General features: G+C 63.6%; 111 protein-coding genes, 1 tRNA gene and 1 pseudogene (1 of these 113 only partly in view). 68 read left to right on the top strand and 45 right to left on the bottom strand.

What is annotated here, in order from left to right:
- Positions 1-135: 135 nt before the first annotated feature.
- The 10 genes and pseudogenes from AC0L3A_RS06495 (at position 136) to AC0L3A_RS06540 (ending at position 10,088) form a co-directional block, all read left to right on the top strand.
- A complete protein-coding gene (locus tag AC0L3A_RS06495; protein WP_473253851.1) occupies positions 136-912 on the top strand; it encodes an ABC transporter ATP-binding protein in 777 nt (258 codons plus the stop codon).
- Positions 909-1,631 (top strand): ABC transporter ATP-binding protein, encoded by a 723-nt coding sequence (locus AC0L3A_RS06500; protein WP_219679838.1) that lies wholly within the window; start codon positions 909-911, stop codon positions 1,629-1,631. Before AC0L3A_RS06495 ends, AC0L3A_RS06500 begins: the two co-directional genes overlap by 4 nt.
- Entirely contained in the window at positions 1,628-2,638 is a 1,011-nt protein-coding gene (locus AC0L3A_RS06505) for a branched-chain amino acid ABC transporter permease (protein WP_473253852.1), read from the top strand. The genes AC0L3A_RS06500 and AC0L3A_RS06505 overlap by 4 nt, the downstream gene beginning before the upstream one ends.
- Positions 2,635-3,720 carry a branched-chain amino acid ABC transporter permease gene (locus AC0L3A_RS06510; RefSeq protein WP_473253853.1) on the top strand — a complete coding sequence of 362 codons (1,086 nt, stop codon included), beginning with the start codon at positions 2,635-2,637 and terminating at the stop codon, positions 3,718-3,720. Before AC0L3A_RS06505 ends, AC0L3A_RS06510 begins: the two co-directional genes overlap by 4 nt.
- Positions 3,721-3,856: 136 nt before the next feature.
- Positions 3,857-6,967 carry a bifunctional diguanylate cyclase/phosphodiesterase gene (locus AC0L3A_RS06515; protein WP_473253854.1) on the top strand — a complete coding sequence of 1,037 codons (3,111 nt, stop codon included), beginning with the start codon at positions 3,857-3,859 and terminating at the stop codon, positions 6,965-6,967.
- A gap of 1 nt (position 6,968) precedes the next feature.
- On the top strand, positions 6,969-8,024 hold the full coding sequence (locus AC0L3A_RS06520; RefSeq protein WP_473253855.1) for a sensor domain-containing diguanylate cyclase: 1,056 nt from the start codon (positions 6,969-6,971) through the stop codon (positions 8,022-8,024).
- 74 nt (positions 8,025-8,098) lie between these two features.
- Positions 8,099-8,175, top strand: a tRNA-Arg gene (locus AC0L3A_RS06525).
- Positions 8,176-8,406: 231 nt separating this feature from the next.
- The gene (locus AC0L3A_RS06530) at positions 8,407-9,102 is read left to right on the top strand and encodes a HipA family kinase (RefSeq protein ID WP_473253856.1); all 696 of its coding nucleotides are present in this window, start codon (positions 8,407-8,409) and stop codon (positions 9,100-9,102) included.
- A pseudogene (locus tag AC0L3A_RS06535) lies at positions 9,099-9,473 on the top strand (DUF3037 domain-containing protein); the annotation flags it as partial. The gene AC0L3A_RS06530 and the pseudogene AC0L3A_RS06535, both read left to right, overlap by 4 nt.
- Before the next feature lie 471 nt (positions 9,474-9,944).
- Positions 9,945-10,088, top strand: coding sequence for a DUF3606 domain-containing protein (locus AC0L3A_RS06540; RefSeq protein WP_473253918.1), 144 nt, complete (start codon positions 9,945-9,947; stop codon positions 10,086-10,088).
- Positions 10,089-10,139: 51 nt separating this feature from the next.
- Here the strand turns inward: AC0L3A_RS06540 and AC0L3A_RS06545 are convergent, their stop codons facing one another.
- Positions 10,140-11,864, bottom strand: coding sequence for a DNA methyltransferase (locus AC0L3A_RS06545; protein ID WP_473253857.1), 1,725 nt, complete (start codon positions 11,862-11,864; stop codon positions 10,140-10,142).
- A 712-nt stretch (positions 11,865-12,576) separates the two neighbouring features.
- Here AC0L3A_RS06545 and AC0L3A_RS06550 point away from each other — a divergent pair.
- Positions 12,577-12,807: a DUF6894 family protein gene (locus AC0L3A_RS06550; RefSeq protein WP_473253858.1), complete on the top strand. Its 231-nt coding sequence runs from the start codon at positions 12,577-12,579 to the stop codon at positions 12,805-12,807.
- A gap of 307 nt (positions 12,808-13,114) precedes the next feature.
- Positions 13,115-13,330: a hypothetical protein gene (locus AC0L3A_RS06555; protein WP_473253859.1), complete on the top strand. Its 216-nt coding sequence runs from the start codon at positions 13,115-13,117 to the stop codon at positions 13,328-13,330.
- A gap of 103 nt (positions 13,331-13,433) precedes the next feature.
- Here AC0L3A_RS06555 and AC0L3A_RS06560 read toward each other — a convergent pair whose 3' ends face one another.
- The 4 genes from AC0L3A_RS06560 to AC0L3A_RS06575 form a co-directional block, all read right to left on the bottom strand.
- Positions 13,434-14,351 (bottom strand): hypothetical protein, encoded by a 918-nt coding sequence (locus AC0L3A_RS06560; RefSeq protein WP_473253860.1) that lies wholly within the window; start codon positions 14,349-14,351, stop codon positions 13,434-13,436.
- 287 nt (positions 14,352-14,638) lie between these two features.
- Positions 14,639-15,361: a hypothetical protein gene (locus tag AC0L3A_RS06565; protein ID WP_473253861.1), complete on the bottom strand. Its 723-nt coding sequence runs from the start codon at positions 15,359-15,361 to the stop codon at positions 14,639-14,641.
- 243 nt (positions 15,362-15,604) lie between these two features.
- Entirely contained in the window at positions 15,605-16,210 is a 606-nt protein-coding gene (locus AC0L3A_RS06570; protein ID WP_473253862.1) for a hypothetical protein, read from the bottom strand.
- Between the two features lie 11 nt (positions 16,211-16,221).
- A complete protein-coding gene (locus tag AC0L3A_RS06575; RefSeq protein ID WP_473253863.1) occupies positions 16,222-16,575 on the bottom strand; it encodes a hypothetical protein in 354 nt (117 codons plus the stop codon).
- 90 nt (positions 16,576-16,665) lie between these two features.
- Between AC0L3A_RS06575 and AC0L3A_RS06580 the strand changes: the two genes are divergently transcribed.
- Together AC0L3A_RS06580 and AC0L3A_RS06585 are read left to right on the top strand one after the other, a co-directional pair.
- On the top strand, positions 16,666-16,911 hold the full coding sequence (locus tag AC0L3A_RS06580) for a helix-turn-helix domain-containing protein (RefSeq protein WP_473253864.1): 246 nt from the start codon (positions 16,666-16,668) through the stop codon (positions 16,909-16,911).
- Positions 16,912-17,091: 180 nt separating this feature from the next.
- Positions 17,092-17,484, top strand: coding sequence for a Rap1a/Tai family immunity protein (locus AC0L3A_RS06585; RefSeq protein WP_473253865.1), 393 nt, complete (start codon positions 17,092-17,094; stop codon positions 17,482-17,484).
- Positions 17,485-17,979: 495 nt separating this feature from the next.
- On the opposite strand, the gene AC0L3A_RS06590 is transcribed toward AC0L3A_RS06585, so the two are convergent.
- A complete protein-coding gene (locus tag AC0L3A_RS06590; RefSeq protein ID WP_473253866.1) occupies positions 17,980-18,228 on the bottom strand; it encodes a hypothetical protein in 249 nt (82 codons plus the stop codon).
- 34 nt (positions 18,229-18,262) lie between these two features.
- Between AC0L3A_RS06590 and AC0L3A_RS06595 the strand changes: the two genes are divergently transcribed.
- Positions 18,263-18,949, top strand: coding sequence for a hypothetical protein (locus AC0L3A_RS06595; protein ID WP_473253867.1), 687 nt, complete (start codon positions 18,263-18,265; stop codon positions 18,947-18,949).
- Between the two features lie 515 nt (positions 18,950-19,464).
- Here AC0L3A_RS06595 and AC0L3A_RS06600 read toward each other — a convergent pair.
- The 18 genes from AC0L3A_RS06600 to AC0L3A_RS06685 all read right to left on the bottom strand — a co-directional run bounded on the left by AC0L3A_RS06600 (position 19,465) and on the right by AC0L3A_RS06685 (position 28,847).
- Positions 19,465-19,659 carry a hypothetical protein gene (locus AC0L3A_RS06600; RefSeq protein WP_473253868.1) on the bottom strand — a complete coding sequence of 65 codons (195 nt, stop codon included), beginning with the start codon at positions 19,657-19,659 and terminating at the stop codon, positions 19,465-19,467.
- A complete protein-coding gene (locus AC0L3A_RS06605) occupies positions 19,656-20,042 on the bottom strand; it encodes a hypothetical protein (RefSeq protein ID WP_473253869.1) in 387 nt (128 codons plus the stop codon). Before AC0L3A_RS06605 ends, AC0L3A_RS06600 begins: the two co-directional genes overlap by 4 nt.
- Positions 20,039-20,485: a DUF5681 domain-containing protein gene (locus AC0L3A_RS06610; protein WP_473253870.1), complete on the bottom strand. Its 447-nt coding sequence runs from the start codon at positions 20,483-20,485 to the stop codon at positions 20,039-20,041. The genes AC0L3A_RS06605 and AC0L3A_RS06610 overlap by 4 nt, the downstream gene beginning before the upstream one ends.
- Before the next feature lie 18 nt (positions 20,486-20,503).
- Complete coding sequence (locus AC0L3A_RS06615; protein ID WP_473253871.1) at positions 20,504-20,932, bottom strand: hypothetical protein; 429 nt, start codon at positions 20,930-20,932, stop codon at positions 20,504-20,506.
- A gap of 3 nt (positions 20,933-20,935) precedes the next feature.
- Entirely contained in the window at positions 20,936-21,274 is a 339-nt protein-coding gene (locus tag AC0L3A_RS06620) for a hypothetical protein (RefSeq protein WP_473253872.1), read from the bottom strand.
- A complete protein-coding gene (locus AC0L3A_RS06625) occupies positions 21,275-21,457 on the bottom strand; it encodes a hypothetical protein (RefSeq protein ID WP_473253873.1) in 183 nt (60 codons plus the stop codon). It lies immediately after the preceding gene.
- Between the two features lie 170 nt (positions 21,458-21,627).
- Positions 21,628-21,954, bottom strand: coding sequence for a hypothetical protein (locus AC0L3A_RS06630; protein WP_473253874.1), 327 nt, complete (start codon positions 21,952-21,954; stop codon positions 21,628-21,630).
- A 60-nt stretch (positions 21,955-22,014) separates the two neighbouring features.
- A complete protein-coding gene (locus AC0L3A_RS06635; RefSeq protein WP_473253875.1) occupies positions 22,015-22,155 on the bottom strand; it encodes a hypothetical protein in 141 nt (46 codons plus the stop codon).
- 11 nt (positions 22,156-22,166) lie between these two features.
- A complete protein-coding gene (locus tag AC0L3A_RS06640; RefSeq protein ID WP_473253876.1) occupies positions 22,167-22,715 on the bottom strand; it encodes a hypothetical protein in 549 nt (182 codons plus the stop codon).
- A 176-nt stretch (positions 22,716-22,891) separates the two neighbouring features.
- The gene (locus AC0L3A_RS06645) at positions 22,892-23,197 is read right to left on the bottom strand and encodes a helix-turn-helix domain-containing protein (protein WP_473253877.1); all 306 of its coding nucleotides are present in this window, start codon (positions 23,195-23,197) and stop codon (positions 22,892-22,894) included.
- Positions 23,184-23,492: a TSCPD domain-containing protein gene (locus AC0L3A_RS06650; RefSeq protein ID WP_473253878.1), complete on the bottom strand. Its 309-nt coding sequence runs from the start codon at positions 23,490-23,492 to the stop codon at positions 23,184-23,186. The genes AC0L3A_RS06645 and AC0L3A_RS06650 overlap by 14 nt, the downstream gene beginning before the upstream one ends.
- Positions 23,489-25,102 (bottom strand): AAA family ATPase, encoded by a 1,614-nt coding sequence (locus AC0L3A_RS06655; protein ID WP_473253879.1) that lies wholly within the window; start codon positions 25,100-25,102, stop codon positions 23,489-23,491. Before AC0L3A_RS06655 ends, AC0L3A_RS06650 begins: the two co-directional genes overlap by 4 nt.
- Entirely contained in the window at positions 25,102-25,353 is a 252-nt protein-coding gene (locus AC0L3A_RS06660) for a winged helix domain-containing protein (RefSeq protein ID WP_473253920.1), read from the bottom strand. The genes AC0L3A_RS06655 and AC0L3A_RS06660 overlap by 1 nt, the downstream gene beginning before the upstream one ends.
- A 17-nt stretch (positions 25,354-25,370) precedes the next feature.
- A complete protein-coding gene (locus tag AC0L3A_RS06665) occupies positions 25,371-25,562 on the bottom strand; it encodes a hypothetical protein (RefSeq protein ID WP_473253880.1) in 192 nt (63 codons plus the stop codon).
- Positions 25,563-25,649: 87 nt separating this feature from the next.
- Positions 25,650-25,901, bottom strand: a complete 252-nt coding sequence (locus tag AC0L3A_RS06670) for a hypothetical protein (RefSeq protein WP_473253882.1) — start codon at positions 25,899-25,901, stop codon at positions 25,650-25,652.
- Positions 25,902-26,040: 139 nt separating this feature from the next.
- Positions 26,041-26,991, bottom strand: coding sequence for a hypothetical protein (locus AC0L3A_RS06675; protein ID WP_473253883.1), 951 nt, complete (start codon positions 26,989-26,991; stop codon positions 26,041-26,043).
- A gap of 90 nt (positions 26,992-27,081) precedes the next feature.
- Positions 27,082-28,350 (bottom strand): tyrosine-type recombinase/integrase, encoded by a 1,269-nt coding sequence (locus tag AC0L3A_RS06680; RefSeq protein ID WP_473253885.1) that lies wholly within the window; start codon positions 28,348-28,350, stop codon positions 27,082-27,084.
- 287 nt (positions 28,351-28,637) lie between these two features.
- On the bottom strand, positions 28,638-28,847 hold the full coding sequence (locus AC0L3A_RS06685) for a hypothetical protein (RefSeq protein WP_007598219.1): 210 nt from the start codon (positions 28,845-28,847) through the stop codon (positions 28,638-28,640).
- 167 nt (positions 28,848-29,014) lie between these two features.
- Between AC0L3A_RS06685 and dinB the strand changes: the two genes are divergently transcribed.
- Entirely contained in the window at positions 29,015-30,118 is a 1,104-nt protein-coding gene (gene dinB, locus AC0L3A_RS06690) for a DNA polymerase IV (RefSeq protein ID WP_473253886.1), read from the top strand.
- A gap of 114 nt (positions 30,119-30,232) precedes the next feature.
- Here the strand turns inward: dinB and AC0L3A_RS06695 are convergent, their stop codons facing one another.
- Both AC0L3A_RS06695 and AC0L3A_RS06700 read right to left on the bottom strand, forming a co-directional pair.
- On the bottom strand, positions 30,233-30,526 hold the full coding sequence (locus tag AC0L3A_RS06695; RefSeq protein WP_007598221.1) for a hypothetical protein: 294 nt from the start codon (positions 30,524-30,526) through the stop codon (positions 30,233-30,235).
- Between the two features lie 227 nt (positions 30,527-30,753).
- Positions 30,754-31,440: a DNA-3-methyladenine glycosylase I gene (locus AC0L3A_RS06700; RefSeq protein WP_473253887.1), complete on the bottom strand. Its 687-nt coding sequence runs from the start codon at positions 31,438-31,440 to the stop codon at positions 30,754-30,756.
- Between the two features lie 219 nt (positions 31,441-31,659).
- On the opposite strand from AC0L3A_RS06700, the gene AC0L3A_RS06705 reads away from it, so the two are divergent.
- Positions 31,660-32,487: a metallophosphoesterase family protein gene (locus AC0L3A_RS06705; protein ID WP_473253888.1), complete on the top strand. Its 828-nt coding sequence runs from the start codon at positions 31,660-31,662 to the stop codon at positions 32,485-32,487.
- Here the strand turns inward: AC0L3A_RS06705 and AC0L3A_RS06710 are convergent.
- The 5 genes from AC0L3A_RS06710 to AC0L3A_RS06730 form a co-directional block, all read right to left on the bottom strand.
- On the bottom strand, positions 32,426-32,911 hold the full coding sequence (locus tag AC0L3A_RS06710; RefSeq protein WP_473253889.1) for a Crp/Fnr family transcriptional regulator: 486 nt from the start codon (positions 32,909-32,911) through the stop codon (positions 32,426-32,428). The genes AC0L3A_RS06705 and AC0L3A_RS06710 overlap by 62 nt on opposite strands.
- A 57-nt stretch (positions 32,912-32,968) precedes the next feature.
- Entirely contained in the window at positions 32,969-33,517 is a 549-nt protein-coding gene (locus AC0L3A_RS06715; protein ID WP_473253890.1) for a GNAT family N-acetyltransferase, read from the bottom strand.
- Positions 33,518-33,638: 121 nt separating this feature from the next.
- The gene (locus tag AC0L3A_RS06720; RefSeq protein ID WP_473253891.1) at positions 33,639-34,379 is read right to left on the bottom strand and encodes a di-trans,poly-cis-decaprenylcistransferase; all 741 of its coding nucleotides are present in this window, start codon (positions 34,377-34,379) and stop codon (positions 33,639-33,641) included.
- A gap of 31 nt (positions 34,380-34,410) precedes the next feature.
- Positions 34,411-34,785 (bottom strand): winged helix-turn-helix domain-containing protein, encoded by a 375-nt coding sequence (locus AC0L3A_RS06725; RefSeq protein WP_007598229.1) that lies wholly within the window; start codon positions 34,783-34,785, stop codon positions 34,411-34,413.
- Entirely contained in the window at positions 34,772-35,389 is a 618-nt protein-coding gene (locus tag AC0L3A_RS06730) for a hypothetical protein (RefSeq protein WP_007598230.1), read from the bottom strand. Before AC0L3A_RS06730 ends, AC0L3A_RS06725 begins: the two co-directional genes overlap by 14 nt.
- Positions 35,390-35,591: 202 nt before the next feature.
- On the opposite strand from AC0L3A_RS06730, the gene AC0L3A_RS06735 reads away from it, so the two are divergent.
- On the top strand, positions 35,592-36,839 hold the full coding sequence (locus tag AC0L3A_RS06735; RefSeq protein WP_007598231.1) for a S1C family serine protease: 1,248 nt from the start codon (positions 35,592-35,594) through the stop codon (positions 36,837-36,839).
- A 76-nt stretch (positions 36,840-36,915) separates the two neighbouring features.
- On the opposite strand, the gene AC0L3A_RS06740 is transcribed toward AC0L3A_RS06735, so the two are convergent.
- Together AC0L3A_RS06740 and AC0L3A_RS06745 are read right to left on the bottom strand one after the other, a co-directional pair.
- Positions 36,916-37,194, bottom strand: coding sequence for a DUF3551 domain-containing protein (locus AC0L3A_RS06740; protein ID WP_007598233.1), 279 nt, complete (start codon positions 37,192-37,194; stop codon positions 36,916-36,918).
- A 167-nt stretch (positions 37,195-37,361) separates the two neighbouring features.
- Complete coding sequence (locus tag AC0L3A_RS06745) at positions 37,362-38,336, bottom strand: Bug family tripartite tricarboxylate transporter substrate binding protein (RefSeq protein WP_354200249.1); 975 nt, start codon at positions 38,334-38,336, stop codon at positions 37,362-37,364.
- Positions 38,337-38,461: 125 nt separating this feature from the next.
- Here AC0L3A_RS06745 and AC0L3A_RS06750 point away from each other — a divergent pair, with 125 nt between their 5' ends.
- Positions 38,462-38,881: a VOC family protein gene (locus AC0L3A_RS06750; protein ID WP_473253892.1), complete on the top strand. Its 420-nt coding sequence runs from the start codon at positions 38,462-38,464 to the stop codon at positions 38,879-38,881.
- A 180-nt stretch (positions 38,882-39,061) separates the two neighbouring features.
- Complete coding sequence (locus AC0L3A_RS06755) at positions 39,062-40,642, top strand: ATP-dependent acyl-CoA ligase (RefSeq protein WP_473253893.1); 1,581 nt, start codon at positions 39,062-39,064, stop codon at positions 40,640-40,642.
- 114 nt (positions 40,643-40,756) lie between these two features.
- On the opposite strand, the gene AC0L3A_RS06760 is transcribed toward AC0L3A_RS06755, so the two are convergent.
- A complete protein-coding gene (locus AC0L3A_RS06760) occupies positions 40,757-41,851 on the bottom strand; it encodes an HD-GYP domain-containing protein (protein ID WP_007598238.1) in 1,095 nt (364 codons plus the stop codon).
- Positions 41,852-42,206: 355 nt separating this feature from the next.
- Here AC0L3A_RS06760 and AC0L3A_RS06765 point away from each other — a divergent pair, with 355 nt between their 5' ends.
- The 4 genes from AC0L3A_RS06765 to AC0L3A_RS06780 all read left to right on the top strand — a co-directional run bounded on the left by AC0L3A_RS06765 (position 42,207) and on the right by AC0L3A_RS06780 (position 44,800).
- Positions 42,207-42,971, top strand: coding sequence for an alpha/beta fold hydrolase (locus tag AC0L3A_RS06765; RefSeq protein WP_007598240.1), 765 nt, complete (start codon positions 42,207-42,209; stop codon positions 42,969-42,971).
- 23 nt (positions 42,972-42,994) lie between these two features.
- Positions 42,995-43,330, top strand: a complete 336-nt coding sequence (locus AC0L3A_RS06770) for a hypothetical protein (RefSeq protein WP_007598242.1) — start codon at positions 42,995-42,997, stop codon at positions 43,328-43,330.
- Positions 43,331-43,512: 182 nt separating this feature from the next.
- Complete coding sequence (locus AC0L3A_RS06775; RefSeq protein ID WP_007598249.1) at positions 43,513-44,184, top strand: dienelactone hydrolase family protein; 672 nt, start codon at positions 43,513-43,515, stop codon at positions 44,182-44,184.
- 136 nt (positions 44,185-44,320) lie between these two features.
- A complete protein-coding gene (locus AC0L3A_RS06780; RefSeq protein ID WP_007598251.1) occupies positions 44,321-44,800 on the top strand; it encodes a hypothetical protein in 480 nt (159 codons plus the stop codon).
- A gap of 100 nt (positions 44,801-44,900) precedes the next feature.
- Here the strand turns inward: AC0L3A_RS06780 and AC0L3A_RS06785 are convergent, their stop codons facing one another.
- From AC0L3A_RS06785 to AC0L3A_RS06795, 3 genes are all read right to left on the bottom strand, one after another.
- Positions 44,901-45,647 (bottom strand): polysaccharide biosynthesis/export family protein, encoded by a 747-nt coding sequence (locus AC0L3A_RS06785; protein WP_035993830.1) that lies wholly within the window; start codon positions 45,645-45,647, stop codon positions 44,901-44,903.
- Between the two features lie 372 nt (positions 45,648-46,019).
- Positions 46,020-46,676, bottom strand: coding sequence for a peptide-methionine (S)-S-oxide reductase MsrA (msrA, locus tag AC0L3A_RS06790; protein ID WP_007598255.1), 657 nt, complete (start codon positions 46,674-46,676; stop codon positions 46,020-46,022).
- A gap of 195 nt (positions 46,677-46,871) precedes the next feature.
- The gene (locus AC0L3A_RS06795) at positions 46,872-47,189 is read right to left on the bottom strand and encodes a hypothetical protein (protein WP_007598257.1); all 318 of its coding nucleotides are present in this window, start codon (positions 47,187-47,189) and stop codon (positions 46,872-46,874) included.
- 404 nt (positions 47,190-47,593) lie between these two features.
- Between AC0L3A_RS06795 and rpsT the strand changes: the two genes are divergently transcribed.
- The 11 genes from rpsT to AC0L3A_RS06850 all read left to right on the top strand — a co-directional run bounded on the left by rpsT (position 47,594) and on the right by AC0L3A_RS06850 (position 63,419).
- Positions 47,594-47,860, top strand: coding sequence for a 30S ribosomal protein S20 (gene rpsT, locus AC0L3A_RS06800; RefSeq protein WP_007598259.1), 267 nt, complete (start codon positions 47,594-47,596; stop codon positions 47,858-47,860).
- A gap of 1,277 nt (positions 47,861-49,137) precedes the next feature.
- The gene (gene dnaA, locus AC0L3A_RS06805) at positions 49,138-50,550 is read left to right on the top strand and encodes a chromosomal replication initiator protein DnaA (protein WP_035995355.1); all 1,413 of its coding nucleotides are present in this window, start codon (positions 49,138-49,140) and stop codon (positions 50,548-50,550) included.
- Between the two features lie 280 nt (positions 50,551-50,830).
- The gene (gene dnaN / locus AC0L3A_RS06810; protein WP_007598262.1) at positions 50,831-51,949 is read left to right on the top strand and encodes a DNA polymerase III subunit beta; all 1,119 of its coding nucleotides are present in this window, start codon (positions 50,831-50,833) and stop codon (positions 51,947-51,949) included.
- Positions 51,950-52,058: 109 nt separating this feature from the next.
- Positions 52,059-53,195 (top strand): DNA replication/repair protein RecF, encoded by a 1,137-nt coding sequence (gene recF / locus AC0L3A_RS06815; protein ID WP_007598270.1) that lies wholly within the window; start codon positions 52,059-52,061, stop codon positions 53,193-53,195.
- 123 nt (positions 53,196-53,318) lie between these two features.
- A complete protein-coding gene (locus tag AC0L3A_RS06820) occupies positions 53,319-54,056 on the top strand; it encodes a hypothetical protein (protein WP_007598273.1) in 738 nt (245 codons plus the stop codon).
- A 126-nt stretch (positions 54,057-54,182) separates the two neighbouring features.
- Positions 54,183-56,351 (top strand): hypothetical protein, encoded by a 2,169-nt coding sequence (locus AC0L3A_RS06825; RefSeq protein WP_354127079.1) that lies wholly within the window; start codon positions 54,183-54,185, stop codon positions 56,349-56,351.
- 283 nt (positions 56,352-56,634) lie between these two features.
- Positions 56,635-59,070 (top strand): DNA topoisomerase (ATP-hydrolyzing) subunit B, encoded by a 2,436-nt coding sequence (gene gyrB, locus AC0L3A_RS06830; RefSeq protein WP_007598276.1) that lies wholly within the window; start codon positions 56,635-56,637, stop codon positions 59,068-59,070.
- A gap of 312 nt (positions 59,071-59,382) precedes the next feature.
- Positions 59,383-60,678 (top strand): UDP-N-acetylglucosamine 1-carboxyvinyltransferase, encoded by a 1,296-nt coding sequence (gene murA, locus AC0L3A_RS06835; RefSeq protein ID WP_007598277.1) that lies wholly within the window; start codon positions 59,383-59,385, stop codon positions 60,676-60,678.
- A 214-nt stretch (positions 60,679-60,892) separates the two neighbouring features.
- Positions 60,893-62,287, top strand: coding sequence for an MATE family efflux transporter (locus AC0L3A_RS06840; protein ID WP_007598278.1), 1,395 nt, complete (start codon positions 60,893-60,895; stop codon positions 62,285-62,287).
- A complete protein-coding gene (locus tag AC0L3A_RS06845; protein ID WP_007598279.1) occupies positions 62,284-62,772 on the top strand; it encodes a DUF2867 domain-containing protein in 489 nt (162 codons plus the stop codon). Before AC0L3A_RS06840 ends, AC0L3A_RS06845 begins: the two co-directional genes overlap by 4 nt.
- Entirely contained in the window at positions 62,769-63,419 is a 651-nt protein-coding gene (locus tag AC0L3A_RS06850; protein ID WP_007598280.1) for a 2-hydroxychromene-2-carboxylate isomerase, read from the top strand. Before AC0L3A_RS06845 ends, AC0L3A_RS06850 begins: the two co-directional genes overlap by 4 nt.
- 1 nt (position 63,420) lies before the next feature.
- On the opposite strand, the gene AC0L3A_RS06855 is transcribed toward AC0L3A_RS06850, so the two are convergent.
- Positions 63,421-64,536: an FUSC family protein gene (locus AC0L3A_RS06855; protein ID WP_007598281.1), complete on the bottom strand. Its 1,116-nt coding sequence runs from the start codon at positions 64,534-64,536 to the stop codon at positions 63,421-63,423.
- Positions 64,537-64,659: 123 nt separating this feature from the next.
- Here AC0L3A_RS06855 and AC0L3A_RS06860 point away from each other — a divergent pair, with 123 nt between their 5' ends.
- Positions 64,660-66,027 carry an MmgE/PrpD family protein gene (locus AC0L3A_RS06860; RefSeq protein ID WP_007598282.1) on the top strand — a complete coding sequence of 456 codons (1,368 nt, stop codon included), beginning with the start codon at positions 64,660-64,662 and terminating at the stop codon, positions 66,025-66,027.
- 6 nt (positions 66,028-66,033) lie between these two features.
- Here AC0L3A_RS06860 and AC0L3A_RS06865 read toward each other — a convergent pair whose 3' ends face one another.
- Together AC0L3A_RS06865 and AC0L3A_RS06870 are read right to left on the bottom strand one after the other, a co-directional pair.
- A complete protein-coding gene (locus AC0L3A_RS06865) occupies positions 66,034-67,458 on the bottom strand; it encodes a serine hydrolase domain-containing protein (RefSeq protein WP_007598283.1) in 1,425 nt (474 codons plus the stop codon).
- Positions 67,459-67,603: 145 nt separating this feature from the next.
- A complete protein-coding gene (locus tag AC0L3A_RS06870; protein ID WP_007598284.1) occupies positions 67,604-68,665 on the bottom strand; it encodes a helix-turn-helix domain-containing protein in 1,062 nt (353 codons plus the stop codon).
- A 272-nt stretch (positions 68,666-68,937) separates the two neighbouring features.
- Here AC0L3A_RS06870 and AC0L3A_RS06875 point away from each other — a divergent pair, with 272 nt between their 5' ends.
- The 3 genes from AC0L3A_RS06875 (at position 68,938) to AC0L3A_RS06885 (ending at position 73,357) form a co-directional block, all read left to right on the top strand.
- Positions 68,938-69,855: a pirin family protein gene (locus AC0L3A_RS06875; RefSeq protein WP_007598296.1), complete on the top strand. Its 918-nt coding sequence runs from the start codon at positions 68,938-68,940 to the stop codon at positions 69,853-69,855.
- A gap of 77 nt (positions 69,856-69,932) precedes the next feature.
- Positions 69,933-70,847, top strand: coding sequence for a phosphoribosylaminoimidazolesuccinocarboxamide synthase (locus AC0L3A_RS06880; RefSeq protein WP_007598297.1), 915 nt, complete (start codon positions 69,933-69,935; stop codon positions 70,845-70,847).
- 293 nt (positions 70,848-71,140) lie between these two features.
- Positions 71,141-73,357 (top strand): SLC26A/SulP transporter family protein, encoded by a 2,217-nt coding sequence (locus AC0L3A_RS06885; protein ID WP_007598298.1) that lies wholly within the window; start codon positions 71,141-71,143, stop codon positions 73,355-73,357.
- A gap of 211 nt (positions 73,358-73,568) precedes the next feature.
- On the opposite strand, the gene AC0L3A_RS06890 is transcribed toward AC0L3A_RS06885, so the two are convergent.
- Together AC0L3A_RS06890 and AC0L3A_RS06895 are read right to left on the bottom strand one after the other, a co-directional pair.
- Complete coding sequence (locus AC0L3A_RS06890) at positions 73,569-75,062, bottom strand: NAD-dependent succinate-semialdehyde dehydrogenase (RefSeq protein ID WP_007598299.1); 1,494 nt, start codon at positions 75,060-75,062, stop codon at positions 73,569-73,571.
- Positions 75,063-75,186: 124 nt separating this feature from the next.
- Positions 75,187-75,507, bottom strand: coding sequence for a hypothetical protein (locus AC0L3A_RS06895; RefSeq protein ID WP_007598300.1), 321 nt, complete (start codon positions 75,505-75,507; stop codon positions 75,187-75,189).
- Positions 75,508-75,855: 348 nt separating this feature from the next.
- On the opposite strand from AC0L3A_RS06895, the gene AC0L3A_RS06900 reads away from it, so the two are divergent.
- Both AC0L3A_RS06900 and AC0L3A_RS06905 read left to right on the top strand, forming a co-directional pair.
- Complete coding sequence (locus tag AC0L3A_RS06900; RefSeq protein WP_007598301.1) at positions 75,856-77,049, top strand: serine hydrolase domain-containing protein; 1,194 nt, start codon at positions 75,856-75,858, stop codon at positions 77,047-77,049.
- Between the two features lie 78 nt (positions 77,050-77,127).
- Positions 77,128-78,822 (top strand): AMP-binding protein, encoded by a 1,695-nt coding sequence (locus tag AC0L3A_RS06905; RefSeq protein WP_473253896.1) that lies wholly within the window; start codon positions 77,128-77,130, stop codon positions 78,820-78,822.
- Positions 78,823-78,942: 120 nt separating this feature from the next.
- Here AC0L3A_RS06905 and AC0L3A_RS06910 read toward each other — a convergent pair whose 3' ends face one another.
- Entirely contained in the window at positions 78,943-79,944 is a 1,002-nt protein-coding gene (locus AC0L3A_RS06910; RefSeq protein WP_007598303.1) for an adenosine kinase, read from the bottom strand.
- A gap of 125 nt (positions 79,945-80,069) precedes the next feature.
- Here AC0L3A_RS06910 and murJ point away from each other — a divergent pair, with 125 nt between their 5' ends.
- The 16 genes from murJ to AC0L3A_RS06990 all read left to right on the top strand — a co-directional run bounded on the left by murJ (position 80,070) and on the right by AC0L3A_RS06990 (position 95,045).
- Positions 80,070-81,626 (top strand): murein biosynthesis integral membrane protein MurJ, encoded by a 1,557-nt coding sequence (gene murJ, locus AC0L3A_RS06915; protein WP_473253897.1) that lies wholly within the window; start codon positions 80,070-80,072, stop codon positions 81,624-81,626.
- Between the two features lie 67 nt (positions 81,627-81,693).
- Positions 81,694-82,746: a tryptophan--tRNA ligase gene (gene trpS, locus AC0L3A_RS06920; RefSeq protein WP_473253898.1), complete on the top strand. Its 1,053-nt coding sequence runs from the start codon at positions 81,694-81,696 to the stop codon at positions 82,744-82,746.
- 107 nt (positions 82,747-82,853) lie between these two features.
- Positions 82,854-83,348 (top strand): universal stress protein, encoded by a 495-nt coding sequence (locus AC0L3A_RS06925; protein WP_007598307.1) that lies wholly within the window; start codon positions 82,854-82,856, stop codon positions 83,346-83,348.
- Between the two features lie 172 nt (positions 83,349-83,520).
- Positions 83,521-84,090, top strand: a complete 570-nt coding sequence (locus tag AC0L3A_RS06930) for a NifU family protein (protein ID WP_473253899.1) — start codon at positions 83,521-83,523, stop codon at positions 84,088-84,090.
- Positions 84,091-84,174: 84 nt separating this feature from the next.
- Positions 84,175-84,870, top strand: a complete 696-nt coding sequence (gene tsaB, locus AC0L3A_RS06935) for a tRNA (adenosine(37)-N6)-threonylcarbamoyltransferase complex dimerization subunit type 1 TsaB (protein ID WP_354200268.1) — start codon at positions 84,175-84,177, stop codon at positions 84,868-84,870.
- Positions 84,867-85,352 (top strand): ribosomal protein S18-alanine N-acetyltransferase, encoded by a 486-nt coding sequence (gene rimI, locus AC0L3A_RS06940; protein WP_473253900.1) that lies wholly within the window; start codon positions 84,867-84,869, stop codon positions 85,350-85,352. Before tsaB ends, rimI begins: the two co-directional genes overlap by 4 nt.
- A 38-nt stretch (positions 85,353-85,390) precedes the next feature.
- Positions 85,391-85,846, top strand: a complete 456-nt coding sequence (locus AC0L3A_RS06945) for a Fur family transcriptional regulator (RefSeq protein WP_007598312.1) — start codon at positions 85,391-85,393, stop codon at positions 85,844-85,846.
- Positions 85,847-86,527 carry an HAD family hydrolase gene (locus tag AC0L3A_RS06950; RefSeq protein WP_473253901.1) on the top strand — a complete coding sequence of 227 codons (681 nt, stop codon included), beginning with the start codon at positions 85,847-85,849 and terminating at the stop codon, positions 86,525-86,527.
- Between the two features lie 191 nt (positions 86,528-86,718).
- Positions 86,719-88,107, top strand: coding sequence for a tRNA (N6-isopentenyl adenosine(37)-C2)-methylthiotransferase MiaB (gene miaB / locus AC0L3A_RS06955; protein WP_473253902.1), 1,389 nt, complete (start codon positions 86,719-86,721; stop codon positions 88,105-88,107).
- 4 nt (positions 88,108-88,111) lie between these two features.
- A complete protein-coding gene (locus tag AC0L3A_RS06960) occupies positions 88,112-89,170 on the top strand; it encodes a PhoH family protein (protein ID WP_473253903.1) in 1,059 nt (352 codons plus the stop codon).
- Positions 89,171-89,231: 61 nt separating this feature from the next.
- Positions 89,232-89,741, top strand: coding sequence for an rRNA maturation RNase YbeY (gene ybeY / locus AC0L3A_RS06965; protein WP_007598322.1), 510 nt, complete (start codon positions 89,232-89,234; stop codon positions 89,739-89,741).
- Position 89,742: 1 nt separating this feature from the next.
- Positions 89,743-90,861, top strand: coding sequence for a hemolysin family protein (locus tag AC0L3A_RS06970; RefSeq protein WP_007598324.1), 1,119 nt, complete (start codon positions 89,743-89,745; stop codon positions 90,859-90,861).
- A complete protein-coding gene (lnt, locus tag AC0L3A_RS06975) occupies positions 90,858-92,471 on the top strand; it encodes an apolipoprotein N-acyltransferase (protein WP_219678875.1) in 1,614 nt (537 codons plus the stop codon). The genes AC0L3A_RS06970 and lnt overlap by 4 nt, the downstream gene beginning before the upstream one ends.
- A 210-nt stretch (positions 92,472-92,681) precedes the next feature.
- Positions 92,682-93,095 carry a helix-turn-helix domain-containing protein gene (locus tag AC0L3A_RS06980; RefSeq protein ID WP_007598327.1) on the top strand — a complete coding sequence of 138 codons (414 nt, stop codon included), beginning with the start codon at positions 92,682-92,684 and terminating at the stop codon, positions 93,093-93,095.
- An 85-nt stretch (positions 93,096-93,180) separates the two neighbouring features.
- Positions 93,181-94,338: a M20 family metallopeptidase gene (locus AC0L3A_RS06985; RefSeq protein WP_007598328.1), complete on the top strand. Its 1,158-nt coding sequence runs from the start codon at positions 93,181-93,183 to the stop codon at positions 94,336-94,338.
- Entirely contained in the window at positions 94,335-95,045 is a 711-nt protein-coding gene (locus AC0L3A_RS06990) for a tRNA (guanine(46)-N(7))-methyltransferase TrmB (RefSeq protein ID WP_007598330.1), read from the top strand. Before AC0L3A_RS06985 ends, AC0L3A_RS06990 begins: the two co-directional genes overlap by 4 nt.
- Here the strand turns inward: AC0L3A_RS06990 and AC0L3A_RS06995 are convergent.
- Entirely contained in the window at positions 95,042-96,124 is a 1,083-nt protein-coding gene (locus AC0L3A_RS06995; protein ID WP_007598332.1) for a DUF2336 domain-containing protein, read from the bottom strand. The genes AC0L3A_RS06990 and AC0L3A_RS06995 overlap by 4 nt on opposite strands.
- A 363-nt stretch (positions 96,125-96,487) precedes the next feature.
- Between AC0L3A_RS06995 and rimP the strand changes: the two genes are divergently transcribed.
- The 8 genes from rimP (at position 96,488) to pnp (ending at position 106,868) form a co-directional block, all read left to right on the top strand.
- Complete coding sequence (rimP, locus tag AC0L3A_RS07000) at positions 96,488-97,267, top strand: ribosome maturation factor RimP (protein WP_035993842.1); 780 nt, start codon at positions 96,488-96,490, stop codon at positions 97,265-97,267.
- 2 nt (positions 97,268-97,269) lie between these two features.
- The gene (gene nusA / locus AC0L3A_RS07005; RefSeq protein ID WP_007598336.1) at positions 97,270-98,880 is read left to right on the top strand and encodes a transcription termination factor NusA; all 1,611 of its coding nucleotides are present in this window, start codon (positions 97,270-97,272) and stop codon (positions 98,878-98,880) included.
- A gap of 22 nt (positions 98,881-98,902) precedes the next feature.
- The gene (locus tag AC0L3A_RS07010; protein ID WP_007598339.1) at positions 98,903-99,586 is read left to right on the top strand and encodes an RNA-binding protein; all 684 of its coding nucleotides are present in this window, start codon (positions 98,903-98,905) and stop codon (positions 99,584-99,586) included.
- Positions 99,587-99,656: 70 nt separating this feature from the next.
- Positions 99,657-102,362 carry a translation initiation factor IF-2 gene (gene infB / locus AC0L3A_RS07015; RefSeq protein ID WP_007598342.1) on the top strand — a complete coding sequence of 902 codons (2,706 nt, stop codon included), beginning with the start codon at positions 99,657-99,659 and terminating at the stop codon, positions 102,360-102,362.
- A gap of 156 nt (positions 102,363-102,518) precedes the next feature.
- Entirely contained in the window at positions 102,519-102,950 is a 432-nt protein-coding gene (gene rbfA, locus AC0L3A_RS07020) for a 30S ribosome-binding factor RbfA (protein ID WP_007598344.1), read from the top strand.
- Positions 102,947-104,065, top strand: coding sequence for a tRNA pseudouridine(55) synthase TruB (gene truB, locus AC0L3A_RS07025; protein WP_007598345.1), 1,119 nt, complete (start codon positions 102,947-102,949; stop codon positions 104,063-104,065). The genes rbfA and truB overlap by 4 nt, the downstream gene beginning before the upstream one ends.
- A gap of 3 nt (positions 104,066-104,068) precedes the next feature.
- Positions 104,069-104,338 carry a 30S ribosomal protein S15 gene (rpsO, locus tag AC0L3A_RS07030; RefSeq protein ID WP_007598346.1) on the top strand — a complete coding sequence of 90 codons (270 nt, stop codon included), beginning with the start codon at positions 104,069-104,071 and terminating at the stop codon, positions 104,336-104,338.
- 376 nt (positions 104,339-104,714) lie between these two features.
- Entirely contained in the window at positions 104,715-106,868 is a 2,154-nt protein-coding gene (gene pnp, locus AC0L3A_RS07035) for a polyribonucleotide nucleotidyltransferase (RefSeq protein ID WP_473253906.1), read from the top strand.
- Between the two features lie 242 nt (positions 106,869-107,110).
- Here the strand turns inward: pnp and katG are convergent, their stop codons facing one another.
- Positions 107,111-109,279 (bottom strand): catalase/peroxidase HPI, encoded by a 2,169-nt coding sequence (katG, locus tag AC0L3A_RS07040; protein ID WP_007598348.1) that lies wholly within the window; start codon positions 109,277-109,279, stop codon positions 107,111-107,113.
- A gap of 114 nt (positions 109,280-109,393) precedes the next feature.
- Here katG and AC0L3A_RS07045 point away from each other — a divergent pair, with 114 nt between their 5' ends.
- From AC0L3A_RS07045 to AC0L3A_RS07055, 3 genes are all read left to right on the top strand, one after another.
- A complete protein-coding gene (locus tag AC0L3A_RS07045) occupies positions 109,394-110,320 on the top strand; it encodes a hydrogen peroxide-inducible genes activator (protein WP_007598349.1) in 927 nt (308 codons plus the stop codon).
- A gap of 7 nt (positions 110,321-110,327) precedes the next feature.
- Entirely contained in the window at positions 110,328-110,792 is a 465-nt protein-coding gene (locus tag AC0L3A_RS07050) for a GNAT family N-acetyltransferase (RefSeq protein WP_007598350.1), read from the top strand.
- Positions 110,793-110,883: 91 nt separating this feature from the next.
- Positions 110,884-111,510, top strand: partial view of a hypothetical protein gene (locus tag AC0L3A_RS07055; RefSeq protein ID WP_473253907.1) — the 5' portion only. The gene runs 201 nt beyond the window's last position; 627 of the gene's 828 nt are visible here — the first part of the coding sequence; it begins with the start codon at positions 110,884-110,886; the stop codon falls past the right edge of the window.

Here is a 111,510-nt window from a genome sequence, read left to right on the forward strand (position 1 = left end):
TGCCATCCCCAGATCCTCTTCAGATGTCTCTTAGAGAATCGCAGATTCGCGATTTACGCAAAGCCCTCGCAAGCGGGGGAGGGGGCGCAGCGTGATCGCGGATACACTTCCAACCAAACCCGATCGAAAGTCTCGATGACGCTCTCCCTCGAAACCCGCGACCTCACCATCCGCTTCGGCGGCCATGTCGCGGTCAACAACGTCACCTGCAGCTTCCGGCCGGGCGAGCTCACCGCGATCGTCGGCCCGAACGGCGCCGGCAAGACCACTTATTTCAACCTGATCTCCGGTCAGCTCCGCGCATCGAGCGGCAGCATCCTGTTCGACGGCACCGACATCACCCAGCATTCCGCGCCGATGCGGACGCGCGCAGGCCTGGGGCGCGCCTTCCAGCTCACCAATCTCTTTCCGAATCTATCGGTGGAGGAAAACGTCCGCCTCGCCGTGCAGGCCGCTGACGGCACTCACTACGACATGCTGCGGCCCTGGATGGTCCGCCGTGATCTGATTGCGCGCGCCGATACGATCCTGGATCAGGTCGCGCTCGGCGGCCGCCGCGGCGTCGCCGCCACCGCACTGTCGCATGGCGACCAACGCAAGCTCGAGGTCGCGCTGATGATGGCGCTCGAACCAAAGGTGTTCATGTTCGACGAGCCGACCGCAGGCATGAGCATCGACGAGGTGCCGGTCGTGCTGAACCTGATCGCGCAGCTCAAGCAGGACAAGAGCAGGATCATCCTCCTCGTCGAGCACAAGATGGACGTGGTGCGATCGCTCGCCGACCGCATCATCGTGCTGCATAACGGGCAGCTTGTTGCGGACGGCCCTCCGGCCGAGGTGATCGCATCACCGATCGTGCAGGAAGCCTATCTCGGCGTCGCGCCCGATAAAGTTGGAGGGAGCGCAGCATGACCGATCTGTTGAAGCTCTCCGGTGTGCACACTCATATCGGCCGCTATCACATCCTCCAGGGCATCGATCTCGCTGTCGCGCAGGGGCAGACAACGATGCTGCTCGGCCGCAACGGCGCCGGCAAGACCACGACGTTGCGCACCATCATGGGCCTCTGGCAGGCCTCCTCCGGCGAGATCAGACTCGCCGGCGAGCGCATCGAGAGCCGCGCGACGCCCGACATCGCGCGGCTCGGCGTCGGCTACGTGCCGGAGAGCATGGCGGTGTTTTCGGATCTCACGGTGAAGGAAAATCTGGTGCTGGCGGCGCGCGACGGGCCGCTCGACGACACCCAGCTCGACTGGATCTTCGGCTTCTTCCCCGCGCTGCGCCGGTTCTGGCTGTCGCGCGCGGGAAGTCTCTCGGGCGGACAGAAGCAGATGTTGTCGATTGCCCGCGCCATCATCGAACCGCGCAAGCTCCTGCTGATCGACGAGCCGACCAAGGGGCTGGCGCCCGCGATCGTGATGGCGCTGATCGAGTGTCTGAAGGAGATCAAGCGCAAGGGCGCTACCATCCTGATGGTCGAGCAGAATTTCTTTGCGGCCCGCGAGCTCGGCGACGACGTGCTGGTGATGGACAACGGCACCATCGTCCATCGCGGCGAGATGGCGGCCTTGGCGGCCGACGTGCCGCTGCAGGAGCGACTGCTCGGCCTGAGCCTGGAGACGCATCAATGACCGAGCTCGCCGCAACCGATCCGCTGCCGAAGCCCAAGCGCGACATCGCGCCGATCCTGCTGCCGATCGCGGTCGCCCTGGTGATGATTCCGCTGATCGGCTCGCCCAGCACCTGGCTGACGCTGACGGCCGCGAGCCTCGCGATGGGCATGATGATCTTCATCATGGCCTCCGGACTCACGCTCGTGTTCGGCCTGATGGACGTGCTCAATTTCGGCCATGGCGCCTTCATCGCGGTCGGGGCCTATGTCGCGACCCTGGTGCTGGCGCCGTTCGCGACCTCGCTCCAGGTGGATTCGCTGTGGATGAACCTCGCAGTGCTGGCGCCGGCGGCATTGCTGTCGATGGCGGTCTCCGGCGCGCTCGGCCTGATCGTCGAGCGGGTGCTGATCCTGCCCGTCTACGGCCAGCATCTGAAGCAGATCCTGATGACGACGGGCGGCCTGATCGTCGCCGAGCAGACGCTCTATGCGGTGTGGGGGCCGCAGATCATCCCGACGCCGCTGCCGACGTCGCTGCGCGGTTCCTTCATCCTCGGCGACGTCGCGATCGCGAAATACCGCGTGCTGGCGACGCTGATCGGCCTTGCCGTCTTCATCGCGATTCAGCTCGTGCTCAACCGAACCAAGCTCGGGCTTCTGATCCGCGCCGGCGTCGAGAACCGCGAGATGGTCGAGGCGCTCGGCTATCGCATTCGCCGCCTGTTCCTCGGCGTGTTCATGACGGGATCAGCGCTGGCCGGCCTCGGCGGCGTGATGTGGGCACTGTATCGCGAGCAGGTCCACGCCTCCATGAGCGACGACCTCACCGTCTTGGTCTTCATCGTCGTCATCATCGGCGGGCTCGGCTCGATCGGCGGCTGCTTCATCGGCGCGATCCTGGTGGCGATGATTGCCAATTACGGCGGCTTCCTGGTGCCGAAGCTCGCCCTCGTCTCCAACATCCTGCTGATGGTCGCCATTCTGATGTGGCGACCGCGCGGCCTCTATGCGGTGACCAGCCGATGATGATCCTGTCAGGCGACCCGCCGCGCAACCGCGTGCTCACGCTCGTTCTCGTCCTCATCATCCTGGCGCTGGTGACGACGCCGTTCCTGTTCCCCGGGGCGAAGGCGCTGAACGTCGCGGCCAAGATCTGCGTCTTCGCCGCGCTGGTCGCCTCCTACGATCTGCTGCTCGGCTATACCGGCTCGGTGTCGTTCGCCCACACCATGTTCTACGGGATCGGCAGCTACGCGATCGCGATCGCGCTGTACGGGATGGGTCCGCATTGGGGCGCGGTTGCAACCGGCATCGTGGTCGGCCTGCCGCTTGCCGCGCTGCTTGCGCTTGCGATCGGGCTGTTCTCGCTGCGGGTGGCTGCGATCTTCTTTGCCATGATCACGCTCGCGGTCGCATCCGCCTTCCAGGTGCTGGCCTCGCAGCTGTCCTGGCTGACAGGCGGCGAGGACGGACGCAGCTTTCAGCTGCCCGAGCTGCTCAGGCCCGGCACGGTGCTGATCTCCAAGAACGTGCTCGGATTCGAGTTCAACGGCCGCATCCTGACGTACTATCTGGTGTTCGCCGTCTCGGCCCTGATGATCTTCGCTTTGCTGCGGGTGGTGAACTCGCCGTTCGGGCGCGTGCTGCAGGCGATCCGCGAAAATCGCTTCCGCGCCGAGGCGCTCGGCTTCCGCACCGTCTTCCACCTGAGCTACGCCAACTGCATCGCCGCACTGGTCGCCGCCGGCGCCGGCATTCTTAATGCACTGTGGCTGCGCTATGCCGGCCCCGATACCTCGCTCAGCTTCTCGATCATGCTGGACATCCTGCTGATGGTCGTGATCGGCGGCATGGGCACGATCTACGGCGCGATCATCGGCGCCACCATCTTCATCCTCGCCCAGAACTATCTGCAGTCGCTGATGGGCGTCGCCTCCAAGGCGGCGTCGGAAGCCGGCCTGCCGCTGCTGCCCGGACTGTTGCATCCCGACCGATGGCTGCTGTGGCTCGGGCTGCTCTTCATCGCCAGCGTCTACTTCTTTCCGACGGGCGTGGTCGGGCGGCTGCGTAATCTCGGCAGCGACAAGAGCGCGGGCAGCTCGCATTAACGCGCGATTCATGATGCAGCGCGGCGGCTCGCTGGACACGACTGCGATCACGCAACGAGATTAACGCTCAGGTAACTGGCTTTCCTAAGCTTTACGCCATTTGTGTGCTGTATTCCTGTCCCTCCAGGGAGGGGGAATGCGCCAGGTCTTTGCAGGAATTGCAGCCGGAATGTTCCTAGCCGCGAAGTACGGCTGGGAGGCAGCCATTCGGCGCGGACCGGTGCTGTGGCTCACTTTGTGCGGCGTGTTGCTGGTCGCGGGGATCTTCGCGGTGACCGCCATGGCCGTCGGCGAATTTCGCGAACGTACCCTGACCAACCGCGAGCGCGAGCTGGAAAATACGGTGCAGCTGATCGCGCGGCACTTCGATCAGCAATTTGAAGATTCCGACATCGTCGCCGCCGATGTGATCGGGCAGATGAATCTGCCGGAGATCAGTTCGGCCGCGATGTTCCGCGAGCGCATGTCCGGACCCGCGACGAACCAGATGCTGCGGAGCAAGATCGGCCCGGTGTCCTACCTCGGCGACATCGCGATCTACGATGCCGACGGCGAACTGATCAACTGGTCGCGGCCCCAGCCGCTGCCCAAGATCAACATCTCCTCACGCGCCTATTTTCAGACCTTCAAATCGAATCCGATGGCCGAACCGGTGGCGCTGGAGTCGGTCCGCAGCTTCATCATCGGAAAATGGACCACGATTGTCGCGCGTCGGCTGAGCGGCGCGGACGGCAGCTTCTTCGGCACGATGGTCCGCCGGATCGATCCGGACAGCTACCAGAACTATTTCGCGTCCGTTGCGCTTGCGGAGGGCACGGCGATCTCGCTGTTCGACCGCAATGGCAAGATGCTGTCGCGCTACCCGCATGTCGAAGAGCTGATCGGCAGGGACTTCAAGGACGCACCGCTGATGCGCAAGATGCTGGCCGAAGGTGGCCGGCACACCCTGCGCGTCAGGGGCCCGATCGACGGCGACGAGCGCCTCGGCTCCGGGGCCTCGCTGTCGCATTTCCCGCTGGTCATCGTCGCGACCAACACCACGAGAGCCGCGCTGGCCGACTGGCGGCAGCAGACCGGTTTCATGGTCACCACCGCTGCGCTTTCGGCCACCGTGATTGCGCTGATCCTGTTCCTGATCGTTCGCCAGATCAACCGGCAGAACCGTGAGGCGCAGCAACGGCTGGAAGCGGAGCGCGGGCGGCTCGACACCGCCTTGAACAACATGTCGCAAGGATTGATCCTGTACGATGCCGCCGGATACATCGTCACCTGCAACCGCCGCTACGCCGATATGTTCGGCCTCTCTCACGATGTCATCAAGCCCGGCTGTCACATCCGCGAGGCGATGTATCATCGCAAGGAGCGCGGCGCGTTCGAAGGCGATGTCGAGGCATTTTGCGCCGACGTCATGAGGATCGTCGCTGAGGGCACGGTCTCCACGAGAAGCCATCACTTGCCGAGTGGCCGAGCTTTCCAGGTCATCAACACTCCGCTCGCGCAGGGCGGATGGGTGGCCACGATCGAAGACATCACCGAGCGGCGCAAGCTGGAGCAGGAACGCGACCGCAACTACATGTTCCTGCGCGAGATCATCGACCACATCCCGTCGCAGATCACCGTGAAGGATGCTCAAACGCGGCAATATCTGCTGGTCAACCGGACCGCCGAAGAGCAATTCGGCCAATCGAGTGAAAACATCGTTGGCAAGACTCCCTTCGACATATACCCGGATGCCTCCGCCCGAGTCGTCACTGACGATGACAGCAAGGCGCTGAAGTCGGGCGAGAGATTGTTCAAGGACGAGCATGCCTGGCAGAGCCAGGCCAAGGGGATGCGCTACATCACCTCGACCCGGATCGGAATCCGCGACGAATCCGGCGAGCCGCGTTACCTCATCAACGTCGTCGAAGATGTCACCGAACGGCGGCGCGCCGACGAGAAGATCGCGCATATGGCGCATTACGATGCGCTGACCGACCTGCCCAACCGGGCGCTGTTCCGCGAGCAGATCGAGCGCGAACTGGAGAAGGTCGGGGGCGGCAGCCAGTTTGCGCTGCTCTATATCGACGTCGACGAGTTCAAGGGCATCAACGATTCGCTCGGTCATCACGTCGGCGACGAGCTGTTGAAGGGAATCGCGGCCCGCATCCGCAGCTGCCTCGGACCGGGCGACCTGATCGCGCGGCTCGGCGGCGACGAATTCGCGGTGATCCAGACCGGGATCAAATCATCCGCCGACGTGGTGTCATTCGTGACGCGGATCTTCGAGGCGATCCGCCGGCCCTATCATTGCTTCGGCCATCAGCTCTCCACCGACGCCAGCATCGGCATCGCCATGGCACCGCAGGACGGCACCGATCTCGACCAGCTCATCAAGAATGCTGATCTCGCGATGTACGGCGCCAAGGCCGAAGGACGCCGCACTCACCGTTTCTTCGAGCCGGAGATGGATGCGAGCGCCAAGGCGCGCCTGAGCCTGGAGCAGGATCTGCGCCAAGCCCTGGTGAACGGCGGCTTCGAGATTCACTATCAGCCGCTGGTCGACCTGCGCACCAACGAAGTCTCGGGATGCGAGGCGCTGCTGCGCTGGCGGCATCCCGAGCGCGGCATGGTGTCGCCGGCGGAGTTCATCCCGATTGCCGAGGACACCGGCTTGATCAACGAGCTCGGCGACTGGGTGCTGCGCATGGCCTGCAACGAGGCCGCGACCTGGCCGGCGCATGTGCGTGTCGCGGTCAACGTCTCGCCGGTGCAGCTCAAATGCGAGACGCTGGCACTGCGGATCGCCGGCGCGCTCGCGGATTCCGGACTTGCCCCGTGCCGGCTCGAGCTCGAGATCACCGAGGCCGTGCTGATCCGCGACGACGAGGCGGCGCTCTCGATCCTGCACCAGCTCCGCGCCATCGGCGTGCGCATCGCGCTCGACGATTTCGGCACCGGCTACTCCTCGCTCAGCTATCTCAAGCGCTTCCCGTTCGACAAGATCAAGATCGACCGCTGCTTCGTCGCTGATATCGCCGAGACGAGCGGCGCGCCTGTGATCGTGCAGGCGGTGGTGAACATCGCCGCCGCCAGCAACATGACCACGGTCGCGGAGGGCGTCGAGACCGAGGCGCAGCGCGAGATGCTGCGCGCGCTCGGCTGCACGGAGATGCAGGGCTATCTCTTCAGCAGACCGAAGCCGGCCAGCGAAGTGCGAAAGCTGTTCGGCCCAAACCACGCCTTGCCGGTGGCGGCGGTGGCCTGACATGGCGAAGCCGGGGAAAACGTCAGCCAAGACGGTCGACGTTGCGGATTCCTACGCCGTGCGGCTGATGCAGCATCTGGTGGTGCCGACCTTCGTGATCGACCCCAAGCGCCGCGTGGTGATCTGGAACAGAGCCTGCGAGCGGCTGACCGGCGTTGCCGCCTCCGAGGTGATCGGCACCAACAAGCACTGGCAGGCCTTCTACGAGACCAGGCGCCCTTGCCTCGCCGACCTCGTCGCGCTCGACCGCCCGGAACAGCTGCCGGAGTTCTATTCGGAATATGCCGCGCGCGGCCATAACGGGCTCGGCTTCAGCGCCGAGAACTGGTGCGTGATGCCGAAGCTCGGCAGCCAGCTCTATCTCGCCATCGACGCCGGCCCCATCCACGACGAGGCCGGCCATCTGATCGCGGTGGTGGAGACTTTGCGCGACCTTACCGACCAGAAGCGCGCCGAGATGGCCCTGAAGGAGCTTGCCAGCAAGGACGGGCTGACCGGCCTGTCGAACCGCCGCGCGTTCGACCAGATGCTGATGAGCGAATGGGCCCGCGCCCAGCGGACGCAGAAGCCGGTGGCGCTGCTGTTCGTCGATGTCGACCATTTCAAGCTGTTCAACGATCGCCACGGCCACCAGAGCGGCGACGAGTGCCTGCGCGCGGTCGCGTCCGTCGTCAGCCGGCATGCCGTGCGCCCGCTCGATCTCGCCAGCCGCTATGGCGGCGAGGAATTCGCGCTGATCCTGCCGGACATGGATTGCGATGCCGCCTGCGTCATCGCGGACGAGATCCGCTGCGCCGTGATGGCCTTGCGGATTGCCCATGACGCCACCGGGGCCGGCGACCACGTCACCCTGAGTGTCGGCGTCGCCAGCCACGTTCCCGGCGAAACCGACGGCAGCCCCGACCGGCTGCTGGGCGCCGCCGACCAGGCGCTCTATGCGGCCAAACGGCTCGGCCGCAACCGCATCATGTATGCCGAACGGCTGCTCGCCGAATTCGCCAAGCTCGGGCGGGACGGCGTACCGGTTCCTGGCCGCGCGGCCCGTAAATCAGCCTAGCCCAAATCAGCCTGGCAGAAGACGGCGGAAGCGGTTGCCCGCCCCCCGCCAATCGGCTAAATGAACCTCGACTAGCACCCGTAGCTCAGCTGGATAGAGCGTTGCCCTCCGAAGGCAAAGGTCACACGTTCGAATCGTGTCGGGTGCGCCAGTAAAATCAGAGACTTAGTTCAGTTTTGTTTTGCTTTGATGTCTGCCGGGTAAGCACCGGGTAAGCGGCAGGGATTGCTTGACAGGTCAATTGGGAAACTCCTCGCGTGAGGGATGATCGGTGATCCGCCGCGCGACTGCCGTTGGCTTCTCTCGCCAAGCCGTGCCGGGCCGTACAAAGCCGCTCCGCGTTACAATCCTGACTGACGACGGCGTCGAGCACGAGGCCGTTATGAAAATCTCGACAGGCATCGAGTTAGGCATTGAGGCGCTCATGAACGAGATGCTCGGATCCCTAATTGCTGCTGATGCAGGACTAACCGTTCAAGAGCCGTTTTTTGTTGATCTGTCGGCTGAGTTTTGCGCCTCAATTCCTTTTCCAGCCACGCAAGCACGTTTGGCTTCGTCATGCTCTCTGGCTTTCGCGTGCGCTGACGCCGGCAAACAATGGAGGGGTTGGAACGCGACCGACCGAATCTCGCCAGCTCAGGAGGCCGTCGCCCTTGCAACAATAGCCTTCGATGCCTTCGTCGGGAACGACGACCGGAGGCCGGGCAACTCAAATCTTCTAGTGAAGGACCAGGCTTGGCGCCTGATCGACCACGAAAGCGGTTTTTCATTTCGGCTGAAGCTTTTCCCGCGATGCGAGCCCTGGATCATGGGTAACCTAGCGGGGATGATTGCACCAGGCGCACCTAGTGAGCACATCTTTGCGAGCCATCTGGCAGGGAGGAAGACATTAAGCTTCGCTCCTATTAAAACTATCTGGCAGAGCTTTTCTGACGCGCGTCTGGCGCAGTACGACGCTATATTGCCGGAAGAGTGGAGCGCCACTCGACCGCATCTTCTGGACGCCCTAGATCACATCAGAAAGGTGCGTGAGACGGCTGATCAATGCCTGGCCGAACTTCAACGGATACTGTCATGAACCGACATCCATATACGTACAGCATCCTCCGGTATCGTCACGACCCTATTGCCGGCGAGCAATTGAACGTGGGCGTGGTCATGCACTCACCTGAGAGGCGCTTCCTTGGTGCACGCTTCCGCAAGAATTACGGTAGGCTCTCCAAAGCTTTCCCGGATGTGGATGGCTCAACCCTGCGCCAAGATCTGGGCCGGATCGAAAAAGCCTTCGAGAAGTTGACGAAAAAAGAGGGTGGCGACTTGCTCTCCACCGGGAGCAACGCTGGAACGTTCGCGACGAAAATCGTCGGGCCGGACGACGGCTCTCTTGTGTGGAGCGAGCTTGGATCTGGGACAACCGAGAATCCCGACGCCGCCCTTGAGAAGCTGTTCTTCCGTTTTGTTACTCAATACGAAGACACGGCCGCGCCTCGCAGGACGGACGCCGATATCTGGCGCCCCGTTCGAGACCGGCTATTAGAGCTGAAAGTAGCCTCCATCTTGGAGAAGAAGACAATCGCGTCGTCGAAAGACGAGGTGGAGTTTGAGCATGCTTGGAAGAATGGCAAGTGGCACTGCTACCAGCCTCTTTCGTTCGATCTTGCAACTATAGACGGCATTCAGGAAAAGGCTGCCCGTTGGGTCGGTCATATGGTCGGCCTTTCGTCTGCGTCAGAGCAATTCCATCCTTACTTCATCATTGGAAAGCCATCTGAGCCGGCACTTGAATCTGCCTATCGTCGTGCAGTGGATTTTATCGCCGATGCACCGCTCCGACCCACGATCATCTCGGAAGAGGAAATTGAGACCTTCGCCAATGATCTCGCAGATCGAGTGCACTCGCACGACCGTCAGCCTCCCTCGATGATGATCAACATGCACGAGCCGCACGAAGTGAAGTACTGGACTCACGCCCTTGGAGTGACCGCGGAAGAACTGCGGAAGGTCGTCGAAAAGGTTGGCACCTCCGCGGCGGCAGTTCGTAGAGAACTAACGCGGGCGTCGTGATCGACCCACCTGGTCGTCGCCTTAGTCGCCTGCCGAACCGGACGAGCCGCTTTAGCCGAACCGCCGAAATCTTGGATCGACGTGAACGCCTTCCTGCGGCTTGATGATCTCGCCACCAAACGGAAAGATCATCTCGATCTGATCGGCGTGCGCTCGCTTCCGACCTGCCGGCCGCTTGCGCTCCGGCTGTGGCAGTGGCGGAAGCGTCGGCATGTGCCCAGCAATAATGTCCGAGACCGATACGACCTGCAGACGGGGCAAGCGGCCGTGCGCTGATTTGCGGACAAATCCCGCACTCGCCGCTTCTGACAACATTGACGAAGTTGGCTTTGCAAGGGTGACCATGACACCCATCTCGGCCTCTTCTCGCTCGATGACACCCCGGAGGTCGCGCACCATCTGCACTCCGATGTGCTCACCGCCCTTCACTGACGCAATGATGCGACCAACGCCGTAGGGGCCGTTATGAAAGTAGATGTTGCCGTCGATTCCACGGTCCGCGCCCTTCTTATCCTCTCGGTAGGTCTGAGATCCGAGTTTCCAGGCCGCCCACCACTGAAACTGATACTTGTCGCGTCGCGCCAGCTCACGCGCGCCGGCCATGTCCGTCGGTCTGCCGTACACTGAATAGTCGACCGTTGGGTATTTTGCCTTGAGCCGGCCTTCGATCAGAGTCATTGCATAGTGAGCGACGTCGATGCCGATCCAGTGGCGGCCGTTTTTCTGAGCACTCTCAAGACTAGTTCCGCAACCACAGAACGGGTCCAACACTACGTCGCCTGGCTTGGACGAGGCCTGTATGATTCGATCGAGCAGCGCGAGGGGCTTTTGAGTTGGGTAGCCCAAACGCTCACTCGCTTGCGAGTTCAAGGCGGCAATATCGAATACGCAGTCTTGGATCGGATTTCCTTCGCCAGGTCGCTGCTTGATCCGCGGGAAGCTTTCGCCACCGGACCTGGATTTCGGCCAGTAAAGCTGTCCCTTCGCCTCGAGCGCGGTTAGCTTTTCCTGGGGCGACATTTCTGAAAAATGTGAGATGCCTACCCCAGCGGCCTCCGGAATGGCCCAGTGACGTCCTTTCTCCGTCGGGCTGTGACCGCGCCAGGGCTCTCCAGAACTCCCTTTTCGCGTGCCTGCACCGGTTGCACTTACATCTTGAAAGGATCCCCGCTTGTCATGCTGACGATACTTCTCAGCGAGATAATTAGGCTCGTACGGTTGGAAAATACGATTCCACTGCAAATTGTCACTGCCGGAATAAAACAGAAGGGTGTCGTGCACCGGCGCCCACCGTTTCGCGCTGCCGTGCGCGCCAGTTCGCTTCCAGATTATTTCGTTCTGAAAGTTGGAATGGCCGAAAACGGCGTCCAGCACCAGTTTAAGATAGTGGCTCGCTGTCGGATCGCAGTGCAGATATAATGAACCGTTGGGCTTAAGCACTCGCCGAAGTTCGGTAAGCCGCGCTGCCATCATTACGATGTAGGCCATCATCGCATTTTCGCCGAGCCATTTCTTGAGGCTTGACACTACCAGGGCGACATCGCCATTCGCATCGATCACGTCGGCATAGGCGTCCCTGGCCGCCTCCGCCCATTCCCACGAGTCACGAAACGCTTCCACCTGCGCGTCGGACTCCTGCCCAGTGGGCGACCGGAAGAGCACGTTATAGTTGGCATCTGAGTTGAAGGGCGGGTCAAGATAGATCAGATCGACCGACTCGTCTTTTACGTGATCCCGCAAGACCGTCAGATTATCGCCGAAAAACAGCTTGTTCATAATCAGCCCCACGAAAGGGCCGATCCTCCCGTAAAGGGCGAGCGTTCGTTAGAGAACAAACAGTGATAGCGTTACGATTTTCGTAAAAGAGGTTAATGCGCCCGTGTGGTGGGTGCTCGATGCCCATCCCGATACGCGCCGCTGTGTGCAATTGACTATCTATTTTTGAGGAACCGGCGCCTAGTGGTACCATCACCGGCCCATCACGGCGTTTATCGGTGACTGAGAGCCCCGTGCTCCCGCCAAATACGCGGAGCCATCTATGGTCAAGCTCACCTCTTCCCTCACGGAACGCCTGACTCAATTAGCGAGCACCGCTCGCACGCGGGCAGAGTCGACACCTCCGGGGCCCAAACGGGAAGCTTTATTGAAGGCCGCGCAGCTGAGTGAGAACGCCCTCCATATTCAGCAATGGCTGAGCTCCACGGGCTTGCGCAAGCCAACGTAGGTATATCTCATCGATGCGCCGCCGTGGTCTTGAGAACAGATGGCATTTCGCGCGCCGTCTTCCGCAAGCAATAGCGGCTTCTCTCTGAGGCGATTCGGCGCGATGATGGGTGGTGTCCCCAATTCAAAATGTCGCCGTGTTAGATCACGGTAACCGCGGGTCGCTCGCCAGCCCCGCCGGCGCACTGACCCTGTCGTTTTTGGCAGGTGCGGGCCGTCCTGACATGTGGGCATGATCGCGGCTAAACCACGAGGGCCCGCGCTTATGCGACGTTACTACTTCCCGATTTTCCACAAAGGCGAGACCCAGGCAGACGATGTGGGGGAGCTATTTCGCTCGGCTGAAGTAGCCGCCCAATACGGCGCCCGTGTCGCCCGGGATATAGCCAGCGATCCCGCATATGACCGTAATGCGGGCACGCTCGTAATCGTGGTTGATGGCACCGGCGCCGAGGTGGCGCGGCATAGGGTTGCTAGTTTTGCAACCGCTGTCTAGCGCGAGGCGTCGAGCGTTGCCGTCAACGAAGGAGATGCGAGGAGGGCGCGCGATGAGCGACTACAGCGAGAGCCACTCTCAAGTCAGCTTCCCTCCCAACATTCTGAAAAGAAGCGAGTGAGCGCGCTGGACTGGCTACTGGCCTGAACTCTTGCCCGGAGAAGGTCAGCGGCGGCACCGCCTCGGCCGGCCTTCGGAAGAATCTGAAAACGTCAATAGCTCTGCCCCGCTCTCCTCTAAGAACATCGTGCTTTGCGAGCTGCCAAAAATCCATCGATGATAAGCTTAGAAAAAGGAGCTGACCATCATGAACAAGTTGCTCACCAAGGATCGTGCGAAGTTCGTCGCGGGCGTGACCGGCTGCATTCTTTCCGCGGGGACAACTCTTTTCGCGGCTCCGCACAGTGCAGCGAGCGCGATTATTATTGCTGCCGGCGCCAGCCTCGCAATCGCGGTCCTGGGTATTCATTCCGCATGGGAGGAGCGACATGACTGGACTCTTTGGCAGGACCCAGCCTGCTAGAGATCAGTCGGGACGGCGCCTCAGAAGACAGTCTGAGCACCATTGATTCCGAATGAAGGGCCGCCAGCGTGGACCGGCGGGCCTCCACCTCGGTCTTGTCAGTTCACGCCCAGAGGCCCTCCGAGACAATCTCGACACGCGACATGGTCCCGTCGAGGTAAGCTGGCGCGTCGAGAGGCAGCGGCGTACGAATGTCGCCGTAGGTCTTGAAGGGGTTTTCGCGATTGTGCGCCGTCACCATGGCCTTGACGCACGCCGGCACGCCAGCGCGATTTACGCGGCGCTCGCTTAGTTCAAGAAACGTGTTGTTCACAATGTCGTCGCGCGCGCTCCGCGAAAGATATCGAGGAGTGAGGCTGTACAGCCATTCGACATCGCCAGCCCGAGGAATGTAGACCTCAATCTCACTGCTCGGCCTCGGCGTGTCGACCTCCGGCAACTTGATGATCACGGGGGTGATGCGCACGACAGCTTGGCTGCTCGTTAGTGTGTTGCGCGCTTGCTGTGTCCTGGCGTACTGATACTGGAGCTGCGCAATTTCTGGGTGCTCGATCTTCAATCGTCGCAGGGTCGGCATCGAGACAATCGACTTACGATTGCCTGCGCGACTGGTTATATCCGTCCCTGACATTCCGGTGATGAACGCGCGCTTGATCTCCTCGATCTTCGCTGGCGTGACCTCGATGCCGCGCCTGATAGTTTCGTGATTGCAGGAGCGGCAATAACGTCTGCCGCGTCTGTCCGTAATCAGGGTTTCCGCAAGTACGTGTCCGCGCCGGCAATGCGTTGATGTCTCCGTGTAGATTTTCTTGCCCTTGCGATTGTTCGCCAGCTTCCGGTTGTGTTCAACTAGGCCCAACGCCTTTGCAGCCCACTCAGGATTCAGCTCGCAATGCTTCTTAAAGGCTTCAGCCGAGCAGATCGGAGTGCCATTGGCGCCTCCAACGATCATGCGAAGGGAATCGCCTCTTTCCAGGCGCGTCATAAAAGCGTTGGCCTCATTAGCGTTCATCGTGAACACGGCTTCGCCGGAAATTAAAAGCTGGAGGCAAGGATTACATACTCGCGGAGCCTTGGTTCCGGCTCGGAAGCTCGACAAGGGCAAGTCTTGCTCGCATCGACGACACTGTTTCATCACGACGTCTCCATTTGGCGCGGAATGCGCCTCCCGGAGCCGAATCCTGAATCGCGGCGGTGCGTGGACCAGTTTAGCCATCAGGAGTTCTCATTCATCGCGGATGGGATTTGAGTCGGCCAGGCGCGAGCCGACCGCAGGCCCGCCGGCATGAGCCGGCGGGCTCGGCAGCACTAGCCGATTTCCGCAACGCCGTTGACGATATCGGTTACCAGCCGATCGTAATCCGTCATCTCGGCGTACTCCGCTTCGCCCGTTTCCTCAAAGAACCACTTGATCGCCATGCGGGCCTTAGCTCGAATGCCGGCCGGCGTGAGCGCGGGAGTTTTGATCACCAATTCCTGAAGGGGAAGGACCTGCTTGAAATAGATTTCATTTAACCGATCCTCGACTTCATGGAAGCCAATCTGATCCTTGATGGCATCGACCCGCGCCGTGTAGGCGTCCAGAGAAGTGACGGCCTCGTTTAGGCGTTGTTGCCGCCTCTCATCGGGCGTGCTTTCGAACAAATGAAGATACTCATCCTTTGGGCGAGCATTTGCGTCGTCCCAGGATCCTGTAGGCGCGCACTGGTCAGGGCCAATGTAGGTCCAGTTCAGCTGCGGAACATCGCGTTTCCGTCTCAGGTCGAACGGGCAATAGAAGTTCTTTTCGCCTCGCCCAACATGGTCGACGTTCAGCCAATCGTTGGGACGCCATCGTAACGCTTCCGGCTTCTCGGGCCGAAGCTGGATGAATTGCCCGTAGACCTCATCCCAACGCGCTTGGGCCGCATCGTAGGCCGGCTTCAATTCTTGCAACCGCGTCACTGCGTCAAGAATAGCGCTATCAGCTTCAACCGCCGCCAAAGCTGGGCTGGCAGCTGCGATTGCCGTTGCACTTACCATCATATTCATGACTGATCTCCTGCTGATCTGTACCCCTGGCTCCTGAATGTTTGAGCCGGAGGATGGTTCTGAGCCGGCTTGTCCCAGCTGACATGCGTCGAGCCCGCTTTCCAGAAGTGAGAAAGATGTCGAAAATTGTCGGGCGCCTAGGGCGCCATCCGTTACCGCATTGCTCATGTGTCTTCTCGAGTTTGTGGATTGATATTGGCTGAGCACCGCCCGGGCTCAGTTGGTCGCGAAGGACGAGGCAAACTATGGTTGCTTCACCTCCTTCCGGGCTTGCCAACCGAACAGTTGGGGCCAAAGGGGGTCGAAGTGTTCGCAGAGTGCTTCAAAGGCAGCACGGGCTGCGCTCTCGACCAACTCGATATGCAGGCGCGGCCAAACAGCCGTTGCCTGCACCTGCGGCGTCCAATGGCTCGAGCTGTAGCCTTCGCGGGCCCCCTCGATCGTTTCGTGGAAGTAGCCCTCGCACTGTCCTACCGTGCCGAACCTCAGAGCAAGCATGCCGATTTCGCGCTGCTGCTCGAGTGACAACCGATCCCACGCCTTGCCGGCATCAAACGCGGCGAGCTCGTGAAATGTGGGCAAGCGATCCGAAGGGGGAATTTCTGCTTCGGACTGCGCGATTTCTTCGAAAGCCGAGCCGCCCCGACGCACACCGATGATGGTCCTCGCGTTCCAGATAGCCGCGCGCTTGCGCTCGCCCTTCTGCAGAAGGACGTCGACCATGCCGCGGGGGGTCTTGGCGCCAGCGCTGACGCTAAGCACGACTTCCCCGGAGCCGGTCAGGTCACCGCGCAGAAGATGGCGCGCGGGGACTTTGACGATGGTGCTTTGGTTGCAGGATGCGAGCACGGTCCGACTCCTCATGCCCAACGCTGAGCGGGAAGATCGAAAGCCGGAGCCATGCCAGTGCGAGCGACGCGAGCCTCAGCGAAGCCGCTGCGCATCTGGAGCGCGAGGTAATACCGATAGGGGCGGTTGACGTGATGGGCCCGCCCTCGGCAGGCGAGTTCGTCGGCATAGTCCGCCTTTGCTCGGGCATGGGCTTCGATCATGATTTTGGATCGAATCGCGAGGTGGAGGGAGCGCGGCTTGGTGTTGACGGAAACCTCACGGCGGACCATCGCCGGGGTGCGGTTGAACTGCTCGGCCTGTTGATTGGGGAGAAATGGTGAGGACATAGCTCCGCCGTTCACCGAGAAGGTGGCTTTGCTCATCGGGGTTGCTCTCGCAGTGGCTATTTGATAGAAATTCTATTAACACGCTCTGACGCAGCAATCAATAGAAATTCTATCAATGGAGCTCGAATGTTTTCAGTCCGTCAGATGAAGGCCGCGCGCGCGCTGCTCGCATGGTCACAGGGCGACCTGGCCGACGCCTCAGGCGTGTCTGAGCCAACCATCGCTAGGCTTGAGTCGGAGGATAGCGAACAGGTGGGCGGTCGGGCGGAGACAAGCGCGAAACTTAAGGCCGCTCTAGAGAAGGCTGGCGTCGAGTTCATCCCAGAGAACGGCGGAGGCGCTGGGGTGAGGATGAAGAAGAGAAAGCGCTGATTTTTTATTCAGAAGTACCCCCCCAATTTGGGGCCCCACCCCGCACACTTGCGAGCGACAAAAGGGGTCTTTCGACAGGGGCGGGCAAGCCGAAAATGCCCCCGAACTTACGCACTCCATAAAAGCAGCGATTACTTATTCCGAAAAAGCAGTTTGGGCCTGATTCCAAAGGGCAAAAAAATGATCGCGAAAATCAAAATAAATCGAATTTTCGGACTCCTACTGGCTGCTTGGATGCTGGCCAGCTTTCCACCGTCGGCTGAAGCTCAGATGGTGAGCGTTGATGGCAACATGCTTCTGAGCATGTGCAATGCAAACATCAATCAAGAGCGGACCGGCGACTGGGCCATGAAAGGGGGGACATGCTTGGGATACCTGACCTCGATCGTAAACATCCAAATGTCAGGCGCCTCGATTGGCGGCCGTAAGTCGTGCATTCCCGCCAACGCCGACATGAACCAGATAGTTGACGTGTTCAGGGCATACATGCGGGGTCATCCCGAGCGGCGGAATCTTTTGGCGGCAAATCTTGCAGCTGAAGCATTCGGGGCCGCCTTCCCCTGCCACCAGTAATCCCCCGGAAATCGGTTTTGCATTGCAAGGCCGAGCGTCCGTGCCTTGATCACACTGCAGGGCTCGCTTGCTATCGACCTGCCGCCGGAGGAACATGTTCGCGCGGAACTCGGAAGGCCCTGGTCTCATCAACCGGATCCCCGACCGAGCCATCCGCGATCCTGTGGCCCGGCCCGATAACGCTGGTCGTCTCAAACACGCTGGCGAGAGGATAACTGGGGATGACGCAGGCCGCTAGAGGCGGTTCTAGAACGCCGATGGCGGGCCGATGCACCTATGAACGACGGTGAAATCGTTCGATGGGAGCTGTAACCGCAACCCTTGGGTCTGCGGCGCGCTGCGGCCCGGAGGTATTGAGATGCGAAAGCAACTCATCGTCCGGTGTCACGTAACTGTGGATGTCGCCGCCTGCATTCGTGCAGTCGCGGTCCTCATCTATCTGCTGGCGTGATGTCGCGGGGGCCAGGCTTGTCCTGGTCCCCCGCTTCGCGCGTACTAGGCCGGCTCGAGCCCGCCATTGAATCGCATAAAGCGGGCCATCACAGCCGCTGCCTCTTCCGAAGCAAATTTCGCCAGAACAGATGCCGGCTTCATAGGGTGCCTGGAGTCTACTTTGACCAAGTAGAGACCAAACCCGTCAAAAGCTGGATTTTCGGCCATCGCGGCTTCCGCCTCGACTGTGGTAATCTCACAGATGCAGAGGCTTTCCTGATTCGATAAGGCGGTCACGGCTTGAATGGTCATGGCTGCGATCCCCTTTTTTTAAGGCCGAATCACTATGCTTAACACACCTTCCATTTCTGTAAATAAGCTCGCTGAATACATTGTCAGCCGAGGTGCTCGGCAGCGCCAGATACTCAAGGACCGGAAGTATCCCGATGAGGATTTCAATTTGGGCATGTATCACCGAGAAGCAGCAGAAGCTGTCTCACAATATCTAGCCGGTGGCGCGGTCGATCCATCTCCCATCACGGCAAGACTCTCATCCCTTGCGCAGGCCGCGCCCGACAAGATTGGGACCGCGCGGCGAGTGAACGCCAACATCGATGCGTTGGAGCGCTTTCTAGAGATGCTAGACGATGTCGATCTACTCGGCGCCGCGCCAACCTTGGGGAGCAATAATTCTCCAAAATTGCCCTTTCACAATGTGCAAATTAGCGTGCGACCGGAGATCATTTTGCGTGGTGTTGGCCCAAAAAACCAGAAGTGCGTCGGTGCAATCAAGTTCCATTTCTCGAAGACAAGACCGATGGATGACGAGGTGGCTGGGTATGTTTCTGCAGTAGTGCAGGAGTACAGCAAGCTTCACCTGGTAGACCACGACGAAATCGTGCATCCGAGCTATTGCCAGGTCATCGATGTCGCGTCGGGGAAAATCTTCGCTGGAGTCAAGGCGACGGCAAAGAGAATGAAGGACGTGGCGGCGGAGTGTCAGAACATCGCCGCTCTGTGGCCTTCGATTTAGCCGCGGATGATGGGGACGCCCTTCAGTGGAACGACCCTTCGGGGTATCTGCAATGCTGGGCCTGCCATTCCTCTACAGTGAGAGGGTGGCGCCTACCTCCATCGTAGAGCACCGCGTGACCTCTGAAGGCAACGTGAGCGAGACCGGCCTCCAACCACTGTTCGACTGTCTCCATGCGCAGCGGGAGATCGGTCTCCGGTATCGGGCAGATAGCGACGACGACGTCAGGGATGCCCTGACTTCCCCGGCTATCCTCGAGCTTTTCGATTCTCTGCCTAAGCCCCCGAGTCATAGATCGGCCCTCAGACCGGCGGCAACGGCCGCAGCACGCTGTTGGGGACTGGCTTGGGTACTCCGCCGCTGATGCAGGTTGAGTTCCTGCAGCGCTTCATGGTCGCCTGCCACGGCCCGATCGGTGAGGCATTTCCGGCGTCCATAGGATAACGCCGGCGGACCGGGGCGATGACGCTGCTCAAGCTTGGCGACGCGATCCTGAAAATTTGCCATACCGCGCGTCAATGGAGGGGTCTCCAGCCGGTGAGCGAAAGAAAACCATCGCGCGGGCCGACTTTCCCCGCCGCGACCAGTTCGGCAATCTGCCGGTCACTGTCGGCACGATCAGCGGCCTTGATGAAATGCACCACTCGATCACCGACAGACTTACGTCGCTCCAGCAGTGCAATGCGCTTTCCGATGGCTCCTCGCGTCATGTTGCCACTCCGAAAACCATCTGCAGCAGATCGCTGTCGGGCAACTCGCGCATCCGGCGCGACGAAACCGCAGGGGTCTGCGCGAATCCAGGATCACGCGGGCAGGCGCCTTCTACTTCGCGGCCGAGGGACCGCAAGAGATATTCGTTTTCGACGGCGCCGAGTTCCGATGACAGCCGATTGTTATACCATCGTGGCTCAGGTAGCGGGTCGTCGCCGAACCATTCGGCGCAGATAACCCGATCGCCGGACGCAAACCTCGCACCGCTGGTAGCTGTCTTCACGTCGGCATCGGGCCGACGCCAAACCAGCAGCAATTCGTCAGGTCGCCGCCGACTGGCTTCCAGCTTAACGATCCGGTTTTCGATGTTGCGCGCGATCATTGCGAGGTCATCCTTTCCAAGCGTTCCAGCCGCTCGGCCAGTTCGGCGGTCTCAAACGCCTTTACATAACTGTCGATCAGTTTGCCGATCTCGGCAGCGTCGGATGGGGTGATTTCGCCCGACGCGACCGCAGCGAGGACAGCGGAGACGACGGCTGCCGCATCTTGGGCGCTCTTGATCTCGGGCAGCGTGAACGTCACGGGCCTGTCCTTGCGAGGGGGCAGGATGCGATCCAGGCAGAGGCGCAGTGCGGCCATGTCCCCCGCCAAGGCTAGATCGATTGCCTTTTGCGTGAGGGCGGTAGCCTGACCGTGCAAGAGGGTTTCCAGCGCCAATGTCGTGGCATTCCGCGACCCCCGCGGGCGACCGCTCGGATTGCCGGATTGACCCTTCTGAAACGGGCGACCGCGCTGTTTTTCGATTGTTTTATCAGTGCCAGACATCTCGGAAATCTTCGTAAGCTAGTTCGCGGCCATGATGATCCAGTTGGCCCCATCACTTTGGAGCCTGGCCCACTTCCCGGCCGTATTCGTCAGAAGGGCCGTGCCCGCCGCACCTCCAGCGAGAGGCAAAACGTTGGACGAGGCGCTGTTAACGGTCTGAGCCGCGACGCTCTTCACATACAGCCAGCGCCCTGGGTAGGACGCAGGATTGGGCAGCGTCGCCGTAAATGTGCCCGAAGCGTTGAAGATGACGGAGCTATCCGTCGCGCCTACATTCCCCGATGTTCCGGTTAACGTCCTGGGCGAACTGGAAATAAAAACAGTTGATATGAGGGAAACCATATCGAGGCTGAAAGTAAATGCGCTCCCGATTTTCGAGAGAAGCAATGGCGCCTGAACTTGAACCAGCGCGGGAAAGTTCGTCCGTGTCTTCAGCTTGAGTGCCATCGATCAAACCCCCTCGAGCACGACAATCGTGCCGTCCATCAAATCCACCACGACACCATCGATCGTCACCTTGATCCCGAAGCGGTGCGTGCCGGCGAACAGGTTTTGCAAGTCGGTGGCTTCGAACCGCCATTGAAAGCCGGGCCCAGGGAGGGTGACTTTCCCATTGTCGATCGTCGCCGTCACGAGGGAAGAACAGTCGTCCATAATCGAGACGCGAATGTCGAGCGGATCCACAGTCGTGAGATCTGTGACGGTTCCGTCGGCCTCGTCGACAATCTCCATTACATCGCTGAGCCAAGTTGCCTTATTCGAGATTACGGCGATTTGACCGGTGTACATTTACGCCGCTCCCGTGAACTGCCGCGGGTCCACGCCGTCCGCCTTAAGCCGCACGATAACCGACTGGCGCAGGTATTCAGATTTCGATTGGCACTTTCGTCGAGCCGCGGCGTCGATCGCCTCTGACAAGCCAACCGGCGCACGAAACTGCACCAGTTGCTCAAACTTGAAGGGTTCGTCCATCTCTCGTCCTCATGCGATCTGCACGAGGTTGTAAGTACGACTGGGGGACCGGCCCCGCCATATCAACGTTGCGGATCTTGCGGCAGTTGATGGGACTGCGAGATCTGCACGCTGAATGCATGAAACCCCGGGCAACTCAGTCGCCCGGGGCATTTCACCGTTCACTTGTGCTACTTAGTCGTCGAGCCGGTAACAACTGGGCCAGACCCAGGAATAACCGTATCGGCGATGACCCCCGCCGCTACCGGGGCAGCTTTGTCTAGTGGTTTGCCGATGCGCTCGTGCACCTTGTCAGCCTCTCTCGCGGCGTGTGAGCCAAAGATCGGCTTGATAAAGGTATCGGCCAGAAATCCGCCGGCATGAGCGGTAGAAACTCCCGAGATAGCAAGCGCTCCCACAAGAGCCGCGGCCTTCAAACGTTGCTTCGTCATCAGCTTTCTCCTTTCGAGATGATCCCCCGGGAATGGGTTGAAATCCGGAGGCGTGATGACGATCATTTCAGCTCGGCTCTTGCCTGTCCTTCGATGGACAAATGTCAACAATTTGCATTGTCGCGGCTAACGGTTGCCCCCATCCGAGTGTCCTGCCATCGCGATGGCGAACTTGATCGTCATTGCGGTCAGATCGATGCGGACCGGCGCAACCGAAAGCGCAATGACAAGACCAAAAACGGCTGATGCTATTTTGAGCTGACGCATCAATTGAGCCCTCACTCGTAGATCTTGATGATGTTGTAGTAGGCCGCCTTGGCATCATCCGGGAAAAATTCGATGCCGGCGGTTTTATCAAACGGGTTCGCTTCCTGAGCCGCCACCACGTCTGGAATGATACGTCGCAGCGCCAACATCTTCCTTACGCGGGCGGCCTGCTCGACGTCGAAGTAGTACTTTAGCTCCTTTCCGACTTGGCGCTCGGAAATCATCTCTAAGTCGGTCGCGCGCTTGATTGCCCTCTGCGCGGTCGGCTTGGAGCACTCGATTGTCAGGCGGACGCGGTCGTTGAGGTCACCGGCATTAGGCGGTCCGTGATCTTTGGCCTCCGAGTGGATCAACATCTCGACTACTGCCATGAGCTTAGTTGGCACCTTGAATCCGTACAGGTGGTGATAGATCGTTTCTCGCAGTGCGATGGGATTGTTGGCCGTGATGGAATCCCGTCGCTGCATCAGGGTCGCGGCCTGACGGTCGGTGTATGGCCCATCGGGCGAAAAACTTCGCTTTTGCCCAGGTTCTCCAAAGGATCTGCCATCGCGAGACATTCCGTTCTCCCATAGAATGTGTTTGGACTGCTATTGGGGTTCGGGAATTGTGGCAATTTGTGGCGAGGACAACTCTTTGTCTCGTGCCATGGACCATTGAAATTCCAACTGCGGACAACCACCGCACCGAGGTCTGCTCGGCGAACGAAGGCGTATAGCCAAATTAGCCGCCGCCCTTATGCGGTGTTAAGCACGGGAACGCCTAATCGTTCAAAGTAGACCCGGACCAACGAGTATGAACGGTCTCCGTTGCGGTAGGCGGCGAGGGCCTTCCGATCATCATCAAGAAACATCGCAAGCGCGACCTTGCTCACCACCCAGACGCCTCCGCCAACTCTCCTGCCAAGCCCGTGCTGCACGCACCAATTGCGTAGGGTGGTCTCCGACTTACCAGCTCGAGCCGCCGCCTCTTTCAGGGATATGCCCTCGCGCGGATCGTAGGGCGTGAGAACCTTCCAACGAGAATCCTCAGGCGCCCTCATGTTCAACCTTTCTCAGCAGCGTCGCCAAAGGACCAGCCGAGGCGCCCGCCCGCGCCAAGGCGTGTTGGATGGTCTCAACCGGACAACCATGCTGGAGGGCCAAGGACGCGACAATTGCCGCGTCCTGAGCGTTGGTTTCGGCAGCCGTGCCGACCTTCGTCCCGTTGATGAAGACTTCTGCGATCCGGCCGTCCTCGAACCGGCCAATGCCGCCGGTATAGGACTGGCCGTCGCATTCGAACCGGAAGAGCCAATGGGCTCTTCGGTCCTTCAGCCGGGTTCGGAGGCCCATCATCGCGCACCTCCGACATCTCCATGGGCGCCCAGATTGTCCATAGGCGCCCCTGTCTGGGAGGGGGCGCCCATGGGGTTTTTGGGCGCCCATGGTGCGTCCGGGAGCTCGAGCACATAGTGGGAGCCGGGGCCGAAGCCGGCTCGGCTGGACCTGACGCCCAGCTCGGTTCGCGCGTCGCGGAAGGCCTTGCTCTTGCTGAGCCGCTTGTCGTCCTCCAGCAGAGCCGCCGCTCGAGCCTGGCGCTCGACCTCCAAAACGTCCACCGGACCAGCCGACAAGATGTCCCGGAGGAACTGCGTGACCTCTTCCTTTCCGCCACCCGACTGGCCCTTCTTGGCCCCCCGGTTCTCGGATGCAGACAGCGCCTCATCGATCGACTCGCTGACATGGTCGCCCTCAAACATGACGTTGCTCGACATGACATCGTCCCCGACCAGGCGCTGCTCGAGCCGGAAGGCCAATCCCTTGCACTTCTTCCCGAGATTGTTCTTGGCCTGGAGCAAGAACCGGCGCTCGTCGTCCTCCGGATCCTCGATCACCGCGAAGGCAGCCCGAGCCGCAGCCACGAACGCGATGGACCCGGCGAAGCGGTTCAAGGCGCTTTGGTTGCCACCGCCGCCGCCCTTGTTCAGATGCGTCACCGCGACCACGGCGATCCGGAGACGGTTGGCCATATCTGCCAGCGGCTCCAGGACTTCGCGCGTCTCCACGTTTCCGTTGCCGTCGCTGCCCCCCATGTACGCCGAGATGGGGTCAACGATGATGAGCCGGACCGTACCGATTTTCCTCGCCATATCTTCCAGCAGATCGACGTCCGTCTTCAGGCTGAATGTCTTCCGTCCCGTCCCATCGGGTTTGGTAGCGGCAGACACGATGTGAACGCGCTCGCGGTCGGCTCCCGCCGCCATGAGGCGCGGGATGATGGTGTCCTGCACGCCATCCTCCGCAGACATGAAGATGACGTCGCCCGGAAGCGTCGATCCCTCGCCACACGGCCAGTGACCACCGTTCGAGACAACGGCCGACATGAACGCGGTCAACTGGCTCTTGCCGAGGCCCGGGGGACCGCCCAGCAGCACCAGCTTGCCCTCCGGGATGCGGCCCGGCCAAACCCAGACCAATTTCTCGGGCTCGAGCTCGCTGGCGCGATGCGCAATCAACCGGCGCTTTGACGGCTTCGAACCGGACGGCGCTTGCTCTGGTTTCTTAGCCTCGCTGGACACCCTTTCCGCACACTTGCCGATCAGATCCTCGATCTCGCGTCGATCACGACCAAAGTACCCATGGGCGAGCGCGATTTCATACAGCCGATCGACCATTACGTTTTTGGGCACCCACTGGCTCGCCACGGCATCGGCCAGCGTTGCTGCCCCCTCCGTGAAAACGGCGAGCTTGGCATCCTGAGACGCCAATGCGACGCTGCGCTTTACCTCGCGCAAGATTTTCGCGGCCGTGGGGCCATATTGCCGCTCATCACTGCGGTCCTTATCGGCTGCCTCGTCTCCGCGAAAGTGAGGGTTGTCAGACGACTGGGCGTTCGCTGACAGCGCCTCGGCGCGGCGCTTCAACTCGTCGGCCGTCAGGGGCGCGCGTGATTGATGAAAGTTCATTACGCGGCCTCCGCAACAACGGTGACGGGGGTTTCGAGTCGATATCGGCCATGCGTCCCGGGGAACGGCCCCCGGTGCGGTTCGTACTCGGTCGTGATGGTCAACCCAGCGCGACGCAGTTTGAAGATGTAGTGCGACCAGCGAGGCGCCGGGTGGTCGATCGTGGTGACACCAGCGGAACCCGCTTCAATCAAGCGCCGCAGAGTCCATGCCTCGCGACCGGTGAACGTCAGACTTGCCCCGCTTGGCATTCGGATGGTGATGCTGCTCACTGCTCCACCCCCGATCCGATGCCGGCCAGGTTCGCGATCAGATCGGCGACTGCCGGATTGACGCGGTATCGGCGTGCGACGAAGCTTCCAGCCCGCGTGGCCGGATGCACCACGACAACACGCCAGCTGAACAAGGGCAGTTCGGAAACTGATTGTGCTTTGAGATGTCGTTTGCTACAGGTTTTCAAGTTCAAGACTCCTAGAGAGCCCGGTGCGCACGATCTGATCCGCCAAGATGTGGATCGTGCAGCCGGGTTTTCGTTTCGGGATGATGGTTAGGCAACGCGACGGACTTCAGAAGTCGATCGCACCAGTGGGCCGATCTTCTTCTGCGCCCATGCGTCAAGGCCCGAGACCGGGTAGAGCGGAAAGCGCCCGGCCAGTCGGAACGGAGGGCCTTCAGAGCTTACGCAGGCCAATTTCGCGAGCGTCTTGGGCGAGCAAGGCACGTTGTATGTCTCGACAACGTACTTCGCAGCCTGCGCCCGGCGCAGCAGCCGTTCCGGTTTTTCGTCAGGTTCAGTCATTTGCGCTCCATTATGAGGGTGACCAATCCACCCGCTGCAACTCGGCGCAAAATGCAAAAATCTTGGGAAATCTGGTACTTCTGAGATTCCCGAATTGGCCAGTTCGGAACGGTCAATTTCCCGGACTGGCCAGTTCAGACTAGCTGACCGGCTTTTTCTTCGCTTTGGGAAAGCGGGCCTTGATCAAAGGCCGCAACTCGTCGCCGAGAGTCTTCTCCGCAATCCCGTTAAGGCCAAGGTCTTTGAGCTTCTGGTTTACTTCCTTGAACATCGCTCCAGCAGCGCCCTTCGCGCTTCGCCTGGAGGAGCCATTCTTCTCGTCGGACGCAAAGGCGTCGTAGAGTTCTTTGACTAGCTTCTTTTTCAGATCGGCACGCTCTTGTTTGACAGCAGGGCCTTGGGCTCGCCCCTTGACACTCTTCCAGCCGACGGCCGCCAGTTCGTGCTCGCCCTTGCCCTCGAAGTGCATCCAATGCCATGCATCTGCGAACTGATACAGTGCACGCATGAGCTGCTGATTGCCATTTGCGAGACGATGCACGAAATCGGATGCGGCCAGAAAATTCGCTGCGATTGCCGCGGGCGATAGAAATCCTTGCTTAATGCCGATCTCGAACCACCACCGTTGGAACGTACTCCGATCGATACGGTTCTTTGCTTTTCTTGTCCGAACGGATTGAGTCGCTTTTTCGGCCTCGCCAGCAATTCCAAAGAAGTCCTTTTCGTTAGCCTGCTGTAGCCATGAGTTCGCCGCTTCGAATAGCGAGGCGTAGGTTTCTGCCTCTACGTGGCCGGTGTGATTGCCAGTTGAGAAGGTCTCATCGAAATCCGAGAACAGGAAAGTCGTGACGGCGTCGCGAACTCCCCGCGTCTCATAATACGTCACGCTTCCACTTTCTTTGTGCTCGCTTTCCGCTCGCTTATGCTCCATCTCGACGGGAGCATAGCCGCGTTTCCGCGCCCCGGTTTTCTTGGCCGCGCCGTGATAGTTGAAAGTCCGGTGCGACTTACTCGCATCTCGAAGAACTTGCCGAAATTTGGTTGATCGCAACCAAGATTCCGGGAGGTTCCCGGTTTCTTTCTTTGCCACTGGCCCCTCCGCATGGAGCATCCGCAATGTGACGACGCGGCGGCTGGTGCGGACCAGCTTTTCGGGAGCTACCCTAGCCGCGCCGATTGGTCAGGCCTTCCGGAGATGGACGACCTTGCTTTGTTTCTTCCCGCTCATGGCATCGTCGATATGCCGGGCGATCCGATCAGCAGCAGCCAAGAGCGCTGAGTCGATCTTGTGAATGTACCCTTCCGTGACGCTCGCCCTGGAGTGCCCGATCAGGGCCTTGATAGTCGGAATCGAATAACCGAGATCCTCCGCCGTCGAGCTGAAGGAATGCCGCAGGCCATGGCTAGTGATTCCGGGCACCTCCTTGGCGGAGACCTTCTTCAGCCAGCGGGTAAGCCCGGTGTGGTGCTTCGATTCGGTCGTGACGGCAGGGAAGACGTACTTCGATTTGGACTTGGCCATTGCGGATTTCAGGACCGCGACAACGGCCGGCCCCACCGGGCGGATGCTTTTGCCGGACTTGCTGTCCCCTAGACGAAGAGCCATCCCGACCGGATCGACCTCGGTCTTCAGAAGGCCCTCTATCTCGTCCAGGCGGCAACCCGTCATTGCGGACGCCCGGCTTGCGAGAACGCGCTGCCAATGTTCGCCGCCTGCCTCGGCCACGGCGAGACACTTTCCGAGACGACGATAGCCGGCATCGTCCAGACGCCATTCCCGGGTCTGATCCTTTGGCCGCCTGATGCCGTTGATCGGATTGTCCGCCCGGTAGCCTTCATCGACCGCGTAGGTGAATATCCCGCCAAGAAGACCCATTGTCCGGGCGGCGGTACCTTTTCCGCCCTTCACAATCGCCCTGCCCCGGGTTTTGGTCTTCACGTCCGCGGCGGACTTACCGGCCATGATATCCCGCTGGAGACCCTTGGCGTCTGTCGAGGTGAAGCCCTTCACGGTCTTCTTGCCCACGAGCTTGATGATGTGCCGCTCAATCCGCCCCTTGTCGCTGTACAGGGTCGTCTGGCTCTTTGTTTCCCCTCGTCGCGTCAGGATCAGACCGCGCTCGGCCTTGTCGAGGTATTCCCGGCAGAGTTCCTCGATGGTCATGGCGCCGCGGGCCAGCTTTTTGCTCTCGACCGGGTCTGAGCCCCTCACGACGTCCGCCAAGGCAAGCTTAGCGTCGCGGCGAGCTTCCTCTGGGGTCAGAACACCATACCGGCCTAGCGTCAGCCGACGACTCCGGGCGTTCGCATTTCGGTACTGGACCACGAACGACTTTGCGCCGCTCTTTTTCACGCGCACGCCGAAACCACGGAGCTCATCGTCCCAAAGGAAGATGTCCTTTCCGTCGGTTTCGGCGGCGTCGACGATGCGTTTGGTCAGTTTCGGCAATTTTCCCTCAGGTAAGCACCGGGTAAGCAGGCGCCGGAAATCGATGGAAATTCGGAGCAACGACCGTAGCCCCCAAATCAGGCTGATTTCAGCCTATATCTGGAAGCCATCAATTCCAAGGGATTTCAGGTAAGCAGGGGTAACTTCCCCACCTTTGCCCTCCGAAGGCAAAGGTCACACGTTCGAATCGTGTCGGGTGCGCCAGTCTCTTCCAGTCCGCGCTGGAGCCCCCACCCGAGTGGCCTTGTTACCGCCCGCGCTCAAGTCATCGCCGGCTCAGCGCAAGCTCAATTCAGCATCGAGATGATCGCCTGGACCTGGTCGGAAGCCGACGTGACCAGTCCGTCGTACGACGTCTGGCCGTGTGCGGCCGCCTTCAGGATGCATTCGGCTACGGCCGCTTTCAGACCGAAGACCGACTGATCGGGCGGCACGCTCGCCATCACGGCCTCCAGCGCCTGACGCATGGTTCGAATGAGTTCGGAGCTGTATTGCATGGACTGTCCTCCGGCGGCTCATATTAGAGCGCATGCCCATGCTTGCCACTCACAAGCCTGAGATTGCTTTTTGATGGACTGGTACATCCCGCAGCGGCGGCCAGCCTGTGTCGACCGCTGAATCACATCACCTCGCGCTTCTCATCGCTCAATTGTATCATCTTGCCATGAGCGAATCCGACACGGTGACCGGCGAGACCTCGCCCGTCCGCAAGATCATCCATATCGACATGGATGCCTTCTACGCGTCCGTGGAACAACGCGATCATCCGGAGCTGCGCGGAAAGCCGGTCGCGGTCGGAGGCTCCGCGGAACGTGGCGTCGTCGCCGCCGCCAGCTATGAGGCCCGCGAGTTCGGCGTTCGCTCCGCCATGCCGTCCGTGACGGCGAAGCGACAATGTCCCGATCTGATCTTCGTCAAGCCGCGCTTCGAGGTCTACAAGGCGATCTCCAGGCAGATCCGCGACATCTTCGCGGAGCATACCGCCATCATCGAGCCGTTGTCGCTCGACGAGGCCTATCTCGACGTGACCGAAAACCTGCAAGGCATTCCGCTGGCACGCGACATTGCACTCAAGATCCGCGAGAGGATCAAGGCCGAGACGGGTCTCAACGCGTCGGCCGGCATCTCCTACAACAAGTTCCTGGCCAAGCTCGCCTCCGATCATCGCAAGCCCAACGGTCAGTTCGTGATCTCACCGGAGATGGGACCCGCCTTCGTCGAGACGCTGCCCGTCGGCAAATTCCATGGGATAGGCCCGGCCACGGGCGCGAAGATGAACGCGCTCGGCATGTTCACCGGTCTCGATATTCGTCGTCAGACGCTGGAGTTCATGAATGCGAATTTCGGCAAGTCGGGCGCCTATTACTACTGGATCTCGCGCGGTGTCGACGAACGGCCGGTCCGGGCCAACCGGGTCCGCAAGTCCATCGGCGCGGAGACCACGTTCTCAAGCGATCTCACCGAATTCGACACGCTGGTCGCCGGGCTCAAGCCGCTCGTCGACAAGGTGTGGCGCCATTGCGAGGCGACGGGCAGCCGCGGCCGCACCGTCACCTTGAAGATCAAGTTTGCCGATTTCGAGATCATCACGCGCAGCAGGTCCGCTCTTTCGCCGGTTGCAGGCCGGGACGATCTTGAGCGGCTGGCTTGCGGTCTGCTCGAAGGCGAGATGCCGCTGCCGAAGAGCGTCAGGCTCCTAGGAGTCTCGCTGTCTTCCCTCCAGGCCGGGGACGATGCGGAGCCGCCGCAACTGACTCTCGGCATCTGAACCAAACTGACGGGCTTTCCGCGGACGCAGACAGCCACGTAGAGCGCGCTCGCCACGCGAATCTACGGTGGCGGGTTTTCAGACTCGCCACCAAAGGTCGATCCCTAGGCCCGATCAATGCCTCACGTGCTCGAACACGACGATCACGCCGGTCGGCTCGGGCTCGTGCGCCATCAGGCGTGTCAGCTCGGAATCGCCCCAATCGGCGAGGCTGACGACTTCGCCGCTCTGGCGCTCGGTGCCGGGGGGCGCCGTGGGCTCGACGACCTTCAGCCCTGTCTCATCGACGAAGAAAGTGTGTTCGCCGAACATGCTGTTGAGCTGCGGCATGGCGGGATGCTCGTCGGGCAGCACCTGAGCGCCGAGCTGGTTGACGGTCTGCTTCACCTGTTCGGATGTGAGCTTCATGAGCTGCTCCGTTTCTGTCACGTCGGTTTCATTGAGCTGAGCCAGACCGGGCGTTCCCTGCGCCGATGTTCGCCTGGCCTATCTCCCGAACAGGTGCTCCGCACAAATGTTCCCGAAAAATGCATTTCGTGATCACGGGTTGCGCCCTGCCGCGCTTGCGGCACGAGATCGCCACAGGACGCACATGATTCGGCATCCCAAGAGCCGAATTCCAAGAGCCGAATTCGCTACTCGCTTCTGTTCTCGCCGACGGACAGCGCGCAGATGCGTGACAGATATGTGTAGGACAGCCCGGTCTCCTCGGCCCAGGCGTTGAACTGCGCCTGTACCTTGGCGAGATCGCCCTTCGACTTGACCTCTTCGGCAATGTCGAGACCCGCATCGCGCAGGCACGCCACGACGTCCCTGGACGTCACAAAGCCGTCCCAGCCGACGAACCGCAGCAGCATCTGGCCGGTGTTGCCGCCCAAGCGGCTGCCGCGCTTGCTCAGGAGATCGAGCAGGCCGATCTGGTCGGATGGCGGCCACTTCGCCAGAAACCTGCCGAAGCTGCCGTGCTCTCTTGCGATCTCCTGGACGAAGGCCGCGTTGTCGCGCACTGACCTGATCTTGGCACCGTTGCGCACGATGCGCGCGTCGCGCAGCAGGCCCTCCCAATAATCCTCCGGCTGGAAGGTGAGCTTGGCCGGCTGGAAACGCAGGAAGGCCTCTTCAAACCCGTCCCATTTCGTCTCGATCACGCTCCAGGCAAAGCCCGCGCAAAACACACGCTTCGTCATCTCGGCGAGGATGCGATCGTCACCGCGTTTGGCGAGGCCCTTCAGGTCGGGCTTTTCGGGCATCAGCTTTTCCAGCGCCTTGGCCCCGCCCTTGCGTTTTTCGGCGCGCGCACGAATGGTCTTGAAGGAGGTCATGGGGAGACGAGCTGTTGGGGACACGAGCTGTTGAGGATACGCCACGACATCAGAATTCGATGATCCGGTCCAGCCCGGCGACGCTTCGATACTTGCAGCCGCGGATGCGCCGCAGCATACTGCCCGCGTTGAATTGGCGAGAGACGCGGCTGGTCTGCTTCTTGCGTTCAGATATTTTGCAATCCCGAGCATTCTTGACGTCTCACCCCTGGATTTCCAATGCGCTGTCTGGTCGTGGCCGACCTGCACTATTCGCTGCCTCAGCTCGACTGGCTCGTCAGCGCCGCTCCGCAATTCGACCTCGTGATCTTCGCCGGCGATGCGCTCGACATCGGCTCGATGGTGGATTTTCGCGCGCAGATCGTGGTGGTGAAGAAGTACCTCGCGCTGCTCGCAGCAAAGACCCGCGTGATCCTCTGCTCCGGCAATCACGATCTCGACGAGCGCAATGCGGAAGGCGAAAAGATCTCGCGCTGGATTTCGGAGGTGCGCGAGTTGGGCATTGCCTGCGACGGCGACGGCCTCACCGTCGGCGACACGCTGTTCACGGTGTGCCCATGGTGGGATGGGCCTCTAGTCAAGCAACGCCTCGTCGCGCAGCTCGGCGCGGCCGCGGCCGGCCGGCCACGGCGCTGGATCTGGATCCATCATGCGCCGCCGGCGGATTCACCGACGAGCTGGGGCGGCAAACGCTTCTTCGGCGACGTCGAGCTGGTGCAATGGATCATGCAGTATCAGCCCTCGATGGTGATCTCGGGGCATGTGCATCAATCGCCGTTCATTACCGATGGTTCGTGGTTCGACCGGCTCGGCCAGACCTGGGTGTTCAACGCGGGCCTGCAGCCGGACCGACCGCCAACGTATATCGTGCTGGACCTCGATGCGGACAGGGCGTTCTGGCTTGCGGCCGGCGAGGCGCAATGGATCGATCTTGGCGCGCCGCTGAATCGGCCCGCCGCTCCGATCGAGACGCCGCCCGACTGGCTCACATTCTTGGATCGGATTGCCGATCCGAGCCTGGCGAGACCTCGAGCGGCGGCAGGTTGATCATGCTCTGGAGCACCTCGCCGACCATGGCCAGATGCGTGCCGTGGCCGGCGTATTGCTGCTTGAGATCGGCGAGATAGGTGTTGGCGACATTGAGCCGCTGCGCCAGCATCTTGGCGATCAGGAGTGCCACGCCCGCCTCCTGCTTGAGGAACGAGGCGGCATCCTCGAATTCGTAGACGACGGAGTCAGAGCAGGCCCGTACGGTCGCAGTGTGCGGCTGCCCCAGCAGCACCGACATTTCGCCCAGCACCGCGCCGGGCTCGGCCACCGTGGCGACCACCATCTCGCCCTTGAGCACTTCGAGCTTGCCCTGCATCAGCACATAGAGATGACCGGTGGTGCCGCCCTCGGCCACGATAGTCGTGCCGGCCGCAACCTGCCGCTCCGTCCCACCGGTGCAATAATCCAGAACTGCACGCATCCGACCAAGCTCCCGTCGCAGGGAGATACTAGGGCACGATCGGCGTCGCGCGCTTGCTCAAATTTGTGGCAAGCCCCGCACCCGCGACAGATGCTTCGCAAGATGGACCGACTGCCAGTCTCCGAGACCAGTGTCCTCGAACCCTGCCTTTTTCGCAAGGCCGCGCATCTCCGCGTTCACACGCGCGGTCTCGGCCGCAATCATCTCGTGACCGAGATCGCTCGCGTGCTTCTCCATGGCTGTCATCATGCGGAGGCCGACGCCCTTGCGCTGAAAGACGTCGGCAACGGAGATGGCGAAATCACCATGCCGTGCAGCCACATCGTAGGCGTATCTGGTTTCGCCGATGATCGTGCCTTGCCCTTCCTGCCTGATCTCGGCGAGCAGGGTGAAATGACCGGGATGGCTAATCCTGGCGACGCATTCGGCCGCGACCATTGCAAAGTCCGCGCGCGCGCCCATGAAGCGCTTGTTGCGCGATGTCGTGGAGAGGCTCGTGAAATAGATCGAGAGGCCCTCGACATCGAACGCGCTGGCCGGCCTGATACAGACCGTGGCGTTCGCTTCGGCGGACTCGACAATGGCATCCAGCAATAAGCGTAACATGCGCGAGGCTCTCGGCAGGTTGCATCGAATGCACACCTAGCCGAGACCACGCGCTGACCGCTTGGACGGTGCTGCCAATCTTGCGGCCGAAAACGAACAGTTCGTTCCTCGGTGCCGAGCGTCACACGCGAGAGAGTGAAGGCACCTCCTCCGGCACGATCGCCTGCAGGCCGCCGAAGCGACGCTCGCGGCCGTGGAAGGAGGCCAGGGCCGCGGCGAGATCGCCCGCGTCGAATTCGGGCCACATCCGCTCGGTGAAGTGCAGCTCGGCATAGGCACCTTCCCAGAGCAGGAAGTCCGACAGCCGTTTCTCACCCGAGGTGCGGATGATGAGGTCGACGTCGCGCAAACCCGCCTCGCCGGTGACGAGCTGCGAAAACGCCTCGCGGGTGAGACTCGTCAGCGCCGCCGCCTTTGCCGCCGCGTTGAGGATGGCATCGCGCGCGGAATAGTCGACGGCGATGCGCAAATGAAGCGAGCTTCCGTGCGCGGTGGCATCTTCCGCATGCGAAATCGCATTGGCAATGCCGTCGGGCAAGCGGTCGCGACGGCCGATCACGGTGAGGCGAACGCCGTTCTTGACCAGGCTCTGCACCTCGTTGGCGAGATAGAAGCGCAGAAGCGTCATCAGCGCGGCGACCTCGGCCTTCGGCCTCCGCCAATTGTCGGTGGAGAAGGCGTAGAGCGTCAGCGTGCCGATGCCCTGCTTGGGCGCGGCTTCGACGATGCGGCGGATCGTCTCGACGCCGGCCTCATGGCCGCGCAGGCGCGACAGGCCGCGCCGCGTCGCCCATCTGCCGTTGCCGTCCATGATGATGCCGACGTGAAGCTTCTCGTTGCGGGGCACAAGGTCACTTTGCATTGCAAAGTCTCCGGTCAAAAAAGGGGGAGGATCAGGTCGAGACGATACCGAGGCGGCCGAGCGGTGCCGCTTCGCGGCCGGCAGCCTTGGCGGCGTCGCGCACCAGGCGTTCGAGCACGGCGAGATAGTCGAGGAAGCGGCGGCGGCCGGCCTTGGTCAGGCGGCAGGTCGTGTGCGGGCGATTGCCCTCATAGCCCTTGGTCACCTCGACGAGGCCGGCTTCCTGGAGCACGGCGAGATGCCGGCTGAGATTGCCGTCGGTGAGGCCGCAGAGCTGCTTGAGATCGGCGAACGCCAGACCCTTCGGATGCGCCATCAGCGAGGTCAGAAGTCCGAGCCTCGCCTTCTCGTGGATCACGCGGTCCAGTCCTTCATAAGAGAAGGGTGCGCTGTCAGTCTTCGACATCATGGTCTCCGGATGCGAAATGCAGAATGCCCGCCATCACCGACTGCCCGATTACGAAGGGCACGCCCATGGTCCAGGGCGACAGCGTATGGGTTTGGCTCGCGAGCACCACCACCGCAAAACCGGACATGAAATACCATGCGCCGGCGAGCGCCACGGTGCGTGGCAGCGAACGGACCGAGGCGAAAATGCCGAGCGACACCAGGATCTGCCACAAGCCTGGCAGCAGCCACAGCGTTTCGCCCGCGAACTTCCACATCACCACCGCAAGCAGCACACCGGCAACGCCTGCGGGCAGGAACTGCTCGACGGCCTGGTGGATCATGGCATCGGCGAGGCCCGAATGATGGCGGCGCGAACGCGCGCGCATCTCGATGCCGATGATCAGGCCGGAGAGTGCGGCGGCAATGAACCAGCCGAAGAAGAAGCCGAGCGGCTCGCCGGTGGGATCGCCGAGCAGCCAGAATTGCAGGATCGCGGTGAGAAGCGCGACCGCGCCGGTCGCAGCCATCGTCGCCGGGCCGTAGCCGCGGAATGCCGTGCCGGCCGCAATCTGGCTGCGGATCGCCACAATGTCGGCCAGTGCCTTGTCGAGATCGCGCATTGGCAACGCCAAAACCTCGTACCGCCCATGCTTGCCGGGACTATCAATGCCGGTGCTTTGTACCGCAAAGTATATCGGATCGCAAAGTAAAGGCAAGCCCGAACGTCGTCTCTTAATACTGGCCCCTCGCCAGACAACTGCCGGTTGCGCGACAGCTCCTCCCGCAGATAAGATGCGCGCGAATGCGTTCTGGGGGAAAAGTATGTGGCTTAAGTCATTCATCGTTGCGTCTTTATTGCAGCTGAGCGTCGTCATCGCAGCGCATGCGGCCGGGCCGTTCGGCAGCGTCAAAATCGGCAACTGGGTCGGCGGTGCGTTCAGCAACGACGAAACGGGAGCCTTCTCGCATTGTGCCGCGACGGCGCCTTATGCCAACGGAGTCATTCTCGTCGTCGGCCAGAATTCTGGGGGCTCGTGGATATTGAGCTTTGCGAGTCCCAGCTACCGCTTCACCAAGGGCGAGAACACCGCGATCGACGTCATCTTTGACGGACAGGAGCAGGCCAGACTGTTCGCCACGGCCAACCAGACGAACATGCTCAGCTCCGTCATGCCTGCGAACGTGGTCCGAACGTTTCAGAAGGCGAGCCTGATGGTCGCGACGAGCGGCCGCACCGTGCTGAATTTCGACCTGACCTCGGCCGGGCCCGTGATTGCGGCATTGGCCAATTGCGTCACCAAGGTCAAAGCCGACGGGCTGAGCAAGGCCGGCGATTTCACAAAGGTTGCCGCCAAGCCGCAGGCCACGCCGGACAAGCAGGCACCGCCAGCCAACGGCAGCAAACCTGCCAGAGCCAAGAGCGGCACCGGCTTTGTCGTGAGCGCCGGCGGACACATCGTCACCAACAACCATGTCATCGATGGCTGCGTCGGCGACATCAAGGGCAATCTCACCGGCGACGCCTCGATGGTGCTGCGCGTCGTGTCGAGCGATGCCAACAACGATCTCGCTCTGTTGCAGGCGCCGTCGACGACCACGTTCAAGGAGTTCGCTCGAATCCGCGACCGCTCGATCCGCTCCGGCGATTCCGTCGTCGCGATCGGCTTTCCGTTCCATGGGCTGCTGACTTCGGATTTCACCGTGACGACTGGCATCGTCAGCTCGCTCAGCGGCATGCGCAACGATTCGCGTTTCCTGCAAATCAGTGCGCCGGTGCAGCCCGGCAATAGCGGCGGCCCGCTGTTCGACACCGCCGGGCAGATCGTCGGCGTCGTTACAGGAAAGCTGGACGGGTTACGGGTCGCCGCTGCGACCGGCAACATCCCCGAGAACATCAACTTCGCGATCAAGACCGGCGCGCTGCGCGACTTCCTCGACAACTCCGTGGTGCCCTACCAGACTGCCGAACCGAAGGGCGAGATCAAGACCACCGACATCGCCGGCAATGCGCGGCCCTATACGATGCTGATCTCGTGCAACGGCACGGAGCAGGCTGAGGCGAAGCGGTAGCGGCAAGGCAGGCGGCGTCTGCGCGGCCGCGGATGGCGCGAACGCGATCCGGGCTACCAGTCAAACCGAGAGTTCCTTAATACGGCGCCACGGGCCGCGTGCGCCGCGACTGCCGCGGTTGCGGCAGGGACGATTGACCGTAGGCGACGAGCGGGTTGGGCCCGCAGGCCATGAGCCGGCCCGACACACTGGCCTGACATTGTCCATAGGTGCTGTAGGTGCAATCGCCGGGATACTCGTACCCGCCGCCCTGGGCACACCAGGGATAGTCGTGCGCCGCTGCCGGCGTGACGGCGGAGAAGCCGGCAAGGAGTGTCGCGCCGAGGCCCAGCAGTGCCAATTGCGTCTTGCGCATGATCCCAACTCCTATCCTCACAGCGCGAGATACGCGCCATATAACATCAGGTTTCGCCACGCCGTTTTATTCCAGATCGACTGGCGCTGACACGCAAGAAACCTTGATACGCAAGAAAAAAGCCCTGCCGAACGGGCAGGGCTCCAATCACGGACATCACAAGATCGCTACTCGACCTTCAGGCCGGCGAACTCGACGACCTTCTTCCATTTCTCGGTCTCGGCCTTGATCTCCTCGCCGAACGCCTCGGGCGTCTGTGCCCGCGGCTCGCCGCCGAGCTCGACCAGGCGTTTGGCCATGTCCGGCTCCTTTATCAGCGTGTTGATCTCGCTGTTGAGCTTGGCAATGATCTCCTTGGGCGTGTTCTTCGGTGCCCCCATGCCGAACAGCGCGCTCGCCTCGTAATCCTTCACGGTCTCGCCGATCGCCGGCACGTCGGGCAGCTGCGGCGAGCGCTCCGCCGTGGTGACGCCGATGGCGCGGAGCGAGCCGGACCGGATGTGCTGGATGATCGAGGGCATGTTGTCGAAGATCACCTGCACCTGGCCGCCGAGCATGTCGGTGATCGCCGGCGCGGCGCCGCGATAGGGCACGTGCTGCATCTTGCAGCCCGTCAGCGCCATGAACATCTCGCCGGACAGATGCACCGAGGTGCCGTTGCCCGAGGAGGCCATGTTGACCTTGCCGGGATTGGCCTTCACGTATTCGATGAACTCGGCGACGGTCTTGGCCGGCACGTCCTTGTTGACGGTCATCACGTTCGGCACGCGCTGGAACGAGGCGACCGGCGCGATGTCGCGCACGAAGTTGAACTTCAGGTTGGTGTAGAGCGAGGCGTTGATGTAATTGGCCGGATTGACCAGTTGCAACGTGTAGCCGTCGGGCTCGGCGTTGACGACCGATTCGGTCGCGATATTGTTGCCGGCACCCGGCTTGTTCTCGATCACGAATTGCTGGCCGAACTTCTCCGACAGCCGCTGACCGATCAGCCGCGCCAGGATGTCGGTCGCCCCGCCCGGCGGATAGCCGACCACCCATTTCACCGGGTGGGTCGGGTAATCGGCGGCAAGGGCCTTCGACAGCGGGCTGGCTGCAAGCGGACTGGCGGCGAGCAGGCTCAGCGCGGTACGGCGAGTGATCATTTCAAGGGTTCTCCCAACGTGTTGTTCTTGAAGCCAGACAGCTTGAAAATGGCGTCGGCGCGGTTGTAACAAAGCTTGCCGCAGGCGGAAAGTGCACGGGGCGCATCACGACGAAAGGATAAGGCATGGCGGTCAAGGTCGAAGCCCTCGATCATCTCGTGATCAACGTCGCGGACGTCGCAGTGACCGCCGAGTGGTACGGCAAGATTCTCGGCATGGAAGTCAAGGTGTTCGACCCCGGCGGCGGCAAAGCGCCGCGGACTTCTCTTCAATTCGGTAACCAGAAGATCAACGTCCGGCCGCGCGATGCCGACAAGGTGGAGTGGTTCACCGCGGACCACCAGACCGCCGGCAGCGAGGATCTGTGCTTCCTCACCTCAGCAAGCCCCGACGAGGTGGTGACGCATTTGAAGGCACATGGCGTCGCGATCGAACAAGACCCGGTTCTCAAGCAGGGCGCCCGCGGCACGCTGCGCTCGGTCTATTGCAGGGATCCGGATGGCAGCCTGATCGAAATTTCGTCATACGAGGACGGCGGCCGGTAAGGCCAAGCCGCCTGCCCCACGCACCGTCATTGCAAGGAGCCCTTGCGACGAAGCATCCAGACTCTCTCCGGGGAGGGATTCTGGATTGCTTCGCTACGCTCGCAAGACGGCCGAAAGAGCAGGAAGACGCAATCATCAAAACGCAGCCGCCGGCAAGATGCAGGCTGCACGGGAGGACATATGCCGAATTCGCAAGCCGCCGCCGGAATCGTCGGCCCATTCGACGGGCTCGACGTGCCCTGGCTGCTGAAGATGCGGGCCGAGGTGCGCAGCTCACATCCGTTCCTGATCTGGGCGCCGTTCGACGCGCCCGCGCGGCGCTGGAGCTATGGCGAGTTTCACGAGCGGGTCGGCGCGCTCGCGGCGGGACTGGCGAAGCGCGGCGTGAAGCCGGGCGAATATGTGCTCATCCATCTCGACAATTGCATCGAGGCGCTGCTGGCCTGGTTCGCCTGTGTCGAGTTGGGCGCGATCGCGGTGACCACCAACACGCGCTCGGCACCGGCCGAGCTCGACTATTTTGCCGATCATTGCGGCGCGGTCGCCGCGATCACGCAGCCGGCCTATGCCGAGATCGTCGCGCAGAACTGCCGCAACATCCGCTGGATGGCGGTGACCTCGCATGATTCCGGCACGGCGCCCGCAAAACCGGTCTCGCGCGGCGATAGTTTCGAATCGCTGTTCGCCGACGGCGCCGACCGTCCCAGGCGTGCGACCGATCCGCTCGCGCCGTGCAGCGTGCAATACACCTCGGGCACGACATCGCGCCCCAAGGCGGTGCTGTGGACCCACGCCAACGCGCTGTGGGGCGCCAAGATCAACGCCGCGCATGAGGACCTGCACGCCGGCGACGTGCACCAGGCCTATCTGCCGCTGTTCCACACCAACGCGCTGGCCTATTCGATGTTGGCGACGCTATGGGTCGGTGCCACCTGCGTGATCCAGCCGCGCTTTTCCGCCAGCCGGTTCTGGGGCGCCGCGCGCGAGCACGGGTCGACCTGGACCTCGACGATTCCGTTCTGCATGAAGGCGCTGCTCGAGCAGGAGATCCCGAGGGATCACAAATTCCGCCTGTGGGGCACCGCGATCAACGAACCGCCGGCCTTCGCCGCCTTCGGCGTCAAGATCATCGGCTGGTGGGGCATGACAGAGACCATCACCCACGGCATCGTCGGCGAGATCGACCAGCCCAACATCGCGATGTCGATCGGCCGCGCCGCGAGCGAATACCAGATCCGCATCACCGACGATGACGGACGGGCGACCGAGGTCGGCGACACCGGCAACCTCTCGATCAAGGGCATTGTCGGCCTGTCGCTGTTCGCCGAATATCTGCACAACGAGAAGGCGACGCGCGAGAGCTTTGACGAGCACGGCTTCTTCCTCACCGGTGATCGCGTGGTGCGGCTGGAGAACGGCTATATCCGCTTCGGGGATCGCAGCAAGGACATGCTCAAGGTCGGCGGCGAGAACGTCGCGGCGTCCGAGATCGAGCAGGTGATCGCAATGGTCCCCGGCGTGCGCGAGGCCGCCGTCGTGGCGAAGACGCATCCGATGCTGGACGAGGTGCCGGTCGTCTTCATCATCCCGCAGGGCGGCGTCACCGCTGCGCGGCCCGATCTGCATGACAACGTGATGGCTGCCTGCCGCAAGAGCCTCGCCGACTTCAAGGTGCCGCGCGAGATCCGCTTTGTCGACGACATGCCGCGCTCGACGCTGGAGAAGGTGGCGAAGGCGGAGCTGAGGAAGATGGTGGGGTGAGGCGTAAAGTAGGGTGGGTTAGCCGAAGGCGTAACCCACCAACTTCGTCCGGCAAATGTGGAAGCATGGTGGGTTACGCTACGCTAACCCACCCTACGGCTACGACACGGGAGCTCAGAACGACCCCAGCGCCACCGGGCGGAACGCCTGCAATAGCTGCTGGTCCAGCTTGCCGCTCATGCCTTCCATCATCGTGAACGCGCGCGAGTGGGTGAAGGGCATGCGATAGGCGCGCTTCTCCACGAGTGCCGCGTAGATGTCGACGATGGTCGTGACCCGCACGATATCGCTGATCTGGTTCGACGAGAGATTGTTGGGATAGCCGGAGCCGTCGAGGAATTCGTGGTGATGCAGCACAACGTCCAGCATCTCCGGCGGGAAGCCGCCTTGAGCTGCGAGCGCGTCATAGCCGCGGCGCGGATGCTGGCGGACTTCGGCCATCTCCTCGTCGGTGAGCTTGCCGGGCTTGTCGAGCAGCGCGGAGGGAACGAAGGCCTTGCCGACGTCGTGCAGCAGCGCGGCACGAGTCAGCCGGCGCTGGTCGTCCTCGCGCATGCCGAGATGCTGGGCAAAGGAGACCGCAAATCCGGTCACGAACAGGCAGTGCCGATAGCTGCCGACATGGTGGCAGCCCACCGTGGTGAGCCACTCGCGCAGCGAGGAGTGCTTGATCGCCTTCAGGATCTTGCTCTCGGCGGCGATGACGTCGTCGAAGGTCAGGGGCACGCCGAGCGGCAGCTTCTCGAACATCTTCTTCAGCACCGCATGCGCGGCCTCGACGCCGCGGTTGAGCGTCTTGCCGCGATCGGTGGCGTCATAGACGGCGGTGTCGGGGAAGGCTGCGCGGATGCGCTGCAGGATGTCCTCGGGCTGAAGCGGCCGCGAGATGGTGTCGGTGGCGCCCAGCGCCCAGGCCTGCATGGTGCCGTGATGCAGGGCGTCCGCAAGCACGAACAGACGAGGCATCGAACGATAGGCATCGCCGCGCAGCTTGTTGCGCACCCGTTGCACGCTCTCGGGCGAGCGCAGATTGATGTCGACCACGAGGCCGGAGAGATCGCGCGAGGGCTGCTCGGGGAGTTCCTGCGTCGTCACTGTCGCAACGTCGCCGACGGCCTTGAGGATGCTGGCGAGTTCGCTGCTCTCGTCGCTCCGGTCGGAGGCGAGCAGGAGCCGGCGTTTGGCGGCGGGTTTGGCTGAGGCGTTCATGGCTTCCCCAAGAGCACGGGCGTGTTTCGGGCAGAAGCCTAAGCCGGATCAGGTTCTCCGGCCCTTAAGAGGCGTGCTCAATGGAGCCTTCCGGAATTGAGTGCAATTTTAGGGATCTCGGGTTCCATGGCAGGAATGGCGCAAAAAGGGCGAAAACAACCCCATGCACAGTAGGCGGGCCATTGATGACAAAGGGGAATTTCTCCGTCATGGCCGCCTGAAAATGCAAACTAATCCGCCGGAGGTTGACCTCCGGCGGATCATCTTGTTCAGCACGCTAGCCTTACGTCTTCATCACGCCCTTCACGGCTTCGGCGTCGTGAGAGAGAATAAGAAAACAAAAAGGGTGGAAACAATGCCGAGGATCGATCGAGACGGCGTCGGAATCTATTACGAGATCCATGGCGAAGGCCCGCCGCTGCTGCTGACTCACGGTTACTCATCGACCTCGGCGATGTGGCATTGGCAGGTCGAGGCGCTTGCCAGGGACCACAAGCTGATCTTGTGGGACATGCGCGGTCACGGCCAGTCCGATTATCCCGACGATCCCGCCGCTTATAGCGAAGCGCTCACGGTCGGCGACATCGCGGCGATCCTGGATGCGGTCGGCACTGAGCGCGCCATCATCGGCGGGCTGTCGCTCGGCGGCTATATGTCGCTTGCCTTCGCTCGCGCGCATCCAATGCGCGTTCGCGCGCTGCTGATCATCGACACCGGACCGGGATTCAAGAAGGACGATGCACGCGAGGCCTGGAACGCGCGGGCGCTCGCCACTGCCGACAAGCTCGATCGCGAAGGGCTCGACGTGCTGAAGGCCGCAACGCGCGAGCGCGCCACCGCGAGCCATCGCAATGCCAAGGGATTGGCGCTCGCCGCACGCGGCATGCTGACCCAGCGCGATGCGAAGGTGATCGAGCTGCTGCCGGAGATCAAGGTGCCCAGTCTGGTCGTGGTCGGCGCCGACGACACACCGTTCCTCGCCGCGTCGGACTACATGGCCGCGAAAATTCCCGGCGCACAAAAGGTCGTGATCCCCGCCGCCGGACACGCCGTCAACATCGACCAGCCCAAGGCTTTTATTGACGCGGTGCTGCCTTTCCTGAAGAACTTGCCGGAATAGGACGATCGGACGGGAACACGGCAATGAAGCGAGCGATGTTGGCTGCGGGCGCGGTGTTGCTGTCGGTATCCGCGCAGGCCGAGCAATTCGGCGGGACACCGCCCCGCCTGCCCTTCGTCGCGACGTTGTCGAACAACACGCCGCTCGCCTTCGGCATGGATGCAGGGCAAACCGCGCGCGCCCTCGGCCAGCCTCTGCAATATGTGCGCGGACGCCCCGGCAACGAGATCTATCTCGCGCTTCGCAACATCGGCGGCAGCGGACTGATCTCCAACCGTCACCGCCTGTTCCTGCAGTTCCGTCATGGCCGGCTGGCGGGATGGAAGGAGGATTACGGCGAGAACTGGATGTGGGAGTGAGGTGGGCGCGCAACCGCCTCCCCTCATCCTGAGGAGCTTGCAAAGCAAGCGTCTCGAAGGATGAAGGCCCCGCTGCTGCATCTCGGCCTCTATCCTTCGAGACGCGCGCGAAGAGCGCGCTCCTCAGGATGAGGAGAGAGAGCGGAGTTCGTGATCGACGATCAACAAGAAGGACAACCCGCGTGGGACAAGACATCAGACTGACCGCCTCCGATAATTTCCAGCTCGGCGCCTATCGCGCTGATCCCGCAGGCCCCCCGAAGGGCGCGGTGGTGGTGATCCAGGAGATTTTTGGGGTCAACCATCACATCCGCTCGGTCTGCGATCGCCTCGCCGGGGAAGGCTATGTCGCGATCGCGCCGTCGATCTTCGACCGGACCTCGCCGGGCTTCCAGTCGGGCTACACGCCTGACGAGATCGCCGAAGCGCGCAAATTCGTCGCCAATCCCGACTGGGACGCGATGCTGCGCGACACGCAAGCCGCGATCGATGCGGTGAAGAGCGTCGGCCCGGTCGGCATCATCGGCTTTTGCCTGGGCGGCAGCGTCGCCTTCGTCGCGGCGACGCGGCTGTCGGGCCTGAAGGCCGCGATCGGCTATTACGGCGGCGCCGTCGTGCGCTTTGCCGACGAAACACCAAAAGTTCCGACACAGCTGCATTTTGGCGAAAAGGATGCCGGCATTCCCCTGACCGACGTCGAGACCATCAAGACGAAGCGGCCGGACGTGGAAATCTTCGTCTATCCGGGCGCGCAGCACGGCTTCCATTGCGACGAGCGGGCGAGCTACGACAAGGCCAGCGCCGACATCGCCTGGCCGCGCAGCATGGAATTTTTCGCGAAGCATTTGCGATAGCGCGGCTGATCTCTCCACCGTCATTCCGGGCTCGCGCTCCGGAATGACGAGGGCGGAGAGCAGGAATCGGGTGGCTGCATCCTGCCGGGCGGCGATAGAGCTGGCTGATCAAGCCAACTCACGCCGGGAGATCGTGATGCAGCAGGCCAATACGAACATCGTCATCCGCAATCCGTTCGGCACCATGGACGTTCCCGGTCCTGACGATCGCGAGGTCATGGACTATGCCGCAACCGCCTTACTTTCGGGCGATGCGGCCGACGTCAACGCGGCGCATTGGGCAGACATTCAGGCGCCGTCCGATCCTCTGGAAGGCCCGTGGGCCAGCCGCTGGAATGGCGGCGCCGATCCGACCATCGCCGGCGATACGCCGGAGACGTGGAAAGACGGGCGCGCGGAGGTGCGGGTCGCAGGCGGACGCATCTATCTGCGCTTCGATTGGGATCACGGCCGACGGCACGGGCTGATCGATGCTGCGCGCGAGGGCGCGCGCCTGGTCGGGAAATACATCAACCTAACCAATCCAGCGATCACGCGGCCATGGATCGGGCGCGTGGTCGATGCCGCGCGCATCGATGGATGTTTTCCGAACGGGCGGCTGGATTTCAGAAGGTGAGCTAGAGCTTCGGTTCTGATTGCATCAGAACCGAGGCTCTAGATTCTTTTTTGACGCGTTTTCTTCACGCGAACCGGTATCCACTTCGCTCGAAAACGCTCTAGAACCAGCGCTCGCCGACAAATACGGTGTCGCCCGGCGCCAGTGGGGTGCCGAGCGGCACCACGGCGCGCATGGCGCCGCCGGCTTCGGTATGCGTGACGGTGACCACATCGCGCTTGGCGCGTGGCGAGAAGCCGCCCGCGATTGCCACGGCGCTTTCGACCGTCATGTTCGGCACGTACGGATACTGGCCGGGCGCGGAGACTTCGCCGAGAATGAAGAACGGGCGATAGGCCTCGATCTCGACGGCGACCGAGGGCTCGCGGATGTAGCCGTTGCGCAGCCGTGCGGCGATCTCGCCGGCCAGACCCGCCGGCGTGCGGCCGCGTGCCGGCACGCCGCCGATCAGCGGCATCGTGATGGAACCGCCGGCGTCGATCGCGTAGCTGTTGGTGAGACCTTCCTGGCCGTAGACCACGACGCGCAGCCTGTCGCCGGCGTCGAGATGGTAGGAGGAATCGTAGCGGACCGGCGCCGCCATCGGCGCGGCATAACCGACCGGCATGGGCGCGGGCGAAGAGGCAAAGGAATTGCGCAACGCCCCGATGGCGCCGCCACCGTCGCCGACGACGACCGGCTGAGGCGCGTAATAGGGCTGGCCATAGGCCATGGAGTCGAGATCGGCGCGCGGCTGCATCACCGCGACGGGGCCGGCGGTCTGCATGCAGCCGCCAAGGCCAAGCGCGGCGGACGCTGCCAGGGACGCTGCCAAGATCGACCATCGAAACGCGCGTGCAACCGGCACCGGACTTATCCCTCGAAACGAGACAGATCCAGTGATGCACCGGTTATGGTTAATAAAGCGTTGAGGGGCGGGCGGCGCGACGATGCGGCTGCGGCGCAGTGCGCTCCCTCTCGCTTGCGGGCGCGGCTAGCGCATATGGCCTTTTGGGCCAAGCTGAACAAGCGCCTCGTCCTTCGAGACGACCGCTCCGCGGTCTCCTCAGGATGAGGCTAATCGGCATCGGTGCCTGCTGGCACTATTGCCGCAGACGCCGTCCTCATCCTGAGGAGCCCGCCTAAAGCGGGCATCTCGAAGGATGGGCCACAGGAAACTGCTCTCAAATGCGCCGACCTCTCCCGCAAGCGGGAGAGGTGCACCACCTTCGCGGCTGGCTTACGCGCTCACACCGACGCCGATCGGGCAGGACACGCCGGTGCCGCCAAGGCCGCAATAACCGGCGGGATTCTTGGCCAGATATTGCTGATGATAGTCCTCGGCAAAGTAGAATTGGCCGGCGGGTGCGATCTCGGTGGTGATGGTGCCGAGACCTTTTGCAGCAAGCGCTTTCTGATAGAGCGCCTTCGATTGATCGGCCGCTTTTTTCTGCGCGTCTGAATAGGTGTAGATCGCGCTTCGGTACTGCGTGCCGACGTCGTTGCCCTGACGCATGCCCTGCGTCGGGTTGTGGCTCTCCCAGAACGTCTTCAACAGCTTCTCGTAGGACACCTTGGTCGGATCGAACACGACCAGCACCACTTCGGTGTGACCGGTGCGGCCCGAGCAGGTCTCTTCATAGGTCGGGTTCGGCGTGTGGCCGCCGGCATAGCCGACGGCGGTGGTGTAAACGCCGTCGCCAAGCTCCCAGAACTTGCGCTCGGCGCCCCAGAAGCAGCCGAGCCCGAACACCGCCTGCTCGAGGCCGGCGGGATAAGGCGGCTGCAACTTCGTGCCGTTGACGAAATGGGTGGTCGCGGTCGGAATGGCTTGCGCACGGCCCGGCAGCGCTTCATTGGCGCTCGGCAATGCGGTGGTCTTGCGCATGAACAGCATGGACGGATCTCCGGGAACGAGCTGTCCGTCGCCGAGGACAAGCTATTGAGCCAAGGCGATGAACCAAGCGCTCAGGCGACGTGCTCGCGATCAGGTGGGAATATAGGTCTTTACGCGCAAAGGGGCAGCCCTGTTACGCCGCGCGCGGCCGCTTCAGTCGCGCGAATTGAAAGCTCAATCCCGGGAATTGAAAGCTCAATCCCGGGAATAGCCGATCAACGGCTTGCGCGGGCGGAACAGGATCATCAGGAGGATACCGAGAATGCCGAGGACGGCGAAAACCGGCTGATCCAGCACCAGGCGGATCACCGAGGTCCAGATCCAGGGCGCCTTGGCCTCGACCCAGGTCCGGAACGCCGTCTGGCTGGCCTGATTGATGTCGTTCCAGAACTGGCCGAAGCGGGTGAACCGCAGGGTCTGGTCGGCCACCCAGCGGGCGCCGTCATAGACCATGAAGATGAACCCGCCGGCGAGCAGCAACAGCCCAATCAGTCGGAAAAAGCCGCGGATCATGCCTCACCCTCTATAGTCGTCCGATCGGACGACCCTCGGAACGCCGCCAGCCAATACAAGGGAGACGGCAGAAATTCAACCTCTTCAGGGCGTTACGGCACTCATCCCTGGCCTGAGGGGCTGCTTGTCCAGCCCGGGAAAGCGTTGACGGTGCCAAAGACCCTCTCTATAAGGGCGCCAACTGGCGGCGGGCGCAATCCTGCCGCCGCTGTTCTTTGAGCAGATGCAGGCTCCTTGGGCTGAGAGGCTCCCTGGGCCTCAGAGACGGCCCGCAAGGCTGTCGCTCACGTTCCGGGAACAGCCTAGCAACCGAACACCCTAATTCCGAGCGTCGATTACGCGGTCAAGCAAGCCGGCGCTACCCGACCAAGACGCGACCGGTACCCGCAAAGGACATTGAGACCATGGCCAATACCACTTCCGCCAAGAAAGCGACGCGCAAGATCGCCCGCCGCACCGCCGTCAACAAGTCGCGCCGCACCCAGATGCGCGGTGCCGTGCGTAACGTCGAAGAAGCCATCAAGACCGGCGACCGCGCCGCTGCCGTGACGGCGCTGGCGAATGCCGAGCCCGCCTTGATGCGCGCCGCGCAGCGAAACATCATTCATAAGAACAATGCCAGCCGCAAAGTCTCGCGGCTTACCGCGCAGATCGCCAAGCTCGCCAAGTAAGCTCGCGAGCGTTCTGGCACGCCGTCCGATCGCGTCGTTCGATCGGACGATCCGGCCGCACATCGCACACGTCAAACAGCCCGGCATCGCGCCGGGCTTTTTTGTTGCCTGTCATATTCACGCAAGTAGTCACGCTGCGAGCGACCTTCGATCGGAGGATTGCGACGTTTGCACCATGATGCGCCCGTAGTTTTACCTGCGAATGGTTTTGCAACAGCGGAAACTTCCACCGCGGTGCAAAAAGTCCTTGCGAGGTGGGCACAAGTTGAATTCGCGCGCCTGCGAGTTCTGCACACCGTAGTTTCCCCGGATCGCGAGACGCAATGGAGTTACCCTGTGAAACGAGACTCAAAAAACGATGTCTCGCTAACAACTTATCGACATAGTGACGCCAAGCATTTGGAAAACTCGCCCGCGCGTCGCGCGCGTGACGCTTTTGTAAAAAATTTTTGGCGGTGACGGAGAATTGTCACATCAAACGCGGCATCTTCGATTCTGTGCACGAATCCAAAAACTTGCTCTGAAGCCTGTGCACAAGTCCGCGTGGCGTTAACGCAGATCAAGATTTTTGATGCCTCAAGTCTGAATCAATTCCGTTGCGAGTCTTTCCGCATAGTGTATTCCTTAAGGCGTCAGCGGCGCCCACGATCTTGAGACCAGCGCGGTATCGGAAACGGGGCGAGCGTGCAAATCGGCGGCGATGTGCACGTAGGCGGCGCTTCAACAAGCGATTGTCGGATCAAAACCCACAGCAATGTGGGAACGGTAGCTCTTTGTCTGAATGTCTCCAAGCGGGATCTTTCTCTCGCGCTTAAGAGACATCTTGAAAGCTGCCCCGACAGGCATGATGGCGAGGCCGAGCGGACGACGAGTACACGGGCGGGCATCCGATGAAGACGCGGGTGTCGTTTGGACACGCAGGACCTTGTCGCGAGCAATCACGGCAGGATGGGGAGGTATCATGTCTTACGAACTCAACGCGGTATTGAAACACATTTCGACTTCCAGCATTTCGACTTCCAGCGACGCCGTTTTAGATTCGTCGGACACCAAGCCTCCCGCGTGTCACGGAGCGCCGAGTACGCGCTGACCTCGCGACCCCTCCATCTCTAGACATTGCTGATCGGATGCGGCGTTTCCGCCGAACGGTCGAGCCATGCCTGCAGGTGAAATCGCTTGAGGTCCCGCCATTGCAAATATCCCGGCAGGTATCCCTGGCAGGAACTCTGCATGGCGCTCACCACGCAACCTTATCTCTCAAGAAAAGTTCTCAAATGATGACAACCCCGGAACAGGATCGCTGGTCACGCGTGAAGAGTCGGCTGCGCTCGAACGTTGGCGAGGACGTCTATACGAGCTGGTTTGCGCGCATGGATCTGGAAGGCGTCCAGGACGAGAGCGTGCGTCTGTCGGTGCCGACCCGCTTCCTGAAGAGCTGGATCCAGGCCCATTATGCCGAGCGCGTGCTGTCGTGCTGGCAGGCCGAGATGCCCGAAGTGCATCGCATCGATCTCACCGTTCGCACGGCCGTGCGCCCCGTGATGCAGCAGAAGGAAGCGCCCGCGCCGGTCGAAACGCGCCGCTCGCCTGCGCCGGAGCTGCGTTCGACCGCGACCGCGCCGGTCTCCGCCAATCATGATGCGCTCGGCGGCTCGCCGCTCGATCCGCGCCTGACGTTTGCAAGCTTCGTCGTCGGCCGCTCCAACACGCTGGCGCATGCGGCTGCGCGTCAGGTCGCCGAGGGTCGTCGCGGCGATCCCGTCATGTTCAATCCGCTCTACATTCATGCAGGCGTCGGCCTCGGCAAGACGCATCTCCTGCAGGCGGTGACCTGGGCCGGCAATTCCGGCAACGAGCGCAAAGTGCTTTATCTCACTGCAGAGAAATTCATGTACGGCTTCGTCGCCGCGCTGAAGACGCAGACGGCGCTCGCCTTCAAGGAAGCGCTGCGCGGCATCGACGTGCTCGTGATCGACGATCTCCAGTTCCTGCAGGGCAAATCGACCCAGGCCGAGTTCTGCCACACGCTGAATGCGTTGATCGATGCCGGCCGCCAGGTCGTGATCGCGGCCGACCGTCCGCCGTCCGATCTCGAAAGCCTCGACGACCGCGTGCGCTCGCGGCTGGCCGGCGGCCTCGTGGTCGAGATGGCCTCGCTTGGCGAGGAGCTGCGGCACGGTATTCTCAAGTCGCGCGTCGCCGCGGCCCGCGCCCATCATGCGACCTTCGAGGTGCCGGAGGAGGTGCTGACCTATCTGGCCCGCGCCATCACCCATAACGGCCGGGATCTCGAAGGCGCGATCAACCGCCTGCTCGCACACTCGAAGCTCAACAACCGGCCGGTGACGCTGGAGATGGCGGAGCACGAGGTGCGCGACCTGATCCGGCCGCAGGAGCCGAAGCGGATCAAGATCGAGGACATCCAGCGCGTGGTGGCACGGCAGTATAATGTCAGCCGCTCCGACCTCTTGTCCTCGCGCCGGACCGCCAACGTGGTTCGTCCGCGTCAGGTGGCGATGTATCTCGCCAAGACGCTGACCCTGCGATCGCTGCCGGAAATCGGCCGCCGCTTCGGCGGGCGCGACCACACCACGGTGCTGCACGCGGTGCGCAAGATCGAGGCCCTGGTTTCCAAGGACACGGCGCTGTCGGACGAGGTCGAATCGCTCAAGCGCCAGCTTCAGGAATAAACGCCTAGGCCTTCTCCTTCCTTCCCGCCGCCCCGGCCCTGCCTGGGCGGCGGCCTTCCTCTGCCTGGGCGGCGGGCCCCGTCTTTGCGGGTAAATCGTGGGGAACCATCGCGCAATCCCTTGAAACGGATGACTTTACGCGCCACCTTGCGCGACCCTGACGGCTTTGGTCATATCGGCTGGATGATCCGGCTTTCCGGGGTCTTCGGTGCCGTGGCGCGCGTCCCGCCGCCCGGCTTTTCCAGATTTGTGTTTCCTTGGGGATCGGGCGAGTAGTGCAATGAAGGTTACGGTCGAACGCGCGCAACTCCTGAAGTCGCTGGGCCACGTCCACCGCGTGGTCGAGCGCCGCAATACGATTCCGATCCTCGGCAACGTGCTTGTTAGGGCCGAGAATGCGAAATTGTCGCTGAAGGCGACCGACCTCGACCTCGAGGTCACCGAAACGCTCGCGGCGGAAACCGCGACCGCGGGCTCCACCACCGTGCCGGCGCACATGTTCTACGACATCGTGCGCAAGCTACCGGACGGTTCGCAGATTGTGCTCGAAGCCGACGGCGACCGCGCCGTGCTGGCGATCCGCGCCGGCCGCTCCCGCTTCACCCTGCAGACCCTGCCGGAGAATGATTTTCCGGATCTCGCCGCCGGCGACATGTCGCATTCGTTCAGCCTCGCCGCCAAGGACGTCAAGCGGCTGATCGACCGCACCCAGTTCGCGATCTCCACGGAGGAGACCCGCTACTATCTCAACGGCATCTATCTGCATGCCGCGGGCTCCGCCAAAGCCGCCACCCTGCGCGGCGTCGCCACCGACGGCCACCGCCTCGCCCAGCTCGACCTGGTCCAGCCCAAGGGCGCCGAGGGCATGCCCGGCGTGATCGTGCCGCGCAAGACGGTGGGCGAGGTGCAGCGCCTGATCGAGGACAACGAGGCCGAGGTCACGATCGAGCTGTCGCAGGCCAAGATCCGCTTCACCATCGGCAATGTGGTGCTGACCTCGAAGCTGATCGACGGCACCTTCCCCGATTACGGCCGCGTCATCCCGCAGGGCAACGATAAGGAGCTCGTCGTCGACAAGAAGGATTTCGAGAACGCGGTCGACCGCGTCTCGACGATTTCCAGCGAGCGCGGGCGCGCCGTGAAACTCTCGCTGTCGCCGGGCAAGCTGGTGCTGTCAGTGACCAATCCGGATTCCGGCAGTGCGACCGAAGAGCTCGAAGTCGAATACGCTTCCGACGCCCTCGATATCGGCTTCAACTCCCGCTATCTGCTCGACATCGCCGCCCAGATCGAAGGCGACGTCGCAACGCTCCGGCTCGCCGACCCGGGCTCACCGACCCTGGTGCAAGACCGCGACGACAAGAGCGCGCTCTACGTGCTGATGCCGATGCGGGTGTGAGGGCTACCGGCTCCCCTTCGCATCGACTACATCCGTCATGGCCGGGCTTGTCCCGGCCATCCACGTCTTTGGAGGACCCAAACGTGGATGCCCGGCAACGACAAAGACAATGACCCCCTCCCGCATTCATCGCCTGACGCTGACGCATTTTCGTAATTACCGGGCGGCGGGGCTCGAGGCTAAGGCTGACATGGTGGCGCTGGTCGGGCCGAACGGAGCAGGCAAGACCAATTGCATCGAGGCGATCTCGTTCCTGTCGCCGGGACGCGGCCTGCGGCGCGCGACGCTGGACGACGTCGCCGACAACCAGGGCGACGGCTCCTGGGCGGTGTCGGCACAGGTCGAGGGCGCGCTGGGCCTTGCCACGCTCGGCACCGGCATCGATCCGCCGCGCGCAGATAGCCCGGTCAGCCGGCGCTGCCGCATCGACCGCGAACCGGTCAATTCGGCGGCGTCGTTCGGCGACCACATCCGCATGGTGTGGCTGACGCCGGCGATGGACGGGCTGTTCATGGGCGCGGCGTCCGAGCGGCGGCGCTTCTTCGACCGCCTGGTGCTTGCCATCGACAGTGACCATTCCAGCCGCATCTCCGCGCTCGAACGTTCCCTGCGCTCGCGCAACCGCCTGCTCGAGACGCGCAATTACGACGACCATTGGTGTGACGCGATCGAGCGCGAGACCGCGGAGCTTGCGGTCGCCGTCGCCGCAACCCGCGGCCAGACCGCGGCGCGGCTGACCGGCATGCTGAATGCACGCGCGCAGGCCTCCGCCTTCCCCTCGGCACAGATCGCGCTCGACGGCTGGATGGAGAACGCGCTGCTGACGGAGACCGCGACGTCGGTCGAGGACCGCTACCGCCAGATCCTGCGCGACAATCGTCCGCGTGACGCCATCGCCGGCCGCACCACGGATGGTCCGCATCTCACCGATCTCCAGGTGATCTACGCGCCGAAAAGCATGCCGGCGCGCGATGCCTCGACCGGCGAGCAGAAGGCGTTGCTGATCGGGCTGGTGCTGGCGCATGCGAGTCTGGTCGCCGAGATGACCGGCATCGTGCCGCTGCTGCTGCTCGACGAGGTCGTCGCGCATCTCGATCCCGGCAGGCGCGCTGCGCTGTTCGACGAGTTGCGCAAGCTCGGCGCGCAGGTGTGGCTGACCGGCGCAGATCCCGCTGCCTTCGCCGAGATCGGCGCCGGGGGCGAGATCTTTGACGTCGAAAGCGGACAGGTATCGGCCCGGCGGTAGTCGCCGCCATTGAACCAGCCCCATTTCCGCCGCGACTAGTTGCCGGAGGCGGCGCCGACGGTGACGCAGCCGGTTTTTACAATCGCGCAATGAAACATCACGCGCGATACCCGGGAGAGTGAGATGCGGACGGCGAGGTCCGGGGCGCAAGCTCCGGCACGATGGCGGGCGTTTGCGTGCGGCCTCGTCTTGCTCGCGACGTGCATGCTCGCTGCAAGCGCCGGCGCCTGGATGCCGAAGCCGCTGTTTTCAGCCGATCTCACGCCGGATCCCGATGTCACGCTGCCCGCACCGACCCGCTACAGCTTTAGAGGAATCCACACCACCCTGATGCGGGGCGTCGAAGCGCCGCTTCGCGTCAAGCTCGAAGCCACCGTGCCCGCCGAGCTCGGCGACGTCCTCGCTTTCTACCGCAGGGAGCTCGGAAAGCTCGGCTGGCAGGAGCAGCACGATGGCGCCGTCGTCTCCGCCGATCACGTCCAGCTCGCGTTCGTCTCTCCGCTCGGACCGGCCATGCTGGAGCTCGGCCGCAAGGACAGCAACACCTCGGTCCATCTCATGCAGAAGAACTCGGATACAGCAATCCGGGCGAACGTCATGCCCGAACCGGGCCAGGCGAAGCTGGTGTTCAGCAACATCGGCGAGACGGAAGCCGTGCTCGGGATCGACGCGCGGATCATCAAGCGCGCCGCCGGCGCTAACGCCGTATCGCTGGATCTGGCGCCCGGCAAATATTCCTACGAACTGAACGTCCCCGGCCGTCCGGCCCACAGCAACATCCTCACCGTCGCGGCCGGCGACGCCTGGGAGCTCACCGTCGGGCGCGACGGCGAGGCATGGTCGCCACTCCAACTGTATTGACTAGTCCGGGAGCTTTGAACCTGCCCGGTTCCTGCCGCGACTTCTGGTCTGAGGCCCCGCCGACGGTGTTGCAGCCGTTGCAATCGCGCGCGCCCAAGCGCCGCGCGGCATCCTGGAGACGTAACGATGGCGATGATCCCGCGCGGGATGCAAGTCCCGGCACGATGGCGGCTGCTTGCATGCGGTCTCTTCCTGATGGCGAGCTGCTCGATCGCGGCCGGCGCCGACGAGGGAATCGTCGACGTCCACGCGCTGCCCCAGATCGAAGGTGCGGTGGAAGACATCTCGCGCCCCGATCCCTATAGCGTCGAATATCGCGTACCGACGCGGCAGGCCGTGACGCTGCCCGCGGTCCAAAAGCTCCTGAGCGACAACGGCTGGGTGCCCTATGTGATGCCGCTGGAGGAGAAAAGCAGCCTGCTGAAGTTCAGGAAGGGACGACAGGGCCTTTCCGTTCATTTCACGCAGGCCCCGGGCCGGCCCGACCAGTCCGTGGTCTACTACACGACCGACCGGATCTACGGGAACGTGCCGTTTCCGGAGGGCGCAAGCGACATCGTGTTCGACGGGACCCGGCCCTATCTCGGCTGCATCGCGCCGACGCCGCTCGATGCAACGTCGGATTTCTACAGCAGCCAGATGGCTGCCATCGGCTGGCAGAAGCTCACGCCGGAAACCGCCGCGCGCTGGACGAGGGGCCTGGATGAAACCGTTCCCAACGGCCTGCGCGCGTTCTACGCGCATGCCGATAGCAAGGAGACCGGCTTCTACCAGCAGAAGCCCGTGATGCTGACGCTGACGCGCCGCGACGATGGCCGCACCCATGTCGATATCCGGGTCGCGCCCTTCGCGCTGCCCGGCGAGCTCAAAGCCGATAGCGATCTGGCCGGCCTGCCGCGGCCGAGCCCGACCAAGACGGCCATGGGCCTCGGCAGCGCGAGCGACAACAAGCGCGAGATGTCGGCCGCCGCGATGGCCGAGCTGCCCGCGGTACTCGCCTTCTATCACCGCGAGCTCGCCGCGCGCGGCTGGCATGAGGACGGCAGCGCACCGCTCGCGCCCGGCGACGAGGTCGCGATCAAGATCTCTTCCGCGGAGGAAACCGGCCTGCTGCGGCTTGGCCGCAAATACGATTTCACCATGGTCAGCCTGACGGCGCAGTTGAAGGACTCCGCGCTTGCCGCCCGCGCCAAGGCGAAGAAAGAGGCCGACGACAAGTTCCTTGGGGATGCGCTAGGCGCGGCCAAGCAGCTCATCACCGCCGACGAAGCCAGACGCAAGGTGCAGGCGGCCGCATTGTCGGACGCGCCGCTCAACGCGCTCGCCGACAGCAAGACCCCGCTGCCGCTGCCTGAAAACGCCGAAGGCGTGAACTTCGAAGGCGGCGAGGGCAGGCTCGAATTCTCCTCGTCATCGAGCGTGAAGGCGCTTACGGCGTTCTATCGCGCATCGCTCAAGCCTGCGGGCTGGAAGGAGCAGCCCTCCGTCATCAACCAGCCCAACATGGCGATGATGGAATTCTCCAAGAGCGGGAAGTCGATCTCGATGACCGTGATGCAGATGGGGCCGAAGGTAAACGTTAGCGCCAACGGCTCCGGTCTTGTTATCGCCGCGGCGAAGCCCGTCGAGGCCAAATCGAGGCAAGCCAAGGTGGTCCAGACCAAATCGAAGGAGCCGCTCACGCCCGATCCCGATTCGGCCCTGCCGGTGCCGACGCAGCACAGCTCGACCGGCATCAGCTCCACGAAATTCCCCGGCAGCGAGCAGTCGTTCCGGACCGAGCTCGAAGCCAGCATCCCCGCCGAGCTTGGCGAGGTCCTCGCCTTCTATCGCACGGAGCTGACCAACCGCGGCTGGCAGGAGAAGGCCGACGGCGCAATCGTAACGGCCGAGCGGGCGGAACTCGCGTTCACCTCGCCGGAGGGACCGGCCGTGCTGAAGCTCGGCCGCGCCAGGGACGAGACGACGGTCAGTCTGGTGCAGCGGAATCCGCAGGCCGCGGCAAAGGCCGACATCATGCCGAAGGCGGGACAGGCCAGGCTGATGCTCGGCAATATGGGGCCGAAGGAAGCATCGCTGACGATCAACAATCAAACGGTGAAGATCGCGGCTGGTGCCGGCGGACCGCAATCGCCGAAAGGCCCGATGCTCGATCTGCCGCCCGGCAAGTACCAGTACGCGCTGCGTCTGCCGGGGCGCCCTGCCCGCACCGAAACCCTCACCGTGGCCGCCGGCGATGCCTGGGGCCTCCTGGTGGGGCCAAACGGAGACGTGCTGCCGCTGCAGATGTATTGAGCCTGCAAGGCCGTTCCGGGGCGTTCCAAGCGCCTCGGAACACCCTTCGTTCCCCGCAATATCCGCGCCTTTCAGCGACCCGGAACGGCCTCTCGAATCGCGCTTTTTTCAGCGCCTCGAATTGGCCTTCGAAAGCCTTGAAAACCGGCCAAAAAATCCCATCTAATCAAAGACTTGCCGGGAGATACTTTGCGCTAGGCGCAATCCGTCTTTCGTGGCACAAATAGCCCGCATATCAGCGCCTTTTGCGCGGCTGATTCGGGCGACATCTCGAAGGCCTCTCATGACAGAACCTGCTCGGCAGACGCCTGCCGAAAACGAACCCTCAAATCCGAGCGATTACGGGGCGGAATCGATCCGCGTGCTCAAGGGTCTCGACGCCGTCCGCAAGCGCCCGGGCATGTATATCGGCGACACCGATGACGGCTCGGGCCTGCATCATATGGTCTACGAAGTCGTGGACAATGCGATCGACGAGGCGCTCGCGGGCCACGCCACGCGCGTGGACGTGATCCTCAACGCCGACAATTCTGTCACCGTGCGCGACGACGGCCGCGGCATTCCCGTCGACATCCACAAGGGCGAAGGCATCTCGGCGGCCGAGGTCATCATGACCCAACTCCATGCCGGCGGTAAATTCGACCAAAATTCCTACAAGGTTTCCGGCGGCCTGCACGGCGTCGGCGTCTCCGTCGTCAACGCGCTGTCGAGCAAGCTCGGCTTGCGCATCTGGCGCGACAACAAGGAACACTACATCGAATTCGCCCATGGCGATGCGGTCGCGCCGCTCAAGGTGGTCGGCGACGCGCCCGGCAGGCGCGGCACCGAGGTGACGTTCCAGGCCTCGACGGAAACCTTCAAGAACATCGAGTATGATTTCGCCACGCTGGAGCACCGGCTGCGCGAGCTCGCCTTCCTCAATTCCGGCGTTAACATCGCCCTCTCCGACATGCGTCACGCGGTCGAGAAGCGCGAGGAGATGCACTATTCCGGCGGCGTCGAGGAATTCGTCAAATATCTCGACCGCAACAAGAAGGCAATCGTGCCGGCGCCGATCATGGTACGCGCGGAATCCAACGGCATCGGCGTCGAGGCCGCATTGTGGTGGAACGACAGCTACCATGAGAACGTGCTGTGCTTCACCAACAACATCCCGCAGCGCGACGGCGGCACCCATCTCGCCGGTTTCCGCGGCGCGCTGACGCGCCAGGTCAACGGCTATGCCGAGGCCAACGCGAAAAAGGAAAAGATCGCGCTCACCGGCGACGATTGCCGCGAAGGCCTCACCGCCGTGTTGTCGGTGAAGGTGCCGGATCCAAAGTTTTCGTCGCAGACCAAGGACAAGCTGGTGTCCTCGGAAGTGCGTCCCGTGGTCGAGAACGTGCTCAACGAGGCGCTGCAGGCCTGGTTCGAGGAGCACCCCTCCGAAGCCAAGATGATCGTCGGCAAGGTGATCCAGGCGGCGGCCGCCCGCGAAGCCGCGCGAAAAGCGCGCGAGCTGACGCGCAAGAGCCCGCTGTCGGTCTCCTCGCTGCCCGGCAAGCTCGCCGACTGCCAGGAGAAGGACCCGGCGAAATCCGAGCTCTTCATCGTCGAGGGTGACTCGGCAGGCGGCAGTGCCAAGCAGGGCCGCAACCGCGAATTCCAGGCCGTGCTGCCGCTGCGCGGCAAGATCCTCAATGTCGAACGTGTGCGTCCCGACAAAATGCTGCACAGCGAGCAGATCGGCACGCTGATCACCGCGCTCGGCACCGGCATCAGCGACGAATTCTCGATCGAGAAGCTGCGCTATCACAAGATCATCGTGATGACCGACGCCGACGTCGACGGCGCCCACATCCGCACGCTGCTGCTCACTTTCTTCTACCGGCAGATGCGCGAGATCATCGACGGCGGCTATCTCTATATCGCCCAGCCGCCGCTCTATAAGGTCAACCGCGGCAAGTCCGAGCAATATCTGAAGGACGAGCGGGCGCTGGAAGATTATCTGATCGATACCGGGCTCGACGACTGCGTCTATATTCCCGGCACCGGCGGCGATCGCACCGGCCGCGACCTGCGCTCGCTGGTCGACGACGCCCGCGCCGTCCGTGGCGTCCTGCGCAGCCTGCACACCCGCTACAATCGCAAGGTGATCGAGCAGGCCGCCATCACCGGCGTGCTCAACAAGGCGATCTACGGCAATCCGGAGAAGGCCGCCGCGGCCGCGCAATACATCGCCGCCCGCCTCGACACGCTCGCCGACGAGGTCGAGCGCGGCTGGATCGGTCAATACGTCGAAGGCCATGGCTTCCAGTTCGAGCGCACGGTGCGCGGCGTCAAGGACGTCGCCCTCATCGATGACGCGTTCCTGGGCTCGGTCGAAGCCCGCAAGCTCGACGAGTACACGGTCAAGCTCCAGGACGTTTATGCCCGCCCCGGCAAGCTGCGGCGCAAGGACACCGAGCACATGGTCTACGGCCCGGTCGATCTGTTCGAAGCGGTCACCGACGCCGGCCGCAAGGGCGTCTCGCTGCAGCGTTACAAAGGGCTGGGCGAGATGAATCCGGAGCAGCTCTGGCAGACGACGCTGGACGTCAATGCGCGATCACTGCTCCAGGTGAAGGTCAAGGAGGTCGATGAGGCCGACGACATCTTCACCAAGCTGATGGGCGACGTGGTCGAGCCGCGCCGCGACTTCATCCAGGAACATTCGCTGAGCGCGACGATCGATATCTGAGGCCGCTGGCTTTTGGATTTCGAACTGCTGGCCAAGCGCTCGCTGCAACCTCTCCCGCTTGCGGGGGAGGTCGGCGCGAAGCGCCGGGTGGGGGCTTTCTCCTCGCCGGGATACGCTCCGTAAACTTCGACAATCCCATCGCTGAAGCACCCCCTCCCCAGCCCTCCCCCGCAAGCGGGAGAGGGAGCGCACCTGTGTCGGGGCTGCGAAGCGATCGAGCCGCGACAAGTGCAGAATTGCTCCCGCGCTCAATTCTCGGTAGTTTCCGCCTCCAAACCAGCCGCCCCACCCAAAAACACAGCGAGAGACCACGTGGCGCCCATCCAGTACATCGTCGAGGGCGGTCACCGGCTCTCGGGCTCGATCGAGCCGTCCGGCAACAAGAATTCCGCGCTGCCGATCATCGCGGCAGCCCTGCTCACCGAGCATCCGGTGACGCTGGAAAACGTGCCGCGGATCCGCGACACCGAGACGCTGGTCGAGCTGATCCGCTCAGTCGGCGCTGCCGCGGAATGGACCGCCCGCAACACGCTTCATATTCACGCCAAGAGCATCCGCGCGGCCGATCTCGATCCGGACTTGTGCGTCCGCATCCGTGCCTCGATCCTGCTCGCGGGCCCCCTGCTCGCCCGCTGCGGCGAAGTGATGCTGCCGCCGCCCGGCGGCGACGTCATCGGCCGCCGAAGGCTCGACACGCATGTGCTCGCGCTCGAGCAATTGGGAGCCAAGGTCACCGCGACCGACCGGCTCGAATTCCGCGCTTCGAAGCTGACCGGCGCCGACGTGTTCCTGGACGAGCCCAGCGTGACCGCGACCGAGAACGCGCTGGTCGCAGCCGTCGCCGCCGAAGGCACCACCTATTTGCGCAACGCCGCGTCCGAGCCGCATGTGCAGGACCTCGCCAACTTCCTCGTTGCGCTCGGCGCTGAGATCGAGGGCATCGGCACCAACACCATGATTGTGCACGGTCCGGCGACGCTGGGCGGCGCGACCTACCGGATCCAGCCCGACCATATCGAGGTCGGCTCGCTGATCGGGCTCGCAGCCGTGACGCGTTCGCCGCTTCGCATCGTGCGCGCGGGCGTCGAGCATCTGCGCTCGATCCGCATGGGATTCGAGCGGCTCGGCATCGTCTGCCGCATCGAGGGCGACGATCTCATCGTGCCCTCGAACCAAACGCTGAAGATCCAGGACGATTTTGGCGGCCACGTGCCGAAGCTGGAGGACCAGCCCTGGCCGGCCTTCCCCGCCGATCTGATGTCGATCGCGATCGTCACCGCCACGCAATGCGAGGGCGTGATCCTGATGTTCGAGAAGATGTTCGAATCGCGGATGTTCTTCGTCGACAAGCTGATCGCGATGGGCGCGCGCATCGTGCTGTGCGATCCGCATCGCGCCATCATTGCCGGTCCAAGCCGGCTGCACGGCGCGACGATGACCTCACCCGACATTCGCGCCGGCATGGCCATGCTGCTCGCGGCCGTCTGTGCCGAGGGCACCTCGACCATCAACAACGCCGACCAGATCGAGCGCGGCTACGAGCGCATCGACGAACGGCTGAATGCGCTCGGCGCGAAGATCAGGCGCGTGCCCGAGCGGAAGGGGTGAGGCGCTTTCCGGCTCGAGATCGAAGAATGGTCTCGTGCCCCGGACGCAGCGCAGCACGCCAGTGATGCGCTGCTGAGCCGGGGCCCATGCGGCTGAGAACTGCGCTCGCGATTTTCTGGGTCCCGGCTCTGCGCAGCATCGCTTCGCGCTGCAGCGCGTCCGGGACACGCGCGAGGCCATGTTTTCGTCGCCCGGCTGTGCTATTGACCCGGCCATGCTCGACACCATCCAGCCTCGTTCGCAGCCGCAAGCCGGCGTGCCGCCAAATCCTCTCGCCGACGAATTCGTCGAGACGCTGCGGCTGGCCGTACCGATGATGCTGACGCAGCTCGGGCAGATCGCGATGATCACGACCGATCTCGCGCTGATCGGGCGGCTCGGCGAGAGCGCGGTCGCAGCAGCAGCGCTGGCGCATACGGTCTATTTCGTCAGCTTCACCTTCGGGCTCGGATTGATGGCGGCGGTGTCGCCGCTGGTCGCGCAGGCCTTTGGCGCCGGCGATATCAGACGCATCCGCCGCTCCTTGCGCGTCGGCTTGTGGGTCGCGTTGCTGATCTCGCTGCCGATGATGGCCTCGCCGCTCTATGGCGAGCACATCCTGGTCGCACTCGGTCAGGCGCCGCACTCGGCCGCGCTCGCCCAGCGTTATCTGAATGGCCTCGCCTGGGGCATCGCGCCGGCGCTCGGCTTCATCGCGCTGCGCAGCATGATGAGCGCGGTGAACCGGCCGCAGGCCCCGCTGTGGATCACGCTCGCGGCGATCCCCGTCAATGCCGCATTGGTCTACGCCCTGATCCACGGCCTGTTCGGCCTGCCGGAGCTCGGCCTGTTCGGCGCGGGGCTTGCGACCACCATCGTCAATCTCGGCACGTTCGTCGCCACGCTCGCCATTGCGGGGCTGCGCAAGCCGTTCGCGGACTATCGTCCGCTTGCCCATCTCTGGCGAATCGACTGGCCCCTGATGCGCAAACTCATCGCGATCGGCGCCCCGATCTCGTTCTCGCTGCTGCTGGAATATGGCCTGTTCTCTTCGGCGGCGCTGCTGATGGGGTTGATCTCGATCACTGCGCTCGCGGCGCATCAGATCGCGCTCCAGGTCACCGCCGTGCTGTTCATGGTCCCACTCGGTATCGGCATGGCGGCCACCGTGCGGGTCGGCCACGCCTTCGGCCGCGGCGACCCGGCCGCAGTGAAGCGCGCAGGTCTCGTCGCCGCCGTGATCGGGATCGCGTTCGTCTCGGCGCTGACCGTTGCGATCATTCTCGGCCGCTATCAGCTGGGACGGCTGTTCTTCGGCAGCAGCGAAGCCAGCATGGCGACCGTGGAGCTGACCGCAACGCTGCTGCTGGTCGGCGCGACCTTCTTCATTGCCGATGCCATCCAGACCATCATGGGCGGCGCGCTGCGCGGCATCAATGACACCAGGATGACGTTGGTATTCGCCGCGATCGGCTATTGGTGCGTGGGCTTTCCCATCGCCTGGTGGCTTGCCTTTCACGCCGATCTCGGCGCGGTCGGTGTCTGGATCGGACTGTCGATCGGATCGTTCGTCTATGCCGGACTTCTGATCTTGCGCTTCCGGATGCTGACGCGCAGACTGGCGGGATGAACGGGACTGTCCGCGAAGTTACCCCCGATGTTGACGCCGGCACGCTGCTGGCCGGTGCGCAGTTCATCGACGCCTTTCGCGTAGAGATCGGCACAGCACCGGTGAATGCCCGCGAGGCCTGCACCAGGATGGTGTTGCAGGGACCGCGCTGGATCGGTGCACTGACACGCCTGCGCAACATTCTGGTGACGCCCTTTGGATTGAAGACATCGGGCGAGGGCACGCCAGCGCCGGGCGGTTTGATCGGCTTGTTTCCGGTGCTGAGCGAAACGCCGGAGCAGCTGGTCGCCGGGTTCGATGATTATCATCTCGACTTCCGCATCGTGGTCGATGTGGCCGGCGAAGCGGTGCCGCGCCACGTCACCTTGACCACGCTGGTGCGGACTAACAATCGGCTGGGCCGCGCCTACCTCGCGCTCATCACGCCCTTCCACAAGCTTGTGGCCCGCAGCATGATGGGGCGGATTGCGGAGCCGGCCCGGTGACGCTCTCCGTCGACCTCTTCTACTCCTTTCGCAGCCCGTTCAGCTATCTGGCGCTGCCCAAGACGCTGAAGCTCGTCGAAGACTACGATCTGGCGGTGAATTTGCGGCCGGTCTATCCGCTCGCAGTCCGAGTGCCCGGGTTTTTCAAGAAGGCCAGCCCGAACTTCATTCGCTATGTGGTGCTCGACAGCAGGCGCGTGGCGCAGCACGAGGGCATTCCGTTCCGCTTTCCGAGGCCGGATCCGATCGTCCAGGACAAGACAACATTCGACGTCGCGGCCGAGCAACCCTACATCCACCGCCTGACCCGGCTTGGTGCCATGGCGCAGCTCGAGGGACGCTCGCTCGCATTCACCGACGCGATCGCCCGCGTGCTGTGGGACGGCTCGGTGGCGGGCTGGAACGAAGGCGATCATCTTGCGCGCGCCGCCGACAAGGCCGGCTTCGATCTCGCCGCGATGGATGCCGCGATCACCGCCGACCCGGATCGCTACGAGCAGGTGATCACGGAGAACGAGAAGGACCACGCCGCCTCCGGCCATTGGGGCGTGCCGACCTTCGTGTTCGAGAACGAGCCGTTCTTCGGCCAGGACCGCATCGATTTGCTGGTCTGGCGCATGCAGGACAAGGGCCTGACGCGGCGCTAGCTCACTCCGCCACGCGCGCGGGCTTGTCGGTCGCGGCCTCCGACCATTCGCCGACGACGCGATCGAGATCGCAGAGATTCTGGTGCATCTGCTCCAGCGAAAAGCCGAGCGCGAAGAAGCGCTCCGCGGTGTCGCTGGGCTGGCCGCGGATCAGGCCATCCTGACGCACGGCGGCGACTGCCTCGGCATAGTGCTGAAGCGCGACATGCACGGGGTGGATCGGCGGCGCGCCGGCGCCCTCGCGCAAGGCTGCGGCCGCCGAACGCAGGAAGCGCGCGATCACGGTCGAGACTTCCGTCAGCGGTGCGGCAAGCCGTGTCTGCACCTCGGCCGGCAACGGCACCACGGTCGAGCGGCCGATCATCACGACGTCATGGCGCAGCCGCAAGATCGTGCGCAACAACGGGCCGGTGTCCGGCCCGCTCGACAATCGCGCCGAGCGCTCGCGCTCGGCTTCGGCGCCAATGGTATTCATGCCCACCATTGCGGTGCCGATACCGTCCTGAATCCGATGCAGCGCGTCATTGTCGCGGCCGCGCGTCAGGCCCGCGAGCAATTCGGTGAAGGCCTCCGCGATCAATTCGAGCAGTTTTGCCGCGCTGGCGCGGATTTGCCGCACCGCGCGCGAGGGCAGCACCAGGAAGGAGACGAGCAGCCCCGTCACCGCGCCGACCGCGACTTCGCTGACGCGATCGATCGCAGAGGCCATGGGATCGGCATGATGCATCGAGGGAAGCACGAGCACGATCACGGCCGTCACCGTTGCAGAGCTCAGATTCGGATAGATCGATGCGACAAAGGCAAGCGGCGCCACGGCCAGCACCAGCAGACCCAGCAGGCCCAGTTCGCCGGAATAGGGGATCAGGATTGCGATGGCGCCGCCATAGATCGCGCCGCCGATGGTGCCGAGCATGTAGTCGCGTGTCGCCTTCAGCGAGCGCCCGACGCTCATCTGGGTCACGATGATGGACGTGAGGACGGCCCAGAGCGGCAACAAGAGATGCAGCGCGGTGGCGAGCGCGTAGGCGCCGGTGGCCGCCACCGTGACCCGGACCGCCAGCCCCAATTGGGTCTTTCGCGACCAGACCCGGTCGAACAGCTCTCCTGCGAATGCCATGGTCGCGTATCCCCGTCCAACCCTCGTAAGCCAGCCAAAAGCATAGCTGATGCCCGCAGCCCCGAGGCCGCTTGAAAGGCCAAATCAGCCCGCCTAACTTGCGCGCCAAAACGAGGAAACACGATGGCTCACGAAACCGCAACGCTCGCCGCCTATGTCGCCAACCTGAAATTCCAGGATATTCCGACGGAAGTGCTGGATCGGACAAAAGTCCTGACGCTGGACTTCCTCGGCAGCGCCATCCGCGCCCGCAGCGAAGCGGAATCCACCCCCTCGATCCTGAAGATGCTGGAGGCGCTTGCGCTCGATACCAAGGGCGAATCCACCGTGTTCGGCGACACCAAGACCTGGACGCCGGCGGTCGCGGCGCTGCTCAACGGCGCCCTCGGCCATTCGCTCGACTTCGACGACACGCATGCGGATTCCTCGCTGCATCCGAGCGCGCCGGTCGTTCCGGCCGCCTTCGCCGTCGGCGAGATGGTCGGCGCGTCGGGCCGCGACGTGCTGACCGCGATCGTGGCGGGCTATGAGGTCTGCTGCCGGCTCGGCAACGCGCTCGACCCGACCTCGCATTATGCCCGCGGCTTCCATCCGACCGCCACCGCCGGCACCTATGGCGCAGCCGCGGCCGCCGGCAAACTGTTCGGCCTCTCCGAGCAACAGCTCATCGCCGCCTTCGGAGTCGCCGGCAGCCAAGCCGCGGGCTCGCTGCAATTCCTGGTCAATGGCGCCTGGAACAAACGCTACCAGGTCGGCGCCGCCGCGATGAATGGCGTGATCGCCGCGACGCTGGCGCGCAACGATTTCGTCGGCGCGACGGAATCCGTCGAGGGCAAGCATGGCCTGCTCGCCGGCTACACCGACGATGCGCATCCCGACAAGGCGGTCGCCGAGCTCGGCAAGACCTACGAGACCATGAAGATCGGCGTCAAACCGTATCCGAGCTGCCGCTATACCCACGCCGCGATCGACGCGCTGATCGCGATGCGGCGCGAGCACAATCTGACACCCGATCAGGTCAAGCGGGTGGAGATCGGCCTGCATCGCAACGGCATCACGCTCACCGGCGACGCCGCGACCAAGCGGCACCCGACCTCGATCGTCGGCGGCCAGTTCTCGATGTTCTTCACCGGCGCGCTCGCGCTCGATCAGGGGTCATTTGGCTGGGACGACTACACCCGCCTTGGGGACGCAGCCATCGACGCGCTCGCCGACAAGTTCGACGTGGTACAGGACGATCGTCTCGAAGTCGGCCGCACTCACCCCTTTGGCGCGCGCGTGAGTATCACGACGGACGACGGCGTGCACGAGCGGCTCTATGCCGATCCCTCGGGAGAGCCGACCTCCTTCCCCGATGCGCGGGCGATGCAGCAGAAGTTTTTGACGCTGGCCCGCCCGGTGCTGAACGCGCGCGCGGAGAAATTCGCGGACGCGATCATGACGCTGGAGCGGTTCGATCGCGTGGCGAAGGCGACGGAGCTGGGGAGGTGAAGCACCTCAATTCACCCCCGCCAGCTTTCCCTTCTCGCGCGTAACCGCAACCACGTCGCGCACCAGATCGAACACACCGTCGGCTTCCGGCGGCGCGTTCGGCGAACGGCCTAACCGCACGATCACGAGTCGTTCCGACGGAATCACGATCGTGTACTGACCGATGGTGCCCTTGGCGAAGAAGGCATCACGCGGCCAGCCGTGCTCGACGCGGAAGGTCGCGCCAAAGCTGTCGCCCTGGTTGGTCCAGAAGCCGGCGCCGATACCGACCCAGGCATTGGGCGTCGCCGACACCGAATAATTCACCCAGCCCTCGGGCAGGATGCGCTTGCCGCCGGCGACGCCGTCGTTGAGATAGAGCTGGCCGAACCGCGCCCAGTCGCGCGCGGATGCGAGCATCTCGCTCGACCCCTTGATCGTGCCGGCGCCGTCGAGCTGGAGCGTGACGTGGCGCATGCCGAGCGGCACGAACAATTCGTGGTGCGCGAAGGCAAGCGCTCCTTCGGAATTGCCGCCGGCGGCCTTGCGGATCAGATGCGCGAGCATGATGGTGTTGCCATCGTGATAATTCCACACGGTGCCCGGCGCGGTCGCAAGCGGCATGCTCGCGGCATAGGCGGCCATGTCGGCCTCCACGAATTTCATGCGATTGACCGGCTCGAACGCCGAGCCGAGCGAGGCCTGCAGCGAGCTGCCGAGCGCCAGGCCGGCGGTGTGGCGCAGCAATTGATCGAGGGTGATGGCGTGACGCGGATCGTCCGGATTTGTCCAGGCGGCGACCGGTGCGGGCCCGTCCAGCTTCAGTCTGCCCTGGCGCACGAGAATCCCGGTGAGAGCCGAGATCACGGACTTGGTCATGGAGAAGCCGAGCAGCGGCGTCTCCGGTCCGATGCCGTCCGCATAGCGCTCGGCGATGACGCGACCCGATTTCATGACGACGATTGCGCGGGTGCGGCGGAATGGCGGCGATGTCGGCTCAGCGAAGGCGCGATCGAGCGCGGCTGACAGCTCCGGGCTTTGCGGCGACACGATTGCGGGGCCGGCGATCTCGGGCAACAACGCCGGCTGCCTGTCATCAGGCGGCAGCCGGACGTCGGCAATCTCCGCACCGTGCTCAAGCGTGCAGCCGAGGCCCTCGCGATACACGGCATGGCTGCGGCCAATGCCGAACAGCGTCACCGTAACGTCCTTGCGCGCGCGATCGACCTGATAGTCCATCGCCCAGGTGAGCAAACCGGCGCCCGGCATCGCATCAATGGTCTCCGTCAAATTACGCCTGACATCGAGGCCCGAGACAAACGTCTCGGAACAGAGCACGTCGGCGATGAAGCCGGTGGCGACCTTGGGCACGTCATGGGCGCGAACCGCGCCGAGCGCGAGGCCGGCAAAGACGATGGTGGCGGTGAGAAGGACAATCTTGCGGCGGGTCACGGGCTTGCTCCGGCTTGAGGCGTGTGCCGGAGACGAAGCGGCATTCACGCGATGCCCGCTCGCCGAATTTGGAAAACGGCGTAGCTGGAAACCGCGAGACGCTCGCCGATTCTGAGATACTCTAGATATTTCAGTGCACTAAGGCCTAGACAGCATTCACCTTGAGCCGCCGGTATTCCGTCGGCGTCACGCCGGTCACGGCCTTGAAGGCGCGGTTGAAAGGGCCGAGCGACTGGAAGCCAGAGTCCATCGCGATGGTGATGACGGGGACCTCGGCCTGAGCGGGATCGGCCAGCGCGGCCTTGGCCTCCTCGATCCGGTGGTTGTTCAGGAACACATTGAAATTTCGGTAGCCGAGCCCCTGGTTGATCAGCCGACGGAGCCGGTATTCGGGAATTTTCAGCCGGCCCGCGAGCACGCCGATGCTGATGTTCTCCTGGCGATAGATCCGCTCGTGCGCCATCAGCCGCATCAGGGCGTCGATCAGCTTTTGGTCGGCGGCGTCCTCGCCCACAGGCTGGCTCGCCGCGATCGCCGGCGCAGCCTCCGCGGCGGCCGGAAACAGGTCGGCGCCGTCGACCCGCATCATCGCATAGACGATGGCCACAACGATGCCGGCGAGCACGCCGGCGTTGACGGTGTTGGCGACATCGCCGACCTCGCTGCCGGCGACAAGGATCTGGAGCAGCGCGTTCAATCCGCCATAGAGCGCGGCAGCACAGACGATGAAGATGCGAACACGGCGGCGGCGCTCGACCAGATCGGCCGACCATGAGCCGATCGTCTGCATGATCGCGAGCGCAATGAAGCCGAGCACAATCAGGTTCACCGCGGTGACGGCGAACCGGACATGCCCGCCGGGTGCGATCCAGAGACAACTGACGAAGCTGAACGCTGTCACCAACCCCCAGGTCAATCCGTGCCACCGGCGCAGGCGAAACTCATCGTCGAACAATGCGCGCGTGAACAGCCAGAACACCACGATATTGCCGGTCGACACCGCGATCAGCGGCGCATGCCATGCCGGGACCAGCGATGAAGTTCCGACGGAATAGCTCACAGCATGCGCGGCCGAGCCGAGCGCAAAGGCCGCACCGAGCCGGGCTGCCAGCACATTGCGGAAATCCGAGAGCAATGACGCTGCCAGCACCAGCAGCAGCGCCACGGCGGCGGCGCGAAAGGCGAGCTCGGTTGCGGCAAGGGTCATCGGGTGATGCGATGGGTCGCGGTTGACATCAGCCAAACATCCTTCGTCAGGCGTATGTTTTCAAGCACCATCCGCACCACAGCTGTCATCGTCCGGCTTGACCGGACGATCCAGTACGCCGAGACGGCAGTGATCGAACCGATAGGCCGCGGCGTACTGGATCGCCCGCTTTCGCGGGCGATGACGGCGGAGTGTGTGGCCCAGGCTTAGCCGCGACGGCCGCACGAAATCCTGCTACGATTTAGCTCGAAAAAGCCAAAAGGAGCCCTACCATGAGCTGGCAACCCTCGAACGATCCCGTGCTCGGCGATCCCATGTCCTGCGATGCGCTCGATCTCGTCATCGTGCCGCGCACGCGCGATCTCGGCGACGGCTTCGCGGTGCGGCGCGCGCTGCCGCACGGCAAGCGGCAGATGGTCGGACCCTTCATCTTCTTCGATCATTTCGGGCCGGTGCAATTCGTCTCCGGCAAGGGCATGGACGTACGGCCGCACCCGCATATCGGGCTTGCTACCGTCACCTATCTGTTCGACGGCGCGATCATGCATCGCGACAGCGAGGGCAACATCCAGGAGATCCAGCCCGGCGCGATGAATTTGATGACAGCCGGCCGCGGCATCGCGCATTCCGAGCGCACGCCGGATGTGCAGCGCGCCTCGGGGCAGAAGATGCTGGGCCTGCAAAGCTGGATCGCGCTGCCGGCCGGATCGGAAGAGATCGCACCGTCGTTCCAGCACTACGGCGCGGGTGACCTGCCGATGGTCTCCGAGCGCGACTTCACCGCGAAGGTGATCGCGGGCTCGGCCTTCGGCGTCACCTCGCCTGTTTCGATGGTGTCGCCCTGGTTCTATACCGAGGTCACGGCGGTCGCGGGCGCGATCGTGCCGCTCGATCCCGATCACGAGGAGCGCGCCATCTACGTCGTCGATGGCGAGGTCGAGATCGCGAACGAGCGCTACGAGGGGCCGCGACTGCTAATCTTCCGTCCGGGCGACCGCATCACGGTGAGGGCGCTCAAGGCCACGCGGATGATGTTTCTGGGCGGCGACGCCCTGGAGGGCCCGCGCCACATCTGGTGGAATTTCGTCTCCTCCAGCAAGGAGCGGATCGAGCAGGCCAAGCAGGACTGGAAAACCGGCCGCTTCGCCGCAGTTCCGCAGGAACATGAGTTCATTCCGCTGCCGGAATAGGCTATCCCGGTTTCCGGTCGCGCGATCAGGCGCGGCCGGATGTCCTGTCGCAAGGCCTTGCTCCGAAAGTTCTGCCGATGACCGCCATGCTCTCCAGCGACCTGCCCCTGCCTAAGATCGGGCGCGGCAAGGTGCGCGATATCTACGCCGTCGACGACGACCGCCTGCTGCTCGTCACCACCGACCGCATCAGCGCCTTCGACGTCGTGATGGGCGAGACCATTCCGATGAAGGGCGCGGTGCTGACGCAAATCAGCGCCTTCTGGTTTGGCGAGCTCGAAGGCGTGGTGCCGCATCACATGATCAGCGCCGACACCGACGAGATCATCGCCGCTGTGCCGGCCTTGAAGCCGCATCGCGCCGAAATTCTCGGCCGCGCCATGCTGTGCCGCCGCACTACGGTATTTCCGATCGAATGCGTGATCCGCGGTTATCTCTCGGGCTCGGCCTGGAAGGAATATGCGGCAAGCGGGACGCTGGCCGGCGAGAAGCTGAAAGCAGGCCTTGTCGAAAGCGAGAAGCTGGAGCCTTCGATCTTCAGCCCGGCGACCAAGGCCGAGACCGGCCATGACGAGAACATCACCATCGCGAAGATGCGCGAGGTCGTCGGCGACGAGACGGCCTACACGCTCGAGAGCATGACGCGCGCGATCTACACGCTCGGCGAGGAGCTCGCCCGCGAGCAGGGCATCATCATCGCCGACACCAAGTTCGAATTCGGCCGCGACAAGGACGGCCGCATCATCCTGATCGACGAAGTCATGACGCCGGACTCCTCGCGATTCTGGGCCGTCGACGCCTACAAGCCCGGCCAGCCGCAGGCGAGCTTCGACAAGCAGCCGCTGCGCGACTATCTCGACGTCGAACGCCGCGCCGGCCGCTGGAATGGCGACGCCCCGCCGCCGCCTTTGCCCGCAAGCGTGGTGGACGCGACCAGCAAGCGATATCTGGAAGCATACCGCCGGGTGACGGGGAGTGAGCTGAAGATTTAGCTCGGCTGTTTCGTCCCGCTCCGTCATTGCCCGCCGGCTCGATGCCTCCCCGGCGTCGTCCTGGCGAAAGCCAGGACCCATACCGCGAGGTCTCTCGCGTGCGTTCGGTGCAAATCCCGAATGCACAGACTTCGCCAAACTGCTCCCCGGGGTAATGGGTCCTGGCTTTCGCCAGGACGACGACGAATGGCGGGCGCTTCGGTTTCTTCCATCCGGCTTGCAAGAATCCTGTTGCGCTGGGCTCGCAGTCGTCTACCTCTCGGAGGGGAATATTCACGAGCGAGTGTCACGGCGTGACAGATCCAGCGATTGGCTTCACTCCGTCGACCGGGCTTAATCCGGCTCTCAAGCGCGCGCTGAATGATATATTGGGCGGGAGCGCCGCCAGCGTCCTGACCGTCACATTCGGACTGTCCTACTCGCTGCTGATCTTCGCGGGGCCGTTGTCGCCCTATCTGTCCTACGGCATCACGGCAACTTTCGTCAGCTCTGCGGTGCTTGCGGCCGTCGTCGCGCTCGGCAGCTCCCTGCCCTTCGCGATTGCAGCCCCCGACAGCTCGACCGCGGCGGTGACGGGTATCCTGGCGGCCTCCGTGGTCGAACGCATCGAGACGGCGAACCTGCCAGCGCCGTTGCTGTCACCGGTCCTGATCACGCTCGGCCTGTCGACGATGCTGACAGGATTGGTGCTGTGTGGACTGGGCCTGACCCGGCTTGGCCGCGCCATCCGCTACGTGCCTTATCCGGTGGTCGGCGGCTTCCTCGGCGCAACCGGACTTCTCATCGTCATGGGTGCGGTCCGGGTGATCACCGACCATCCCCTGCAATTCGCGACACTGTCGCACTTCGCCAACCGTACCATCCTGCTGGAGCTGGGTGCCGCCTGCGCGATGGCGCTGGTGCTGTATTTCACCTGGCACCGCTCGCGCAGCCCGTTCGGACTGCCGATCATCCTGGTCGGCGGCGTGCTCACCGCGCATCTGGCATTCTGGATCACCGGCGTTTCCTTCGACGACGCGCGCACGTTGGGCTGGACCTTTCAGTCCCCGCCGCAAGCGGTCTTCATGCTGCCCTGGCACAGCGACGATCTCGCCCGATATCCCTGGTTTGCCATCCCGGACCTGCTTGGCAATGTCGTCGCCGTCATCTTCGTCACGGCATCGAGCACGCTGTTCAACACCACCGGCATCGAGGTGGCCACGCATCGCGAAGCCAATCTGGAATCTGAGCTGAACGTCACCGGCGCCGCCAATATCCTGACCGGCGTGCTGGGCGGCTACCCCGGCTGCAGCTCGACCAGCCGCTCGATGCTCAATTTCTCCAGCGGCGGCCGCGGGCGCCTGTCCGGCCTCACGGCCGCAGCGCTGTCGCTGCTGGTGCTCGCCGTCGCACCCGAGCTGCTTGGCTTCATCCCCAAATTCGTGCTCGGCGGCCTGTTGCTCTATCTCGGCGCCGACCAGCTGCACAAATGGATCGTCGAGTCGCGCAAGCGGCTGTCGAAGCTGGAATATCTGTCGCTGATCACCATCATCGCGATCATCGTCGCCTGGGGTTTTGTGCCGGGCATCCTGATCGGCGTCATCATCGGCTGCGCGACGTTTGCGTTCAGCGCCGCACGGGTGGAGTCGATCAAGTACAGTTTCGACGGCTCGGAGTACCGCTCCTCGCTCGACCGCTCGCGCGACGATCAGGACGTGCTGCTGGCCCATGGCGGCAAGATCCAGGGACTCAATCTCCAGAGCTATCTGTTCTTCGGCTCCGCCAACCGGCTCTACCAGCACGTCAAGCGGCTGCTGCAGGAGCGGCCCGAATGCCGCTATCTGCTGTTTGACTTCAAGCTCGTCACCGGCGTCGATTCATCGGCTGCCTATAGCTTCGCCCAGATCAAGCGCAGCGCCGGCGAACTCGGCGTCGAGCTGATCCTGGTGCATCTGTCGGCCACGGCCGAGAAGGTGCTGCGCTCCAGCGACTTCGTCGGCGAGGGCGTCACCATCATCCCCGAGCTCGATCGCGCGCTGGAATGGTGCGAGAACGAGCTCATCTCGCAGCATCAGGAGCTGGCGCAGGAAGAAGCCAGCCTGCGCGACTGGTTCACGCGAATGCTTGGCAGCGAGGATGGCGCCGACGAACTGATCCGCCGCTGCCAGCGCATCGAGGTCGAAGCCGGCGAGGTCATCGTGCAAGCCGGCGATCCCGCCGATTCCATGCATTTCATCCTCGACGGCCGCGTCGGTATCATGATTCCTGCCGACGACGACCGCACCACGCGCGTGCGCAGCCTCGGCCGTTACACCACGATCGGCGAGATGGGGCTGGTGTCACAGACACCGCGCAGCGCCACCATCCAGGCCGAAGTCGACAGCGTGCTCTACGTGCTGAATACGCACCAGTTCGACGCGATCAAGGTCGAGGATCCCGCACTCAGCCACAAGCTGCTGACCTATTTCGTGTCGGTCATGGCGGAGCGGCTGACATTCGCGAACCGCACGATCGCGGTGTTGCGGCGGTAGCGAGGCCGTAGCGCAACTAGCGCACCACACATTGGATGTCGTCCTGGCGAAAGCCAGGACCCATACCGCGGAATCTATCTATCGCAGGCGGTGGAAGTACCGGACCACCAATCTCCGCCAAACGCCTCGCCGGGGTATTGGGTCCTGGCTTTCGCCAGGACGACCCTGGAGGGGGCATTGCGTTCATCACATCCGCGAATGATGGCGAGCCCTACACCCCCGCCATCATCACGTATTTGATCTCGACATATTCTTCCATGCCGTGATGCGAGCCTTCGCGGCCGAGGCCGCTTTCCTTGACGCCGCCGAAGGGCGCGACTTCGGTCGTGATCAGGCCGGTGTTGACGCCGACCATGCCCGACTCCAGCGCTTCGGCGACGCGCCAGACGCGGCCGAGATCGCGGGAGTAGAAGTAGGAGGCGAGCCCGAACGGCGAGGCGTTGCACATCGCGATCACGTCGGCCTCGTCCTTGAAGCGGATCACCGGCGCGAGCGGGCCGAAGGTTTCCTCTTGCGCCACCAGCGAGTCCGGCTTGACGTCGGAGAGCACCGTCGGCTCGAAGAACGAGCGTCCGAGCTCGCTGCGCTTGCCGCCGGTGACGACCTTGGCGCCGCGCTTCACGGCGTCCGCAATGTGGCGCTCGACCTTGTCGACCGCTTTCAAATTGATCAGCGGGCCTTGCGTGACGCCGGTTTCCGTACCGTCGCCGATCTTCATCGCCGCGACCTTCTTCGACAGCTTCTGCACGAACTCGTCGTAGATCTTGTCCTGGGCGTAGATGCGGTTGGCGCAGACGCAGGTCTGGCCCATGTTACGGTATTTCGAGACGATGGCGCCTTCGACCGCCGCATCGATATCGGCGTCGTCGAACACGATGAACGGCGCGTTGCCGCCGAGCTCGAGGCCGAGCCGCTTCACGCCGACGGAGGCCTGCCGGTAGAGAATCTTGCCGACCGCAGTCGAGCCGGTGAAGCCGACGAAACGCACGGCCGGATGCTCGCACAGCACCTTGCCGATCGGCGCGGCATCGCCGGTGATGATGTTGAACACCCCCTTGGGCACGCCGGCTTTCTCCGCGAGCGCGGCAAGCGCCAGCGCCGACAGCGGCGTTTCATTGGCGGGCTTGAGCACCACGGTGCAGCCGGCCGCAAGCGCCGGCGAAACCTTTCGTGTGATCATCGAGTTCGGGAAATTCCACGGCGTGATCGCGCCGCAGACGCCGATCGGCTGCTTGATCGCGAGCAAGCGCGCATCCGGCCGCTGCGTCGGAATGGTCTCGCCATAGACGCGGCGGGCTTCCTCGGCGAAAAATTCGACATAGGCGCCGCCGATGTCGACCTCGCCGAGCGCTTCACTGAGCGGCTTGCCCTGCTCAGAGGTGAGGATCAGCGCGAGGTCCTCGCGATTGGCGATGATCAGCTCGAACCATTTGCGCAAGATATTGGAGCGCTGCTTGGCGGTGTGCTTGGCCCAGCCCGGGAAGGCGCGTTCGGCTGCTTCGACGGCCCTGGTGGCATCATCCGCGGAGAGCTGCGGAACCTTTGCAAGCTCGACGCCGGTGGCGGGATTGTTGACCGCGAAGACCGGCGAGCCGACCCAGGCGCCGTCGATGTAGCAGGCCTCCTTCAGCAGCGACGGGTCCTTCAACCGGTCGCGCAAATTGGACGTGGCGTGCTGGGCACGTGCGGCGGCGGACGGGGTCATGGCGTTGCTCCTGCGGGGCTTTTGCGGGCTGTTCCGGTTCGGCCGGAATATAGGGAGAAGCGGCGCGCAATGCACCGTCCCGCAACGCACATCTGCTGGGAGCCAGGCTAGGAGCGGCGCGTCCTTACGCCGCGCCGCTCAGATAGGTCTCGCGCCGCCCGATCATGCGCTCGGCGGCCGCCTTGGCGTCGGCCTTGGAGGAGGTCGCGCAGGTCCGGTATTCGAGATCGGGGACGTCGGACGCGTTGCGGCGGCCGAACCAGGACTTCGAGCCGACCGGCAGCAGCGCAAGCGCCTGCGCCAGATTGTCGACCGCGCCGAACGAATAGAGCGCACCGGTGCCGGCGATGCGGACCTCATAGATCCCAGGCGCGATCGGCGCTTCCAGGTTTTCGCCCCGTCCGGCACGGGGATAGCGCTTCCATTCGCTCCAGGTCGAAATCATCTGAGGTCCCCCTGGCGGCCGGTGGGCGGCCGCCAAATTTGCATCAAGTCTTAACGTTTGCCCGCGATTGGGCCCGGTGCTGAACGCCACAACTCACAAAATGTTTCAAGTGCTCGAAAACTTTCGAAACATTTCGCCCAGGCCCATCCAAGGGCACGGCTGGTTGCGGACATCCACCGAAGATTGTGACTGCGTGTTGCGGTTCGGCCTATTGTCGTCCTGCGTGGGTGACGGACCGTCAAGTCACGACATCGCGACCGCGGCAGGTACGCGGATGTGCTTGCCGGGCGGCGGACGCGGGAGGACAATCGATCGCTTCCAACAATAATCAAACCGGAGGAAACGCGTATGCAAGGCAAAGCTGAGATCGATCAGATTCTGCGCCAGAAGAGCGAAGCCGGAGAGATTCCCGGCGTCGTCGCCATTGCTGCCAGCGGTACCGACGTGCTGTATCAGGGCGCGTTCGGCAAACGCGACCTGTCCAAGCCGGATGCGATGACCGCCGACAGCGTGTTCTGGATCGCATCGATGACGAAGGCGGTGACATCAGCGGGCGCGATGCAGCTCGTCGAACAGGGCAAGCTGTCGCTGGATGCGCCGATCGGCGAGGTGTTGCCTGATCTCGCCAAGCCGCAGGTGCTCGAAGGCTTTGACGCCAAGGGCGAGGCCAAGCTGCGGCCAGCCAAGGGGCCGATCACACTGCGCCAGCTCATGACCCACACGGCAGGCTTCTGCTACAACATGTGGAACGGCGATCTCGCGGTCTATCTGGACAAGAACGGCATCCCCGCCATCACCACCTGCCAGAACGCGGCATTGAAGACGCCTATTATGACCGACCCCGGCACGCGCTGGGAATACGGCACCAATATCGATTTCGTCGGCAAGGCGGTGGAAGCCGTCAGCGGCAAGCGCCTCGATGCCTATCTGCGCGACAATCTGTTCGCACCGCTCGGCATGAGCGATACCGCTTTCAAGATCACCGCCGACATGCGCAAGCGCCTGGTCGGCATGCATGCGCGTGGCGAGGATGGCCAGCTCGCCGCGATCCCGTTCGAGCTCGAACAGGAGCCGGAATTCCATATGGGTGGCGGCGGCCTTTATTCGACCGCGGCCGATTATATCAGGTTTACCCAGATGATCCTCAACAAGGGCCGCGGCAACGGCAATCAGGTGCTGAAGGCCGAGACCATCGCGACGATGGGGCAGAACCACATCGGCGATCTCGCCATGGGCAAGATGACCACGGCGGCGCCGATGTACACCAATGACGTCGATCTCTATCCGGAGCAGGTGAAGAAGTGGGGCCTCAGCTTCATGATCAACACCGCCAAGACCGCCGAGGGGCGCAGCGCGGGCAGCCTCGCCTGGGCGGGCCTCGCCAACACCTACTACTGGATCGACCCGGCGCGCGACGTCACCGGCGTGATCCTGATGCAGTTGCTGCCATTCGCCGACGCAAAGTGTCTCGAGGCTTTTGCCGGCTTCGAGCGCGGTGTCTATGCCGGGCTCGATGCCGGCAGCGGGCAGAAGGCGGCGTAAGGCGCGCCTGACTCTCACGACGCGTCACGGCCGGGCTTGTTGTCCCGGCCGTCACGCACCTGACTGGAGGACATGATCTTGGCAGACAAAGCCGACAGTTACGTTTGCGGCATCTCCGACACGCCGCTGCTCGGCGACACCATCGGGCGCAGCCTCGATCAGGCCGCGCGGCGCTGGGGCGATCGCGAGGCGCTGGTCTCGCCCAGCCACGGCGTGAGGTGGACATGGAGGGAGTTTGCCGAGCGGGTCGACGCGCTCGCCGCCGGCTTTGTCGCGCTCGGTCTCGAACGCGGCGAACGGATCGGCATCTGGTCGCTGAACCGGCCGGAATGGACGCTGACACAATTCGCCGCCGCCAAGGCCGGCCTTATCCTGGTGACGATCAATCCGGCCTACCGGCTGAGCGAGCTGGAATTCGCGCTTCACAAGGTCGGATGCAGCGCCATCGTCACCGCGACGGCGTTCAAGACCAGCAACTACATGGACATGCTCAACACGCTGTTGCCGGAGCTCGCGAGCGCCAAGCCCGGGCAATTGCACGCCGCGCGGCTACCGGCCTTGCGCATCGTGATCCAGATCGGCGGCCCCGCCTGTCCGGGCACGATTCCGTTCGACGAGGTCACCGGCATGGCCGGACCCCTGCACCGCGAGCAGCTCGCCGCGCTCGGTGCCTCCCTGCAATTCGACGATGCCGTCAACATCCAGTTCACCAGCGGAACGACGGGATCGCCCAAGGGCGTGACGCTGACCCATCACAACATTCTCAACAACGGCTATTTCGTCGGCCGCGCCATGCGCCTGACCGAACAGGACCGCATCTGCATTCCGGTGCCGCTCTATCATTGCTTCGGCATGGTGATGGGCAATCTCGCCTCCGTCACGCTCGGCGCGACCATGGTCTATCCCGGCGAGGGGTTTGATCCGCTCGCGACGCTGCGGACGATCGAGCAGGAAAAATGCACCGCGCTGTACGGTGTGCCGACGATGTTCATCGCCGAACTCGACCACAGCGAATTCTCGAACTTCAATCTGACATCGTTGCGCACCGGCATCATGGCCGGTGCACCCTGCCCGATCGAGGTGATGAAGCGCGTCAATAGCGAGATGAACATGGGCGAGGTCACGATCGCCTATGGCATGACCGAGACGAGCCCGGTCAGCTTCCAGAGCGCCGTCGACGATCCGCTCGATCGCCGCGTCTCGACGGTCGGGCGAATCCATCCGCATGTCGAGGTCAAGGTCGTCGATCTCGACGGCAAGATCGTCAAGCGCGGCGAACGGGGCGAGCTCTGCACCCGTGGCTACAGCGTGATGCTGGGCTATTGGGAGGAGCCGGAGAAGACCGCGGATGTGCTCGACGCCAATGGCTGGATGCATACCGGCGACATCGCCATCATCGACGACGAGGGTTATTGCAACATCGTCGGCCGCATCAAGGACATGGTGATCCGCGGCGGCGAGAACCTCTATCCACGCGAGATCGAGGAATTTCTCTATCGGCACCCCAAGATTCAGGACGTGCAGATCTTCGGCGTTGCGGATACCCGCTATGGCGAGGAGCTCTGCGCCTGGATCCGGGTCAGGTCCGGCGAGACGCTGACGATGGAAGAGGTGCGCGCCTTCTGCGACGGCCAGATCGCCCACAACAAGATTCCGCGATACGTGGAATTCGTCGACGAGTTTCCGATGACCGTGACCGGAAAGATCCAGAAATTCCTGATGCGCGACGAGGTGGAGCAACGGCTTGGACTGAAGGCCGCGAAGACTGCGTAGGTTGCCAACTCAATCGTCATTGCGAGCGCAGCGAAGCAATCCAGAATCTTTCCGCAGAGGCAGTCTGGATTGCTTCGTCGCTGCGCTCCTCGCAATGACGGGTGAGAGAGAGAGTCCACCTTAAACAGTCAACCCGCGCTGCTCAGCCAGTTCCTTCAGCGACACCTGCGGACGCGCGCCGATGTGCTGAATCACTTCGGCGGCCGCGAGCGCGCCGAGCTCGCCGCACTGCTTGTAGGGCAGGTTGCGCGCCAGACCGAACAGGAAGCCGGCAGCGAAGAGGTCGCCGGCGCCGGTGGTGTCCACGAGTTTCGCGATCGGAGACGCCGGCGCTGCGACGGCGTCTTCAGCCGAAACCACCATGCAGCCCTTTTCGCTGCGGGTGACCACGCCGAGATTGACGTCGTTGCGCAATTGCTTGAGCGCCGTGTCGAAGTCCGAGGTCTGGTAGAGCGAATGCAGCTCGGACTCGTTGGCGAACACGATATCGACGGTGCCGTTGCGCATCAGCCCCAGGAATTCGTCGCGATAACGATCGACGCAGAAGGAATCCGATAATGTCAGCGCCACCTTGCGCCTGGCATCATGGGCGATCTTGGCCGCCTTGACGAAGGCGTCCTTGGCGTTCTTGGGGTCCCAGAGATAGCCCTCGAGGTAGACGATGCCGGCCGCGGCGATCTCGGCCGGGTCGATGTCGGCGGGCGACAAATCCTGCGCGGCGCCGAGATAGGTGTTCATGGTGCGCTCGCCGTCATCGGTCACCAGGATGTAGGAGCAGCCGGTCGCAGGGCCGTCCTTCGCCGCGGGCGTGTTGAAGGCGACGCCGGCCGCGCGGATGTCGTGGACGTAGAGCTTGCCGATCTGGTCGTCCTTGACCTTGCCGACATAGGCGGCACGCGCGCCAAGGCTGCCGATGCCGACGATGGTGTTGGCAGCCGAACCGCCGGAAACTTCCGTCGCCGGGCCCATGTCCTTGTAGATGGCGGCGGCCCGCGCCTCGTCGATCAGGGACATGCTGCCCTTGGTCATGCCGTGCTTGCCCAGAAAGGCTTCATCGGTCTTGACCAGCACGTCGAACAGCGCGTTGCCGATGCCGAGAACGTCATATTTCACGTCAGCCATTCACCTTGATCCTGTTTGGCGGATTGCGATACCCGCGGAAATCCGCTTCCTGTCGGTCTGAAATCTGGCTCGCGGCCTATCACGGCCGGCCCTCCGCGGGCAAGCAACGGTATTATGCAGTTCCGATGATCCGCTCCTTCCTGACCGTCTCGACGGGGACACTGGCTTCACGGCTGCTGGGCTTTGCACGCGATTCCCTGATCGCCGCGCTGCTCGGCACCGGCGCCGTGGCGGACGCGTTTCTGGCGGCATTTCAGCTCGTCAATGTGGTGCGGCGCCTGCTCAGCGAGGGCGCCCTGAATGCGGCGTTGATCCCGGCCTGGCTGCGCGTTCGTGACAGCGAAGGCGAGACGGCTGCGGCGGCGTTCGCGGGACGCGTACTCGGTACGGTCAGTGCGGGCCTGATCGCAATCTCGGTCGTGATTGCACTTCTGATGCCGCTGATCATCATGATCATCGCGCCGGGCTTCGTCGGCAGTGCATCGCTCGATCTCGCCGTCCAGAATGCACGGCTGATGCTGCCTTATCTCGCCTTCGCGGGGCCCGTCACCGTGCTGATGGGCCTGCTCAACGCGCAGGGGCGCTTTGCCCTCACCGCGTTCTCGCCGCTGCTGTTCAACATCGCGCTGATCGCCACGATCGCCGCACTCCTGCTGGGGCACGCCGATGCAACCTTCGCCGCGTGGATGCTGGCGGCCACCGTCGGCATCGCCGGCCTGCTGCAGCTCCTGATGCTGCTGTCGCAGCGAAGTGCGCGTCTGGCGAACCCGCTGCGCGTGAGCTTCGACAAGGACATGCGCGGCTTCTTCGCCAAGGCGATCCCGGGCATGATCGCGAGCTCCGGCCCGCAATGGCTGATGGTGGCCGGTGCGATCATCGCCTCCGCCACGCCCGCCGCGGTCTCCTGGCTCTATTTCGCCAACCGCCTGATCGAGCTGCCGCTTGGCATTGTCGGCGTCGCCATGGGTACGGTGCTGGTGCCGGAGCTGACGCACGCGGTGAGGAGCGGTGACCGTGACGCGGTTGCGCATGCCGAATCGCGCGCGCTGGAACTCGCGACCGGGCTGGCATTGCCGGCGACGCTCGGCCTGATCGTGCTGGCGGAGCCGATCGTGCGGCTGCTGTTCGAGCATGGCGCCTTTGGCGCGGAGGACAGTGCGGCCACGGCGTGCGCCCTGATGTGGCTGGCGCTGGGACTGCCGGCGCATGTGCTGATCAAGGCGCTCTCGCCAGCCTATTTTGCCCGCGGCGACACGATGACGCCGCTGCTTGCGACTGCCAAAGGGTTCGTGGTCGCGGTCGCGCTCGCGGTCCTGCTCGGTCATTTCTTCGGCGCGAGCGGGATCGCTGCCAGCATTGCCGCCGGCGCCTGGAGCAGTGCGATCTCGCTGCTCCGGAAAGGCAACAGTGAATTCGGCTTCTCGGTCGATGCCGCCGCCCGCAACCGGCTGCCGCGGATCGTGCTCGCCGCGCTCGTCATGGGCGGCCTGCTGTGGCTGACGGCGGGCCTCTTGCCTTCACAGGCCCATGGGCTCATCCGCTTCATTGCGCTGGGATCACAGATCGCCGCCGGAATCGTCGTCTATGGCTTGCTCCTGCAAATCCTCCGCGTCGCGTCCTGGCGCGAGGCGGCCGGTGCCTTGAAGCGCCCCGCCCAGCCCGATCCCGGCGCCCGAGTTTAGCGAAATACCCTTGACGGGGCAGCGCCGCTGTTGGAAACGACGCCCCGTATCTTGCAGGAAAGCTGCCATGGCATTCGTTGAACGGGTTTTTTCGGGCGTCCAGCCGACGGGCAATCTGCACCTCGGCAATTACCTCGGCGCGATCGTCAACTTCGTGAAGATGCAGGAAACCCACAACTGCATCTATTGCGTCGTCGACATGCACGCGATCACGCAGGGCGTGGATGTCTGGGGTGGACCGGTCGAGCTCGCGCGCAACACCCGCGAGGTGACCGCGGCGTTCATCGCCAGCGGCATCGATCCGAAGAAGCACATCGTGTTCAACCAGAGCCAGGTCTCGGGCCACGCCGAGCTCGCCTGGATCTTCAACTGCGTCGCGCGCATGGGCTGGCTGGGCCGCATGACCCAGTTCAAGGAGAAGGCCGGCAAGGACCGCGAGAACGCGTCCGTCGGGCTGTTCGACTATCCGGTGTTGATGGCCGCCGACATCCTGCTCTACCGCGCCACTCACGTGCCGGTCGGCGAGGACCAGAAACAGCATCTCGAACTCTCGCGCGACATTGCGCAGAAGTTCAACAATGACTTCGCTGACTCGATCCGCAGCCAAGGCGCCAATGACGGCCTGTTCTTCCCGCTCCCGGAACCCTTGATCACGGGCCCGGCGACCCGCGTGATGAGCTTGCGCGACGGCACCAAGAAGATGTCGAAGTCGGACGCGTCGGACAATTCGCGCATCAATCTGACCGACGACGCCGACACCATCGCGCAGAAGGTGCGCAAGGCCAAGACCGACCCGGAGCCGTTGCCGACCGAGGAGAAGGGTCTGGAAGCGCGTCCCGAGGCCGACAATCTCGTCGGCATCTTCGCCGCGCTTTCCGGCCGCTCCAAGGCTGACGTGCTCAGGGATTTCGGCGGCGGCCAGTTCTCCAGCTTCAAGAATGCGCTGGTGGATTTGTGCGTCACCAAGCTCGCGCCGATCGCCGGCGAGATGAAGCGCCTCGTCGCCGACCCCGGCCATATCGACGCGATCCTGAACGACGGCGCCGACCGGGCGCGCGCGATCGCCGACGAGACCATGAAGCTCTCGAAGGACATCGTCGGCTTCATCCGCCGGCGCTAAAGCGCGTTCGCGAAAACGCGGCCGACGTCACGGCGCCGGCCGCTTCCGCTCTCCCCAAGCACGACGGAGTGTGGCAGCATGTCAGCCGTGCACATTCCGGGGCATGCATGACCAGCAAGCGACTTTGTTTCGAGCCGGGTCACAAGCCCAAATGCCTCGTCATCGTCGACGACACTGCCGAGTGGGACCGTGCGGTCTATTACGCCAGCCGCTGGGCGATCCGCGCCGGCGGCGGTGTGGTGATGCTCCGCATCATCGAGCCCGAACAGCAGAGCCAGGAATGGCTGGGGGTCGCCGACATCATGCGCGCCGAGGCGCAGGAGGCGGCAGAAGCCGCGCTCGACCGTGCCGCCGGCCGCGCCAACGGCATCGCCGCGATCACCCCGGAACGGGTGATCCGGGAAGGCGCCGCCATGGAACAGCTGCTGGCGGTGATCGACGAGGATCCCGACATCGCCATGCTGGTGCTCGCCGCGAATCCGGGCGCGGAAGGCCCGGGGCCATTGGTCTCGCTGCTCGCGCACGCGCTGGGCACGTTCCCGGTGCCGGTGACGGTCATTTCCGGCGCGCTGAGCGACCAGAGCGTGGATTCGCTGTCCTAGACCGCTGCTCTTCACCTCGCCTTGATGGCCGGGAGAGGGAGAAGCGGGCGCCCTAACCCGCTGATATAACAGGTGAACGGCCAACTTACCCCTTGACCGTGCGTTCGCCGTCGCCATCTGCTAGTGGATAGAGCACGCGCCGGCCTTGAACCGGCGACGTCTGGAGAAAACCATGTTCATTCAAACCGAAGCCACTCCCAATCCCGCCACGCTGAAGTTCATTCCAGGCCGCGTCGTGGTCGACGGCGGACCGATGGAATTTGCCAACCGCGAATCGGCCGCACGCTCGCCGCTTGCCGAAAAGCTGTTCGAGGTCCCCGGTGTCACCGGCGTGTTCTACGGATCGGACTTCATCACCGTGACCAAGGCGAACGGTGAATGGCAACAGCTCAAGCCCGCGATCCTCGGCGCCATCATGGAGCACTATATGTCCGGCGCGCCGCTGCTCGCCGACGGTGCCGCCGCGAGCGATTCCGATCTCGACGACGAGGACGAGTTCTTCGACGAGGCCGATGCCGAGACGGTCGACATGATCAAGGATCTGATCGAGACCCGCGTGCGGCCGGCGGTCGCCAATGACGGCGGCGACATCACTTTCCGCGGCTTCAAGGACGGTATCGTCTATCTCAACATGAAGGGCTCCTGCGCCGGCTGCCCGTCATCGACCGCGACGCTCCAGCACGGCATCCAGAACCTGCTCAAGCACTTCGTCCCCGACGTGGTCGAAGTCCGACCGATGTAGGCTGGTCCGCAAAGGCGTGGATGGCCGGGACAAGCCCGGCCATGATGGCGAGCATTCCATGACAGATGGTGCTACGATCGTTCCATGCTGATCCTCGCCATCGATACCGCGCTGGAAGCGTGCGCGGTTGCCGTTCTCGACACCGATTCCGGCCAGCTCCTCGCACAGGAGCAGCTTCTGATGAAGCGCGGCCACGCCGAAGCGCTGATGCCGATGATCGCGCGCGTGATGCAGTCAGCCAATCTCGCCTTCACCGCGCTCGACCGCATCGCGGTCACCATGGGCCCCGGAAGTTTCACCGGTTTGCGCGTCGGCATTTCGGCGGCCCGCGGCCTTGCGCTTGCTGCGAAGCGGCCCGCCGTCGGCCTGACCACCTTGTCGGCCTATGCCGCCGCCGTCGTCGGCCAGAGCGGAGCGGCGCCGGTGATCTCGGCGATCGACGCGCGGCACGACCACGTCTATTTCCAGATCGTGGCCGGTGACGGCAGTCAGCTGGTGCGGCCGGGCGTCGCTCCCATCGACGAAGCGATCGCGGCTTCGCAATTCGGCGCGCCGCATCTGGTCGGCAATGCCGCAAACATCCTCGCCGAGCGCTGGCCTAAAGATATGCCGCAGCCGGTCGCGGTGGGCGCGCAGCCCGCGCCCGACATCGGCTGGGTCGCATGGCTTGGCGCCGCGGCCGATCCCGCGACAAATCCGGCGCGGCCGTTCTATCTGCGGGCGCCCGACGCGAAGCCGTCCGCACAACTGCCGCTTGCAGCACAAGCCGCAAGCTCATGATGAAATGGTTCTCGGAATGGTGGCGCGGCGGGACGCCCGTCGTCGAGCCGGCTGTCGCGCGCGACGTTGCACGGCTCGCGCAGCTCCACGGCGCCTCCTTCGCGCGCGGTTGGGGCGAAGGCGAGTTCGAGAGCATGCTCAGCGAGCGCAACACGCTGGTGCACCGGTTGCGCCTCGGCCGCAACACCGTGGGCTTCGCGGTGTCGCGGATCGGCGCGGACGAAGCGGAGATCCTCTCGATCGCGGTCGACCAGGCCCATCGCGGACGCGGCCTCTCTCGCACACTGCTGATGACCCATCTCGGCCACCTGGCAGGACGCGGCGTCCGCACAATATTTCTCGAGGTCGAGGAAAATAACCAGCCGGCGCGGCGGCTCTACGACCGAACCGGATTCATGGTGGTCGGACGCCGCGAACGCTACTATAAGCAGCCGAGCGGGGAACAATTGAACGCACTTCTGATGCGACGTGACTTGTCGTAACATTGATGGCAGAAAGCGCCCCGTCAGGCGGACATCACATGACTGGTCTTAAACCTTCCCCCGCTTCCAAGGCGTCCGGCATCGAGGCGCGCTGTGCCGCCACCGGCATGCGCATGACCGAGCAGCGCCGTGTCATCGCCCGCGTGCTCGCGGAGGCGGTCGATCATCCCGATGTCGAGGAACTGTACCGCCGCTGTGTCGCCGTCGACGACAAGATCTCGATTTCGACCGTGTATCGGACCGTCAAGCTGTTCGAGGATGCAGGCATCATCGAGCGCCATGATTTCCGCGAAGGCCGCGCGCGCTACGAGCAGATGCGCGACAGCCATCACGACCACCTCATCAACCTGCGCGACGGCAAGGTGATCGAGTTCACCTCCGAGGAGATCGAGAAGCTCCAGGCGGAGATCGCCCGCAAGCTCGGTTACAAGCTGGTCGATCATCGGCTCGAACTCTATTGCGTCCCGCTCGACGACGACAAACCCACAAGTTAAGTGCCCGTCGATCTCGTCATCTTCGATTGCGACGGCGTGCTCGTGGACAGCGAGGTGATCTCCTGTCGCGCGCATGCGGCTGTGCTGACGAGGCACGGCTATCCGATCACATCGGAGCAGGTGCTGGTCCGCTTCCTCGGCGTATCCGAGAAGGACGCACGGCGAATGGTCGAGCAGGAGATCGGCCGCAATCTTCCCGACGATCTCGAAAGCCAGGTGAATGCGGCGACGTTGCAATTTTATGCCAGCGATTTGCAGCCGATCACCCATGTGGCCGCAGCGATTGGCGCAATCGATTTGCCCAAATGCGTTGCGTCGAGCGGCACGCCGGAGAAGATCCACCACGGCCTCACCTGCGCCGGTCTCTACGATCTGCTCGCTCCGAACATCTTTTCCGCGAGCCAGGTCGCACGCGGCAAGCCCGCGCCCGATCTTTTTCTATTCGCCGCAACGCAGATGAATGTCGCGCCGGAGCGGTGTCTTGTGGTCGAGGACAGCGTCCCCGGGGTGACCGGCGCGCATGCCGCCGGGATGACCGTGCTGGGCTTTCACGGTGGCAGCCATTGCCCGCCGGGCCACGCTGAAAGGCTACGGGCCGCCGGGGCCGGATTGACGTTCGACGATATGCGGCAATTGCCGGAGCTGGTGCGGCGGGTCGCGGCGGACACCCTGGCGGGCTGAATCCCTCCTCTCGGCGTCATTCCGGGGCGATGCGCCGGCATCGAACCCGGAATCTCGTGCCAAAACCTCTGGATTCCGGTTCGCGACTGCGTCGCGCCCCGGAATGACGACCGAAAAGGCCCCCAATCGCTGGATTTCCACGGCCTCAGCCTATATCTGAGGGCGGTCCTCCCACCTCATTCCCGGGTTCCATGACGCCGCCGCGCAAGCTGCACATCAAATCATATGGCTGCCAGATGAACGTCTACGATGCCCAGCGCATGGTGGACACGCTGGCCCCGGAAGGATTCGTGGAGACGGCCAGCGCTGATGACGCCGACCTCGTCATCCTCAATACCTGCCATATCCGCGAGAAGGCCTCGGAAAAGGTCTATTCGGAGCTCGGCCGCCTGCGCGTCGCCAAGGACGCCGCCGCGCGCGATGGGCGCACCATGCAGATCGCGGTCGCGGGCTGCGTGGCACAGGCCGAAGGCGAGGAGATCGTGCGCCGTGCGCCCGCGGTCGACGTCGTGGTGGGACCGCAGAGCTATCATCATTTGCCGCAGCTCTTGAAGCGCGCCGGCAATGAAGGCCGCGCCGTCGAGACCGAATTCCCTGCGGAGGACAAGTTCGGCTTCCTCGCGCAGCCCAAGCCCGGCGCGATCCGCGCCCGCGGCATTTCCGCTTTCGTCACGGTGCAGGAAGGCTGCGACAAGTTCTGCACCTTCTGCGTCGTGCCTTACACGCGTGGCTCGGAAGTCTCGCGGCCGGTGGCAAAGATCGTCGATGACGTAAAGCGGCTCACTGAGAACGGCGTGCGCGAGCTCACGCTGATCGGGCAGAACGTCAACGCCTATCATGGCGAGGGGCCGGACGGAAAAAGCTGGCCGCTCGGCCGGCTGCTGGAGCACCTCGCGGCGCTTCCGGGCGTCGCGCGGCTACGCTATTCGACCAGCCATCCCCGTGACGTCGATGACAGTCTGATTGCAGCCCATCGCGATCTCGATGCCTTGATGCCGTTCGTGCACCTGCCGGTGCAGTCGGGCTCGGACCGGATTTTGGCCGCCATGAACCGGAAACATACCGCCGATGATTATCTTGATGTCATCGACCGTTTCCGGTCCGCACGCCAAGACATTGCTTTCTCATCAGATTTCATCGTCGGCTTCCCGGGCGAGAGCGAGCAAGATTTTCTCGCGACCCTCGCGCTTGTCACGCAAATCGGCTACGCTGCTGCGTATTCGTTCAAATACTCCGCCCGGCCGGGAACGCCGGCCGCGGATATGCAGGAGACGGTGTCCCCCTCCGAGATGGACCAGCGATTGGAGCGGCTCCAGGAACTGATCGACAGCCAGCAATCGGCCTTCAACAAGGCTGCGATTGGCTCAACCGTCGATGTGCTGTTCGAGCGTCCGGCCCGCAGGGATGGCCAGATCGTCGGCCGGACCGCCTTCCTCCAGCCCGCGCATGTGATGGCCTCGCCCGACATCATCGGACAAATCCTGCCGGTCCGGATCGACAGCCTCGAACGCTACAGCTTCCTCGGCGAGCTCGCCATGGCGCACGAGCCCGCTTTATCGCCCATCGCCACTGGAGCCTGAACCCTTGCCCAAAAGCGCATCGGATTCGTCTTCTTCCATCGCTCCCAGCCGCAAATTTGACCGCGACATGCAGGTTCCGCCCGAGACCCAGGTCGTCATCGACTTCGACGACAACCGCGCCGCATCCGCGTTGGTCGGCCCTTACGGCCAGCATCTGGCACAGATCGAACGGCGGCTCGGTGTCGTCGTCGATTCCAAGGGCAATCACATCACCATCGGCGGCTCGCGTGACGGCTGCGATGCCGCGCGCCGCGTGCTGGAGACGCTCTACGCCCAGGCCGTGAAGGGACAGGACCTCGACCAGGGCGAGGTCGAGGGCGCGATCCGTGCCGTGATCGCGCAGGGCTCGCTGTTCGAGTTCGACGCCAAGTCAGCCAAATCCACCTTCGACAGCATCAATTTGCGCAAGCGCCCGGTGCGCGCGCGCACGGCGGCGCAGGATTCCTACATCCGCGCGCTGAAGCGCCACGAGCTGGTGTTCGGCATCGGCCCCGCCGGCACCGGCAAGACCTGGCTCGCGGTCGCGCATGCCGCGCAACTGTTCGAGCGCAAGGAAGTCGACAAGATCATCCTGTCCCGCCCGGCGGTGGAAGCCGGCGAGCGGCTCGGCTTTTTGCCCGGCGATCTCCGCGAGAAGGTCGATCCTTATCTTCGCCCGATCTACGACGCGCTCTATGACCTGATGGACGCGCGCATCGTCGAGCGCGCGCTGCAGACCGGCGAGATCGAGATCGCGCCGCTCGCCTTCATGCGCGGCCGCACGCTGACCAACGCGGCCATCATCCTGGACGAGGCGCAGAACACCACGTCGATGCAGATGAAGATGTTTTTGACCCGCCTCGGCGAAAACAGCCGCATGATCGTGACAGGCGATCCCTCGCAGATCGACTTGCCGAACGGCCAGACCTCGGGCCTCGCCGAGGCGACGCGCCTGCTGAGCGGCGTTGAAGGCATCGCGCAAGTTCATTTCAAGGCCGAAGACGTGATCCGCCACGAGCTCGTGGCGCGGATCGTCTCCGCCTACGAAAGTGCGCCGCAGCGGCCGGCCGCCGGTAAATCCTGACGAGACAGCAACCGGACCATATGGGCGCGGACGCGGCGCCCCTTCGTTCGGAACAAGGACAATGTCACACCCCAATCTTCCCATCACCGAGGTCCTCGTCGTCGCCGATTGCTGGCAGCGGGAGCCCGAATCCGAGGCCGTGATCCAGCGCGCCGTGGCGGCCGCCGCCGAGAATGTCGACGAAGACGTTGCGGAGGCGGAAGTGGCGGTGATGCTGACCGATGATGCCGGCATCCGCACGCTGAACAGCAACTGGCGCGGCATCGACAAGCCGACCAACGTGCTGTCGTTTCCCGCGCTGCAGCCGGAAGGCGAATGGAAACCGGGCGATGCGCCGCGCATGCTCGGCGACATCGCGATCGCCTACGAGACCATGCGGCGTGAGGCGGACGAGGAACAAAAGCCGTTCGATCATCATTTGAGCCATCTCGCCGTGCACGGTTTCCTGCATCTGGTCGGCTACGACCACGAAAACGAAGACGACGCCGAGGAAATGGAAGCGCTCGAACGAGAGATCCTGGCTCATCTCGGCATTCCCGACCCCTATGCCGACCGCCCGGGGACGCATTGAGATGCCGGATTCGGACCCGATTCACGACAATCCGCGCAACACGGCCAATTTACCGGTCGTGGTGACCTCAGGCGAGGTGATGCGCCCGACCGCGGAAGGCTGGCTGCTGCGTGCCATTCGCAGCCTGTTCGGCTGGAAGGCGGGTTCGGTACGCGACGACCTCCAGGTCGTGCTCGACGCCACGACGCCCGACGACACCGGCTTCTCGACGGTCGAGCGCACCATGCTGCGCAACATCCTCGGCCTGCACGAGCGTCGCATCGCCGACGTCATGGTGCATCGCGCCGACATCATCGCGGTGAAGCGCGACATCCCGCTCGGCGAGTTGATGGACCGCTTCGAGAGCGCCGGCCATTCGCGCCTTGTGGTCTACAACGAGACGCTCGACGATCCCGTCGGCATCGTCCATATCCGCGATCTGCTTGCCTTCATGACCGCGCGTGCGCGCGTGTCGGGGGTCACGAAAACCAAGCGCAAGAAACCGCTGCCGGCCGGGCTCGATCTGCGTACGGTCGATCTCGCGCTGCCGCTCGAGGAAGCGCGCATCATCCGCAAGCTGCTCTACGTGCCGCCGTCGATGCGGGCGATCGACCTGCTCGCGCAGATGCAGGCCACTCGCATCCATCTGGCGCTGGTGGTCGACGAATATGGCGGCAGCGACGGGCTGGTCTCGCTCGAGGACATCGTCGAGCAGATCGTCGGCGAGATCGACGACGAGCATGACAGCGACGAGCCGCCTTCGATCGTGCGGCTGCCCGACAACGCCTTCATCGCCGACGCCCGCGCCAGCCTCGACGACGTCCGCACCGTGATCGGCGAGGACTTCGTCACCGGGGAGGCCGGCGAGGAAGTGGAGACGCTGGGCGGCTATCTCGTCAGCTTTGTCGGGCGCCTGCCGGTGCGCGGCGAGGTGATCTCGGGCCCCGGCCATTACGAGATCGAGGTGCTCGATGCCGATCCGCGCCGGGTCAAGCGACTGCGGATCTCGACGCGAAAGGAGCGCCCCGCGCCGCGCACCCAGCGCGAGAGCCGGCGCCGCGAGGCTGCGCCGGATGGCAGCCAGCCGGCGGCCAGCGACACGCCCACCCCGCCGCCAAGCGACGGGACCGGTCCGCAGTGAGCCCTTTCCAGCGATTTCGCCAGATCGCGCTTGCCATCATCCTGACCTGGGGATGGAAGCGCGCGCTCGTCGCGATGGCTGCCGGTGCGCTCTCGGTGCTGGCACTGGCGCCGTTCAACGCCTTCCCGGTGCTTTTCATCACCTTCCCGGTGCTGGTCTGGCTGATCGACGGCGCCGGCGCCGGCCGATATCGCGGCGTCCCTGCCGCGGCGCTGACCGGCTACTGGTTCGGCCTCGGCTATTTCGTGCCCGGCCTCTACTGGATCGGCTACGCCTTCTTCGTCGATGCCGATGTGTTCGCCTGGCTGACGCCGTTCGCCGTGCTGGGCCTGCCGGCCTATCTGTCCATCTTCACGGCAATGGGCTTTGCGCTCGCCCGCCTGCTCTGGACCAAGAACGCCACGCGCGTGCTTGCGCTCGCGGCAAGTCTCACCATCACCGAATGGCTGCGCGGTCATGCGCTGACCGGCTTTCCCTGGAACGCGTTCGGTTATGCGCTGTCCGAGCCGCTGCCGCTGGCACAAACGGCGTCGCTGATCGGCCTCTGGGGCATGACGTTCCTGACGGTTGCGATCTTCGCAAGCCCCGCGGCGCTGATCGACCGCACGCCCGATCGCCGCCTGGCGTGGCGCGCACCGGCCGCGGCCCTGGCGCTCCTGCTGGTCATGAGTATCTTCGGCGCGATCCGCCTGTCGCTGCATCCGACCACGATGGTCGCGGGCACCAAGTTGCGCCTGATGCAGCCGGATCTCCAGCAGGACGCGAAATTCAACTACGCCGCCAAGGCGGAGGTGATGAAGAAATATCTGGCCCTGTCGGACCGCGCCTCCGGGCCGCAATCGACCGGCGTGCGCGATGCCACCATCCTGATCTGGCCGGAATCCGCCTTTCCGTTCTTCCTCACTCGCGAAGCCGATGCGATGGCGCAAATCGCGGAGCTTCTGCCCAAGGGCACGGTGCTGATCACGGGCTCGGTCCGCGCGCCCGACCTGCCGCGGGGCACGCCGATCACCCGCGCCTATAATTCGATCTACGTGATCGACCACGACGGCAGCGTGCTCTCTATGTACGACAAGCTGCATTTGGTGCCGTTCGGCGAGTTTCTTCCCTACCAGGGTCTGATGGAGAAGCTCGGTTTCGAGCAACTCACGCGTGTGCGCGGTGGCTTCATTCCCGGCACCGTGCGGCATGCGCTACCGGTCCCCGGCGCACCGTCCGCGCTGCCGCTGATCTGCTACGAAGCAATCTTTCCCGGCGAGGTGGCTGGACGCAATGAGCGTCCGGGCTGGATCGTGAACCTCACCAATGACGGCTGGTTCGGAATCTCGACCGGCCCCTACCAACACCTCGAACAGGCGCGGATGCGCGCGATCGAGCTCGGATTGCCGCTGGTTCGCTCCGCCAATACCGGCGTTTCCGCAGTGATCGATCCGGTGGGACGCATCGTCGCCAGCCTCGGTCTCGGGATCGAAGGCGTTCTGGATGCAAATCTGCCCGCCGCGATCCCGCCGACCATCTATGCGCGCGTGGGCGATGTCCCCGCGGCCATGCTCGTCGCGCTCGCCGTGTTTCTGGCGGTCCGCCGACGTGTTGCCAAGCGGCGCCCCTGATCACGCAGCCGCGGCCGATAACTTTTGACAACCGTAGTCCCACGGTTGACAGACTGCACGCGGCCTCCTCATTCTGCACCGGCTGCAAAAGACAGTGGGCATTGCTAAATTTCTCCGCAATGTTTTCCAATAACAGGGTCTGATTTTGACGTTGCTTACACCTGAGGCATTCCTGATTGCGCCGAAGGTGATGTTTGGAGGGCTGAGGAAATGTCGAAAGCGCCCAACCCTGTTGACAAATATGTCGGCAGTCGCGTGCGGATGCGCCGCATCATGTTGGGCATGAGCCAGGAAAAGCTCGGTGAAGCTTTGGGCCTGACTTTCCAACAAGTGCAGAAATACGAGAAGGGCACAAACCGGGTCGGCGCGAGCCGCATCCAGCAAATTGCCGAAATTCTCCAGGTGCCGGTGTCCTTCCTGTTCGAGGGCGGTCCGAGCGGCGTGGCGGGGCCGGACGGCTTCGCGGAAGGCGCATCGCCGTCTTACGTCTCGGATTTCCTCGCAACTTCCGAAGGACTCGCTTTGACCAAAGCGTTCACCCGAATCACGGATTCGAAGATGCGCCGCTCGATCGTCGATCTCGTCGAGCAGATCGCTGCCCGCGAAGGCCCCGACAAGCGCTGACGCGCCCTCTCAATCCGATTTGAGACTGCGTCAAATCTGGCCTATGTCGTCATTTGCGGCCGCGCTTTGATGCGCGTCCTCCTCGATGATGCGATTCAAAGGCACAGATGCGCTCATGGTCAGCTCCAATTGGTTCGATTCCCAAACTATTCTCGATGGCATCCGCCGCTGGGTGGAGGTCGAGACGCCAACGGACGCACCTGAACAGGTCAACAAGCTGGTCTCGATGGTCGCGGAGCAATACCGCGATCTCCCTGTTACGCTCGAGCGCATCGCCGGCGTCGACGGCTGCGGCGATCATCTCGTGGCGCGCTCGACCTGGGGCCAGGACCGGCCCAGCATCCTGGTGCTGAGCCACCTCGATACCGTTCATCCCATGGGATTCATCGAGCGCCTGCCGTTCAAGGTCGAAGGCGACAGCGCGTTCGGTCCCGGCATCTACGACATGAAGGGCGGCGCCTACATCGCCCATCACGCCTTTCGCGCGCTTTGTGCCACGGCCGATCGCCCGCCGCTCGGCATCACCCATCTGTTCACCTCCGACGAGGAGATCGGCAGCCCCACCTCTCGCGCACTCATCGAGACCGAAGGGCGCAAGGCGAAATACGTGCTGGTGACGGAGCCGGCCCGCGACGGTGGCAAGATCGTCACCGGCCGCAAGGGCGTCGGGCGATTCGAAGTGTTCATCAAGGGCGTGCCCGCGCATGCCGGCACGCGGCCCCAGGATGGCCGCAGCGCGATCCGCGAGCTCGCCAATGTCATCCTGGCGCTGGAAGCGATGAACGATCTGGCGCGCGGCGTCACCGTCAATGTCGGGGTGGTGCGCGGCGGCACGCGGCCCAACGTGACGCCGGAAGAAGCCCATGCCGAAATCGATCTGCGCGTGCCGAGCTTCAAGGACGCGGATGAATTCGTCGGCAAGATCCTCGCCCTGACATCGAAGACGGATGGCGTCACCGTCAAGGTCACGGGCGGGCTCAATCGTCCGCCCTACGAGAAGAGCAATGCAGGCGCCTCGCTGTACGAACATGCAAAGACCGTTGCCACGGAGATCGGTTTCGAGCTGCTCGACGTTCACACCGGCGGCGGCTCGGACGGTAATTTCACCGCCGCCCACACCGCGACGCTCGACGGGCTCGGCGTCGACGGCAAGGGCGCGCACACCCATTACGAGCAGCTCTATGTCTCGTCGCTCGAACCGCGCGCGCGGCTGCTCCATCGCCTGTACCAGACGCTACGATGAGTGAGCGCAAATCAGATCCCGATCGCGAGGACAGCGAGCGCGCCTTCTTCGGACGCCGCAAGGGCCACAAGCTCAGGCAGCACCAAGCCGAGCTGATCGATCATCTGCTGCCGCGCCTTGCGCTCGCCATCGACCGCGAAGCACCGGCGGATGCCCGCGAGCTCTTCGGCCCCGCCGTCGACGATTTGCGGCTTGAGATCGGCTTCGGCGGCGGCGAGCATCTTGCGGCAGAAGCGCAAAACTTCGCCACAACCGGCTTCATCGGCTGCGAGCCTTACGTCAACGGCATGGCGAAGATCCTCGCGCAGATCGAGGCCGCCGAGATCGGCAACATCCGCCTGTTCGCAGGCGATGCCGCCGAGCTCCTGGCCTGGCTGCCGAAGGCTTCGCTGTCGCGGATCGACCTGATCCATCCCGATCCCTGGCCGAAACGGCGGCACTGGAAGCGTCGCTTCGTGCAGGACTGGACCATCGCCGCGATGGCGCGCGTGCTGAAAGCCGGCGGCGAATTTCGTTTCGTCTGCGACATCGACGATTATTGCGCCTGGACGCTGTCGCATCTGTCGCGTTCGCAGGACTTTGTCTGGCTCGCGGAGCGCGCCGATGATTTTCGCCTGCCGTGGGACGGATACACGATGACGCGCTACGGCCGAAAGGCCACGCGCGAAGGCCGCAAGGCGGCGTATCTGCGATTCAGGCGGGTCTAGATCGTCTGCCGGTTGCGCCAGAAATTCACGACGCGCTCTGCGGTCGTCGGCATCAGCCGAGTAAAGTTCGCGCGCGCCTGCTCAAGGTCGGCATCGGCTGGCGTGCGATTCGGGCCGTACCACATCAGGATCAGCTCCCGCACCGTCGGCCAGCTGACATTCAGCACACGTGCCAGAACCAGAATTGGATCGTAGCGGTCACCCGTGATCAGGCGGTCGAGGACAGAGAGGCGGACGCCGGACATCGCCGAGAGCGACGCGATCGCCTCCTCGTATTTGTGGGCCTTCGCGAAGCCAAACAGCGCGCTCTCGCCAAGATGGCCCCCGCGATGCAAGGCCAGAATCGTACGTTGCGCTCCCGAGAAATCGCGACGCGGGCCCGGCGGCAGCGTGGCTTCCTCGATGGCCGCCATGGCGCGCTTGATCTCGACCTGGCGCACGGGATTGACCACGCTCGAGAGGCGACGGCGGATGACGTCGAGCGTACCGTCAAGAAGCTGTTTCAGGTTCTCGCCCGAAAGATCGCTACGCTGGCCGATCCTGAGGGTCAGCACGCCATCCTGCGCGGCACGCTTGATCAACTCGGAATAGCTGCCAGGCGAGAACTCCGCGCCGGAATTGCCGGCGGCGCGGCGCACCACGTCGCGATCGCCGCGCTCGACCAGCACGTCGGTGATGACAGCCGACAGCGTGGGGCGCTCGCTCATCGCCAGCAGATGGCCCTGGCCCTTCAGTCGCGCGATCTCGACGAGAGCATCGTCGTCGAGCACGGGGGAATGGCGCAGCACGGGACCCGCCACCGCGATTTCGTTTTCGCGCGCGAGCTGACTCACGAGATGCCGGGGCGCGTTGCTCAGGCGTGAGAAGCGTTCGGCGAGATCGACGCGCGAGGCAAGCTCGGCATGCGGGACGAGATCGATCAGCAGATTGTCGAAGAGATCGATGACATCGGGACGGAGGTTCTCGGCGTCCTGAAAGAACAATTGGGAGATGGCGTGCGCGATCTCGCCGCGACGCCGCGGGTCGCCGCGTTTGACGATATCGTCCAGTCCGGGAATGAGCGACGTGGCAACGGTCATGAAAACGCAAACTCGTACGGGGCACGCCGCGGGTGCGCCCTTGGTCCAAGCCGCCCCACAATCGGGGAATTTAGGCCTCGGAGGTGAAGGAAGCGTTGCGCGGGGCCGCAGGCAGGGCGCAAAAAGCCCAGCCTGCCCTGCATGGGCCTTGTCCGGGAAGACGGAAAGGGCTATATCAGCGCCAATTCATCTTCTCATACGATCCGCGTAGTGAGAGTGGGCCCGAAAGGACCCGCTCTTTTTTATTACCTGAACGCGGCTTGGTGAAAGATGTGCGGCCCGGCGATCTGTCGGGAGAGTTCCGAAGCGAGCTTTGAGATCTTAAACCAAGCCTTAACCATATCGAGCGCCTTGACCTCTGCCATGACCGAACCGAACCCTGGTTCCACGGATGCCGAATTGCTGGCCGAGCCGAGGCTCGTAGTCGAGCCGGGCGTGGCGGCACGGGTGTCCGCGGTCGCCGGACCGGTGCTCGAAGGCATGGGCTACCGCTTGGTGCGGATCCGCATTTCCGGGGAATCCGGCTGCACCGTGCAGGTTATGGCCGAGCGGCCGGACGGCTCCATGCAGATCGAGGATTGCGAGGCGATCTCGCGGGCGCTGTCGCCCGTGCTCGACGTCGCCGATCCCGTCGATCGCGCCTATCGGCTGGAAATCTCCTCACCGGGGATCGACCGCCCGCTGGTGCGCCGCTCCGATTTCGAGCGTTATGTCGGCCATCTGGTGAAGGTCGAGATGGCGGTCGCCCATGAGGGCCGAAAGCGGTTCCGCGGCACGATCGGCCCCGTCGAAGGCGACCGCGTGCATCTGCATCGCGACGACGTCAAGGCGGGCGAGACTGCCGACGTTCTCCTGACGATGGAAGACATCGCCGAGGCCCGGCTGGTGCTGACCGACGAGCTGATTGCGGAATCCATGCGCCGCGGCAAGGCCCAGGCACGCGAGATGCGCCGCAATCTCGGCCTCGAGCCGCCGGCGGCGCCGCACGCCAGCATCAGCGAAAAAACGACCAAGAACACCAAACCGACCAAGAAGCCGGCGCCGGCCGCGACGAAAAAGCCGGCTCCGACCAATACCAAGAAACATCGCCTGGCCGCCGAACGCGCGCGGCGGGGCGAGATCGATCCTGACGAAGGAGACTAGCCATGGCAGTCAGCGCCAATCGACTTGAATTGCTTCAGATCGCCGACGCCGTTGCGCGCGAGAAATCGATCGACCGCGGCATCGTCATCGCGGCGATGGAGGATGCCATCGCCAAGGCGGCGCGGGCCCGTTACGGCAGCGAGACCGACGTTCACGCCGAGATCGACCCGAAGAAGGGCGAGCTCCGGCTGTCGCGCCACATGCTGGTGGTCGAGACGGTCGAAAACCATTCCAACCAAATCTCGCTGGTGGATGCGCAGCGCGCCAATCCCGGTGCCCAGGTCGGCGACACCATCGCCGACACCCTGCCTCCGCTGGAATATGGCCGCATCGCCGCGCAGTCCGCCAAGCAGGTGATCGTGCAAAAGGTGCGCGAAGCCGAGCGCGACCGGCAATATATGGAATTCAAGGACCGCATCGGCGACATCGTCAACGGCGTCGTCAAGCGCGTCGAATACGGCAGCGTCATCGTCGATCTCGGCCGCGGCGAGGCCATCATCCGCCGCGACGAGATGCTGCCGCGCGAAGTGTTCCGCAACGGCGACCGCGTCCGCGCCTACATCTTCGACGTCCGCCGCGAGACCCGCGGGCCGCAGATCTTCCTCTCCCGCACCCATCCGCAGTTCATGGCCAAACTGTTCGCGCAGGAAGTGCCCGAGATCTATGACGGCATCGTCGAGATCAAGGCGGTTGCCCGCGATCCAGGCTCGCGCGCGAAAATCGGCGTGATTTCCCGTGATTCCTCGGTCGATCCGGTCGGCGCCTGCGTCGGTATGCGCGGTTCGCGCGTGCAGGCGGTGGTGAACGAATTGCAGGGCGAGAAGATCGACATCATCCCCTGGTCGCCCGACATCGCGACCTTCGTGGTCAACGCGCTGGCGCCGGCCGAAGTCTCCAAGGTCGTCATCGACGAAGACCGCGAGCGCATCGAGGTCGTCGTGCCCGACACCAACAACCAGCTCTCGCTGGCGATCGGCCGCCGCGGCCAGAATGTGCGTCTGGCCTCGCAGCTCACCGGCTGGGACATCGACATCCTGACCGAGCAGGAGGAATCGGAGCGCCGCCAGGCCGATTTCGAGAACTCCACCCGCGTCTTCATGGAATCTCTCAATGTCGACGAAGTGGTCGGCCAATTGCTGGCGTCGGAAGGCTTCACGTCGGTCGAGGAACTCGCGATGGTGGACGTCAAGGAACTCGCCGGCATCGAAGGTTTCGACGAGGAGACCGCGCAGGAGCTCCAGAACCGCGCCCGTGAATATCTCGAACAGCTGGAAGCCGAGCTCGAGGCCAGGCGCAAGGAGCTCGGGGTCGAGGACGCCGTCAAGGACGTGCCCGGCGTCACCTCGAAGATGCTGGTGAAGTTCGGCGAGAACGACATCAAGACGGTCGACGATCTCGCCGGCTGCGCCACGGACGATCTGGTCGGCTGGACCGAGCGCAAGGAAGGCGGCGAACAGACCAAATATCCGGGCGCGCTCGATGGCCTCGATATCTCGCGTGACGATGCTGAAGCGATGATCATGCAGGCCCGCGTCAAGGCCGGCTGGATCACCGAGGCCGATCTCGCCAAGCCCGCTGAAGAGGCCGAGGCGACCGAAGATCAGCCGGCTTAGGGCGAAGGAGGATGTCACCCGGATGCTCGCCGATACTGACCCCGAACTCGACCATGGACCGCGGACCGAAAGGTCCGCGACCATGCGGATGTGTGCGGTCAGCCGCGAGGTCCGGCCGATCGACGAGCTGATCCGCTTCGTCGTCTCGCCCCAAGGGCACATAGTTCCCGATCTCAAGCGCAAGCTGCCCGGACGCGGCATGTGGGTCACCGCCTCGCGCGAGGTGGTTGCGGAAGCCGTTCGGCGTCACCATTTTACCAAAGCCTTCAAGCGCGAGCTGCGCATCCCTCAGACGCTTCCCGCCGAGATCGAGGCGCTCCTGGTCCGGAGCGTGGTCGAAGCCCTTGGGATTGCGGCCAAAGCGCGCCAGATCGTCGCCGGTTTCGGCAAGGTCGAAAGCGCGCTTCGGGAAGGTACGGTCGAGGTCCTGATCCATGCCAGCGACGGGGCCGCGGACGGAATCCGCAAATTGGACATGCTGGCGCGTCAAAATGAGGGAAATCGCGGCGCCAAGCCGCCGATTCCCGTCGTCACCGCACTAAAATCGACAGAATTGGATTTGGCACTTACCCGGTCAAATGTGATACATGCTGCCCTGCTCGCGGGCCCGGCGAGCAAGTCATTCCTGTCACGTAGCCAGATGCTGGTCCGATACCGGATGGCGGACGCTGACAGGACTGCCGAAAAGCCCGGCCAGGATTTCTGAGAGACAACGACCACCCGATAGCACGGTGCGGCAACGCACAAGACAACAAGATCAGGATTAGGACTGCTTAATGGTTGATACCAAGACCCCTGGCGACAAGAAGCTGAGCGTTCCGAGCAAGACGCTATCGCTCAAGCCGCGCGTCGAAACGGGCACCGTGCGCCAGAGCTTCAGTCATGGCCGTAGCAAGCAGGTCGTGGTCGAGAAGCGTGGCAAGCGCCGTGTCGACGGCAGCCCCGAGCCGCAGGTGGCCGAGGTGGCGAAGCCCGCGCCGGCCGCCGCCGCGCCCAAGCCTGCTCCGGCCCGCCCCGCGCCGCCGCGCAACGCCGGCTCCGGTGTGGTGCTGCGTACGCTGACCGAGGACGAACGTTCCGCCCGCGCCAGCGCGCTGGCCGATGCCAAGGTGCGCGAAGTCGAAGAGCGCCGCCATGCCGAGGAAGAGGCCCAGCGCCGCGCGGTCCGCGAAAGCGCCGAGCGTGCCGATCGCGAGGCTGCCGAGGCCCGTCGCAAGGCCGAGGAGGAGCGTCACCGCCACGAAGAGGAAGCCAAGCGGAAGGCCGAAACCGAGGCCAAGAAGCGTTTTGGCGAAGGCGAGCAACCGCAATCCGCGGGCCGCCCTGCAACGGCGACCTCGGCCGCTCCTGCAGCGCGGCCAGGAGCGCCGATGGCGCGGCCCGGTACAACCACCACGGCACGCCCGGGAACAACGACCGCGCGGCCCGGAACGACCACGCAGCGGCCGGGAGGCCCGGTGGGCCGCGCCCCCGCTGTCGCAGCCGGACCGGACGAGGACGAAGGTCCGCGCCAGATCCGTCGCGGCCCCGGCGGCGCTGCGCGGCCTGTGGTCGCTCCCAAGCCCACCCACAAGCCCGGCCCGCAGAAGGAGCGCGGCCGCCTGACGGTCGTCACCGCCTTCAATGCCGACGACGTCCGCGAGCGCTCGATCGCCTCGTTCCGCCGCCGCACCCAGCGCCTGAAGGGCCATGCCGCGAACGAGCCGAAAGAAAAGCTCATCCGCGAGGTGGTCATTCCGGAAGCGATCACCATCCAGGAGCTCGCCAACCGCATGTCGGAGCGCGCGGTGGAAATCATCCGCATGCTGATGAAGCAGGGCGCGATCCACAAGATCACCGACGTGATCGATGCCGACACTGCGCAACTGATCGCCGAGGAGCTTGGTCACACCGTCAAGCGCGTTGCCGCGTCCGACGTTGAAGAAGGCCTGTTCGACGCCATCGACGATTCCACCGACACCGAGCCGCGCTCGCCGGTGGTGACCGTGATGGGTCACGTCGACCACGGCAAGACCTCGCTGCTCGACGCGCTCCGTCATGCCAATGTCGTCTCCGGCGAAGCCGGCGGCATCACCCAGCATATCGGCGCCTATCAGGTGCTGTCGCCCGAAAGCGGCAAGAAGATCACCTTCATCGACACGCCCGGCCACGCCGCGTTCACCGCGATGCGCGCCCGCGGCGCCAAGGTCACCGACATCGTCGTGCTGGTGGTTGCGGCCGACGACGGCGTGATGCCGCAGACGATCGAAGCCATCAACCACGCCAAGGCGGCGCGGGTGCCGATCATTGTTGCGATCAACAAGATCGACAAGCCCGACGCCAAGCCCGAGCGCGTGCGCACCGAGCTGCTCCAGCACGAGGTGCAGGTGGAATCCTTCGGCGGCGAAGTCGTCGACGTCGAAGTGTCGGCGAAGAACAAGACCAATCTCGACAAGCTGCTCGAGATGATCGCGCTCCAGGCCGACATCCTCGACCTCAAGACCAATTCGGATCGTCCGGCCGAAGGCACCGTGATCGAAGCCAAGCTCGATCGTGGCCGCGGTCCGGTCGCGACCGTTCTGGTCCAGCGCGGCACGCTCCGTGTCGGTGACATCATCGTCGCCGGCGCTGAAATGGGCCGCGTCCGCGCGCTGATCTCGGATCAGGGCGAGACGGTGCAGGAGGCAGGTCCGTCGGTGCCGGTCGAGGTGCTCGGCTTCAACGGTCCGCCGGAAGCCGGCGATCGTCTCGCCGTGGTCGAGAACGAAGCCCGCGCCCGCCAGGTCACCAGCTACCGCGCGCACCAGAAGCGCGAGAACGCGGCTGCCTCGATCTCCGGCATGCGCGGCTCGCTCGAGCAGATGATGTCTCAGCTGAAGACGGCGGGCCGCAAGGAATTCCCGCTGATCATCAAGGCCGACGTGCAGGGCTCGCTGGAAGCGATCCTCGGCTCGCTGGAGAAGCTCGGCACCGACGAAGTCGCCGCGCGTATCCTGCATGCCGGCGTCGGCGGCATCTCGGAATCGGACGTGACGCTCGCGGAAGGCTTCAACGCCGCGATCATCGGCTTCTCGGTTCGTGCGAACAAGGAGGCCGCTGCGGCCGCCAAGCGCAACGGCATCGAGATCCGTTACTACAACATCATCTACGACCTCGTGGACGACGTGAAGAAGGCCATGAGCGGCCTGCTCGCGCCGACCCTGCGGGAAACCATGCTCGGCAATGCCGCGATCCTGGAGATCTTCAACATCTCCAAGGTCGGCAAGGTCGCCGGCTGCCGCGTCACCGATGGCACCGTGGAACGTGGCGCCAACGTGCGTCTGATCCGCGACAACGTCGTCGTGCACGAGGGCAAGCTGTCGACGCTGAAGCGCTTCAAGGACGAAGTGAAGGAAGTCCAGTCCGGTCAGGAATGCGGCATGGCCTTCGAGAACTATCACGATATGCGCGCCGGTGACGTCATCGAGTGTTACCGCGTGGAGACGATCCAGCGCTCCCTGTAAGTCCAAATCTTACCGAAGCGCCTGGATCTTTTTTGAACTGAATTGCGGGAGTGCGATGGCCGGATTTTTTCCGGCCATCCACCCCTCTTCGTTTCAGCAAGACAAATGACAATGCCCGTGTCCCAAAAGCGGGCATGACGAGGTGATTTTCAGACCATGCCCCGCCATCATCAGAAAAAGAGTTCCGCGTCCGGCGGCTCGCAACGTCAGTTGCGGGTCGGCGAGCAGGTTCGCCATGCGATAGCCGAGATTCTGGCGCAAGGCAGCGTGCATGATGCTGACCTCGAAGGCCACATCATCACCGTGCCGGAGGTGCGGATGTCGCCCGACCTGAAGCTCGCGACAGTCTACGTGATGCCGCTCGGTGGCCGCGACACCGAGGTCGTCCTCGCTGCGCTCGAGCGCAACAAGAAATTCCTGCGCGGCGAGGTCGCGCGGCGCGTTAACCTGAAATTTGCACCTGACCTTCGCTTCCGCGTCGACGAACGATTCGACGAAGCGGAACGGATCGAGAAGCTTTTGCGAACACCCGCGGTGCAGAAGGACCTGGAACAGGATCCGGATACGGATCGGGAAGAAGAACGATGACGATGGACCCGGCTCACGGCACGATCGGCGGCGAAGAGGCCGATCAGCTCGACGTGCAGAAAAATAATTTTGCGGATGTGAGCGGCAATTCTCAGCCGCACCAGGAGCCGCGCCGCGTCAACAACGATCCGCGCGCCAACAAGCAGAAGGGCAACCAGCCGCGCCGCGACCGCCGCGACGTCCACGGCTGGGTCGTGCTCGACAAGCCGATCGGCATGACCTCGACGCAGGCCGTTGCTGTGCTCAAGCGCCTGTTCAACGCTAAACGCGCCGGCCATGCCGGCACGCTCGATCCGCTCGCCTCCGGCGGCCTGCCGATCGCGCTCGGCGAGGCCACCAAGACCGTCCCCTTCGTCATGGACGGCCGCAAGCGCTACCGCTTCACGGTATGCTGGGGCGAGGAGCGCGACACCGACGACATCGAGGGCCGGGCGACCGCAACCTCGGACCAGCGCCCGACCCGGGAGGCCATCGAGGCCCTGCTGCCCCGTTTCACCGGGGTGATCCAGCAGATCCCGCCGCGCTATTCCGCGATCAAGGTCCAGGGCGAGCGCGCCTACGACCTCGCCCGCGACGGCGAGATCGTGGAACTGGCCCCCCGCCCCGTCGAGATTCACCGTTTAAGCCTTGTAGATCAACCGGATAGTGACCGGGCCGTGTTCGAGGCCGAGTGCGGCAAGGGCACCTATGTCCGCGCGCTGGCCCGCGATATGGGCCGGATTCTCGGCACTTACGGCCATATCTGCGCGCTGCGGCGGACCCTGGTCGGCCCATTTGGCGAGAACGACATGATTCCGCTGGATCAGTTGGAGGCTTTGTGCGATAGAGCCGCGTCCGGCGAGGGTAGCCTCGCCGACGCGCTTATGCCCGTTGAGACCGCGCTGGACGACATCCCGGCACTGGCCGTCACTCGGGCTGATGCGGCAAGGCTCCATCGGGGCCAAGCCGTTTTGTTGCGCGGACGGGATGCGCCCACTTGTAGCGGCACAGTCTATGTCACGGTGGCAGGCCGGCTTCTCGCGCTTGCCGAAGTCGGCAATGGCGAAATCATCCCCAAGCGTGTGTTCAACCTGACCGGCCTGACTGCCAGCGCCGATCGCAACGAGAGAAATTGACCGATGTCGATTGCCGCAGAACGCAAAGCGGAAGTCATCAAGACGAATGCCAACAAGGCCGGCGATACCGGCTCGCCAGAGGTTCAGGTCGCGATCCTGTCGGAACGCATCGCCAACCTCACCAACCATTTCAAGACCCACGTGAAGGATAACCATTCGCGTCGCGGCCTCTTGAAGCTGGTCTCGACCCGCCGCTCGCTCCTCGACTATGTGAAGAAGAAGGACGAGGCGCGTTACAAGGCGCTGCTCGAGAAGCACAACATTCGTCGTTAAGAGTTCTTGCGCGCGCCAACCGGCGCGCGTTTTCGCGCGTGATTTCGAACGAAAGCGTTTGTTTAAAGGTTTTTCGTCGAGGCTGCGTGCGCGTCGGATGCGAGCCGTTGACGGCGAGCATCCGGGCATGATGGGCGAACACCGCGCTTCGGTGTTCGCGTTCGTGCCGACTGACAGTCCAGCAGCAATCCGGCGGCTGGGCACAACGGGCAAGGCGCCCGTATGACCCGAAGGGATGGACGCCATCCGAAATCCAAAAACCATGGCAGGATCGCAGGACGCTGATCGCCCGCTTCGATCAACGTCCCGCAATCTTGCGCATGGTTTTTGTTTTTCGACCCGTCCTTCTTTCGAGAACCCATGAAAGAAGACCTCTATGTTCAATAAGCATTCAGTCGAGATCGACTGGGGTGGACGCCCTCTCAAGCTCGAAACCGGCAAGATCGCCCGCCAGGCCGACGGCGCCGTCGTCGCGACCTACGGCGAGACCGTGGTGCTCGCCACCGTCGTTGCCGCGAAGTCACCGCGCGAAGGCGTCGACTTCCTGCCGCTGACCGTCGACTACCAGGAGAAGACCTACGCAGCCGGCCGCATTCCCGGCGGCTATTTCAAGCGCGAAGGTCGTCCGACCGAGAAGGAAACGCTGGTCTCCCGCCTGATCGACCGCCCGATCCGTCCGCTGTTCGTCGACGGCTGGCGCAACGAGACCCAGGTGATCGTCACCGTGCTCTCGCACGACATGGAGAACGATCCCGATATCGTCGCGCTGGTGGCCTCGTCGGCTGCGCTGACCCTGTCGGGCGCTCCCTTCAAGGGCCCGATCGGCGCCGCGCGCGTCGGCTTCGCCAATGACGAGTTCATCCTCAACCCGACGCTCGACGAGATGGTCGACACCCAGCTCGACCTCGTCGTCGCCGGCACCGCAGACGCCGTGCTGATGGTCGAATCGGAAGCCAAGGAGCTGAACGAAGAGATCATGCTCGGCGCCGTGATGTTCGGTCACCGCCACTTCCAGCCGGTGATCAACGCGATCATCGAGCTCGCCGAAAAGGCCGCGAAGGAGCCGCGCGAGGTCACCACGATCGACAATTCGGCGCTCGAAAAGGAAATGCTCGGCATGGTCGAGCAGGAACTGCGCGCCGCCTACGCCATTCCGGTCAAGCAGGATCGCTACGCCGCGGTCGGCAAGGTCAAGGAAAAGGTGATCGCGCACTACTTCCCGGAAGGCCAGGAGCCGAAATACGACAAGCTGCGCATCGGCGGCGTGTTCAAGGAGCTCGAAGCCAAGATCGTTCGCTGGAACATCCTCGACACCGGCAAGCGCATCGACGGCCGCGATTCCAAGACCGTGCGCAACATCGTCGCCGAAGTCGGCGTGCTGCCCCGCGCCCACGGCTCGGCCCTGTTCACCCGCGGCGAGACCCAGGCGCTGGTCGTGACCACGCTCGGCACCGGCGAGGACGAGCAGTACATCGACGCGCTGTCGGGAACGTACAAAGAGACGTTCCTGCTGCACTACAACTTCCCTCCCTACTCGGTCGGTGAGACCGGCCGCCTCGGCGGCACCAAGCGCCGCGAGATCGGCCACGGCAAGCTCGCGTGGCGCGCGATCCACCCGGTGCTGCCGCCGCACCACGAATTCCCCTACACCACGCGCGTGGTATCGGAGATCACCGAATCCAACGGCTCCTCGTCGATGGCTTCGGTCTGCGGCGCCTCGCTCGCGCTGATGGACGCCGGCGTGCCGTTGAAGCGGCCGACCGCGGGCATCGCGATGGGGCTGATCCTCGAAGACAAGCGCTTCGCGATTCTCTCGGACATCCTCGGTGACGAGGACCATCTCGGCGACATGGACTTCAAGGTCGCCGGTACCGAGCAGGGCATCACCTCGCTCCAGATGGACATCAAGATCGAGGGCATCACCGAAGAGATCATGAAGGTCGCGCTCGGCCAGGCCAAGGATGGGCGTATCTACATCCTCGGCGAGATGTCGAAGGCGCTGACCAACGCCCGTGCCGAGCTCGGCGAATACGCGCCGCGCATCGAGACCTTCAAGATCGCCACCGACAAGATCCGCGAAGTGATCGGCACCGGTGGCAAGGTGATCCGCGAGATCGTCGAGAAGACCGGCGCCAAGGTCAACATCGAGGACGACGGCACCGTGAAGGTCGCCTCCAACGACGGCGAGGCCATGAAGGCCGCGATCAAGTGGATCAAGTCGATCGCCTCCGATCCGGAAGTCGGCCAGATCTATGACGGCACCGTCGTCAAGGTGATGGAGTTCGGCGCTTTCGTGAACTTCTTCGGTTCCAAGGACGGTCTCGTCCACATCAGCCAGCTCGCCTCGGCGCGCGTGCAGAAGACCTCCGACGTCGTCAAGGAAGGCGACAAGGTCAAGGTCAAGCTGCTCGGCTTCGACGACCGCGGCAAGACCCGCCTGTCGATGAAGGTGGTCGACCAGGAGACCGGCGAAGACCTCGAGGGCAAGGGCGAGAGCCAGCAGCCCGCGCGCGAAGCGGCCGGCGAGTAAATCTCGCTACCTGCCAGACACACGAAGGGCGGCCTCGCGGCCGCCCTTTTTGTTTGTGTTCGTTTGTGCCTGCTCCGGCCGATCTGCGCTCCCTCTCCCGCTTGCGGGAAAGGGTCCGGGAGAGGGTTGCTTCCGCAGAGAGACTCCCAATGAGGAGAGAGCCCTCACCCGCCGCGCGGGACGATGCTTCGCATCGCCCGGAGCGCGTCGACCTCTCCCGCAAGCGGGAGAGGTCAAACACCTCAAGCCGCGATGTCGTAGCGGTCGAGGTTCATCACCTTGGTCCAAGCCTTGGCGAAGTCCTTGACGAACTGCTCCTTGGAATCCGACGTGGCATAGACCTCGGCGTAGGCGCGAAGCTGCGAGTGTGCGCCGAAGATCAGGTCGATGCGCGTGCCGGTCCACTTGACCGCGTTGGTCTTGCGGTCGCGGGCCTCATAGGTGCCGTCGGTGCCGGCCGGCGTCCACTGCGTGCTCATGTCGAGCAGGTTGACGAAGAAGTCGTTGCTCAGCGTTCCCACCTTCGAGGTGAGGACGCCGTTCTTCGAACCGTTCGCATTGGCACCGAGTACGCGCAGACCGCCGACGAGCACCGTCATCTCCGGACCGGTAAGCCGGAGCAGCTGCGCACGATCGACCAGAGCTTCCTCGGGCATCATGAACTGCTGCCGCTTGCCGATGAAGTTGCGGAAGCCATCGGCCCGCGGCTCCAGCGGAGCAAACGAAGCGGCGTCGGTCTGCTCCTGCGAGGCATCCATGCGGCCCGGCGTGAAGCCGACCTTGACGTCGACGCCGGCATCCTTGGCGGCCTTCTCGACCGCGGCGGTGCCGCCGAGCACGATGAGGTCCGCCAGCGAGACCTTCTTCGCACCGGATGACGCGTTGAAGTCCTTCTGGATCGCTTCGAGCTTGCCCAGGACCTTCGAGAGCTGAGCCGGCTCGTTCACCTCCCAATCCTTCTGCGGGGCGAGGCGGATGCGCGCGCCGTTGGCGCCGCCGCGCTTGTCCGAGCCCCGGAACGTCGAGGCCGACGCCCAGGCGGTCGAGACCAGCTCCGAGACCGACAGACCCGAAGCCAGGATCTTGGTCTTCAGCGAGGCGATATCCTGCTCGCTCGCGAGCTCGTGATTCACGGCCGGGATCGGGTCCTGCCAGATCAGCGTTTCCTTCGGCACCAGCGGGCCGAGATAGCGTTGGATCGGGCCCATGTCGCGATGGGTGAGCTTGAACCAGGCGCGGGCAAAGGCGTCCGCGAACTGATCGGGATTCTCCAGGAAGCGGCGCGAGATCTTCTCATAGGCCGGATCCATACGCAGCGACAGATCGGTCGTCAGCATCGTCGGCCGATGCTTCTTGGACTTGTCGAAGGCGTCGGGAATGATCGCCTCGGCGCCCTTGGCCGTCCACTGCTGCGCACCGCCCGGGCTCTTCGTCAGCTCCCATTCGTACTTGAACAGGTTCTCGAAGAAGTTGTTGCTCCACTTCGTCGGCGTCGTCGTCCAGGTCACCTCGAGGCCGCTGGTGATGGAATCGCCGCCAATGCCCGAAGCGTGCTTGCTCTTCCAGCCGAGGCCCTGATCCTCGAGCGCGCCCGCTTCCGGCTCCGGTCCGACCAGCGACGGATCGCCGGCACCATGGGTCTTGCCGAAGGTGTGGCCGCCGGCGATCAGCGCGACGGTTTCCTCGTCGTTCATCGCCATGCGGGCGAACGTCTCGCGGATGTCCTTTGCCGCGGCGATCGGATCCGGCTTGCCGTTCGGGCCTTCTGGATTGACGTAGATGAGGCCCATCTGCACCGCGCCGAGCGGCTCGGCGAGCTGACGTTCGCCGCTGTAGCGCTCATCGCCCAGCCACGTGCCTTCGGGACCCCAATAGAGCTCTTCCGGCTCCCACACGTCGGCGCGGCCACCGGCGAAGCCGAAGGTCTTGAAGCCCATCGACTCCAGCGCGACGTTGCCGGCCAGCACCATCAAATCGGCCCAGGAAATCTTGCGGCCGTATTTCTGCTTGATCGGCCAGAGCAGACGGCGTGCCTTGTCGAGATTGGCGTTGTCGGGCCAGCTGTTGAGCGGCGCGAAACGCTGCTGTCCGGCGCCGGCGCCACCGCGACCGTCGGTGGTGCGATAGGTGCCCGCGCTGTGCCAGGCCATGCGGATCATGAGGCCGCCGTAGTGACCGAAGTCGGCGGGCCACCATTCCTGCGATTCGGTCATCAGAGCGGTCAGGTCCTTGATGACCGCGTTCAGGTCGAGCGACTTGAATTCCTTGGCGTAGTCGAAGTCCTTGTCCATCGGGTCGGACTTGGCCGAATTCTTGTGCAGCATCTCGATGCTGAGCTGGGTCGGCCACCAATCGCGGTTCGCCGGCACACGTTTTCCACCCGAAAACGGGCACTTTGAAGTGTCGTCCATGAATACCTCCTCTGGTGGCGTCGAACTCGCGCCATTGACCAGGTAGAAGCACTCTAGGCTTCACGTTCGATCAGGGGAAGTTGACTTTAATGATCGCAGCGATAAGATTTTCTGATGCTAAATCTCACGCTGCGCCAGCTCCGGTATTTTGACGCCCTGGCGCGTCACAATCATTTCGGCCGCGCGGCTGAGTCCTGTTCGATCTCGCAGCCGGCCCTGTCAATGCAGATCAAGGAGCTGGAGGAGGCGCTCGGCGGCCTGCTGCTGGAGCGCAGCGCTCGGCAGGTGGCGCTGACCCGATTTGGCGAGGAGCTCGCGCAGCGCGTCCGCGACATTTTGCGCTCGGTCGACGAACTCGGCGATTTCGCCCGCGCCTCGCAGGACCGGTTCTCCGGACGGCTGCGCATCGGCATGATTCCGACGATCGCGCCCTATCTGCTGCCGACGATCACCAAGAATTTGACGCGCATGCATCCGGAGCTCGACATCCGCGTGCGCGAGACGATGACGCCGCGGCTGATCCAGGAACTGGTGGAAGGCCGACTCGATACCGCGATCGTTGCGCTCCCGGTGTCGGAGCCCTCGCTCACCGAGGTCGCCCTGTTCGAGGAAAAATTCCTGCTGGTGCGGCCGAGCGCAGATGAGGGAACGCCGGCACCGTCGCGGGAGATGATGCGCGAGATGCGGCTGCTGCTGCTCGAAGAGGGGCACTGCTTCCGCGATCAGGCGCTGTCATTCTGCAACATGCAATCGGCGCCGCCGCGCGAGATGCTGGATGCCAATTCGCTGTCGACGCTGGTCCAGATGGTCAGCGCCGGCATCGGCGTCACCTTGATCCCAGAGATGGCCGTGTCGGTGGAGACGCGATCGGCCTCGGTCTCGCTCGCGCGCTTCCGCGACCCGCAGCCGTCACGCACCATCGGCATGGTCTGGCGCAAGACCAGCCCGCTGGCGCGGCAACTCCTGCAAATCTCCGAGGTGGTGTGCCTGTCGGCGGGCAAGGTGCGCGCGCGCCCATCCGTGCGCAGCAAGCCGATTTGAGCCCTCGATGTCGCATCCCATCATCCGCCCGGCCCGCGCGGACGAATACGACGAGATCGGCCGCGTCTGGATGGAGAGCTGGGTCTCGACCGGGCTCGGCGAGACGAGTGAATTCCTGCTCGCAAACCTGCGTGCACGCGTCCGGCGCGAGATCGAGGACGGTTGGAGCCTGTTCGTCGCCGACGACGACGGCACGATCGCCGCAATGCTGGCGCTGCATTTGCCAAAACTCTATCTCGACATGCTGTTCGTCGCGCCCGCCTATCAGGGCCAATCGCTCGGCCGCCAATTGCTCGCCTTCACGCGTACGCAAATGCCGGACGAGATGTATCTGCGCTGCGTCCGCGAGAACGAGAAAGCCTGGCGCTGGTACGAGCGCGAGGGCTTTGTGTTCGAGAAGCAAGAGATCGAGCCCTCGAACGGGTTTGTGATGAAGTATTATAGATGGAAGCGGCAGCGGCCCTCCGCATAGACAACGATCTTCTGATGCAGCTTGCGGTTGTCACGATCCCAACTTAGTGTGGCATCTCCGATGTCCTCCTGCCGCTGCTCCCCTGGAATCCATGTTTCGATCTGCTGCCTCATTGCTCGTCCTGCTGTCCTTTCTGGCTCCGGCAGTAGCGCAAACCCCTTCCGCAACCACCGCATCTCCCGCACCGGCAAAACCAGCTGCCAAGAAGGCCGCGCCGAAGGCCAAACCGGTGGCGAAGCAGCCGGTCGCGGTCGAGAGCGGCCCGTGCCGGCTTGGCGTGATCTCGGTGATCAGCGAGCGCTATTCCGTCCAGAAATTCGGGCTGACCATTTTCGAGAGCGAGGAGACCGAGATTCCCATCGACTGGGGTCTCGACGATCTCGTGTTTGCGCGGGTTAAAGCCGCAACGGGTGGCGATCCCGGTGTTCGCAGGATCGCCTACCCCAAGGGGGCCTTCGAACCCTTCTACAATCCGAAATCGCGATTCATTCCCGATCCCAACGAACGCCTGCCAGCGATCGTGCGCGGCATCACTCCGAACGGGAGCTGCGCTCGCTATCTGGTTGCGACCACGTACAAGGGAGAACTGCCGGGCACCCGCCTGATGTTAAACGGCATCGGCACATTCAATCAGGGGCTCGGAAATCTGATCCGGCATTCGCATTTGTTCGCCAACATCTCGATCAACCTGATCGACGGCAGAAGCTATGAGGAAATC

This window comes from Bradyrhizobium sp. MI1.3 (assembly GCF_055811695.1).

What these genes read in the sequence shown, in the direction of transcription:
- AC0L3A_RS06495 (WP_473253851.1), top strand. Translation starts at nt 136, where the DNA reads ATGACGCTCTCCCTCGAAACCCGCGACCTCACCATCCGCTTCGGCGGC.
- AC0L3A_RS06500 (WP_219679838.1), top strand. Translation starts at nt 909, where the DNA reads ATGACCGATCTGTTGAAGCTCTCCGGTGTGCACACTCATATCGGCCGC.
- AC0L3A_RS06505 (WP_473253852.1), top strand. Translation starts at nt 1,628, where the DNA reads ATGACCGAGCTCGCCGCAACCGATCCGCTGCCGAAGCCCAAGCGCGAC.
- AC0L3A_RS06510 (WP_473253853.1), top strand. Translation starts at nt 2,635, where the DNA reads ATGATGATCCTGTCAGGCGACCCGCCGCGCAACCGCGTGCTCACGCTC.
- AC0L3A_RS06515 (WP_473253854.1), top strand. Translation starts at nt 3,857, where the DNA reads ATGCGCCAGGTCTTTGCAGGAATTGCAGCCGGAATGTTCCTAGCCGCG.
- AC0L3A_RS06520 (WP_473253855.1), top strand. Translation starts at nt 6,969, where the DNA reads ATGGCGAAGCCGGGGAAAACGTCAGCCAAGACGGTCGACGTTGCGGAT.
- AC0L3A_RS06530 (WP_473253856.1), top strand. Translation starts at nt 8,407, where the DNA reads ATGAAAATCTCGACAGGCATCGAGTTAGGCATTGAGGCGCTCATGAAC.
- AC0L3A_RS06540 (WP_473253918.1), top strand. Translation starts at nt 9,945, where the DNA reads ATGATGATCAACATGCACGAGCCGCACGAAGTGAAGTACTGGACTCAC.
- AC0L3A_RS06545 (WP_473253857.1), bottom strand. Translation starts at nt 11,864, where the DNA reads ATGAACAAGCTGTTTTTCGGCGATAATCTGACGGTCTTGCGGGATCAC.
- AC0L3A_RS06550 (WP_473253858.1), top strand. Translation starts at nt 12,577, where the DNA reads ATGCGACGTTACTACTTCCCGATTTTCCACAAAGGCGAGACCCAGGCA.
- AC0L3A_RS06555 (WP_473253859.1), top strand. Translation starts at nt 13,115, where the DNA reads ATGAACAAGTTGCTCACCAAGGATCGTGCGAAGTTCGTCGCGGGCGTG.
- AC0L3A_RS06565 (WP_473253861.1), bottom strand. Translation starts at nt 15,361, where the DNA reads ATGAATATGATGGTAAGTGCAACGGCAATCGCAGCTGCCAGCCCAGCT.
- AC0L3A_RS06575 (WP_473253863.1), bottom strand. Translation starts at nt 16,575, where the DNA reads ATGAGCAAAGCCACCTTCTCGGTGAACGGCGGAGCTATGTCCTCACCA.
- AC0L3A_RS06580 (WP_473253864.1), top strand. Translation starts at nt 16,666, where the DNA reads ATGTTTTCAGTCCGTCAGATGAAGGCCGCGCGCGCGCTGCTCGCATGG.
- AC0L3A_RS06585 (WP_473253865.1), top strand. Translation starts at nt 17,092, where the DNA reads ATGATCGCGAAAATCAAAATAAATCGAATTTTCGGACTCCTACTGGCT.
- AC0L3A_RS06590 (WP_473253866.1), bottom strand. Translation starts at nt 18,228, where the DNA reads ATGACCATTCAAGCCGTGACCGCCTTATCGAATCAGGAAAGCCTCTGC.
- AC0L3A_RS06595 (WP_473253867.1), top strand. Translation starts at nt 18,263, where the DNA reads ATGCTTAACACACCTTCCATTTCTGTAAATAAGCTCGCTGAATACATT.
- AC0L3A_RS06600 (WP_473253868.1), bottom strand. Translation starts at nt 19,659, where the DNA reads ATGACGCGAGGAGCCATCGGAAAGCGCATTGCACTGCTGGAGCGACGT.
- AC0L3A_RS06605 (WP_473253869.1), bottom strand. Translation starts at nt 20,042, where the DNA reads ATGATCGCGCGCAACATCGAAAACCGGATCGTTAAGCTGGAAGCCAGT.
- AC0L3A_RS06610 (WP_473253870.1), bottom strand. Translation starts at nt 20,485, where the DNA reads ATGTCTGGCACTGATAAAACAATCGAAAAACAGCGCGGTCGCCCGTTT.
- AC0L3A_RS06615 (WP_473253871.1), bottom strand. Translation starts at nt 20,932, where the DNA reads ATGGCACTCAAGCTGAAGACACGGACGAACTTTCCCGCGCTGGTTCAA.
- AC0L3A_RS06620 (WP_473253872.1), bottom strand. Translation starts at nt 21,274, where the DNA reads ATGTACACCGGTCAAATCGCCGTAATCTCGAATAAGGCAACTTGGCTC.
- AC0L3A_RS06625 (WP_473253873.1), bottom strand. Translation starts at nt 21,457, where the DNA reads ATGGACGAACCCTTCAAGTTTGAGCAACTGGTGCAGTTTCGTGCGCCG.
- AC0L3A_RS06630 (WP_473253874.1), bottom strand. Translation starts at nt 21,954, where the DNA reads ATGATCGTCATCACGCCTCCGGATTTCAACCCATTCCCGGGGGATCAT.
- AC0L3A_RS06635 (WP_473253875.1), bottom strand. Translation starts at nt 22,155, where the DNA reads ATGCGTCAGCTCAAAATAGCATCAGCCGTTTTTGGTCTTGTCATTGCG.
- AC0L3A_RS06640 (WP_473253876.1), bottom strand. Translation starts at nt 22,715, where the DNA reads ATGTCTCGCGATGGCAGATCCTTTGGAGAACCTGGGCAAAAGCGAAGT.
- AC0L3A_RS06645 (WP_473253877.1), bottom strand. Translation starts at nt 23,197, where the DNA reads ATGAGGGCGCCTGAGGATTCTCGTTGGAAGGTTCTCACGCCCTACGAT.
- AC0L3A_RS06650 (WP_473253878.1), bottom strand. Translation starts at nt 23,492, where the DNA reads ATGATGGGCCTCCGAACCCGGCTGAAGGACCGAAGAGCCCATTGGCTC.
- AC0L3A_RS06655 (WP_473253879.1), bottom strand. Translation starts at nt 25,102, where the DNA reads ATGAACTTTCATCAATCACGCGCGCCCCTGACGGCCGACGAGTTGAAG.
- AC0L3A_RS06660 (WP_473253920.1), bottom strand. Translation starts at nt 25,353, where the DNA reads ATGCCAAGCGGGGCAAGTCTGACGTTCACCGGTCGCGAGGCATGGACT.
- AC0L3A_RS06670 (WP_473253882.1), bottom strand. Translation starts at nt 25,901, where the DNA reads ATGACTGAACCTGACGAAAAACCGGAACGGCTGCTGCGCCGGGCGCAG.
- AC0L3A_RS06685 (WP_007598219.1), bottom strand. Translation starts at nt 28,847, where the DNA reads ATGCAATACAGCTCCGAACTCATTCGAACCATGCGTCAGGCGCTGGAG.
- dinB (WP_473253886.1), top strand. Translation starts at nt 29,015, where the DNA reads ATGAGCGAATCCGACACGGTGACCGGCGAGACCTCGCCCGTCCGCAAG.
- AC0L3A_RS06695 (WP_007598221.1), bottom strand. Translation starts at nt 30,526, where the DNA reads ATGAAGCTCACATCCGAACAGGTGAAGCAGACCGTCAACCAGCTCGGC.
- AC0L3A_RS06700 (WP_473253887.1), bottom strand. Translation starts at nt 31,440, where the DNA reads ATGACCTCCTTCAAGACCATTCGTGCGCGCGCCGAAAAACGCAAGGGC.
- AC0L3A_RS06705 (WP_473253888.1), top strand. Translation starts at nt 31,660, where the DNA reads ATGCGCTGTCTGGTCGTGGCCGACCTGCACTATTCGCTGCCTCAGCTC.
- AC0L3A_RS06710 (WP_473253889.1), bottom strand. Translation starts at nt 32,911, where the DNA reads ATGCGTGCAGTTCTGGATTATTGCACCGGTGGGACGGAGCGGCAGGTT.
- AC0L3A_RS06715 (WP_473253890.1), bottom strand. Translation starts at nt 33,517, where the DNA reads ATGTTACGCTTATTGCTGGATGCCATTGTCGAGTCCGCCGAAGCGAAC.
- AC0L3A_RS06720 (WP_473253891.1), bottom strand. Translation starts at nt 34,379, where the DNA reads ATGCAAAGTGACCTTGTGCCCCGCAACGAGAAGCTTCACGTCGGCATC.
- AC0L3A_RS06725 (WP_007598229.1), bottom strand. Translation starts at nt 34,785, where the DNA reads ATGTCGAAGACTGACAGCGCACCCTTCTCTTATGAAGGACTGGACCGC.
- AC0L3A_RS06730 (WP_007598230.1), bottom strand. Translation starts at nt 35,389, where the DNA reads ATGCGCGATCTCGACAAGGCACTGGCCGACATTGTGGCGATCCGCAGC.
- AC0L3A_RS06735 (WP_007598231.1), top strand. Translation starts at nt 35,592, where the DNA reads ATGTGGCTTAAGTCATTCATCGTTGCGTCTTTATTGCAGCTGAGCGTC.
- AC0L3A_RS06740 (WP_007598233.1), bottom strand. Translation starts at nt 37,194, where the DNA reads ATGCGCAAGACGCAATTGGCACTGCTGGGCCTCGGCGCGACACTCCTT.
- AC0L3A_RS06745 (WP_354200249.1), bottom strand. Translation starts at nt 38,336, where the DNA reads ATGATCACTCGCCGTACCGCGCTGAGCCTGCTCGCCGCCAGTCCGCTT.
- AC0L3A_RS06750 (WP_473253892.1), top strand. Translation starts at nt 38,462, where the DNA reads ATGGCGGTCAAGGTCGAAGCCCTCGATCATCTCGTGATCAACGTCGCG.
- AC0L3A_RS06755 (WP_473253893.1), top strand. Translation starts at nt 39,062, where the DNA reads ATGCCGAATTCGCAAGCCGCCGCCGGAATCGTCGGCCCATTCGACGGG.
- AC0L3A_RS06760 (WP_007598238.1), bottom strand. Translation starts at nt 41,851, where the DNA reads ATGAACGCCTCAGCCAAACCCGCCGCCAAACGCCGGCTCCTGCTCGCC.
- AC0L3A_RS06765 (WP_007598240.1), top strand. Translation starts at nt 42,207, where the DNA reads ATGCCGAGGATCGATCGAGACGGCGTCGGAATCTATTACGAGATCCAT.
- AC0L3A_RS06770 (WP_007598242.1), top strand. Translation starts at nt 42,995, where the DNA reads ATGAAGCGAGCGATGTTGGCTGCGGGCGCGGTGTTGCTGTCGGTATCC.
- AC0L3A_RS06780 (WP_007598251.1), top strand. Translation starts at nt 44,321, where the DNA reads ATGCAGCAGGCCAATACGAACATCGTCATCCGCAATCCGTTCGGCACC.
- msrA (WP_007598255.1), bottom strand. Translation starts at nt 46,676, where the DNA reads ATGCTGTTCATGCGCAAGACCACCGCATTGCCGAGCGCCAATGAAGCG.
- AC0L3A_RS06795 (WP_007598257.1), bottom strand. Translation starts at nt 47,189, where the DNA reads ATGATCCGCGGCTTTTTCCGACTGATTGGGCTGTTGCTGCTCGCCGGC.
- rpsT (WP_007598259.1), top strand. Translation starts at nt 47,594, where the DNA reads ATGGCCAATACCACTTCCGCCAAGAAAGCGACGCGCAAGATCGCCCGC.
- dnaA (WP_035995355.1), top strand. Translation starts at nt 49,138, where the DNA reads ATGACAACCCCGGAACAGGATCGCTGGTCACGCGTGAAGAGTCGGCTG.
- dnaN (WP_007598262.1), top strand. Translation starts at nt 50,831, where the DNA reads ATGAAGGTTACGGTCGAACGCGCGCAACTCCTGAAGTCGCTGGGCCAC.
- recF (WP_007598270.1), top strand. Translation starts at nt 52,059, where the DNA reads ATGACCCCCTCCCGCATTCATCGCCTGACGCTGACGCATTTTCGTAAT.
- AC0L3A_RS06820 (WP_007598273.1), top strand. Translation starts at nt 53,319, where the DNA reads ATGCGGACGGCGAGGTCCGGGGCGCAAGCTCCGGCACGATGGCGGGCG.
- AC0L3A_RS06825 (WP_354127079.1), top strand. Translation starts at nt 54,183, where the DNA reads ATGGCGATGATCCCGCGCGGGATGCAAGTCCCGGCACGATGGCGGCTG.
- gyrB (WP_007598276.1), top strand. Translation starts at nt 56,635, where the DNA reads ATGACAGAACCTGCTCGGCAGACGCCTGCCGAAAACGAACCCTCAAAT.
- AC0L3A_RS06840 (WP_007598278.1), top strand. Translation starts at nt 60,893, where the DNA reads ATGCTCGACACCATCCAGCCTCGTTCGCAGCCGCAAGCCGGCGTGCCG.
- AC0L3A_RS06845 (WP_007598279.1), top strand. Translation starts at nt 62,284, where the DNA reads ATGAACGGGACTGTCCGCGAAGTTACCCCCGATGTTGACGCCGGCACG.
- AC0L3A_RS06855 (WP_007598281.1), bottom strand. Translation starts at nt 64,536, where the DNA reads ATGGCATTCGCAGGAGAGCTGTTCGACCGGGTCTGGTCGCGAAAGACC.
- AC0L3A_RS06860 (WP_007598282.1), top strand. Translation starts at nt 64,660, where the DNA reads ATGGCTCACGAAACCGCAACGCTCGCCGCCTATGTCGCCAACCTGAAA.
- AC0L3A_RS06870 (WP_007598284.1), bottom strand. Translation starts at nt 68,665, where the DNA reads ATGACCCTTGCCGCAACCGAGCTCGCCTTTCGCGCCGCCGCCGTGGCG.
- AC0L3A_RS06875 (WP_007598296.1), top strand. Translation starts at nt 68,938, where the DNA reads ATGAGCTGGCAACCCTCGAACGATCCCGTGCTCGGCGATCCCATGTCC.
- AC0L3A_RS06880 (WP_007598297.1), top strand. Translation starts at nt 69,933, where the DNA reads ATGACCGCCATGCTCTCCAGCGACCTGCCCCTGCCTAAGATCGGGCGC.
- AC0L3A_RS06890 (WP_007598299.1), bottom strand. Translation starts at nt 75,062, where the DNA reads ATGACCCCGTCCGCCGCCGCACGTGCCCAGCACGCCACGTCCAATTTG.
- AC0L3A_RS06895 (WP_007598300.1), bottom strand. Translation starts at nt 75,507, where the DNA reads ATGATTTCGACCTGGAGCGAATGGAAGCGCTATCCCCGTGCCGGACGG.
- AC0L3A_RS06900 (WP_007598301.1), top strand. Translation starts at nt 75,856, where the DNA reads ATGCAAGGCAAAGCTGAGATCGATCAGATTCTGCGCCAGAAGAGCGAA.
- AC0L3A_RS06910 (WP_007598303.1), bottom strand. Translation starts at nt 79,944, where the DNA reads ATGGCTGACGTGAAATATGACGTTCTCGGCATCGGCAACGCGCTGTTC.
- murJ (WP_473253897.1), top strand. Translation starts at nt 80,070, where the DNA reads ATGATCCGCTCCTTCCTGACCGTCTCGACGGGGACACTGGCTTCACGG.
- trpS (WP_473253898.1), top strand. Translation starts at nt 81,694, where the DNA reads ATGGCATTCGTTGAACGGGTTTTTTCGGGCGTCCAGCCGACGGGCAAT.
- AC0L3A_RS06925 (WP_007598307.1), top strand. Translation starts at nt 82,854, where the DNA reads ATGACCAGCAAGCGACTTTGTTTCGAGCCGGGTCACAAGCCCAAATGC.
- AC0L3A_RS06930 (WP_473253899.1), top strand. Translation starts at nt 83,521, where the DNA reads ATGTTCATTCAAACCGAAGCCACTCCCAATCCCGCCACGCTGAAGTTC.
- tsaB (WP_354200268.1), top strand. Translation starts at nt 84,175, where the DNA reads ATGCTGATCCTCGCCATCGATACCGCGCTGGAAGCGTGCGCGGTTGCC.
- rimI (WP_473253900.1), top strand. Translation starts at nt 84,867, where the DNA reads ATGATGAAATGGTTCTCGGAATGGTGGCGCGGCGGGACGCCCGTCGTC.
- AC0L3A_RS06945 (WP_007598312.1), top strand. Translation starts at nt 85,391, where the DNA reads ATGACTGGTCTTAAACCTTCCCCCGCTTCCAAGGCGTCCGGCATCGAG.
- miaB (WP_473253902.1), top strand. Translation starts at nt 86,719, where the DNA reads ATGACGCCGCCGCGCAAGCTGCACATCAAATCATATGGCTGCCAGATG.
- ybeY (WP_007598322.1), top strand. Translation starts at nt 89,232, where the DNA reads ATGTCACACCCCAATCTTCCCATCACCGAGGTCCTCGTCGTCGCCGAT.
- AC0L3A_RS06970 (WP_007598324.1), top strand. Translation starts at nt 89,743, where the DNA reads ATGCCGGATTCGGACCCGATTCACGACAATCCGCGCAACACGGCCAAT.
- AC0L3A_RS06980 (WP_007598327.1), top strand. Translation starts at nt 92,682, where the DNA reads ATGTCGAAAGCGCCCAACCCTGTTGACAAATATGTCGGCAGTCGCGTG.
- AC0L3A_RS06985 (WP_007598328.1), top strand. Translation starts at nt 93,181, where the DNA reads ATGATGCGATTCAAAGGCACAGATGCGCTCATGGTCAGCTCCAATTGG.
- AC0L3A_RS06990 (WP_007598330.1), top strand. Translation starts at nt 94,335, where the DNA reads ATGAGTGAGCGCAAATCAGATCCCGATCGCGAGGACAGCGAGCGCGCC.
- AC0L3A_RS06995 (WP_007598332.1), bottom strand. Translation starts at nt 96,124, where the DNA reads ATGACCGTTGCCACGTCGCTCATTCCCGGACTGGACGATATCGTCAAA.
- rimP (WP_035993842.1), top strand. Translation starts at nt 96,488, where the DNA reads ATGACCGAACCGAACCCTGGTTCCACGGATGCCGAATTGCTGGCCGAG.
- nusA (WP_007598336.1), top strand. Translation starts at nt 97,270, where the DNA reads ATGGCAGTCAGCGCCAATCGACTTGAATTGCTTCAGATCGCCGACGCC.
- AC0L3A_RS07010 (WP_007598339.1), top strand. Translation starts at nt 98,903, where the DNA reads ATGCTCGCCGATACTGACCCCGAACTCGACCATGGACCGCGGACCGAA.
- infB (WP_007598342.1), top strand. Translation starts at nt 99,657, where the DNA reads ATGGTTGATACCAAGACCCCTGGCGACAAGAAGCTGAGCGTTCCGAGC.
- rbfA (WP_007598344.1), top strand. Translation starts at nt 102,519, where the DNA reads ATGCCCCGCCATCATCAGAAAAAGAGTTCCGCGTCCGGCGGCTCGCAA.
- truB (WP_007598345.1), top strand. Translation starts at nt 102,947, where the DNA reads ATGACGATGGACCCGGCTCACGGCACGATCGGCGGCGAAGAGGCCGAT.
- rpsO (WP_007598346.1), top strand. Translation starts at nt 104,069, where the DNA reads ATGTCGATTGCCGCAGAACGCAAAGCGGAAGTCATCAAGACGAATGCC.
- pnp (WP_473253906.1), top strand. Translation starts at nt 104,715, where the DNA reads ATGTTCAATAAGCATTCAGTCGAGATCGACTGGGGTGGACGCCCTCTC.
- katG (WP_007598348.1), bottom strand. Translation starts at nt 109,279, where the DNA reads ATGGACGACACTTCAAAGTGCCCGTTTTCGGGTGGAAAACGTGTGCCG.
- AC0L3A_RS07045 (WP_007598349.1), top strand. Translation starts at nt 109,394, where the DNA reads ATGCTAAATCTCACGCTGCGCCAGCTCCGGTATTTTGACGCCCTGGCG.
- AC0L3A_RS07050 (WP_007598350.1), top strand. Translation starts at nt 110,328, where the DNA reads ATGTCGCATCCCATCATCCGCCCGGCCCGCGCGGACGAATACGACGAG.